This window comes from Campylobacter sp. US53 (assembly GCF_004378995.1).
GTDB classification, from domain to species: domain Bacteria; phylum Campylobacterota; class Campylobacteria; order Campylobacterales; family Campylobacteraceae; genus Campylobacter_D; species Campylobacter_D jejuni.
Window position 1 is genome coordinate 1 of sequence record NZ_RYYH01000005.1, and the last position, 115,343, is coordinate 115,343.

At 30.1% G+C, this 115,343-nt stretch carries 111 protein-coding genes, 3 tRNA genes and 4 pseudogenes (1 of these 118 running past the window's edge); 45 read left to right on the plus strand and 73 right to left on the minus strand.

Going from position 1 to position 115,343, the window contains the following annotated elements; translation table 11 throughout:
* The coding region (locus ELQ05_RS04700; RefSeq protein WP_134239968.1) for a Cj0814 family flagellar-dependent secreted protein at positions 1 to 1,060 on the plus strand (1,060 nt) is incomplete at its 5' end.
* Positions 1,061 to 1,154: 94 nt separating this feature from the next.
* Positions 1,155 to 1,925, plus strand: coding sequence for a transporter substrate-binding domain-containing protein (locus ELQ05_RS04705; RefSeq protein WP_038817250.1), 771 nt, complete (start codon positions 1,155 to 1,157; stop codon positions 1,923 to 1,925).
* A 15-nt stretch (positions 1,926 to 1,940) separates the two neighbouring features.
* On the opposite strand, the gene fliP is transcribed toward ELQ05_RS04705, so the two are convergent.
* Positions 1,941 to 2,675, minus strand: coding sequence for a flagellar type III secretion system pore protein FliP (gene fliP, locus ELQ05_RS04710; protein ID WP_002852529.1), 735 nt, complete (start codon positions 2,673 to 2,675; stop codon positions 1,941 to 1,943).
* 142 nt (positions 2,676 to 2,817) lie between these two features.
* Here fliP and glmU point away from each other — a divergent pair, with 142 nt between their 5' ends.
* Genes glmU through truA form a run of 7 tightly spaced genes read left to right on the plus strand, consistent with a single transcriptional unit; the run spans position 2,818 to position 9,061 of the window.
* Positions 2,818 to 4,104 (plus strand): bifunctional UDP-N-acetylglucosamine diphosphorylase/glucosamine-1-phosphate N-acetyltransferase GlmU, encoded by a 1,287-nt coding sequence (gene glmU / locus ELQ05_RS04715; protein ID WP_134239969.1) that lies wholly within the window; start codon positions 2,818 to 2,820, stop codon positions 4,102 to 4,104.
* Complete coding sequence (gene coaBC / locus ELQ05_RS04720) at positions 4,101 to 5,255, plus strand: bifunctional phosphopantothenoylcysteine decarboxylase/phosphopantothenate--cysteine ligase CoaBC (protein WP_070317196.1); 1,155 nt, start codon at positions 4,101 to 4,103, stop codon at positions 5,253 to 5,255. Before glmU ends, coaBC begins: the two co-directional genes overlap by 4 nt.
* The gene (locus ELQ05_RS04725) at positions 5,252 to 5,869 is read left to right on the plus strand and encodes a hypothetical protein (protein ID WP_070317195.1); all 618 of its coding nucleotides are present in this window, start codon (positions 5,252 to 5,254) and stop codon (positions 5,867 to 5,869) included. Before coaBC ends, ELQ05_RS04725 begins: the two co-directional genes overlap by 4 nt.
* Before the next feature lie 3 nt (positions 5,870 to 5,872).
* Positions 5,873 to 6,541, plus strand: coding sequence for a polyprenyl diphosphate synthase (gene uppS / locus ELQ05_RS04730; protein ID WP_002852565.1), 669 nt, complete (start codon positions 5,873 to 5,875; stop codon positions 6,539 to 6,541).
* Positions 6,538 to 7,314, plus strand: a complete 777-nt coding sequence (locus ELQ05_RS04735; protein ID WP_070317194.1) for an A24 family peptidase — start codon at positions 6,538 to 6,540, stop codon at positions 7,312 to 7,314. Before uppS ends, ELQ05_RS04735 begins: the two co-directional genes overlap by 4 nt.
* A complete protein-coding gene (locus tag ELQ05_RS04740) occupies positions 7,314 to 8,339 on the plus strand; it encodes an LptF/LptG family permease (RefSeq protein WP_002856798.1) in 1,026 nt (341 codons plus the stop codon). The genes ELQ05_RS04735 and ELQ05_RS04740 overlap by 1 nt, the downstream gene beginning before the upstream one ends.
* Positions 8,336 to 9,061: a tRNA pseudouridine(38-40) synthase TruA gene (truA, locus tag ELQ05_RS04745; protein WP_096703135.1), complete on the plus strand. Its 726-nt coding sequence runs from the start codon at positions 8,336 to 8,338 to the stop codon at positions 9,059 to 9,061. Before ELQ05_RS04740 ends, truA begins: the two co-directional genes overlap by 4 nt.
* On the opposite strand, the gene ilvA is transcribed toward truA, so the two are convergent.
* Together ilvA and ELQ05_RS04755 are read right to left on the minus strand one after the other, a co-directional pair.
* Positions 9,058 to 10,269 carry a threonine ammonia-lyase gene (gene ilvA, locus ELQ05_RS04750; RefSeq protein WP_070317192.1) on the minus strand — a complete coding sequence of 404 codons (1,212 nt, stop codon included), beginning with the start codon at positions 10,267 to 10,269 and terminating at the stop codon, positions 9,058 to 9,060. The genes truA and ilvA overlap by 4 nt on opposite strands.
* Complete coding sequence (locus ELQ05_RS04755; RefSeq protein ID WP_070317191.1) at positions 10,269 to 10,682, minus strand: CoA-binding protein; 414 nt, start codon at positions 10,680 to 10,682, stop codon at positions 10,269 to 10,271. Before ELQ05_RS04755 ends, ilvA begins: the two co-directional genes overlap by 1 nt.
* A gap of 119 nt (positions 10,683 to 10,801) precedes the next feature.
* Between ELQ05_RS04755 and ELQ05_RS04760 the strand changes: the two genes are divergently transcribed.
* Positions 10,802 to 11,218: a membrane protein gene (locus tag ELQ05_RS04760; protein ID WP_002856751.1), complete on the plus strand. Its 417-nt coding sequence runs from the start codon at positions 10,802 to 10,804 to the stop codon at positions 11,216 to 11,218.
* Here ELQ05_RS04760 and trmA read toward each other — a convergent pair.
* Genes trmA through ELQ05_RS04785 form a run of 5 tightly spaced genes read right to left on the minus strand, consistent with a single transcriptional unit; the run spans position 11,205 to position 18,595 of the window.
* Positions 11,205 to 12,278, minus strand: coding sequence for a tRNA (uridine(54)-C5)-methyltransferase TrmA (gene trmA / locus ELQ05_RS04765; RefSeq protein WP_088303878.1), 1,074 nt, complete (start codon positions 12,276 to 12,278; stop codon positions 11,205 to 11,207). The genes ELQ05_RS04760 and trmA overlap by 14 nt on opposite strands.
* On the minus strand, positions 12,275 to 14,008 hold the full coding sequence (locus tag ELQ05_RS04770) for a Na+/H+ antiporter NhaC family protein (RefSeq protein ID WP_044779268.1): 1,734 nt from the start codon (positions 14,006 to 14,008) through the stop codon (positions 12,275 to 12,277). The genes trmA and ELQ05_RS04770 overlap by 4 nt, the downstream gene beginning before the upstream one ends.
* Positions 14,005 to 14,754: an SDR family NAD(P)-dependent oxidoreductase gene (locus ELQ05_RS04775; protein WP_002872837.1), complete on the minus strand. Its 750-nt coding sequence runs from the start codon at positions 14,752 to 14,754 to the stop codon at positions 14,005 to 14,007. The genes ELQ05_RS04770 and ELQ05_RS04775 overlap by 4 nt, the downstream gene beginning before the upstream one ends.
* Positions 14,751 to 15,989, minus strand: a complete 1,239-nt coding sequence (locus tag ELQ05_RS04780) for an ankyrin repeat domain-containing protein (protein ID WP_134239970.1) — start codon at positions 15,987 to 15,989, stop codon at positions 14,751 to 14,753. Before ELQ05_RS04780 ends, ELQ05_RS04775 begins: the two co-directional genes overlap by 4 nt.
* Positions 15,990 to 16,048: 59 nt before the next feature.
* The gene (locus tag ELQ05_RS04785; RefSeq protein WP_096703137.1) at positions 16,049 to 18,595 is read right to left on the minus strand and encodes a bifunctional aconitate hydratase 2/2-methylisocitrate dehydratase; all 2,547 of its coding nucleotides are present in this window, start codon (positions 18,593 to 18,595) and stop codon (positions 16,049 to 16,051) included.
* 54 nt (positions 18,596 to 18,649) lie between these two features.
* On the opposite strand from ELQ05_RS04785, the gene ELQ05_RS04790 reads away from it, so the two are divergent.
* Positions 18,650 to 19,102 (plus strand): methylated-DNA--[protein]-cysteine S-methyltransferase, encoded by a 453-nt coding sequence (locus ELQ05_RS04790; RefSeq protein WP_070317187.1) that lies wholly within the window; start codon positions 18,650 to 18,652, stop codon positions 19,100 to 19,102.
* Here the strand turns inward: ELQ05_RS04790 and ELQ05_RS04795 are convergent.
* From ELQ05_RS04795 to mobB, 5 genes are read right to left on the minus strand one after another with little or no spacing between them, the layout of a single operon-like run.
* The gene (locus ELQ05_RS04795; RefSeq protein WP_070317186.1) at positions 19,094 to 20,035 is read right to left on the minus strand and encodes a hypothetical protein; all 942 of its coding nucleotides are present in this window, start codon (positions 20,033 to 20,035) and stop codon (positions 19,094 to 19,096) included. The two genes, ELQ05_RS04790 and ELQ05_RS04795, sit on opposite strands and share 9 nt — an antisense overlap.
* A 3-nt stretch (positions 20,036 to 20,038) precedes the next feature.
* Positions 20,039 to 21,925, minus strand: a complete 1,887-nt coding sequence (metG, locus tag ELQ05_RS04800; protein ID WP_070317185.1) for a methionine--tRNA ligase — start codon at positions 21,923 to 21,925, stop codon at positions 20,039 to 20,041.
* 9 nt (positions 21,926 to 21,934) lie between these two features.
* Positions 21,935 to 22,132 carry a hypothetical protein gene (locus ELQ05_RS04805; RefSeq protein WP_002892523.1) on the minus strand — a complete coding sequence of 66 codons (198 nt, stop codon included), beginning with the start codon at positions 22,130 to 22,132 and terminating at the stop codon, positions 21,935 to 21,937.
* Positions 22,125 to 22,967, minus strand: a complete 843-nt coding sequence (locus ELQ05_RS04810) for a class 1 fructose-bisphosphatase (protein ID WP_088303875.1) — start codon at positions 22,965 to 22,967, stop codon at positions 22,125 to 22,127. The genes ELQ05_RS04805 and ELQ05_RS04810 overlap by 8 nt, the downstream gene beginning before the upstream one ends.
* 1 nt (position 22,968) lies before the next feature.
* The gene (mobB, locus tag ELQ05_RS04815; RefSeq protein ID WP_053872921.1) at positions 22,969 to 23,460 is read right to left on the minus strand and encodes a molybdopterin-guanine dinucleotide biosynthesis protein B; all 492 of its coding nucleotides are present in this window, start codon (positions 23,458 to 23,460) and stop codon (positions 22,969 to 22,971) included.
* A gap of 96 nt (positions 23,461 to 23,556) precedes the next feature.
* Here mobB and ELQ05_RS04820 point away from each other — a divergent pair, with 96 nt between their 5' ends.
* The gene (locus ELQ05_RS04820) at positions 23,557 to 24,042 is read left to right on the plus strand and encodes a hypothetical protein (protein WP_134239983.1); all 486 of its coding nucleotides are present in this window, start codon (positions 23,557 to 23,559) and stop codon (positions 24,040 to 24,042) included.
* On the opposite strand, the gene ELQ05_RS04825 is transcribed toward ELQ05_RS04820, so the two are convergent.
* The 3 genes from ELQ05_RS04825 to gltX are packed head-to-tail and all read right to left on the minus strand — an operon-like array spanning position 23,939 to position 27,140.
* On the minus strand, positions 23,939 to 25,564 hold the full coding sequence (locus tag ELQ05_RS04825; protein ID WP_134239971.1) for a lytic transglycosylase domain-containing protein: 1,626 nt from the start codon (positions 25,562 to 25,564) through the stop codon (positions 23,939 to 23,941). The two genes, ELQ05_RS04820 and ELQ05_RS04825, sit on opposite strands and share 104 nt — an antisense overlap.
* Positions 25,561 to 25,842, minus strand: a complete 282-nt coding sequence (locus ELQ05_RS04830; protein ID WP_002852501.1) for a YggT family protein — start codon at positions 25,840 to 25,842, stop codon at positions 25,561 to 25,563. The genes ELQ05_RS04825 and ELQ05_RS04830 overlap by 4 nt, the downstream gene beginning before the upstream one ends.
* 2 nt (positions 25,843 to 25,844) lie before the next feature.
* A complete protein-coding gene (gene gltX / locus ELQ05_RS04835; RefSeq protein ID WP_070317183.1) occupies positions 25,845 to 27,140 on the minus strand; it encodes a glutamate--tRNA ligase in 1,296 nt (431 codons plus the stop codon).
* 85 nt (positions 27,141 to 27,225) lie between these two features.
* On the opposite strand from gltX, the gene ELQ05_RS04840 reads away from it, so the two are divergent.
* Positions 27,226 to 28,350: a metallophosphoesterase gene (locus ELQ05_RS04840; RefSeq protein ID WP_032583708.1), complete on the plus strand. Its 1,125-nt coding sequence runs from the start codon at positions 27,226 to 27,228 to the stop codon at positions 28,348 to 28,350.
* The gene (locus ELQ05_RS04845; protein ID WP_088303874.1) at positions 28,347 to 29,147 is read left to right on the plus strand and encodes a phosphatidylserine decarboxylase; all 801 of its coding nucleotides are present in this window, start codon (positions 28,347 to 28,349) and stop codon (positions 29,145 to 29,147) included. Before ELQ05_RS04840 ends, ELQ05_RS04845 begins: the two co-directional genes overlap by 4 nt.
* Here ELQ05_RS04845 and ELQ05_RS04850 read toward each other — a convergent pair.
* From ELQ05_RS04850 to ELQ05_RS04880, 7 genes are read right to left on the minus strand one after another with little or no spacing between them, the layout of a single operon-like run.
* Positions 29,144 to 29,425, minus strand: a complete 282-nt coding sequence (locus tag ELQ05_RS04850; RefSeq protein WP_002852641.1) for a FlhB-like flagellar biosynthesis protein — start codon at positions 29,423 to 29,425, stop codon at positions 29,144 to 29,146. The two genes, ELQ05_RS04845 and ELQ05_RS04850, sit on opposite strands and share 4 nt — an antisense overlap.
* Positions 29,422 to 31,671 carry a flagellar hook-length control protein FliK gene (locus ELQ05_RS04855; protein WP_134239972.1) on the minus strand — a complete coding sequence of 750 codons (2,250 nt, stop codon included), beginning with the start codon at positions 31,669 to 31,671 and terminating at the stop codon, positions 29,422 to 29,424. Before ELQ05_RS04855 ends, ELQ05_RS04850 begins: the two co-directional genes overlap by 4 nt.
* Positions 31,664 to 32,851, minus strand: a complete 1,188-nt coding sequence (locus tag ELQ05_RS04860) for an MFS transporter (RefSeq protein ID WP_134239973.1) — start codon at positions 32,849 to 32,851, stop codon at positions 31,664 to 31,666. The genes ELQ05_RS04855 and ELQ05_RS04860 overlap by 8 nt, the downstream gene beginning before the upstream one ends.
* A complete protein-coding gene (locus tag ELQ05_RS04865; protein ID WP_002860510.1) occupies positions 32,829 to 33,332 on the minus strand; it encodes a membrane protein in 504 nt (167 codons plus the stop codon). The genes ELQ05_RS04860 and ELQ05_RS04865 overlap by 23 nt, the downstream gene beginning before the upstream one ends.
* Entirely contained in the window at positions 33,332 to 33,661 is a 330-nt protein-coding gene (locus ELQ05_RS04870) for an AtpZ/AtpI family protein (protein ID WP_002916135.1), read from the minus strand. Before ELQ05_RS04870 ends, ELQ05_RS04865 begins: the two co-directional genes overlap by 1 nt.
* Positions 33,658 to 34,932: a glutamate-1-semialdehyde 2,1-aminomutase gene (gene hemL / locus ELQ05_RS04875; protein ID WP_070317179.1), complete on the minus strand. Its 1,275-nt coding sequence runs from the start codon at positions 34,930 to 34,932 to the stop codon at positions 33,658 to 33,660. The genes ELQ05_RS04870 and hemL overlap by 4 nt, the downstream gene beginning before the upstream one ends.
* Positions 34,929 to 35,276 (minus strand): c-type cytochrome, encoded by a 348-nt coding sequence (locus ELQ05_RS04880; protein WP_002916139.1) that lies wholly within the window; start codon positions 35,274 to 35,276, stop codon positions 34,929 to 34,931. The genes hemL and ELQ05_RS04880 overlap by 4 nt, the downstream gene beginning before the upstream one ends.
* A 79-nt stretch (positions 35,277 to 35,355) precedes the next feature.
* Between ELQ05_RS04880 and folD the strand changes: the two genes are divergently transcribed.
* On the plus strand, positions 35,356 to 36,204 hold the full coding sequence (folD, locus tag ELQ05_RS04885; protein ID WP_002852542.1) for a bifunctional methylenetetrahydrofolate dehydrogenase/methenyltetrahydrofolate cyclohydrolase FolD: 849 nt from the start codon (positions 35,356 to 35,358) through the stop codon (positions 36,202 to 36,204).
* Positions 36,205 to 36,213: 9 nt separating this feature from the next.
* Positions 36,214 to 37,062, plus strand: coding sequence for a signal peptidase I (gene lepB / locus ELQ05_RS04890; RefSeq protein ID WP_070317178.1), 849 nt, complete (start codon positions 36,214 to 36,216; stop codon positions 37,060 to 37,062).
* A gap of 21 nt (positions 37,063 to 37,083) precedes the next feature.
* On the opposite strand, the gene ELQ05_RS04895 is transcribed toward lepB, so the two are convergent.
* The 3 genes and pseudogenes from ELQ05_RS04895 to fspA1 all read right to left on the minus strand — a co-directional run bounded on the left by ELQ05_RS04895 (position 37,084) and on the right by fspA1 (position 39,990).
* Complete coding sequence (locus tag ELQ05_RS04895; protein WP_070317177.1) at positions 37,084 to 38,244, minus strand: molybdopterin molybdotransferase MoeA; 1,161 nt, start codon at positions 38,242 to 38,244, stop codon at positions 37,084 to 37,086.
* Positions 38,241 to 39,497, minus strand: coding sequence for a UDP-N-acetylglucosamine 1-carboxyvinyltransferase (gene murA / locus ELQ05_RS04900; RefSeq protein WP_070317176.1), 1,257 nt, complete (start codon positions 39,495 to 39,497; stop codon positions 38,241 to 38,243). Before murA ends, ELQ05_RS04895 begins: the two co-directional genes overlap by 4 nt.
* Before the next feature lie 65 nt (positions 39,498 to 39,562).
* Positions 39,563 to 39,990 (minus strand): annotated as a pseudogene (gene fspA1, locus ELQ05_RS04905) (flagellum-secreted nonflagellar protein FspA1).
* Between the two features lie 94 nt (positions 39,991 to 40,084).
* On the opposite strand from fspA1, the gene ELQ05_RS04910 reads away from it, so the two are divergent.
* Complete coding sequence (locus tag ELQ05_RS04910) at positions 40,085 to 40,978, plus strand: DMT family transporter (protein ID WP_134239974.1); 894 nt, start codon at positions 40,085 to 40,087, stop codon at positions 40,976 to 40,978.
* Here the strand turns inward: ELQ05_RS04910 and ELQ05_RS04915 are convergent.
* The 3 genes from ELQ05_RS04915 to ELQ05_RS04925 are packed head-to-tail and all read right to left on the minus strand — an operon-like array spanning position 40,965 to position 44,366.
* Entirely contained in the window at positions 40,965 to 41,531 is a 567-nt protein-coding gene (locus tag ELQ05_RS04915) for an aminodeoxychorismate/anthranilate synthase component II (protein ID WP_070317174.1), read from the minus strand. The genes ELQ05_RS04910 and ELQ05_RS04915 overlap by 14 nt on opposite strands.
* Positions 41,528 to 43,312: a bifunctional chorismate-binding protein/class IV aminotransferase gene (locus tag ELQ05_RS04920; protein ID WP_070317173.1), complete on the minus strand. Its 1,785-nt coding sequence runs from the start codon at positions 43,310 to 43,312 to the stop codon at positions 41,528 to 41,530. The genes ELQ05_RS04915 and ELQ05_RS04920 overlap by 4 nt, the downstream gene beginning before the upstream one ends.
* Complete coding sequence (locus ELQ05_RS04925; RefSeq protein WP_088303881.1) at positions 43,302 to 44,366, minus strand: tyrosine-type recombinase/integrase; 1,065 nt, start codon at positions 44,364 to 44,366, stop codon at positions 43,302 to 43,304. The genes ELQ05_RS04920 and ELQ05_RS04925 overlap by 11 nt, the downstream gene beginning before the upstream one ends.
* A gap of 628 nt (positions 44,367 to 44,994) precedes the next feature.
* On the opposite strand from ELQ05_RS04925, the gene ELQ05_RS04930 reads away from it, so the two are divergent.
* From ELQ05_RS04930 to ELQ05_RS04945, 4 genes and pseudogenes are all read left to right on the plus strand, one after another.
* Positions 44,995 to 45,657 carry a thiol:disulfide interchange protein DsbA/DsbL gene (locus ELQ05_RS04930; protein ID WP_070317171.1) on the plus strand — a complete coding sequence of 221 codons (663 nt, stop codon included), beginning with the start codon at positions 44,995 to 44,997 and terminating at the stop codon, positions 45,655 to 45,657.
* A complete protein-coding gene (dsbI, locus tag ELQ05_RS04935; protein ID WP_070317170.1) occupies positions 45,654 to 46,463 on the plus strand; it encodes a protein-disulfide oxidoreductase DsbI in 810 nt (269 codons plus the stop codon). Before ELQ05_RS04930 ends, dsbI begins: the two co-directional genes overlap by 4 nt.
* An 88-nt stretch (positions 46,464 to 46,551) precedes the next feature.
* A pseudogene (locus tag ELQ05_RS04940) lies at positions 46,552 to 48,369 on the plus strand (aryl-sulfate sulfotransferase).
* Positions 48,370 to 48,497: 128 nt separating this feature from the next.
* Positions 48,498 to 49,139 carry a thiol:disulfide interchange protein DsbA/DsbL gene (locus tag ELQ05_RS04945; protein WP_070317169.1) on the plus strand — a complete coding sequence of 214 codons (642 nt, stop codon included), beginning with the start codon at positions 48,498 to 48,500 and terminating at the stop codon, positions 49,137 to 49,139.
* 34 nt (positions 49,140 to 49,173) lie between these two features.
* Here ELQ05_RS04945 and ELQ05_RS04950 read toward each other — a convergent pair whose 3' ends face one another.
* Positions 49,174 to 50,160 (minus strand): c-type cytochrome, encoded by a 987-nt coding sequence (locus ELQ05_RS04950; protein ID WP_134239984.1) that lies wholly within the window; start codon positions 50,158 to 50,160, stop codon positions 49,174 to 49,176.
* Positions 50,161 to 50,361: 201 nt separating this feature from the next.
* Between ELQ05_RS04950 and ELQ05_RS08265 the strand changes: the two genes are divergently transcribed.
* A complete protein-coding gene (locus ELQ05_RS08265; protein ID WP_002861506.1) occupies positions 50,362 to 50,502 on the plus strand; it encodes a hypothetical protein in 141 nt (46 codons plus the stop codon).
* Here ELQ05_RS08265 and ELQ05_RS04955 read toward each other — a convergent pair.
* Genes ELQ05_RS04955 through ELQ05_RS04975 form a run of 5 tightly spaced genes read right to left on the minus strand, consistent with a single transcriptional unit; the run spans position 50,490 to position 54,971 of the window.
* On the minus strand, positions 50,490 to 51,122 hold the full coding sequence (locus tag ELQ05_RS04955) for a hypothetical protein (protein ID WP_070317168.1): 633 nt from the start codon (positions 51,120 to 51,122) through the stop codon (positions 50,490 to 50,492). The two genes, ELQ05_RS08265 and ELQ05_RS04955, sit on opposite strands and share 13 nt — an antisense overlap.
* Positions 51,119 to 51,361, minus strand: coding sequence for a hypothetical protein (locus ELQ05_RS04960; protein WP_002852415.1), 243 nt, complete (start codon positions 51,359 to 51,361; stop codon positions 51,119 to 51,121). The genes ELQ05_RS04955 and ELQ05_RS04960 overlap by 4 nt, the downstream gene beginning before the upstream one ends.
* A complete protein-coding gene (locus ELQ05_RS04965) occupies positions 51,345 to 52,391 on the minus strand; it encodes a DHH family phosphoesterase (RefSeq protein ID WP_070317167.1) in 1,047 nt (348 codons plus the stop codon). The genes ELQ05_RS04960 and ELQ05_RS04965 overlap by 17 nt, the downstream gene beginning before the upstream one ends.
* Before the next feature lie 8 nt (positions 52,392 to 52,399).
* Positions 52,400 to 54,574 carry a flagellar biosynthesis protein FlhA gene (gene flhA, locus ELQ05_RS04970; RefSeq protein WP_002852599.1) on the minus strand — a complete coding sequence of 725 codons (2,175 nt, stop codon included), beginning with the start codon at positions 54,572 to 54,574 and terminating at the stop codon, positions 52,400 to 52,402.
* Entirely contained in the window at positions 54,561 to 54,971 is a 411-nt protein-coding gene (locus tag ELQ05_RS04975; protein ID WP_070317166.1) for an RrF2 family transcriptional regulator, read from the minus strand. The genes flhA and ELQ05_RS04975 overlap by 14 nt, the downstream gene beginning before the upstream one ends.
* A gap of 174 nt (positions 54,972 to 55,145) precedes the next feature.
* Between ELQ05_RS04975 and rpsO the strand changes: the two genes are divergently transcribed.
* On the plus strand, positions 55,146 to 55,418 hold the full coding sequence (rpsO, locus tag ELQ05_RS04980) for a 30S ribosomal protein S15 (RefSeq protein WP_002852579.1): 273 nt from the start codon (positions 55,146 to 55,148) through the stop codon (positions 55,416 to 55,418).
* 83 nt (positions 55,419 to 55,501) lie between these two features.
* Here the strand turns inward: rpsO and ELQ05_RS04985 are convergent, their stop codons facing one another.
* Both ELQ05_RS04985 and flgL read right to left on the minus strand, forming a co-directional pair.
* The gene (locus tag ELQ05_RS04985) at positions 55,502 to 58,342 is read right to left on the minus strand and encodes a DNA translocase FtsK (protein ID WP_134239975.1); all 2,841 of its coding nucleotides are present in this window, start codon (positions 58,340 to 58,342) and stop codon (positions 55,502 to 55,504) included.
* A 107-nt stretch (positions 58,343 to 58,449) separates the two neighbouring features.
* Positions 58,450 to 60,705 (minus strand): flagellar hook-associated protein FlgL, encoded by a 2,256-nt coding sequence (flgL, locus tag ELQ05_RS04990; RefSeq protein ID WP_134239976.1) that lies wholly within the window; start codon positions 60,703 to 60,705, stop codon positions 58,450 to 58,452.
* A 179-nt stretch (positions 60,706 to 60,884) separates the two neighbouring features.
* Between flgL and ELQ05_RS04995 the strand changes: the two genes are divergently transcribed.
* Both ELQ05_RS04995 and ELQ05_RS05000 read left to right on the plus strand, forming a co-directional pair.
* Positions 60,885 to 60,971 (plus strand) — tRNA-Leu (locus ELQ05_RS04995).
* A 10-nt stretch (positions 60,972 to 60,981) separates the two neighbouring features.
* A tRNA-Gly gene (locus tag ELQ05_RS05000) sits at positions 60,982 to 61,056 on the plus strand.
* A 28-nt stretch (positions 61,057 to 61,084) separates the two neighbouring features.
* Here the strand turns inward: ELQ05_RS05000 and abc-f are convergent.
* The 10 genes from abc-f to pheS form a co-directional block, all read right to left on the minus strand.
* Positions 61,085 to 63,016 (minus strand): ribosomal protection-like ABC-F family protein, encoded by a 1,932-nt coding sequence (gene abc-f / locus ELQ05_RS05005; protein WP_134239977.1) that lies wholly within the window; start codon positions 63,014 to 63,016, stop codon positions 61,085 to 61,087.
* A gap of 3 nt (positions 63,017 to 63,019) precedes the next feature.
* On the minus strand, positions 63,020 to 64,309 hold the full coding sequence (locus tag ELQ05_RS05010) for a sensor histidine kinase KdpD (protein ID WP_070317162.1): 1,290 nt from the start codon (positions 64,307 to 64,309) through the stop codon (positions 63,020 to 63,022).
* On the minus strand, positions 64,303 to 64,965 hold the full coding sequence (locus tag ELQ05_RS05015) for a response regulator transcription factor (RefSeq protein WP_002865921.1): 663 nt from the start codon (positions 64,963 to 64,965) through the stop codon (positions 64,303 to 64,305). The genes ELQ05_RS05010 and ELQ05_RS05015 overlap by 7 nt, the downstream gene beginning before the upstream one ends.
* Positions 64,952 to 66,535: a phosphoglycerate dehydrogenase gene (gene serA / locus ELQ05_RS05020; protein WP_070317161.1), complete on the minus strand. Its 1,584-nt coding sequence runs from the start codon at positions 66,533 to 66,535 to the stop codon at positions 64,952 to 64,954. The genes ELQ05_RS05015 and serA overlap by 14 nt, the downstream gene beginning before the upstream one ends.
* A complete protein-coding gene (locus ELQ05_RS05025; RefSeq protein ID WP_070317160.1) occupies positions 66,532 to 67,020 on the minus strand; it encodes a hypothetical protein in 489 nt (162 codons plus the stop codon). Before ELQ05_RS05025 ends, serA begins: the two co-directional genes overlap by 4 nt.
* Positions 67,020 to 68,690: a 30S ribosomal protein S1 gene (locus ELQ05_RS05030; RefSeq protein ID WP_070317159.1), complete on the minus strand. Its 1,671-nt coding sequence runs from the start codon at positions 68,688 to 68,690 to the stop codon at positions 67,020 to 67,022. The genes ELQ05_RS05025 and ELQ05_RS05030 overlap by 1 nt, the downstream gene beginning before the upstream one ends.
* 132 nt (positions 68,691 to 68,822) lie before the next feature.
* A complete protein-coding gene (locus tag ELQ05_RS05035; RefSeq protein WP_052785431.1) occupies positions 68,823 to 69,656 on the minus strand; it encodes a 4-hydroxy-3-methylbut-2-enyl diphosphate reductase in 834 nt (277 codons plus the stop codon).
* On the minus strand, positions 69,646 to 70,932 hold the full coding sequence (gene aroA, locus ELQ05_RS05040) for a 3-phosphoshikimate 1-carboxyvinyltransferase (protein WP_052785430.1): 1,287 nt from the start codon (positions 70,930 to 70,932) through the stop codon (positions 69,646 to 69,648). The genes ELQ05_RS05035 and aroA overlap by 11 nt, the downstream gene beginning before the upstream one ends.
* Positions 70,929 to 73,250 carry a phenylalanine--tRNA ligase subunit beta gene (gene pheT, locus ELQ05_RS05045; RefSeq protein ID WP_052785429.1) on the minus strand — a complete coding sequence of 774 codons (2,322 nt, stop codon included), beginning with the start codon at positions 73,248 to 73,250 and terminating at the stop codon, positions 70,929 to 70,931. The genes aroA and pheT overlap by 4 nt, the downstream gene beginning before the upstream one ends.
* Positions 73,247 to 74,239, minus strand: coding sequence for a phenylalanine--tRNA ligase subunit alpha (pheS, locus tag ELQ05_RS05050; RefSeq protein WP_057042668.1), 993 nt, complete (start codon positions 74,237 to 74,239; stop codon positions 73,247 to 73,249). Before pheS ends, pheT begins: the two co-directional genes overlap by 4 nt.
* A 122-nt stretch (positions 74,240 to 74,361) precedes the next feature.
* Here pheS and ELQ05_RS05055 point away from each other — a divergent pair, with 122 nt between their 5' ends.
* The gene (locus ELQ05_RS05055; RefSeq protein WP_002861596.1) at positions 74,362 to 74,727 is read left to right on the plus strand and encodes a histidine triad nucleotide-binding protein; all 366 of its coding nucleotides are present in this window, start codon (positions 74,362 to 74,364) and stop codon (positions 74,725 to 74,727) included.
* A 29-nt stretch (positions 74,728 to 74,756) separates the two neighbouring features.
* Here the strand turns inward: ELQ05_RS05055 and ELQ05_RS05060 are convergent, their stop codons facing one another.
* Together ELQ05_RS05060 and ELQ05_RS05065 are read right to left on the minus strand one after the other, a co-directional pair.
* Positions 74,757 to 75,326, minus strand: a complete 570-nt coding sequence (locus ELQ05_RS05060; RefSeq protein ID WP_002869165.1) for a DJ-1 family glyoxalase III — start codon at positions 75,324 to 75,326, stop codon at positions 74,757 to 74,759.
* On the minus strand, positions 75,319 to 75,498 hold the full coding sequence (locus tag ELQ05_RS05065) for a hypothetical protein (RefSeq protein ID WP_011812746.1): 180 nt from the start codon (positions 75,496 to 75,498) through the stop codon (positions 75,319 to 75,321). The genes ELQ05_RS05060 and ELQ05_RS05065 overlap by 8 nt, the downstream gene beginning before the upstream one ends.
* 82 nt (positions 75,499 to 75,580) lie before the next feature.
* On the opposite strand from ELQ05_RS05065, the gene ELQ05_RS05070 reads away from it, so the two are divergent.
* Positions 75,581 to 76,324: an amino acid ABC transporter permease gene (locus ELQ05_RS05070; RefSeq protein WP_002865915.1), complete on the plus strand. Its 744-nt coding sequence runs from the start codon at positions 75,581 to 75,583 to the stop codon at positions 76,322 to 76,324.
* Entirely contained in the window at positions 76,317 to 77,045 is a 729-nt protein-coding gene (locus tag ELQ05_RS05075; RefSeq protein WP_002934313.1) for an amino acid ABC transporter ATP-binding protein, read from the plus strand. The genes ELQ05_RS05070 and ELQ05_RS05075 overlap by 8 nt, the downstream gene beginning before the upstream one ends.
* A 27-nt stretch (positions 77,046 to 77,072) precedes the next feature.
* On the opposite strand, the gene ELQ05_RS05080 is transcribed toward ELQ05_RS05075, so the two are convergent.
* The 4 genes from ELQ05_RS05080 to ELQ05_RS05095 all read right to left on the minus strand — a co-directional run bounded on the left by ELQ05_RS05080 (position 77,073) and on the right by ELQ05_RS05095 (position 81,077).
* The gene (locus tag ELQ05_RS05080; RefSeq protein WP_057100900.1) at positions 77,073 to 78,539 is read right to left on the minus strand and encodes a sodium:alanine symporter family protein; all 1,467 of its coding nucleotides are present in this window, start codon (positions 78,537 to 78,539) and stop codon (positions 77,073 to 77,075) included.
* Positions 78,540 to 78,642: 103 nt separating this feature from the next.
* Positions 78,643 to 79,110 carry a tRNA (cytidine(34)-2'-O)-methyltransferase gene (locus ELQ05_RS05085; protein WP_002921721.1) on the minus strand — a complete coding sequence of 156 codons (468 nt, stop codon included), beginning with the start codon at positions 79,108 to 79,110 and terminating at the stop codon, positions 78,643 to 78,645.
* Positions 79,111 to 79,112: 2 nt separating this feature from the next.
* On the minus strand, positions 79,113 to 80,099 hold the full coding sequence (locus ELQ05_RS05090; protein WP_070317156.1) for an alanine racemase: 987 nt from the start codon (positions 80,097 to 80,099) through the stop codon (positions 79,113 to 79,115).
* Positions 80,100 to 81,077: a murein L,D-transpeptidase family protein gene (locus ELQ05_RS05095; protein WP_070317155.1), complete on the minus strand. Its 978-nt coding sequence runs from the start codon at positions 81,075 to 81,077 to the stop codon at positions 80,100 to 80,102.
* Between the two features lie 174 nt (positions 81,078 to 81,251).
* Between ELQ05_RS05095 and ELQ05_RS05100 the strand changes: the two are divergent.
* The 4 genes and pseudogenes from ELQ05_RS05100 to ELQ05_RS05115 all read left to right on the plus strand — a co-directional run bounded on the left by ELQ05_RS05100 (position 81,252) and on the right by ELQ05_RS05115 (position 83,187).
* A pseudogene (locus ELQ05_RS05100) lies at positions 81,252 to 81,670 on the plus strand (hypothetical protein).
* A gap of 84 nt (positions 81,671 to 81,754) precedes the next feature.
* The gene (locus tag ELQ05_RS05105; protein ID WP_070317154.1) at positions 81,755 to 82,174 is read left to right on the plus strand and encodes a copper chaperone PCu(A)C; all 420 of its coding nucleotides are present in this window, start codon (positions 81,755 to 81,757) and stop codon (positions 82,172 to 82,174) included.
* Positions 82,175 to 82,177: 3 nt separating this feature from the next.
* Positions 82,178 to 82,630 carry a hypothetical protein gene (locus tag ELQ05_RS05110; protein ID WP_070317153.1) on the plus strand — a complete coding sequence of 151 codons (453 nt, stop codon included), beginning with the start codon at positions 82,178 to 82,180 and terminating at the stop codon, positions 82,628 to 82,630.
* The gene (locus ELQ05_RS05115) at positions 82,627 to 83,187 is read left to right on the plus strand and encodes an SCO family protein (RefSeq protein WP_002859560.1); all 561 of its coding nucleotides are present in this window, start codon (positions 82,627 to 82,629) and stop codon (positions 83,185 to 83,187) included. The genes ELQ05_RS05110 and ELQ05_RS05115 overlap by 4 nt, the downstream gene beginning before the upstream one ends.
* 6 nt (positions 83,188 to 83,193) lie before the next feature.
* On the opposite strand, the gene cysM is transcribed toward ELQ05_RS05115, so the two are convergent.
* The 3 genes from cysM to ciaB all read right to left on the minus strand — a co-directional run bounded on the left by cysM (position 83,194) and on the right by ciaB (position 86,451).
* Complete coding sequence (gene cysM / locus ELQ05_RS05120) at positions 83,194 to 84,093, minus strand: cysteine synthase B (protein WP_070317152.1); 900 nt, start codon at positions 84,091 to 84,093, stop codon at positions 83,194 to 83,196.
* Positions 84,094 to 84,220: 127 nt separating this feature from the next.
* Positions 84,221 to 84,517, minus strand: coding sequence for an HU family DNA-binding protein (locus ELQ05_RS05125; protein ID WP_002859562.1), 297 nt, complete (start codon positions 84,515 to 84,517; stop codon positions 84,221 to 84,223).
* Between the two features lie 101 nt (positions 84,518 to 84,618).
* Positions 84,619 to 86,451: an invasion protein CiaB gene (gene ciaB, locus ELQ05_RS05130; RefSeq protein WP_088303666.1), complete on the minus strand. Its 1,833-nt coding sequence runs from the start codon at positions 86,449 to 86,451 to the stop codon at positions 84,619 to 84,621.
* A gap of 61 nt (positions 86,452 to 86,512) precedes the next feature.
* On the opposite strand from ciaB, the gene ELQ05_RS05135 reads away from it, so the two are divergent.
* On the plus strand, positions 86,513 to 86,926 hold the full coding sequence (locus ELQ05_RS05135; protein WP_002853544.1) for an acyl-CoA thioesterase: 414 nt from the start codon (positions 86,513 to 86,515) through the stop codon (positions 86,924 to 86,926).
* 39 nt (positions 86,927 to 86,965) lie between these two features.
* On the opposite strand, the gene kcuS is transcribed toward ELQ05_RS05135, so the two are convergent.
* The 9 genes from kcuS to ELQ05_RS05180 form a co-directional block, all read right to left on the minus strand.
* Positions 86,966 to 87,163 (minus strand): KCU-star family selenoprotein, encoded by a 198-nt coding sequence (gene kcuS, locus ELQ05_RS05140; protein ID WP_002867452.1) that lies wholly within the window; start codon positions 87,161 to 87,163, stop codon positions 86,966 to 86,968.
* Positions 87,144 to 89,255, minus strand: coding sequence for a carbon starvation CstA family protein (locus tag ELQ05_RS05145; protein ID WP_096703155.1), 2,112 nt, complete (start codon positions 89,253 to 89,255; stop codon positions 87,144 to 87,146). The genes kcuS and ELQ05_RS05145 overlap by 20 nt, the downstream gene beginning before the upstream one ends.
* A gap of 166 nt (positions 89,256 to 89,421) precedes the next feature.
* Positions 89,422 to 90,351 (minus strand): ribose-phosphate pyrophosphokinase, encoded by a 930-nt coding sequence (locus ELQ05_RS05150; RefSeq protein WP_070317149.1) that lies wholly within the window; start codon positions 90,349 to 90,351, stop codon positions 89,422 to 89,424.
* A gap of 107 nt (positions 90,352 to 90,458) precedes the next feature.
* Positions 90,459 to 91,118 (minus strand): amino acid ABC transporter permease, encoded by a 660-nt coding sequence (locus tag ELQ05_RS05155; protein ID WP_002853290.1) that lies wholly within the window; start codon positions 91,116 to 91,118, stop codon positions 90,459 to 90,461.
* A 10-nt stretch (positions 91,119 to 91,128) separates the two neighbouring features.
* Positions 91,129 to 91,881: an amino acid ABC transporter permease gene (locus ELQ05_RS05160; protein ID WP_002853332.1), complete on the minus strand. Its 753-nt coding sequence runs from the start codon at positions 91,879 to 91,881 to the stop codon at positions 91,129 to 91,131.
* A 1-nt stretch (position 91,882) separates the two neighbouring features.
* On the minus strand, positions 91,883 to 92,662 hold the full coding sequence (peb1A, locus tag ELQ05_RS05165) for a bifunctional adhesin/ABC transporter aspartate/glutamate-binding protein PEB1a (protein WP_070317148.1): 780 nt from the start codon (positions 92,660 to 92,662) through the stop codon (positions 91,883 to 91,885).
* A gap of 21 nt (positions 92,663 to 92,683) precedes the next feature.
* Complete coding sequence (locus tag ELQ05_RS05170) at positions 92,684 to 93,412, minus strand: amino acid ABC transporter ATP-binding protein (RefSeq protein WP_002865902.1); 729 nt, start codon at positions 93,410 to 93,412, stop codon at positions 92,684 to 92,686.
* Between the two features lie 135 nt (positions 93,413 to 93,547).
* Complete coding sequence (locus ELQ05_RS05175) at positions 93,548 to 94,336, minus strand: CheR family methyltransferase (protein WP_002865901.1); 789 nt, start codon at positions 94,334 to 94,336, stop codon at positions 93,548 to 93,550.
* 15 nt (positions 94,337 to 94,351) lie between these two features.
* Positions 94,352 to 94,906 carry a CheB methylesterase domain-containing protein gene (locus ELQ05_RS05180; RefSeq protein WP_002865900.1) on the minus strand — a complete coding sequence of 185 codons (555 nt, stop codon included), beginning with the start codon at positions 94,904 to 94,906 and terminating at the stop codon, positions 94,352 to 94,354.
* Positions 94,907 to 95,071: 165 nt separating this feature from the next.
* Between ELQ05_RS05180 and rpiB the strand changes: the two genes are divergently transcribed.
* From rpiB to ychF, 6 genes are read left to right on the plus strand one after another with little or no spacing between them, the layout of a single operon-like run.
* Positions 95,072 to 95,509: a ribose 5-phosphate isomerase B gene (gene rpiB / locus ELQ05_RS05185; protein ID WP_070317147.1), complete on the plus strand. Its 438-nt coding sequence runs from the start codon at positions 95,072 to 95,074 to the stop codon at positions 95,507 to 95,509.
* Complete coding sequence (locus ELQ05_RS05190) at positions 95,509 to 95,841, plus strand: membrane protein (RefSeq protein WP_002853247.1); 333 nt, start codon at positions 95,509 to 95,511, stop codon at positions 95,839 to 95,841. The genes rpiB and ELQ05_RS05190 overlap by 1 nt, the downstream gene beginning before the upstream one ends.
* Positions 95,838 to 96,386: an adenine phosphoribosyltransferase gene (gene apt, locus ELQ05_RS05195; RefSeq protein WP_070317146.1), complete on the plus strand. Its 549-nt coding sequence runs from the start codon at positions 95,838 to 95,840 to the stop codon at positions 96,384 to 96,386. Before ELQ05_RS05190 ends, apt begins: the two co-directional genes overlap by 4 nt.
* 18 nt (positions 96,387 to 96,404) lie before the next feature.
* Positions 96,405 to 97,001, plus strand: coding sequence for a DedA family protein (locus tag ELQ05_RS05200; RefSeq protein ID WP_134239978.1), 597 nt, complete (start codon positions 96,405 to 96,407; stop codon positions 96,999 to 97,001).
* Positions 96,998 to 98,449: a leucyl aminopeptidase gene (locus ELQ05_RS05205; RefSeq protein WP_070317144.1), complete on the plus strand. Its 1,452-nt coding sequence runs from the start codon at positions 96,998 to 97,000 to the stop codon at positions 98,447 to 98,449. Before ELQ05_RS05200 ends, ELQ05_RS05205 begins: the two co-directional genes overlap by 4 nt.
* Positions 98,446 to 99,549, plus strand: a complete 1,104-nt coding sequence (ychF, locus tag ELQ05_RS05210; RefSeq protein ID WP_022552294.1) for a redox-regulated ATPase YchF — start codon at positions 98,446 to 98,448, stop codon at positions 99,547 to 99,549. Before ELQ05_RS05205 ends, ychF begins: the two co-directional genes overlap by 4 nt.
* A 21-nt stretch (positions 99,550 to 99,570) precedes the next feature.
* Here the strand turns inward: ychF and argH are convergent, their stop codons facing one another.
* From argH to ELQ05_RS05235, 5 genes are read right to left on the minus strand one after another with little or no spacing between them, the layout of a single operon-like run.
* Complete coding sequence (gene argH, locus ELQ05_RS05215) at positions 99,571 to 100,953, minus strand: argininosuccinate lyase (RefSeq protein WP_070317143.1); 1,383 nt, start codon at positions 100,951 to 100,953, stop codon at positions 99,571 to 99,573.
* Between the two features lie 9 nt (positions 100,954 to 100,962).
* Positions 100,963 to 102,537 (minus strand): phosphoenolpyruvate carboxykinase (ATP), encoded by a 1,575-nt coding sequence (pckA, locus tag ELQ05_RS05220; protein WP_052785425.1) that lies wholly within the window; start codon positions 102,535 to 102,537, stop codon positions 100,963 to 100,965.
* A gap of 12 nt (positions 102,538 to 102,549) precedes the next feature.
* Positions 102,550 to 104,349 carry a biotin/lipoyl-containing protein gene (locus tag ELQ05_RS05225; RefSeq protein WP_134239979.1) on the minus strand — a complete coding sequence of 600 codons (1,800 nt, stop codon included), beginning with the start codon at positions 104,347 to 104,349 and terminating at the stop codon, positions 102,550 to 102,552.
* A 31-nt stretch (positions 104,350 to 104,380) separates the two neighbouring features.
* Positions 104,381 to 105,721, minus strand: a complete 1,341-nt coding sequence (locus ELQ05_RS05230; RefSeq protein ID WP_002853706.1) for a sodium-dependent transporter — start codon at positions 105,719 to 105,721, stop codon at positions 104,381 to 104,383.
* Positions 105,722 to 105,733: 12 nt separating this feature from the next.
* Entirely contained in the window at positions 105,734 to 107,068 is a 1,335-nt protein-coding gene (locus ELQ05_RS05235; RefSeq protein ID WP_052785423.1) for a sodium-dependent transporter, read from the minus strand.
* A gap of 232 nt (positions 107,069 to 107,300) precedes the next feature.
* Between ELQ05_RS05235 and ELQ05_RS05240 the strand changes: the two genes are divergently transcribed.
* From ELQ05_RS05240 to ELQ05_RS05265, 5 genes are all read left to right on the plus strand, one after another.
* A complete protein-coding gene (locus tag ELQ05_RS05240; protein WP_002853683.1) occupies positions 107,301 to 107,639 on the plus strand; it encodes a F0F1 ATP synthase subunit C in 339 nt (112 codons plus the stop codon).
* Positions 107,640 to 107,674: 35 nt separating this feature from the next.
* Positions 107,675 to 107,760 (plus strand) — tRNA-Leu (locus tag ELQ05_RS05245).
* A gap of 967 nt (positions 107,761 to 108,727) precedes the next feature.
* Positions 108,728 to 108,955 carry a type II toxin-antitoxin system HicA family toxin gene (locus ELQ05_RS05255; RefSeq protein ID WP_002854037.1) on the plus strand — a complete coding sequence of 76 codons (228 nt, stop codon included), beginning with the start codon at positions 108,728 to 108,730 and terminating at the stop codon, positions 108,953 to 108,955.
* A gap of 3 nt (positions 108,956 to 108,958) precedes the next feature.
* Positions 108,959 to 109,318: a type II toxin-antitoxin system HicB family antitoxin gene (locus ELQ05_RS05260; protein WP_002779573.1), complete on the plus strand. Its 360-nt coding sequence runs from the start codon at positions 108,959 to 108,961 to the stop codon at positions 109,316 to 109,318.
* 145 nt (positions 109,319 to 109,463) lie between these two features.
* Complete coding sequence (locus tag ELQ05_RS05265; protein ID WP_052785421.1) at positions 109,464 to 109,784, plus strand: hypothetical protein; 321 nt, start codon at positions 109,464 to 109,466, stop codon at positions 109,782 to 109,784.
* Between the two features lie 26 nt (positions 109,785 to 109,810).
* Here the strand turns inward: ELQ05_RS05265 and ELQ05_RS05270 are convergent, their stop codons facing one another.
* Together ELQ05_RS05270 and traN are read right to left on the minus strand one after the other, a co-directional pair.
* On the minus strand, positions 109,811 to 112,519 hold the full coding sequence (locus ELQ05_RS05270; RefSeq protein ID WP_096703161.1) for a conjugal transfer protein TraG N-terminal domain-containing protein: 2,709 nt from the start codon (positions 112,517 to 112,519) through the stop codon (positions 109,811 to 109,813).
* A gap of 270 nt (positions 112,520 to 112,789) precedes the next feature.
* Positions 112,790 to 113,292, minus strand: a pseudogene (gene traN, locus ELQ05_RS08510) (conjugal transfer protein TraN); the annotation flags it as partial.
* 530 nt (positions 113,293 to 113,822) lie between these two features.
* On the opposite strand from traN, the gene ELQ05_RS05280 reads away from it, so the two are divergent.
* Positions 113,823 to 114,734, plus strand: a complete 912-nt coding sequence (locus ELQ05_RS05280; protein WP_052785418.1) for an AEC family transporter — start codon at positions 113,823 to 113,825, stop codon at positions 114,732 to 114,734.
* Positions 114,735 to 114,741: 7 nt separating this feature from the next.
* Here the strand turns inward: ELQ05_RS05280 and ELQ05_RS05285 are convergent, their stop codons facing one another.
* On the minus strand, positions 114,742 to 115,343 hold the final stretch of the coding sequence (locus tag ELQ05_RS05285) for an acyl-[ACP]--phospholipid O-acyltransferase (protein WP_134239980.1). The gene runs 2,911 nt beyond the window's last position; the window shows 602 of its 3,513 coding nt (coding positions 2,912-3,513); its start codon lies off the right edge, out of view; its stop codon occupies positions 114,742 to 114,744.

Below are 115,343 nucleotides of genomic sequence, written 5' to 3' on the forward strand. Positions count from 1 at the left end.
GACAAGTTCTCCTAATTATGATATATCAAGTGAATTTAAAAACTCTATTTATACTCTAAAATATAAACAAGCAGATACAAGCAATATTGTATCTTTAGCTTATGGTTATGGAGTAGATGCTAATGGTTATATGGGAGAAGATTTTAACAAAGCTGCAGGACTTCCTGAAGATTTTAAGATACATAAATCTACTTTAGATGAGATATATAACTTTAATGAAGCACAATATCAAGACATAAAAGAACACCTAGGAATTTCTCGCTATTTTACCAATATCGATATGGCTGATACCATAAAACAATACTATAATCAATTTAATCAAATTGTTAATCATACTTTTAATGATACCAATAAAACAAGTTTCACTGAAGCAGATATAAATTCTATGCCTAAGGGAATTAGTGAATTATCATCTAAAACTATAGGTATTATGCCGAAAAATTATAATAAGCTAACAATAACAAACTATTATAATACACAAGAGCAATATAATGAAGCAGAACAATTAGGAATGTTTGGACATATTAATATAGGCTTACAACCATTAAATTTCACTCCGCAAAGTATGCAAACTCAAAATTTAGATAAAGACACTGCAATAGATACTTTTAATCCTGATATGTCAGTTTATCCACAAAATGAAGATGGAAGCTACTCTAAAGAAGCTTTGTTTATGAGTTTTTTAAAATCAACGGGTGTATTGCCAAGAGAAGGTAGTGCAACATTAAATCCTATAGCTAAGTCTTATGCTGAAGCTATGGCTAAAGAAAGCTTTGATGGATCATTAACTTCCTTAGATGACATTATGACAGGTAAAGTTGATTTTGCAAGTTTATTAAAAGGTTATGCACAAGATGGCTGGCTTGATGCAGATATATATGCAATGGATAAAGGGGTTAAATGGCAAAATACAAGCATAGGTTATAGTGGAGCTTGGTTTGATAATCAGTTTAATCAAGCAAAAGCTAATGGTTGGAAAGTAAGCAGTGAAAGTATAAATTCTTTTGCTGATTCTATAGCGGATAGACTTAATAATCTTATAGGACAAACTAGGGTTTAGGAAGTATTAATTTTTTAAGTTTGAAGCAAATTGCTAATAACAAAATAAGATAAAATTAGTATAATTTTTTTACAAAAAAATTTGAAAGGAAATTATGAAAAAAATTATTTTGATTTTTATCTCTTTTTTTGCTTTAAATTTGAGTGCAAAAGATTTGGTTGTAGGAATGGAGCTTGGATATCCGCCTTTTGAAATGAGCGATAAAACAGGCAAAGCAAGTGGAATTAGTGTGGATTTTTTAGAAGCTTTTGCAAAGAAAAACGGCTATAAACTTGTAGTAAAAAATATCGCTTGGGATGGTTTAATACCTGCTTTAAAAACAGCCAAGATAGATCTTATCATGTCTTCTATGACAATTACCGATGAGAGAAAGAAAGTGGTGGATTTTAGCATTCCTTATGCTAAGGCAAATTTGGCTATTTTAGCTCCTTTGAGCTCTGATATTACAAATATCAAAGATTTAGATAAAAAGGGCAAAGTTTTGGCTTTAAAGCGTGGTTCTACAGGGCATTTATATGCGGTTAAAAATTTAAAAAATGCAACTATTAATTTATTTGATAAAGAAAATGCTGCTATTTTGGAAGTGATTCAAGGTAAGGCTGATGGATTTTTTTATGATCAACTTACGATTTATCGCACTTGGCAAAAACATCAAGATACAACTAGAGCCATTTTGGCACCTTTTCAAGAAAATCCTGAGTTTTGGGGTATAGCAGTGCAAAAAGGTAATGCAGAACTTAAAAAAGAGCTTGATGAATTTATTGCAGAAAGCAAAAAAGATGGGCTTTTTGATTCTTTAGGAGAAAAATATCTTAAAGATGTTAAAGATACTTTTAAAAAGAATAATTTAGAATTCTTTTTCTAAGAAGGATTTTCCTTCTTAGGTTACAAAGCTTTCCACAAGCCTTTGCACTAGCAAATTCCATCCATCCACTAATACAAAAATTAAGAGTTTAAAAGGTAAAGAGATCATAGTAGGAGGTAGCATCATCATACCCATAGCCATTAAAACTGAGCTTACAACCATATCTATGACTAAAAAAGGTAGGTAGATTAAAAACCCTATTTCAAAAGCAGTTTTAAGCTCTGAAATCATAAAAGCAGGAACTAAAACCGTAAGGGGAACATCATCTATGGTTTTGGGATTGGGTAGATTGCGTATGCGATAAAAAAGGGCTAAATCTTTTTCGCGAGTATTTTTAAGCATAAAATCTTTAAAAGGCTTTGCTCCTTTTATAAAAGCCTCTTCATAGCCTATTTTTTCTGCTAAATAAGGTTTTATACCTTCATTATAAGATTTTGTAGCTACAGGTTCCATGATAAAAAAAGTTAAAATTAAAGCCAAGGTTACTAAAATAGTGTTAGGTGGCATACTTTGCGTCCCCATAGCTTGTCGCAAAAATGAAAATACCACAATAAGACGCAAGAAAGAAGTCATAACAAAAACTATACTTGGAGCGAGTGCAAGTATGGTTAAAACAATCACTATATTTAAAGTAGTAACAAGCTGATTAGGTGTATTGGGTGCACTTAAGCTTAAATTTACTGTAGGGATAGTTGCTTCAGCAGCAAATAAGCTCATGCTTAAAAGTAAAAATAATAATATTTTTTTCAAAATTTAAAAACCTTTTTTTGTTTTTTATTAAAGAAATTTAAATTTTATCTTTTGATGACTAAAAACTAGTTTAAGGGTATTAGGATTTTAACTTTAAACTGCTAAAATAGTCTTTTAGACTTCTTAATAACAAAGGTAAAAAATGAAAACTTCTATTTTGATTTTAGCGGCAGGATTAGGCACTAGAATGAAATCACAAAAGCCAAAGGTTTTGCAAGAGCTTTGTCAAAAAAGTATGATTTTACACATTTTAAAAAAGGCTTTTGCTTTAAGTGATGATGTAAGTGTAGTTTTATCGCATCAAAAAGAACGCGTTGAAAAAGAAATTTTAGAACATTTTCCAAAAACACAAATTTTAGAGCAAGACTTGCAAAATTATCCAGGAACTGCGGGAGCTTTAAGGGGGTTTGAGCCTAAAAATGAAAGAGTGTTGATTCTTTGTGGCGATATGCCTTTGGTTGAGCAAACAAGTTTGGAAGCTTTGTTGGGTAATAATGCAAAATTAAATCTAGCAGTTTTTAAAGCAAGAGATCCTAAAAGTTATGGCAGAGTGGTGATAAAAAACGATAGCGTTGAAAAAATTGTTGAATTTAAAGATGCAAATACACAAGAAAAAGAGATAAATACTTGCAATTCTGGGGTTTATGTGATTGACTCGAGGCTTTTAAAAGAGCTTTTACCTTTGATTGATAACAATAATGCGGCAAAAGAGTATTATTTAACCGACATTGTAAAACTAGCAAAAGAAAAAGATGTGATGATTAAAGCGGTTTTTGTAGATGAAGATGAATTTATGGGGATTAATGATAAATTTGAACTCAGTATAGCTGAAAATTTCATGCAAGAAAAAATTAAAAAACACTGGATGCAACAGGGAGTGATTTTTCATTTACCGCAAAGCACTTTTATAGGTACAGATGTTGAATTTGTAGGTGAATGCGAAGTATATGAAAATGTAAGGATAGAGGGTAAAAGTAAGATTATAAACTCTATCATTAAAAGTTCAAGCGTGATAGAAAATTCCATTGTAGAAAATAGCGATGTAGGGCCTTTGGCACATTTGCGTCCAAATTGTGAGTTAAAAAACACTCATATAGGAAATTTTGTAGAATGCAAAAATGCGAAGTTAAATACCGTAAAAGCAGGGCATTTGAGCTATTTGGGAGATTGTGAGATAGATAGTGGAACTAATATAGGCTGTGGGACTATCACTTGTAATTATGATGGGGTAAAAAAGCATAAAACCATCATAGGAAAAAATGTTTTTGTAGGTTCTGATACGCAATTTATCGCACCTGTAAAAATCGAAGATGAAGTGATCATAGCAGCAGGAAGCACAGTAAGTGTTAATGTAGAAAAAGGTGCTTTATTTATCAATAGAGCAGAGCATAAAATGATAAAAGATTATTATAAGAAATTTCAAAAATGAAAACCATACTTTTAGCCATTAGTGGCAGTATAGCTTTTTATAAATCTTACGAGCTTATTTCTTTGTTTAAAAAAGAAGGCTTTAGGGTAAAAGTTTTGCTTTCTAATGGTTTGTTAAAATTTGCTAGCAAAATGAGTTTTGAAGCCTTGGCTGATGAGATTTTATGCGAGGAAAATGAAAGTTGGCAAAACTCAAACAATCACATAGCTTTTAGTAAGGATGCAGATCTTGTTTTGTTTGCCCCTGCAAGTGTTAATTCTATCAATAAACTTGCTTTTGGTATAGCGGATAATCTTTTTATCCAAACCTTAATCGCAGCAAATAAACCTCTTATCATAGCTCCTGCGGCAAATACAAATATGTTTCATCATTTTAGCACACAAAATTCTTTAAAGATACTTAAAAAAAATAAAGCTTTGATTATAGAGCCTATTTGTAAAGTTTTAGCTTGTAAAGATGAAGGCGTAGGAGCCTTAGCTGAAGTTAAGGATATTTTCAATATCACCAAAAGAGAACTTTTAAAAGAAAAGTTTTGGTGCGATAAAAGTGTAGTTATCACAGGTGGCGGCACAAGGGAAAGAATCGATGATGTGCGTTGTGTGAGTAATTTTTCAAGTGGAAAAATGGCAAAAGCCATAGCTGATGCTTTTTATTTTTTAGGAGCTAGGGTAAAACTTTTAAGCTCTGTGGAATTTGATACGCCTTATGAGTTTTGTAAATTTGAAAGTTCTAAGGATCTAAAGGAACTTTTGGATAAAAATTTAAGTCATGACTTTTTGATTATGACAGCTGCGGTGAGTGATTTTATCCCTCAAAGTACAAAAGGAAAAATTAAAAAAAATGAGCATTTACAGGGTTTAAATTTACACCTATCTTTAAATGAAGATTTGCTTAAAACTTGCAAATTTCAAGGTAAAAAGATAGGTTTTAAGATGGAATTTGATTCTCAAAATGCCTTAGAAAATGCGAAAAAATCTTTAAAAGATAAGCAACTTGATATGGTTTGCCTTAATATCATTGATCAAAAAAATTATTTTGGAAGTGATCAAAATGAGCTTTATTTTATCACTTTAAACAATGAAAATAAAAGCACTTTGCAAAGCAAAGAAAAATTGGCATTTGAATTAGTAAAATGGTGTGAAAAATTATGAGTATGATTAATTCTACCTTGCCTATACAAATGAAAGTTTTAGCTAAATCAGGCTATGGACATTATACGCTTTTGTTAAATCACAAAAAGATTCAAACCAAAAGCATGATAGAGCTTGAAATTGGCACTGAATATTTAGCCGAACTTTATATGCAAAATGGTGGAGTTATACAATTTAAACATCTTTCAAAGCGTCCTAATTTCAAACCTTTTGAAGAGGGATTGGCTTTGATAATCGCTATTTTAGAGGATAAAATTTCTTATAAAAAATTCATCATACAAAATCTTTTAGATTGTAAAGATATAGAGCGTTATCAGATATTAAAAGAAATGCTTTTTGCAAGTTTTGAAAATATTTATCATATTCCTTTTATCTTTGAAAATAAATCTTGCTTATTTCAAATGCGTAAAAGAGCAAAATATTTAGAAATTTACTTATATTTTAGTGTTTTTGGAGCTTTGAAAATTTTGATAGATTCACAAGGTGTTAGTGTTTTTACACCTTTTGCTAAGGTGCAAAAATTTTTAAACGAACATTTAGATTTTAATGTATCACAAGAAAACAAGATTGAACCTTTGTTTGTTTTTAAAAGGCTTTTTGATTTTAAAGGATGAAAAATGAATGAATTAAAACACCTTGCTGTTGTTATGGATGGTAATAGGCGCTGGGCTAGGGCTAAGGGTTTTTTGGCAAAACTTGGATATTCCCAAGGAGTTAAAACTATGCAAAAATTGATGGAAGTTTGCATGGAAGAAAATATTTCAAATTTAAGCCTTTTTGCTTTTAGTACGGAAAATTGGAAGCGCCCTAAAGATGAAATTGATTTTATTTTTGAACTTTTAGATCGTTGTTTAGATGAAGCTTTAGAAAAATTTGAAAAAAATAATGTGCGTTTAAGAGCTATAGGTGATTTATCGCGTTTGGAAGATAAAGTAAGAGAAAAAATTACCTTAGTTGAAGAAAAAACAAAGCATTGTGACGCACTTTGTGTTAATTTGGCTATAAGTTATGGTGCAAGAGATGAAATTATAAGAGCTGCTAAGCGTGTGATTGAAAAAAAACTTGAGCTAAATGAAGAAAATTTAACGCAAAATTTAGATTTACCTTTAGATGTGGATTTGATGCTTCGCGTTGGAAATGCCAAAAGGCTTTCAAATTTCTTACTTTGGCAGTGTTCATATGCTGAAATTTATTTTAGTGAAACTTTATTTCCATCTCTTACCAAGAGAGAATTTAAAAGGATTATTAAAGAATTTAGAAATAGAGAAAGAACTTTTGGAAAATGATATTTTTCATAATAATTCTAGGGGCTTGTTTGGGTTCTTTTTGCACAAGTTTGGCAAGTAGGATAATTGAAAAAAAGCCCTTTTTTATCTCGCGCTCTTTTTGTTTTTCTTGCGATACAAAATTAAAATACTATGAAATTATTCCTATTTTTTCTTATGTTTTTTTAAAGGCAAAATGTCAAACTTGCAAATGTCATTTGCCTATTTCTTTGTTAATTAATGAAATTTTAGGCATAATTTTGCTTATTTTGGCTTATTCTTTAAGTCAAAATTTTTATGATTTTTTATTTTTATCTCTATTTTTATTTAATCTTTTCTTGCTTTCTTTAATTGATATTAAACTCAAAGCCGTACCACAAATTTTACTTTGGAGCGCTTTTTTATTTGCTTTTTTTTGCGCCTTTAGGGAAAGTGAAATTTTACATTTTTTGATTTTTAAAGAGTTTAGCGGAGGTTTTTTGCTAAATGCTTTTAGTTTTGGAGGATTTGTTTTTTTATTAAAAAGTTTGGTTTTTTTTCTAATGAATTTCCGAAAAAAAGATGAAATTTTAGAAAATTTGGGTGATGCTGATATTATCATTATGTCTTGTATAGGTGGAATTTTAGGTTTTGAGTATGGATTTTTAGTATTACTTATAGCTTCTATTTTAACTTTGCCTTTTTTTATTTTTTTTAAAATTAAAGCAATAAAAGAGCAAGAACTTGCTATGATACCCTTTTTAAATATCGCTTTTGTGGCAGTTTTATTTTATAAAAACTTAGGATTATTCTAATGAAGCTTAGTTTAAGATATGTTTTAAATCAATTTTTAAGTACGAATTTGTCTATATTTTTCGTACTTTTTGCTATTGTATCTATGGTGTTTTTTATTCAACTTGCAAAACTTACTTCAAGCATAGAGATTAGTTTTTTGGATCTTTTAAAGCTTTATGGGTTTATGTTGCCTAGAATTTTAATTTTTACCTTGCCTATATCTTTTTTTATTTCTTTAACTTTGGCTTTGTTTAGGCTTTCTAAGGAAAATGAAAGCATAGTACTTTTTACTTTGGGATTTTCACCAATGATTTTGGCAAAATTTTTCCTTAAAATTGCAAGCTTGATTAGTGCTTTTATGCTTGTTGTGGCTTTGGTAATGATACCTATAGTATTTGAACTTCAGGATAACTTTGTAAACTATAAAAGCACTCAAGTGAAATTTAACTACAAAACAGGAGAATTTGGACAAAAATTTTTAGACTGGATGATTTTTATAGAAAAACAAGATAGCGATAAGTATGAAAACATAATTATGTATCGCCCTAAACATAAAGCAGATGATAAAGAACAACTTATCATAGCCAAAGAAGCGCATGTGCAAAGAAAAGATGATAGCTTTGCTTTTAGCTTGAATCAAGGCAAAATGTATAATTTTGAGCAAGGTCAAAGTATTTTTAGTGGAGAATTTGACACTTTAGTAGTAAATACTCAGTTTAATACAGACAATCTTCAAACAAAGAAATTTTATGAATACTGGAATGATTTAAACGAAAATCCACAAAGAGCAAGAGAATTTGTGATTTATACAACTATAGCCTTGTTTCCACTTGCTAGTACGCTTTTTGCGCTTTGTTTTGGTTTGGTTACTTATCGTTATGAAAAAGGCTATGTGTATTTAGGTATGTTTGGAGTGATTGCTATATATTTTGGACTTTTAAGTTCTTTTTCTCAACCTCCAATTTTGGCTTGCCTTGGAATTTTTTCTTTAAGTTTATTTGTTTCGGCTTATTGTTTTAAGAAAATGATTTTGAGTCGTTATTGATGAAAATAAAAATTATATTTTCTTATGATGGCTCTGCTTTTTTAGGTTCTGCTACTCAGCCTCATAAAAAAGGTGTTCAAGATGCTTTAAGTGGGGTCTTATCGCATTTGGGTATTGTTTCACCTCTTTTGATGGCTTCTCGTACAGATAAAGGAGTACATGCAAGCTATGCTGTAGCTAGTGTGGAGTGTGGAGATCATTTTGTAAATTTAGAATATCTTCAAAAACAGCTTAATAAATTTTCCCATCCTTTTATCCATATCAAAAAAATTGAAAAAGTAAAAGATGATTTTGAAGTAAGATTTGATGTAAAAAGTAGAGAATACCGCTATATATTTTCTCATTCTTCTTATAGTCCTTTTATGGCTTCTTATGTACATTTTTATCCTAAATTTGACTTAGATAAGGCTAACGAGCTTTTGGGTTTTTTTGTGGGAAAAAAGGATTTAAAGTTTTTTTGCAAAAGTGGAGGGGATAATAAAACGACTTTAAGGGAAATTTTTATTGCTAGAGCTTATGCTTATAAAGATTTTAGCATTTTTCATTTTAAAGCTAATGGTTTTTTAAGAGGGCAAATTAGATTAAGTGTAGCAAGTGTTTTAAAGGTTTTAGAAGGAAGAATGAGTGAAAAAGAGCTCAAAGAACAGATTGAGGCCAAAAAGCAATATAATCACTTTTTAGCACCGCCAAATGGGCTTTATTTAAGCCGTATATGTTATTAAAAACTTTCATAGAAATTAAAGGCCTTTTGGGTTAAAATTTTTCTTATTTCTTCTTGATGTTCTTTACCTTTGGTTTCTAGGGTAATTGAAATCATCGCATCGCCATAATCAAGCTTGGTGGAAAATCTATCATAGTCGATTTTTACTATATTTGCATTGGCTATTTTTAAGCTATCTGTAAGGTGTAATAATGCCCCGGGTTTATCTACTAAAGTAACATGAATTTGCATTTTTCTATAAGATTTAAATAAACCTTTTTCTATGATGATATTTAGCATTTGTGCATCGATATTGCCTCCGCTTAAAACTACGCCAATTTTTTTACGATTTTGTGTATTTATTTTTTGATGAAGCAGGGCGGCTACACTTGCAGCTCCTGCGCCTTCAACTATGATCTTATGTTTTTCAAGTAAAAACAATACCGCATTAGCGATTTCTTCATCATCAACTTGGATAAAATCATCTACACATTCTAAAATAATGTTAAAATTTATAGGATTTGCATCACGCACAGCAATACCATCGGCTATAGTGCGTACGCTTTTTGCATTTTTGATTTTTTTAGCATGAAAACTTTCATACATTGCAGGAGCTCCTTTGGCTCCAACTCCAATGATTTTAATGTTTGGATTGATTTGTTTAGCTGCACTTGCGATACCACTTATAAGTCCTCCACCACCAACAGGTGTGATAATCATATCAAGATCGCTTATTTCATCAAGCATTTCAAGCATCAAAGTTCCTTGTCCTGCCATTACAAATTCATCTTCAAAAGGATGGATAAAGCTAAGATTATTTTCTTTAGCATAAGAGGTTGCAAAGGTATAAGCTTCATCAAAATTGTCCCCTCTAAGTATCACCTCTGCTCCTAGGGCTTTTGTAGCAGAAACTTTTAAGAGCGGAGTGGATTCTGGCATTACAATAACTGCTTTAATGCCAAATTTTTTTGCACTAATGGCCACGCCTTGAGCATGGTTTCCCGCACTTGCCGCAATGACTCCATGTTGTTTTTGTTCAGCGTTAAGATTGGCTATTTTATTATAAGCTCCACGAATTTTATAAGCACCTGTGATTTGTAAATTTTCATTTTTAAGATAAATCTCACTTTGACAAATATCACTTAAAAAAGAAGAGTGTATGAAAGGAGTTTTATTTACAAACCCTGAAATTTGTTGTTTTGCTTTGTAAATTTTATTAAGCTCTAACACTATTTTTCCTTTGTTTTAAAATGTGGATATTCTAGCATAATGCAACGATTTTGTATAAAATTTATATCTAATTTTTTACATTCTTCTTTGGCTGTTTCATTACTAATGCCAAGTTGAAGCCATAGGTTTTTAATATTTTTTTCAATAAGCTTAGAAAGAATTTCTAGTGCTACTTCGCCTTTTCTAAAAAGTATAAGTGTATCGATTTTTTCTTCTATTTGATTTAAATTTCTATAAACTTTTTCATTTAAAATAAACTCTTCTTTAGGATAAATAGGAAAAATTTTATAATTTTTTCTTTGTAAAAATTCTGCTACCCTATAAGAAGCTTTTGTCTTATCTGGACTTAAAGCAAATATGGCAATATTTTTACTTGTATTTATAATATAAGAGATAGTTTCTTTTTCGTTCATTGTTAACCTTTGTTTTGGTATTTTATCTTAAATGATTAAAAAATTAACTAAAAGTGAATTCAAAAAATGAAAAAAGTGTTATAATATAGCAAATTCCGAAGTTTAATAAGGAGGGAAAAATGGAAGAATTTTATCCATATACTTTAACAATCCATCTTCTTTGTGCTATTTTGTTTATAGGTTATTTGTTTGTTGATGTATTTGTTTTGGGTGTAGTTAAAAAGAAAAACCCTAATTTTGACAAAAGTCTTTTTAGTGCTACTGGAGTTAAAATAATGCCTTTTGTGGTTCTTTTGCTTTTTTTAAGCGGAGGTGCTTTGGCAGGTTTTCATTTTAAACCTTTAAATTTACTTTTTGCTGTAAAAATTATTTTGGCTTTTGGAATTTTATCTTTAGTTGTTTTTTCTTTATTTTGTCATTTTATATTAAAGAAGAAAAACCCGCTTGGTGCTTTTATCCACCCTTTTGTATTTGTGCTTTGTATCGCGATAGTAATACTGGCTAAATTAATGAATTATTTTTTTATACCTTGCTAAGAAATACTCCACATTCAAGATGTGGAGTATTGGCAAATTGATCAAAAAGAGCAAACTCTTCCACTCTATGTGTTAGGCTTAATTCTTTTAAATTTTCTTTTAAAGTGATAGGATTGCAAGAAATATAAATAATATTTTCATATTTTTTTATTAAGTCAATTACGCTTTTATCAAGTCCTGCACGGGGTGGATCAACTAAAACATGAGAGAAATTAAAATCATCTAATCGAATATCTTTTAAACGAAAAAATTTTCTTTCTTTTTTGATAGCAAGACTTAATTCTTCGCTTGAAAGTCTTGCAAAGTAGATATTTGTTGTATTGTTAAGTTTGCAATTTTTTAAAGCAAAATTAATATTGTTTTTTGAAATTTCAGTGGCTAAAACTTTAAAAAAGAATGGTGCTAAAGCTAAAGTAAAATTTCCATATCCACAGTAAAGCTCAAGTAAATCCATTCTTTTTTGAGTATTTAAAATTTCACACACCCAAGTAATCATTTTTTCATTTATAGCAGTATTAGGCTGAATAAAACAATCGTTGTTAAATTCATAAAATATTTTTCTATCTTGAATATTTAAAGTTTGTCTTAGATTTTCTGTTTTAAAAATAAGTTTTTTGCCTTTACTTCTTGCTATAAGGTTGATATGAAGAATATTGCTTAAATTTTCTAAATTTGACTTTATATCCTCTATATTTTTATGATAGAGTAAGGTTACGCTAAGTTCTTGCTTTGTGGTTAAAAACTCCACGCCAAAAAGTTTTTCTTTTAATTTATTATCTTGACGCAAGTATTCTAGAAGTTTTGGCATAAAAGCACAAATTTTTTCATCAGCAAAATCTAAATATTCTATAATGTACTTTTTTTTGCTTTTTGGATCAAACATTGCATAAAAAAGTGTATCGTTTTCATGATAAAATGAAAGTTCAGCTCTTGTACGATAATGTTTATCTTTTGAGGCAAAAAGTTTAAAATCCTTTGTATAAAATTCTTTAAAATATTTTTTTATGAAAGAGTGTTTTTCATCTAAAGTGAGAAAATTTCCAAAATTTTCAAGACTCATGGAACTTTCTTTCCGATGAGTCTTAATAAAAGCGCAATAAGTATGAAATTTAAAGGCAAGACAAACCAAACGCTAAGTCCTAAAGATACAGGAATATATCCAGCGATTAAAGAAATGCCACAGATAAATAAAGCATAAGGAATTTGTGTTCTTACATGCTCCATATGATCGCATTTTGCACTCATAGATGAAAGGATTACATTATCTGAAATTGGTGAGCAATGGTTTCCAAAAATCGCACCTGTTAAAACGCAGCTTATATTAATAACCATATAATGATGCATAGCATTTGCATCCATACCATTGATTTTGGCGATTTCATGAGCTAAAGGCACAGCCAAAGGCATTAAAATCCCCATAGTTCCATAGCTTGTTCCTATGGCAAAAGAAATGGCTGAAGCAAAAGCAAAAATAGTAGCAGGTAAAATAAACTCAGGCAATTTATCTGCAAGCAAACTAGTGATAAATAAAGAAGTTCCTAGATCTTTTACTATACTTGAAAGCGACCAAGCAAATAAAAGCAATACTATGGTAAAAATCATGGTTTTCCAGCCATATATCCAAGTTTCTACCGCTTCTTTAAGATTGAAAATTTTACGACGCACCCCGATAAAAATCGCTACAATAGCAGCAAACAAAGCAGCTTGGAATAATACCACAGAAGAATCAGCATTTCCAAAAGCAGCCCTAAAAGTTTCAAAAGACAAAGGATTAGCACTTGCTTTTGCAAGTTCTTCGCCTTCTAAAGTGCTAAGTCCATTAAAATAAAATCCTAATATAGCTAAAATGATTAAAGTAAAAATAGGAACAATAGCATCAAAAGCACGAATTTTAATACCTTCTTTTGGTGCTAAAAATTGATCTTCTAATTCAGCAGTATCTAGTGTGCCTGATTTAGGTAGAGGAGCAATTTGTCCTGTGGTTCTTGCACGCACTTCAGCCTTGTACATAGAACCAAACTCACGTCCCATGATTGCAGTCATGACTACAAAAAAAAGCATGAAGATATTATAAAAACGATAAGGTATGGTTTCAACAAAAATTCCAAAAGCACTAATATCGCTAATGCCTATGTGTTCATAAGCGGTTTTAATTAAAGAAACTTCTAAGCCTATCCAAGTAGAAATTACAGCTATTCCTGCTACAGGAGCTGCGGTAGAGTCGATAATAAAGGCAAATTTTTCACGAGAAATTTTAAATTTATCCGCCAAAGGACGCATAATTGGACCTACGATCAGTAAATTAGCATAATCATCAAAAAATATTAAAAGCCCTAAAAACCAAGTATTAACTTGAGCTGATACAGCTGATTTGGCTCTTTTGGCAAATTTTAATGCTACAGCTTTTGCACCACCCATTTTTGTGATAAGCGCCACAAGACCACCTATACAAAGAATTTGTAAAATGATTCCCGCATTTACTGGATCAGAAGTTGAACCTAAGATATAAGAAATAATCTTTGAAAAAGATTCTACTGCAGTATTATAAAAATTTACAAAAGCTAAATGTTGTGCTTTGAAAATATTTGCAGAAAGGCTAAGTAGAAAAGTTCCACTTAAAACTCCAGCAAAGAGTGACAAAATAACATCTTTTGTGATAAAGGCTAAAGCAATAGCAACTAAAGGCGGTATAAGCGTAAAAACTCCAAATAAATTAGCATTTGCAGCTGCTTCTGAGGAGTTTGCAAATGCAACTAAAGGTAAAAACAATAAAACTAAAAATTTATTCATTCATCTCTTTCTATATAAAATCCATTCCAAGTTTGTGTTACCGGCATAAGCTCGATTTCATTAACATTAATATGGCTTGGTAGGTTAATGATAGACATTACCACTTTGGCAATATCATTAGCACTGATAAATTGCGTATTTTCATACACTGCATCAGCTTTTTGGATATCTCCTTTAAAACGCACTTCACTAAATTCAGTTTTGCAAAGTCCTGGAGCAATGTTTGTTACTTTGATATTGCTTCCTCTAAGATCATTTCTTAAGGCCAATGAAAATTGTCCTACAAAGGCTTTGGTTCCACAATACACATTGCCTCCAAAATAAGGATTTCTTCCTGCAACCGAACCTAAGTTAAAAATATAAGCATTTTTTTGTTTACGAAGTATAGGAATAACAGCTTTTGCAACATATAAAAATCCTTTGATGTTTGTATCAATCATAGTGTTAATATCTTCAAGGTTTAATTTATCAAATTCATCTACCCCTAAAGCTAAACCTGCATTATTAAAAAGCACATCAATTTCTTGAAATTCTTTGGGTAAATTTTCAATAGCCTCAAAGATTTCTTTTTGATTTCTTACATCTATGCAAAGCGTGTAAATCTTATCTTTGTGAGCATTTTTTAACTCTTCTAGACGCTCTTTGCGTCTAGCAAGGGCGATTACTTTGTAGCCTTCTTGTATAAAAGCTTCAACGCAAGCTCTACCAAAACCTGAACTAGCTCCTGTAATAAATGCGGTTTTCATTCTAAACTACCTCCGTAAAATAGATTTTCGTTTGCTTTTAAACCCAAGCTTTTTAGATAATCAGCATTTTCTTTTTTACCTGCTGATAGCGCAAAGTCGAGTGCATTAAAACCAAGATCATCAACAGCATTAAAATTTGCTCCTTTTGAAATAAGAAGTTTTAAAATTTCAACATTTCCATAGGCCGCAGCATGCATTAAAACATTTTTTGAAGTGTGCTCTAGAGCGCAAAATGTAATAAAATAAGGCGTATTTGAACCTATGTTCGCACTTAATGCTAATTTTTCATTGTTATTAATATATTTTTGATTAACATTTGCTCCATTATCAAGAAGTAGTTTTATGATATCAAGACGATTAAACTCTATGGCATAAAAAAGTGGGGTTTTACCAAAGGCATTGGCTTGATTAACATTTGCTCCATTTTGGATTAAAAAGTTTGTATTTTCATAATTTTCCAATGCATAAAAAATAGCACTTTCATAACCTTCGTCAATCCTAGCACCAAAACGAATCAAAAGTTCTAAAATTTCTTTTTCTCTTTGATTTAAAAGCGCTGCTTGCAAGGCTATAGTAAGATCATCTTGACTTGGATTATTTGAAAAAATAAAATCTTGTATATAAGATACTGAATAATTTTTATTTGACATGATTTTTGCTAAAGGACTAATGTCTTTGTAAATTTTTGTTTCACCAACAGCCCAATTTAAAAATTCGTTTAAGGCATTGCTAGTATAGTAAATATTACTACCTTTGTCAAAATTAAAATTACTTTCAAAATACTTTTCTAAAGGTTCTATAGCATTGTTATATTCTTTCCAAAAAGCTTTGTAAAGTCTAAAATTTCCTATACTTTGATATGCCCAATATCTAAAATAAGATTTTAAAATATCATATTTTTTTTCTAAATTTTCGGGTGTATCTAAAGTTTTTTGATAAGCGATGGGATCGATAGCTATTTTTAATAATAAAAAATCAAATTGTTGTAATTTGGGCAAATAAGCCACACCATTACAAGAGTTATTGCTTCCGCGAATTTCATTGGAAATCGCATAGAGTTTTTTTGTAAAATCTTGATTTTTTAAAGATTCTTTACAGCTTGAAGCTATATTTAAATAATCTAAATTTGAACTTTCATTTAGCAATGTTTTATTATTTTTAATGTTGTCGCAGTTAATGGCATCGCTAGCCATTAAACTTGCAAAACAACAAAAGGAAGTGAATAATAACTTCAATATTTTTCCTTTGAAAATTTTAATTTTGTTATTTAATCCAAATAAGTATTAAATTTGAATTAATTTTCAAGTTTGAAATTTTCAATCTCATTGAAATTTAAATATCTATAGATATTTGCCTTATGCTCATCACTTAGCTTTTCGCTGACAATTTGTAAATATTCTTCCTTGCTTGGAATTTTACCCAAAATCGCACAAACTGCTGCAAGTTCTGCACTGCCTAAATATACTTTAGCGCCCATTCCCATACGGTTGTCAAAATTTCTTGTAGAAGTTGAGAAAACTACAGCTCCATCATTTACTCTAGCTTGATTACCCATACATAAAGAACAACCAGGAACTTCTATTCTAGCACCTGCTGCGCCAAAGATGCTGTAATAACCTTCATTAGTAAGTTGCGCTTTATCCATTTTTGTTGGAGGTACTACCCAAAGTCTGGTTTTAAGTATGCCTTTATCTTTTAAAATTTCTCCCAAAGCTCTATAATGTCCTATATTTGTCATACAAGAGCCTACAAAAACTTCATCTATATTTTTTGGACGCTTATCATCGGCTAAAATTTCACTCAAAGTCGCCACATCATCAGGGTCATTTGGACAAGCTAGGATTGGCTCTTTAATGTCGTTAAGATTAATATCTATAATATAAGCGTATTTTGCATCTTTATCTGCTCTTAAAAGAGTAGGGTTTTTAAGCCATTCTCTCATTTTTTCAGCCCTTCTGGCAAGGGTAGCTTTATTTTCGTATCCTGCTTCTATCATAGCTTCAATTAAAGAGATATTGGATTTGATATATTCGCTTACACTTTCTATGCTTAAATCCACACTGCAAGCAGCTGCAGATCTTTCAGCACTTGCATCACTAAGTTCAAAAGCTTGTTCGACTTTTAAGTTTGGCAAGCCTTCTATTTCTAAAATTTTTCCTGCAAAAATATTTTTCTTATTTTTCTTTTCAACGGTAAGTTGTCCTTGTTTGATTGCATAATAAGGTATAGCATTAACCAAATCTCTTAAGGTAACTCCAGCTTGTAATTCCCCACTAAAACGCACTAAAACACTTTCAGGTACATTTAAAGGCATAGAACCAGTAACCGCAGCAAAAGCCACAAGTCCACTTCCTGCAGGGAAAGAAATTCCTATAGGAAAACGCGTGTGAGAATCCCCACCCGTTCCTACGGTATCTGGCAATACAAAACGATTAAGCCAAGAGTGGATAACCCCATCACCTGGTTTTAAACTCACCCCACCACGACTTGTCATGAAATTGGGCAAGGTTTTATGTAAATTTGAATCGCTTACTTTTGGATAAGCAGCTGTATGGCAAAAGCTTTGCATTACAAAGTCTGCATTAAAACCTAGGCTTGCAAGTTCTTTAATTTCATCTCTAGTCATAGGACCTGTGGTATCTTGAGAGCCTACAGTTAAAGTCATAGGTTCTATATACATACCTGGACGCACACCTTCAACTCCACAGGCACGACCTAGCATTTTTTGAGCTAAGGTATAACCACCGCTTGAAGATTTAGGTTGTTCAGGTTTGGTAAAGATATTTTCACTTTCCATTCCTAAAAATTCTCTAGCCTTAGCACAAAGCCCACGACCTATGATAAGTGGGATTCTTCCTCCTGCTCTAACTTCATCTAAGAGAGTGTTTGGACTGAGTGTAAATTCTGCAATTGTAGAGCCATTTTTTATGATTTTTCCCTCATAAGGATGAATTTCAAACTCATCGCCCATTTCTAAGTTTGTTACATCACAGATGATAGGTAAAGCCCCACTATCTTGAGCAGTGTTAAAGAAAATCGGTGCTATGGTTGAACCCATTACTATACCACCGCTGTGCTTGTTTGGTACCCCTTCTATTTCTTTTCCTAAGTGCCATTGTATAGAATTTATTGCTGATTTTCTACTCGAACCTGTTCCTACAACATCACCTACATAAACCACTTCGCGACCGCTTTTTTTAAGCTCTTTGATTTTTTCTAAGGATCCTGCTTGTCTTACCTTTAGCATGGCATTTGCATGCAAAGGAATATCGCTTCTTGTAAAAGCATCTCCTGCAGGGCTTAGATCATCGGTATTTGTTTCCCCTGCTACTTTAAAAACTATACATTTAATCATTTGAGGTAATTTTTCTTTTTTGTTAAACCAGTCCGCATTTGCCCAGCTTTGTAAAACTTCTTTAGCGTGTGGATTGTTTTTGCTAAGTTCAGCTATGGTATGAAAATTATCATGAACAAAAATAATATTTTTCAACACTTCTGCAGAATCTTTGGCTATGTTTTCATCTTTTAAGGCATCGATTAAAACTTTAACATTATATCCGCCTAGCATAGTTCCAAGCATTCTTAAGGCTCTTTTTTTGTCTATATTTGGAGCACTGATTTTGCCTTTAAGTATAGAATCTAAAAATTCACATTTTACTAAAGCTGCATCATCAACACCAGGATTTACTCTATTTTCTAAAAGATTTGCAAGCTCTTCATTATTTTCATTTTCAAGTAATTTACAAAGTTCTCTAGTTTGATTTGCATTTAAAGGAAGGGGTGGTATACCCAAAGCGGCTCTTTCTTCAACAAGTTTATTGTATTCTTGCATAAAAGACATTTTCTACTCCTTAAATATTTTTTATTATAATTGTAGCTCTTTGAAGGATAAAAAATGTTTAAAGTTTATTATAAAATGCCTTTATGTTACCTATCTTTACATAGTGATGGAAAATTTTTAACTAGAGTCGATTTTTGTGATAATAAAAGATCAGAAAAAAATTGTAGTTTGCTTGACTTAGCAAAATATGAACTTGATTTATATTTTACTCATAAGCTTAGAAAATTTAGCATTCCTGTTTTGATACAAGGTACAGATTTTGAATCAAAGGTTTATAAGGCTTTAATGAAAATTCCTTATGGCAAAATAGCTACTTATAAAGATATAGCAGAAAAAATTAATCATCCCAAAGCTTTTAGAGCTGTCGGAAATGTAAATTCTAAAAATCAAATTCCTATTTTTATACCTTGTCATAGAGTTATTGCAAGCAATGGCATAGGAGGATATAATGGAGGGCTTGAAATAAAAAGATTTTTGCTTGAAAATGAAGGAGTGAATTTAAAATAAGCTTGGGGTTTGATTTTCTTTGTTTTCAAATTCTTGTTCAAAAATATCATAATTTTCAAGAATTAAACAATATTTAAATTTTTTTAATTTTCTTAAATCTGAAAGCTGATTATAGGAAAAATCACAAAATAAAGAATTTTTAGAAGCAATTTTAAAGTCTTTTATGTTTTTAAATTTTTCTTTCCAGAATTCAAAGGTATTTTGGTTGTTGCTTACAATAAACGCTTGAGAGCTTGAACCAAAAGGAGTGATTTCAAATTTATCATCAATAAAATAAATTTTAAAATCATCAATCTTATTAAAGTCAAATATTATTTTTTGACTTTTTTCTTTTAAAAAAGAAATAATTTTTGCAAAACTATTTGCGTAAAAAAAAGGCAAATTAAGATTTTTAAAATATAAATTTTCACAAATCAAAGTTGTAAAAAAGAAACTAGATCGCGATAATAAGGTAAAATTAGCATCTTTTGGACTATGAGAATAGGCACAAAGTTTATTTAAGTAATTTTCTTCACAGTAGCAAAAAATTTCACCCTTTTTTGCTTTGATTAGTTTTTCAAAATCAGCAAAAATATTTCCTTTTAAAATGTTAAAATAAAAAGCCTTGCAAAGACTTAGTTCGTAAGATTTAAAAAGTAAAAATTCATATTCTTTATCTTCACAAAAAAAGCGTAAAAATCTTACAAGAGCTTGTTCTAGATTTTCTACTCTAAAGTAAAAAATTTCTTTATCTTCAATAGTAATGTCATTTTCTGTAATTATGGCATAAGCGCCTTTTTTTATAGCTTGGGCAATTTCTTTTTTATCGTTATTAAAGAAGGCAAAGCCTGCTTTAAGTTCGTTTAAATTTATGGCAAAACCTTCCACGCTTAAAACGCTACCTTCATGAATGAGTGTCGCGTTTAAAAGTTCACCTAAATTGCTAATTTGCATATTTTAGCCTACTAAAGAACCGTTTTGCACAAGTTGTTCAGGGGTGATTAAAACAAGTTTATCTCCGCTTTTTGCAGAAAGTATCATACCATCGCTTTCATGTCCAAAAATTTTAGCTTTTTTGAGATTGCTTATAATGCAAACTTGTTTACCGATTAAATCACTGGCTTTATAGTGTTTTGCTATGCCTGAGAGTACTTGACGGATTTCTTTATCGTCAAGTTCGAGTTGAAATTTCAAAAGTTTTTCACTCCCTTCTATATTTTGACAATCAAGCACCTTAGCGACTTTGATTTCAATTTTTGCAAAATCATCGATTTTTATTTTAGGACTTTCTTCTTTTTTAGGTTCTTCTTTAATTTCTTGTTTTAAAAGAGCTTTTTCTACTTTTGGAAATAAAGCTTCGCAAGGATTTGCTTTAAAATCTAAAAGTTCATTATCAAGTATCATTTTTGCGTAATTTGTAGATGAAATTTCAAAATTTAAAGCTAAGGCCACCTTTTGACAAGACTTTGGTAGAGTAGGGCTTAATAAAAGGCTTGTTTTGGCTAAAATATTTGCACAAAGTGCAACTAAAGCGTTAGCTTGTTCGTGTTTGTTTTCTTTGATTAAATTCCAAGGTTCGTATTTGCTAATGGCTAAATTTGCTACGCTTAAGGCTTTAAAAAGTTCTTCTAAATAACGATTACACTGTAAGTTTTCTAAAAATTCTACCGCTAAATTTAAGTGTTCTTTTGCTTGATTTAATTCAGCATTGTAAAATTTTAAAACACCTTCTTTTGAAATATTTCCTTGAGAATATTTTGTACTCATACCTATAATGCGATTAAGTAAATTCCCAAATTCATTGCTTAGTTCAGCATTGATACGATTTATCAGCATATTTTCGCTAAAATCCCCATCATTACCAAAAGGTACTTCTCTAAGCAAGAAATATCTAAAAGCTTCGCTTCCATAGGCATCAACCACTTCTTTAGGTTTTACAACATTGCCTTTAGATTTGCTCATTTTTTCGCCTTCTTTAGTCCACCAGCCATGTGCACCTATAAATTTTGGCAAAGGTAAATCTACGCTCATTAAAAAAGCTGGCCAATAAATGGCATGAAAACGCAAAATATCTTTTCCTACTAAATGCACATGCGCAGGCCAAAATTTAGCATTTTCTCCCTTGCTTTGAAAATCAAGAGAGCTTATATAGATAAAAAGTGCGTCAAGCCATACATAAATAATATGTTTATCATCATTAATTTCTTGAGGCAGTTTAATCCCCCAATCAAAACTTGTTCTTGTAATGGAAAGATCTTTAAGGCCGCTTTGGACAAAATTTATAAGTTCGTTTTTTTTGTTTTTTGGTAGGATGGGATCTTTTTCTTCATACCATTGTAAAATTTTATCTTGGTATTTTGAAAGTTTAAAAAAATAACTCTCTTCTTTTAAAATCGTAGTCTTTTTGCCACAATCTGGACAAGAACAATCATTGATAAGCTGACTTTGAGTAAAAAAGCTTTCGCAAGAAATACAATAGTGTCCTTCGTATTCATCTTTATAAATATCGCCTTTTTGCCACATTTTTAAAAACATAGCTTTAACAAATTCAATATGCCTTGTATCAGTTGTTCTTGTGTAAATATCATAGGTGATTTCAAATTCATCCCATAATTTTTTAAATTCAAAACTGATTTTATCAGCATATTCTTGAGGAGTGGAATTTCTTAGTTTGGCAGCTTCTTCGATTTTTTGTCCATGCTCATCTGTTCCTGTTAGAAATCTTGTTTCATGTCCTTGCAAACGATAAAATCTTGCTAAAGTATCGGCTATGATGGTAGTATAAGCATGACCTAAATGAGGCACATCATTTACATAATAAATTGGTGTTGTAATATAACGCATTTTTTTCCTTTAAAAGTCAAATCCGCCTTCGGTTTTACCCTTAGACATACTGTTATAGACTGCATCAACATAATTTTTTCTAGTTTGGCAGTTAAAAATTTCATCGCAATTATAACAAGAGTTTAGGTTTTTTGAGTTTTGACATGAAAGTAAAATTTCTTTTTTTTTATCCATATCTTGCTCAAATTCATCTCTAGCTTCATTCATTGTAAGCCTTTAAAAGTTTTGAAATTTCATATCCTGAGCCAAAAAAACAAGGAGTTGTCGCATGGATTTTATCAAATTCAAGTTCAAGCAAGGAGTGGTTTTTTCCATTTGTAGTTTTTCCGCCTGCTTTTTCTATGATAAAGGCTAGAGGAAAGACTTCAAAAAGGGCACGAAGTTTGCCATTAGGCGCATCTTGTGTTGCAGGATAGCTAAAAATGCCACCCCCTTTTAATAAAATTTGATTGATATCGCTTACCATGGCTCCAGAATATCTTAAGCGATAGTCTTCATCAAAAAGATTTTTGATAAATTTAGCGTGTTTTTCTTCCCAAAATTTTTGCGTTCCACCTGTAGCATTAATCTTGCCTTTTTCATTCATTTTAAGATCTTTTATAAAAATAAATTCATTATTTGCATTTAAGCGATAAAGTTTTGGTTGATCTTCGCAAATCACAAGTTCTAAGCGCGCTCCATACATACTATAAAGTGCAGCTCTTAAATTTTTAGCACTTGCTTTTTCTTCATAGATAGCAAAAATAGAACCTATGGCAAAATTAACATCCATTAAGCTAGAACCATCTAAAGGATCATAAGCTACGATAAAATTTGCCCTCTCGTTAAGCGTTAAAATTTCGTCTTTTTCTTCACTTATGATGGCTTTAATGCTTGAACATTGACTTAGGGTTTTTGTGATGATCTCATCGCTTAAAACATCAAATTTGAGTTGAGTATCGCCTGTAAAATTTTGATTTTGACTGTAGCTTGTATCGGGAAATTTTAAAGCGTTAGAAATTTCTAAAACCGCTTTTTGTATATAAGAAATCACTTCTTGCATTTTATAATTCTCCTTGTAAATTTTTAGCATTTTTAAGTATATATCGACAAATAGCTTGTATATCGTTTAAATCAAGCCAAGTAAGATAAGGGTGAGAAATTTTTTCATAGCTTGCAATGGCGTTTGAAAAAGTAAAATAACTTTCATCAATTTCTTTACAAAATACGCTAATGCGTGGTAAATCAAGAGTTTTCAATCCTTCAACCAAACAAATGTCAAAATCAGGGCTTAATTTTAAAGCTTTTAAAATATCTCTATTTTCATGAGAGAAAAAAGTTGTTCTTGTAGGGCTTAAAACCATGACTTCAGCTCCACTTTGAAAAAATTTAAAACTATCTTTACCGTTAAAATCAAATTGAGCTTTATCAGCAGGATCATGTTTGATGATTAAAACTTTTAAATTTTGTTGCAAAAAGTTATCAGCTATTTTGGTGATGAGTGTGGTTTTTCCTGAATTTGAAGGCCCGCTAAAAGCTATAATAAGTTGTTTCATAAAATATACTCTTAATTTTTTTGTAAAATTATATCTTTTTAAACCAAAAAATAGGGTTAAAAGGTTACAATAATGCTAAAAAAATATGGAAAAAGAATGAAAATTTATAGTGTAATTTTAGGTGCTTTTTTGCTTGGAGCTTGTTCTTTAAAAGATCAGGCGATTGTGGATACAAATTTAAAATCTCAAACTTTAATGTTTACTCAAAAATATAAAATCACACAAGATAAGATTAATGCCATTATAACCATGTCTTATTTAAACCCAATTCTAGAGAAGACAAATAAAGATGATATATTAGCTTTATCTTTTACTCCAAATACATTAAAAATTCAAAATTTAGAAGTTTTTATCAATAATAAAAAAGCCAATATTGAAAAACTGGATGATGAGTATTTAAAATATATAATACAAAACAACTATACTGATTATTTTAAAGTATCTCTTCCTAGTGTCAAGGAAGAGACTAGGCTTGTAGCTAAGATTTGTTTAGATCATTTGTCTTGTTTTGAATTAAATTTTCAAAAATATCCGAAATCTTTATACTATCGTTCAGAAGATGTCGATACACAATATAATTAGCTAGAACTTTTTTTCCGTAAATTCGGCTTTCTTGATAAGGAACTAGCTCCATAGACAAGAAAGGTTCAAATTTGCCCGTCTTAAACATATCATTTCTTGCAAGCATACGGTTAGTAAATCCTATACCGCCATTATAAGCATAAGCGACAAAAAGTGGAGATTTTAAACGTGATTCAAGGTAATTTAGATGATAGTTTCCAAAGTAATATGCTATTTCAGGTTTAAACATAAAATCTTGATCGAAATTTGGAATTTTTAATTCTTTTTCCCCTATGTGATTGGCCAAAAATGGCATAAATTGCATCATGCCTAAAGCATAAGAAACTGAAATAGCAGTTGGAATAAAACGACTTTCTTGTCTGGCAATAGCTAAAATTAAAGCTTGTCTTGTTTTGTTATAGTCTTTTATATTGTCATAATAAGGCATTATAAAATAATGTTTTTTAAAATTATTTTTGCGTTCTAATATGTAAGCATAAATAGGCAAGGTTTCTTGCGTGTCAAATTCTTTTGCCAAGACATCTAGTTGACTTGCGTTAGCATCGCGAATTTGTTTGTTTATTTTTTGCCAAGCAAAAGGATCTTGCATATTAAAATTATTTTTTTTCTTGCTTGGATTAAGGCTTTCTATCTTTGGAAAAGGTGTGTTAGTAAGTTCTTTTGCGTAAAGACTATAAATATTTAAAGAAGAACTTTGCGATAAAGTTTTTAAATCTTCTTCATCGTTTTTAATCAACCACATCCAAAATATAGCATTGTCTTTATTATTTTGCGATTTAAAACTTTGAACCGCCTTTTTAAAAAAGTCATAAGCAAGCTCTGTTTTATCATAAGTTAAGGCATTAACTCCTAAATAGAAAGCAGAATCTTCACTTACATTTTCAGGATTTATTTCTAGCATAGAATGTCTAAATTTTGGATTTTCTTTTTTAATAATAATATTTTGCGCAAAATCTTTAAAACCAATGTGGTTTGGTAGTTTATTGACTAAACTTGTATTTAAGTCTAAGTCGTATTTTTTAGAATAATTATAAAGTTTAAAAAAACCATTAATATCTTCTTTTTGTACTATATAACTCATAGGATCAGAAGTATTAAAAGCTAGCAATAAATTTGTCAAATCAGGTCTTTGATTTTTAAAGGTTTGAGCTAAAGTGGTTCGGTCTTTGGAATTTAAACTCGCTATAAAAACTAATGAATTTAAGCGCACACTTTGACAAGTTAAATTTGCATCTAAGATAGTATTTGCTGTATAGGTATAGCATTTAGCATATTTTGGGTTGATATAAGGCTTTAAAGGGATGATTTTTTCAAGTTCGGATTTAATTTTTCCTATATAGCGAAAAATATGAGAATTTAAATCTTGTGCATCTTTTTTACTGATTTTATTTTTTTCTAAAAGCCTATAAATATAATAATCCTTAGCAAGTGAATTTTCTTCCTTTTTGAGTTTTTCTATGCTATATTGTGTAGCATTTAAGCTTGAAAAAATAAATAAAAAAACGAGTATTTTTTTTATCACAATATACTCCTTAAGATATTCCCAAGAAAAATGCCAAGAAACTGCAATGCTAAGACTATAATCAAAGGCGCAAGATCAATATTACCAATGCGTGTTGGAATTTTTCTAACTAAGGCGTAAGCAGGATAACTTAATTTATATAAAATTTGCACTATGGGATTATAAGGATCAGGGTTTACCCAGCTTAAAAGTGCTGTGATGATAATAATCCAAGTATAAATGTTAATGACAATTTGTAGTACTTGAAAAATAGAAATAATAAAAGAGTCTATAACCATAATTAAATCCTTGCTAATTCGTGAATAAAATTTTTAATATAAGGATAAAGATCACTAAGCTCAGGTCCGTGGATATTTCCTGTTAAAATTATCCTTAAAGGCATGAAAAATTTTTTACCTTTTAAGTCGCTTTTGCTTAAAAGTTCATTTTTAAAATCTTCATAGTTTTCAAAAAGTTCAATACCTTTTAAGAGTTCTTTTAAAATTTTACATTCTGTTTCAAACTCTCCAAAGTCTTTTGTGCTAAAAATAGCTTGCATTTTTTCTTTAAGTTCTTTTATGGTGCTTGCTTCTTGAGTGTAAAATTTAGCAAGCTGTGCAAGACCTTTGTTTAAATCTAAAATTTTATTAAGCTCATCATCTTTGATCATTTTGATATGTTCACGATTGATTTGTAAGAGTTTTTTAAGATCAAATCTTGCGGGAGCTTTTGAAACTTTAGAAATATCAAACCATTTTATAGCTTCTTCTAAGGTAAAAATTTCACAAGGAGTTTTATTGCCTAGCATGATCAGATAATTTGCGATTGCGCTAGGTAAAATTCCACTTTCAAGTAGCCATTTTACAGAAGAATGTGCTTCTCTCTTACTCATTTTAACACCTTCTTCGTTTAAAATGATAGGCAAGTGTGCATAAGTCATAGCTTTATTATAACCTAAGCTTGCGCGGATATGTTCTTGTTTTGGAGTGTTTGAAACATGATCTTCTCCGCGTATAATACAAGTGACATTTTCAAGCATATCATCAACCGCACAAGCAAAATTATAAGTTGGAGTTTTATCTGTTCTCATGATGACAAAAGAGTCTATGTTTTCAGGCTCAAAACTAAGCTCGCCTTTGATAAAATCAGTAAATTTCATAGTATGAGTAGGTTTTTTAAGACGGATAACAAAGGGTTTTTCACATTCTAAAACATCAATATCGGCTAGTTTTTCACAAGTGCCATCGTAGCGATAAGCTTTACCTTGTTTTTTAGCTAACTCTTTTTTTGCTTCAAGTTCTTCTTCAGTACAAAAACAAGCAAAAGCTTTTTTTTCGCTTACAAGTTTTAAAGCCATTTGGCGATGGAATTTTAAATTTTCACTTTGTATATAGTAATGCTGCCATGAAATACCAAAAAGATTTAAAATTTCTTTGATTTCTTCTTCTTTTCCTGCTATATTTCTAGCCTTATCAGTATCTTCAATACGTAAGATAAAATCCATATTTTTTTGTCTTGCACAGATATAATTAAAAATTGCTGCGCGTAAATTTCCTATGTGCATATCACCTGTGGGAGAAGGTGCAAAACGGTACATTTTATAGCCTTTAAAATTATTTAAAAGCTTATTATAACAGAAAAATTTATACGGATATTTAATTTTACTTGGTTATAATACTTTTATGATATTTTTAATTTTTTCTTTCATTGTATTATTGATTTTTGGCTTAGCAAATGTTTATATTTATAAAAGATTAATCAAGAAAATTACTCTTTTTAAGTATTTTTATAAAATTTTTGCCTTTATTTTTATTGTGCTTTTTTTAGCCCAAGCTGTGTTTTTAATATTTCGTAGAGATGAATATTTAAGTGATACTTGGTATGAAATTTTAGCCATGCTTTATGCGCCAACTTATTGTTTGTTTTTTATGACTTTAGCTTGGGATTTTATTAAATTGATTTTAGCTCTTATGGGTAAAAGAGATAAAAAATATAATCTTATTTTGCGTTTGATTTTTGAGCTTTCTCTTATAGTTTTAAGTGTGTTTTTAATTTATATAAGTATAAATAATGCTCTAAAAATACCTGAAGTAAAGAGTGTTGATGTTGAAATACCAAATCTTAAACAAGATCTAAAAATTGCCATGCTTACCGATATACATTTGGGTAAAAATTTGCATGAAAATTTTTTAGATAAGCTCATCACTAAAGTGAATTTGCAAAGTCCTGATATGGTTGTAATAGTAGGAGATCTGATTGATGCTAATCCTAAAGATTTAAAAAATTACATCTCAAAACTTAATGATTTTAACTCCACTTACGGAACTTTTTATGCTTTGGGAAATCATGAGTATTATCATGGTATCAATGAAGTTTTGGATTTACTTAGAAAACATACTAATATGAAAATTTTAGTCAATCAAAATTTAGATTTAGGTTTTATAAATATTGCTGGACTTGGAGATTTAGCCGGACTTGATAAGGGTTTATATGCTCCTGATTTAGCAAGAATAAAAGTGGATTTAAATACAAGTAAAGCTAGTATTTTACTCACACATCAACCTAAAACAGCTTTGCTTTATGATTTAAGTGATTTTGACCTTGTTTTAAGTGGGCATACGCATGGAGGGCAAATTTTTCCTTTTATGTTTTTAGTTAAACTTCAGCAAGGTTTTGTTCATGGGCTTTATAATTTAGGAGAAAAAACTAAGCTTTATGTGAGTAGTGGCGCAGGATTTTGGGGGCCAAGTCTTAGAGTTTTTGCTCCGAGTGAAATAGTGATTTTAAATTTAAAAGGAAAAAAATGAGTTTTTCAAAAGAAAGTTCGAGGCTTTTTGGTTTTGTAGCAGGGATTAAATTTCCTAAAATGATACAAAAAGTTATTAATGAAAATTATGTTAAGTATTTTAATATCGATATGAGTGAATTTAAATCTCCTTGTGAATACGAGAGTTTAAATGCTCTTTTTACAAGAACTTTGCACATTCCAAGAAAACTTGAAGAAGGTTTTATCAGTCCAAGTGATGGTAAAATTTTGGAGTGTGGAAGTACTTTTTTGGCAAATGAAGAACATTTTGCTTTTTCTATAAAAGGGCATACTTATAGCGTTGAGGAGCTTTTAAAAGATAGCTTTGAAAAAGATGAGCTTAAAAATGGGCTTGATTATGTCAATATCTATCTTTCTCCAAAAGATTATCATCGTTATCACAGCCCTTGTGATATGCAAATTTTAAGTGCAACTTACACAAGCGGCGCCCTTTATAGTGTAAATGAAAAGTATTTAGAACGCATTAGTAATTTGTATGTAAAAAATGAAAGAGTGAGTTTAAAATGTCAAAATGAAAAAGGTATTTTTTGGCTTGTTTTTGTAGGAGCGCAAAATGTAGGAAAAATGCGTTTTAATTTTGATACAAGCATACAAACCAATGCTAAAATTTCTCATAATTTTACTAGAAAATATGAAAATTTAAATTTCAAAAAAGGCGAAGAACTAGGAAATTTTGAACTGGGTTCTACTATAGTTTTAATCTCTCAAAAAGGGATTTTAAATTTTAATTTAAAAGCAGGGCAGGGCATTAAATTTGGAGAAAAAATAGCGGATTAGTTTTTAGGAGTTTTATTTGCCATTTGATAGATAAAGGCAAAAACTTCAGCTACAGCTTTATACATATTAGGTGGAATTTCATCGCCTAAGTCAAGTTTGCTTAAAATTTCTATTAAATCTTCATCTTCTTTAATGGGAACTCCGTGTTCCTTGGCTAAAGAAATAATTTTAGCAGCGCTTTCACCTTTGCCACTTGCAAGCACTTTTGGGGCAGAGTTTTTTTCTTTTTGATAGCCTAGAGCTACAGCTTTTTTAATCGATCTTTTGATTTTGCTCATACTTTTTTATCCATACCCATTTCAAGATCTAAATTTTTCATATTTCTAGTATCAAATTTACTTCTTATGATATCACCTACAAAGAAATTTGCACTTAAAAGTCCTGCTTTATTGATATTTCTTTTAAGCTCATGGGCATTTTCATAGATGGTTTTTCTAAATTCAATATTTTCTGCCATAATATTAATATCTATATATTTTTCATTATTTAAAGAAATAAGAATTTCCAAATCCCCAAGTTTTGCAAATTCGAGTTTAATCTGAGCAAAAAATTTATCCTTTTTTCCGCGTCTAAACATAATTTTAGAATCATTTAAATCATCCCAAGAAAAAGGCAGATAAGTATTGATAGAATCATTAGCTAAAGACATAAGCTGATTGATTTCAATTTGTGCTAAAAGACGATTAGCTTGATTATATACAGCTTCATTGCCTTCATTTTTAGCCAAATTTGAAATTTGCAAAAGTGTTGATTTTACATCATGATGTAAAGATTCAGCTATATCTTGTTCTGTTTTTGGTTTAATTTGCGCTAGATCTTTGGTAGAAAGATTGAGTTTGTGTTCGAGATTTTTAAGTTCTGCTTGATTAAGCTTGGCATTTTGAGTATAGGGTTCAAGTTCTTTCAAGCTTTCATTAAGTCTACGAGAAAGATTGTTTAAATTTTTACTTAAATCTTGCACTTGTTCTAGATCTAAATTCTCTACATTAAATGCTAAATTTTTTACAATATTTTGTTTTATAAATTCCTGATTTTTAAAAATATTTTGCATGGTTTGGTTATTGTTAGATTGAATATTTTGAGAATTATTTAAATTTTGCGTATTGTTTGTGTTAGGATTTGAAGTGTTGGTATTTGTATTGATTGAAGTTTTGTTTTCTGTTTTTGTTTCATAAAATTTTGGATTTTCTTTGATATTTTCTTTTGATTTTTCTTGTTTTCCATCTTTAATTTTTTCTTGGTTTGGAGTAGAGTTTTTTATATCATTGTCTGGCTTATTTTCTGTTTCATTGTTTTGAATATCATTTTTTGTATCTTGAGTATCTTCTTCGTGAGTTTTTATATCAGAATCTAAATTTTCATCTTCTTTTATATCAGTTTCTTTTGCATGCGAATTTTCTTCGTTTTTTGAATCTTGCTTAATATCGGTTTTAGTATCATCTGTGAGAGTTTCTTCTTTTGATGCTTTTATATGTTTTTCTTCATCTTGGTTTTTTGTGTTATGATTAAGTTTTTCTTCTTTCATATTTTCTTTGTTATTTAAAAGATTTTCTAAAATATTTTCTTTATCTTGTATTTTAGAAGCTTGATTGCCTAGTATATTTTTTAAAGTATTTTCAAGTTTTTCAAAGGCGGTAGCAGTTTGCTTAAGGATGTTTGGATCTTTTATCATTAAATTTTCTGGCTTATTAAGAGCTTTGAAAAAATCATTTTTGATGGAATTTAATTCTTTTAAAATTTTATTAGCTATAGGGGTGATTTTTTCTTGAGCATGACTGGGATTTTTACTTATATAATTTTTAAAATTTTCCAATTTAGAACTTAAATTTAAAAGTGCTTTAAAAGAACTTTGATTTAAAATTTGCTTATTTTCATTTTTGCTAGAATTAATAATATTTTTTAATTCTTTTAAAGTGTCTTTTGGGCTTAAATTTGTATTTGCAAGCTGGGCTATCTGAACGCTTAGTTTTTCGCTACTAAGACCTTTGATTGTACTTAAAAGAGAGTGAAAACTTTTGGGTAGTAATTCTTCGTTTAGGGCATCTTTTAATTTAGCTTCTAAAAATACGCCTGAATTTTTAAACAAAGGAGCTAAGTTATTGTTTTTTATTTCACTGGCAGGTTTTAAAATTTGATTTAATCTATCTAAAACTTGTGTAAAAGTATCGCTTTTTGCAAGTTCTGTACTTAAAGTTTTTAATTCATTAGCAAAATTAGGAGCTAAATTTAAATTTTTTCCTTGTTTAAGTACAGGGGAGTCGGGATTTTTTTGAGCATTAATTTGATCTAAAAGTTTATTAACAAGTTCTTTTAATTTGGTACCTGTTTCATTTTGAACAAATTTTGCTAGTATTTCCTCACTACTAGCGTCCTTGCTTAAACCTAAATTTTGCTTTAAAGCTTGTGCAAGTGCTTCTTTTGGATTGTCTTTTAAATTTGTTTTATCTTTTGAAGCAGAGTTATCTACTTTTAAATCATTTTTTTGCGTATTGGCAATTTGACTTGCTAGTTGAGTATTAATCATCAAATATCACCATATTTCCAGGCTTTTTCTTAAATTTTTTATTTAAAATATTTGGTTTATTGATAGCAAAAAGAATTAAAAATGCTAAAGAAATTATATAAAACCATATAAAACCTTTGATTTCAAAATATTGCATTAAAAAACCTAAAATTAAAGGGCCAAACAAAGAGCCCAAAGAATAACAAAAAAGAACCCCACGACCTAACTCTACGCCTTTATTTTTGCTTACTAAAACATCATTTGCTCTAGCAAGTGCTAAAGCATATAAACAAAATATTCCTATACCAAGAGTAATTCCTAAAAAATATTGCATATACAAGTGAAGTTTAAAAAAGATAAATATAAGCATAGTGATAAATCCTATGCTTGCACAAGTGATAATAGCAAATTTGCGACCAAGTTTATCTGAAATAGTTCCTATGATGGTTTGTGCAATAAAACCACCTAAAACCCCACAAAATATAAAATAAGAAACCGCTTTTGTATCAAAACCTTGCAAAAGTATAAATAAAGATGCCATAGAAAAAAAGCCATTTATAAGCATTCCAGCTATAAAGCTTGTGACGATAGCTAAGGGAGCTATATCAAAAATTTTAGGTATAGAAATAGGACTTGATGCGGGCAAAACAGGTTCTTTGATTTTAATTAGATTTAAAGGTAAAGATGAAAGTAAAATTAAAGTTGCACTGAGAATAAATACACTATGTTTGCTCAAATTTAACGCTATGATTAAAACTCCAATACCAAACGCAAGATAAAAAACAATTTCATAAAAACCTAAAATTCTAGATCGAATGGCATTTTTGCTTTTTTCATTAAGCCATGATTCTATGACCATTAAAAGACCATAGTAGCAAATTCCTATGAAAAATCTTAAAACAGCCCAAAAAATAAGATTTTCGCTTACTGTATGAAGCATAGCTGAAATTCCAAAAATAGCACCAAATAGCCCAAAAGAGCGTATATGACCTATACGAGAAATAATTTTATGAGCACTGATAGTTCCAACAAGAGCGCCTACAAAAAAACAAAAACTTACTACTCCAACAGCTAAAGAACTTTCTCCGTTTTCTTTTAATATAACACCTATAGAGCTTACTATCAAGGCATTACCTGCAAATAAAAATGCCATACCAGCAAAAAGTGCTGTCATTGATTTAATAATTTTTTTTGGACTCATACTTTTTTATATATAAAATAAAAATAAATACACAAACTAGCAAGGATGAAATTCCACAAATATAAGCAAAGATATCTAATTTATCTTGGCGATGTAAAAATAAAAATCCAGCAACCAATATTACATAAGCCATCAATTTAAAGAGAGTAAAAAACATAGCAAAAAAATGGATTTTCTCTTTAACATTTGGCTTTAAATCGTCTTTTAGAACTTTAAAATGAATAATTTTTGATAAATTTTGTTTTTTTTTGATAAAAAGTGACGAAATGAAATTAAAATCTTTTTCATAATTTTTTGATTTTTTTATAATGACTTTTTTATAATTTAAATAAGAAGCAAAAATAATCAATAAAACACTAAAAAAAGCTATTTCATAGCTTAAAAATGTATCTAATTTAAAATGATTTAACGATGAAAATATGATCCAAAAAAATAAATGAATAATGGCAAAAATACAAAATAGAGCTTTTTTATGTTCCATTATTTATTCTTTTCTTTTTGAATTTTTTCTTTGATCAACTCATCTCTTTCTTTAAATTCTTCATAGCTTTTTACTTGAACTTTATAAGCTTTATAAACATTAAGTATAGCGGCACCGATCCCCCAAAAAACTCCAAGCCAAAAAAGCCAAGGATAAGGAGTAAATTTTTTAAGCAAGTATCCTATTCCCACACCTATAAATACAGCAACAACCATAGAGATACCAAGACTTAAACCATCCGCAGCTTCAAGAGTTTTGCGAATGATTTTTTGTCTTTTGCTGTTGGAATTTTCTAAGTGATTTTTTTCTTCTTTTAAAATATTACTCATATTCTTTTAAAGCTTTCCCTAATAGCCTCTAATGTTGTATCTATAATTTTATCATCCATTTTTGAACATATAAAGCCTGTTTCAAATTGAGAAGGTGCTAAATAAATTCCATTTTCAAGCATATTTTTGTGAAATTTTGAAAATAATGCTAGATTAGATTTTAATGCATCTTGGTAGTTTGATACAGGATCTTTGGTGAAAAAGTATCCAAACATAGAACCTACATGACAAGCTTGCAGTGGAAGTCCTTTTTCATCTGCTAATTTTTTCATTCCTTGGGTAAGTTTTTTTGCTAATTTTCCAAGTTTGTCATAAAGCTTGGTTTTCTTTTTGGCTTTTGTAAGACTTGCTATACCTGCAGCCATTGCCAAAGGATTTCCACTTAAAGTTCCTGCTTGATAAACTCCACCCAAAGGACTTAAAATATTCATAATTTCAGCTCTAGAAGCAAATGCTGCTGCAGGTAGACCGCCTCCTATTACCTTACCAAAAGTAATTATATCTGCTTGGATATGATTGATTCCATAGGAACCAAGGTAAGATGCTCTATATCCACTCATTACTTCATCAAAAATCAGCAGAGTTTGATTGTTTTTACAGATCTTAGCAAGTTCTTCTAAAAAATCTTGTTTAGCTGGAACTAACCCCATATTTCCAGCAATAGGCTCAATGATAACACATGCAATATCTTTATTTTTTTCAAAAAGCTCTTTAACGCTATTTATATCATTATATTTTGCTACTAAAGTGTATTTAGCTACATCTTCTAAAACACCTAAAGAACTAGGAGAGTTAAAAGTAGCAGCACCACTTCCTGCACTCACTAATAATGAATCAGAATGCCCGTGATAACATCCTTCAAATTTTAAAATTTTATCTTTTTTAGTAAAGCCACGGGCAAGACGAATAGCACTCATGGTTGCTTCTGTTCCACTGCTTACAAAGCGGATCTTTTCTAAATGAGGAAAATCAGATAAAACAAGCTTGGCAAGTTCAGTTTCTAATAAAGTCGGAGCTCCAAAACTTGAACCTTTATGAAGTGCTTTTTGACAAGCTTTTTGTATATCTTTATCGCAATGTCCAAAAAGTAAAGGCCCCCAGCTTTGAACATAGTCTATATAAGAATTTCCATCTATATCGAAAATATAAGCACCTTTTCCATGAGAAATAAATTTTGGCTCACTTTGAACATTTGCAAAAGCACGAACTGGAGAATTTACACCGCCTGCGATGAATTTACACGCTTCTTTAAAAGCTTTTTTGTTTGTCATTTTTCTTCCTTGCTAAATTGCTTGATGTAATTATATAAAGTTACAATTTCATCATTTGTTAAAGAGTAATTTGGCATGATTGATTTTGCGTCTTTACTCTGATTAAGAGAATTTTTAAAATTCTCAAAACTAAGATTTTGTATACTTGGAACTTTATAAGCTGTTTTAATACCATTTTTCATATAATATCCTAAAATTTGTTCGCTTCCATCTGCTCCATGACATTCTTTACAACTAATGCCCCTTGGATTTTCATAAAGCATTTTAGAGTATTCTTTAAGAGTGATAAAATCAGCACCAAAAAGATTGATACTAAATAAAAAAAACATTAAAACAATTTTCAAAGTTTCACCTTGTTAATGAAGTTTTAATATGATACAATTTTTACTTTAAAAAAGTGATTAAATTTATAGAAGGAAAATAATGACTTTGCTTGATGGTAAAGCTTTAAGTGCAAAAATCAAAGAAGAATTAAAAGAAAAAAATCAATTTTTGAAAAGCAAAGGGATTGAAAGCTGTTTAGCTGTTATCTTGGTTGGAGATAATCCTGCAAGTCAAACTTATGTAAAATCTAAGGCTAAAGCCTGTGAAGAATGTGGAATTAAATCTTTAGTTTATCATCTTAATGAAAATACTACACAAAATGAACTTTTGGCATTGATTAATACCTTAAATCACGATGATAGTGTTCATGGAATTTTGGTTCAGCTTCCCTTACCTGATCATATTTGTAAAGATTTAATACTTGAAAGTATTATAAGTAGTAAAGATGTTGATGGCTTTCATCCTATTAATGTAGGATATTTAAATTTAGGCTTAGAAAGTGGGTTTTTGCCTTGTACTCCACTTGGAGTTATGAAGCTTTTGAAGGCTTATGAAATTGATTTAGAAGGAAAAGACGCTGTTATTATAGGTGCTTCAAATATAGTAGGTCGTCCTATGGCTACTATGCTTTTAAACGCTGGAGCTACAGTAAGCGTTTGTCATATTAAAACCAAAGATTTGAGCCTTTATACTAGGCAAGCTGATTTGATTATAGTAGCAGCAGGTTGTGTGAATTTACTTCGATCGGATATGGTAAAAGAAGGAGTGATTGTTGTTGATGTTGGAATCAATCGTCTTGAAAGTGGAAAGATAGTTGGAGACGTGGATTTTGAAGAGGTATCTAAAAAATCTAGTTATATAACTCCTGTTCCAGGTGGAGTAGGTCCTATGACTATAGCCATGCTTTTAGAAAACACAGTTAAATCTGCTAAAAATAGACTTAATTAGGGAAAATCTATGGAAATTTTAAAGAAATTATATAAATTTTCACAGTCTTGGACTGGAACTGTAGTTATTGTTCTTTTGGTGATTTTTTTCTTTATACAAGCTTTTGTTATTCCTTCTGGTTCTATGAAAAACACCTTATTGGTAGGGGATTTTTTATTTGTTAAAAAATTTAGCTATGGTATCCCAACTCCTCATATTCCTTGGTTGGAAATTCCTGTTTTGCCGGATTTTAATAAAGATGGGCATTTGATAAAAGCACAAGGGCCACAAAGAGGAGATATAGTTGTTTTTAGAAATCCTAGAAATGAAAAAGAACACTTTGTAAAGCGTTGTGTAGGCACAGGAGGAGATAGAATAATTTATGCAAATAAAACACTTTATGTAAGAATGCATGAGGGTGATGAATTTATGAAAGAACATTATCCGAATGATCTTGTTACTCTTGGAAGGCAAATTTATGTAAAAGAACCTTATAAACAAAAAGGTATTCATTATGATCCAAAAAAAGATATAGAAAGCGATATTTTACGCTTTCTTAGTATAGGTGATTTTGCCATGTCTCCAACTTATATTAAAGAACTTGGAAATCATATAGGTTTTAGCGGCGGAAATGCTTATGTTTTTGATGTACCTGAAAATGAGTATTTCATGATGGGTGATAATCGTGATTATTCTTATGATAGTCGTTTTTGGGGTTCTGTTCCTTATAGGTTGATAGTAGGTAAACCTTGGTTTGTATATTTCTCTTGGGATAAAGATAAAAATGTTCGCTGGGAAAGGATAGGGCGTTTTGTTGATACCTTGGAAAATGATGAACAATATATCCATGATCATGATGATGAGGATAAATTAAGCTAATGTTTGTGAAAAACACAAACATTATATTTTTAAAAGCGTGATTTCATCACCTTTTTTTAATTCACTTGTATTTTCTTCGCTTATAAGTAAAAACTCACTTTTAATAAGTGGAAGTATCATACCAGATCCAAATTTATTTTCATTAAATGGTGTAAAAATATCTTTTTCTAAATTTCCTAAAATGAGATTGTTTCTTCCACTTTTAAGCTTTAAATCCATACCCATTGTAGCATGAAATTTTAAAGGATTGTCTAGGTTTCCACTTAATAAAGCAATAATTTTTTTAGCAAAAATAAAACAAGAAAGATAAGCTGCCATAGGATTTCCTGGTAAAATCAATACGAAATTTTCACCTTTTCTATAAAGCTTAGTAGGTCTTGCAGGGCGTGCTTTTAGTCCTTTAAAAAGCGGAGTAAAGCCTAATTCATCTAAAGCTTTTTCCATAAAATCAGCCTCGCCAACGCTTGCACCTCCTGAAGTGATTAAAAGATCAAAATTTGTATTTTCTAAAGCCTCTTTAGTGCTTTTAAAATCATCTTTAATAATACCCAAATAAGAAGCATTTTGAAGCATGGTTAGTAAAGGCAAAGCATTGGCATTATAAATACTTTCTTCATCGCATTCTTGCCAAGGTTCTTTTAGCTCATTTCCACTTGAAAAAATACCTATGCGAATTTTTCTTATGACTTCTATTTTATAAAGCCCTTGAGAAGCAAGCAGGGCGATATGTTTATCATTAAGTTTGGTGCCTTTTCGAAGTAAAATTTCACCCTTTTTTAATTCTTCGCCTTTATAGCGATAGGCATTGTATTGTTTAGGGGCTTTTTTAATGATGAGTTTATTTTCTTCTATATACTCATCTTCTAACATTAAGATAGTATCAGCATTTTTGGGCATTTTAGCCCCTGTCATGATTTTATAGCATTCATTCTTAGCAACTGTATAAAAATTTTTATCTCCTGCAAAAATAGTCCCTTTAATCTCCAAAGCCTCATTGATATCAGTATAATTAAAAGTATAGCCATCAAGAGCAGCATTGTCAAAACTGGGTAGATTTTTTCTAGCGTATAAATCTTTAGCTAAAATTCTATCTTTTGCTTTTTCAAGGCTAATAAGTTCACTTTCATCTAAGCATGAAATTTGATCTTCTAAGTCTTTTAAGGTTTTAAAGATATTTTTCATTCTTCAAGCCTTGTGATTTTAGCCCCTAAGCCTTTAAATTTTTCTTCTAAATTTTCATAACCTCTATCAAGATGATAAATTCTATGGACTTTGCTTGTGCCTTTAGCTGCAAGAGCTGCTAAGATAAGGGCTGAAGAAGCACGCAAATCTGTAGCCATGACATCAGCAGCGTTAAGTTCTTTTCCGCCTACTATAGTAGCAATATGGCCATTGAGTTTAATATCCGCACCCATTCTTAAAAGTTCACTTACATGCATGAAACGATTTTCAAATAGTCTTTCATCGATAATACTAGTTCCATTAGCTTTTAAAGCTAGTGCCATAAACTGTGCTTGCATATCGGTTGGAAAGCCTGGATATTCGCTTGTCATGATTTCTACAGGTTTAATTTCTTTAGCAGGAAGTAGGGTGATGCTATCATCTGCAATCAAAGTTTCAAAACCCATTTGATGAAGTTTTGCTAAAACTGCACTAAGATGAGTGGCGTTAACTTTATCTAAAGTAATTTTAGAATTTGTAATAGCCCCTGCACAAAGATAAGTTCCTGCCTCAATTCTATCAGGTATAACGCTAAATTCTTTAAATTCTAAAAGTTCTCCATCGCTACCATAAATTTCAAGTTCATCTGTGCCTACGCCTTTGATTTCAAGTCCTGCGTCTTTTAAAACTTCGCAAAGTTGAACTACTTCGGGTTCTTTTGCAACATTTAAGAGCTTGGTTTTACCTTTAGCTAGAGCTGCTGCCATGATGATGTTTTCACTACCTGTAACCGTGATTTTATCAAAAAGAATTTCATTGCCTTTTAAATTTCCACTAGCTACGACATAGCCTTGTTTGATTTGTATATTTGCCCCCATTTTTTCCAAGGCTAAAAGATGTAAATCAATAGGTCTTTGTCCTATGGCACATCCACCAGGCAAAGATACTTCACAATGCCCAAAACGAGCAAGCAAAGGCCCTAGAGTAAGTATAGAAGCACGCATTTTACGTACAATGTCATATTTGGCTATGGTTTGATTAAGAGTGTTTGTGTTTAATAAAGCACTATTGTTTTGAAAATTGACTTTAGCTCCTAAATTTTCTAGCAAAGATATAAGAGTTTTTATATCAGCAACATTAGGAACATTGTTGATTTTTACTTCATTTTTAGCAAGTATGCTTGAAACGATCAAGGGTAGGGCAGCATTTTTTGCTCCACTTATTGTAACATTTCCGCTTAGATGATTTGTGCCTTCGATTTCTAGATAAGTCATATTTTTCCTTGAAAAAGTTTAAAAATGCATCATTATAGCATTCTTAAACTTTTGAAAAAATATAATCAAGCTTGTTGGCTTTGGAGTTCTTGAATTTGAGCTTGAATAGTTGAAGCTTGGGCATTTAATGTTGCTATTTGACTTTCAATACTTTTGATTTGATCCTCATTAGCTTTAGACATTTTTGCAGTTAGTTCAACAATTTTTGCTTGAATTTCTGCAAGCTTCTGTGTTAATTCTGTAAGTTTATCTTCACTATTGCTGCTACTATCTTGTTGCGTGTTGTTTTGTGCGTTTAAAGCTTGAGCTGGAGCTTGAGAATTATTTTGATTAGAAGTATTTATTTTTCTTTGGCTTCTTTGCTGATATTTACCTCTACAGCTGGATTTTGCGCTAAAGTGTTTTGTTCTTGATTTTTAGAGTTTTGATTTTCTTCGTTTGAGTTGACTTTAACATATTGACTCAAGCTATTTAAGGAATTGTTAATTTGCATATTTTCTCCTTAATTTATAATATATATTACACTAAATCGACATTATTTTAAAAAAATATACTATAATTTAAAATAATTTTTATTAAGGTTTGCAATGGGCGTATTTTTAGTTCTTTTGGGAGGTATTTTTTGGGCTATTAGCGGTGTTTTAGCTGAATACCTTTTTAAAAATAATTATAGCGTAGATTGGGTTTGTTTTTATAGGCTTTTATCTACAGGGTTGATTTTGATTTTTTTAAGTTTTAAAGCTCAAAAGATTTTAGTTTTTACAAATTTAAAAGAAAGCTTAAGTATTTGTATGTTTGGATTTTTTGGGCTTTTGCTAACACAATTTGGTTATTTTAAGGCTATTTATTATACCGATGCTGGAACTGCAACTATGATACAATATTGTGCACCTTTGATTATAATGCTTTATTTGTGCTTTAAAAATAAAAAATTTCCTAAATTGATAGAAATTTTGGCTTTGATTTTGATTATTTTTGCTTTGTTTTTGATTATTTTTGCTTTGTTTTTGCTTGCAACTAAAGGAGATATTGAAGCGGTGGTTTTAAATTATTGGGGTATTTTTTGGGCTGTTATAGGAGCTTTTGGGGTTGCTTTTTATTCTTTAAGCGCTAGAGAAGTGATATTAAAATATGGTCTTTTTTGGATAATGGGTTGGGCGAGTCTTTTTGCTTCTTTTGTATTTTTATTAATCTTGCAATTTGATAAGGGTTTAATTCACTATGCTTTTAACTTAAAAGCATTTTTTTCTATGGGCGGGATTGTCTTTATCGGAACTATAGGGGCTTTTTGTTTATATTTAAAAGGAGTGGAATATATAGGTGCTCTAAGGGCTAGTATGATTGCCTCTATAGAGCCTGTAGCAGCTGCTTTGATGAGTTTTTTATTTTTAAAAACCCATTATAGCTTGCTTGATATTTTTGCTTTTGCTTTAATTATATTGAGTGTTATTTTAAATGCAAAAAAGACTAAAGTTTCATAAAGTTTTTAAGTATTTTTTTACCTTTTTGAGTTAAAACCGCTTCAGGGTGAAATTGCAATCCATAAATAGGATATTTTTTATGTTTAATTGCCATAATGATATTTTCTGAATTATGAGCTAAAATTTTGCATTTTTTAGGCATAGAACTAATATGTAAAGAATGATATAAACAAATTTCAATTTCTTTTTTAATACCTTTAAAAATAGGATCTTTTTTAAAATAAAGTTTAGAAATTTTACCATGCATGGGATTTTGCATTTTAGAAACCCTACCGCCAAAAACTTCAGCTATACACTGATGCCCTAAACATATACCTAAAATTTTTTTGTTTTTTTTAAAATATTTGATTGCTTTTAAGCTTAATTTAGATTTCTTAGGAGAATGAGGGCCAGGAGAGATGATAAGATGAGTAAAATCAAATTTTTCTAATTCTTTAGCTTTTTTAAAGGCATCGTTTTTTATCACTTTACATTCAAAACCAAGTTCTTTAAGATAATAGATGATGGTATAACTAAAAGAATCATAATTATCTATAAATAAAATTTTCTTCATTGTAATTTTACCTTTTTTAAACCACGCACGGAATTAATGCAATAAATATTTTCTGCTTCAAATAAATCTTGTTTAAATAATGCTTTTTCTTTTATTAAACCAAGATTGACTAAGAAATTTCTATATACACCATTTAATATACCACTTTGAATTTGTGGAGTATAAAATTGAGCGTTTTTTTCTAAGATGAGATTGGTTCTTGAGCCTTCGCAAAGTTCATCTTTTTCGTTAAAAAAAGCTATGTCATAACACAAGTTTTGCTGCCATTTGTATGAGTGTTGATTATAAAAAGTACGCAAAGAGCTTTTGTGATAGAGATTGTCACTTTTTGAGTTAATTTTATCATCACTTAAAAGCAAAATATCGTTTGAATTTTGTTTTGAGGCACTTTGTTGAATTTCGTATCTTCCGTCTTTGTATAAAATAAGCTTTAAAATTCCTTCTTTATGTGGATTTTTAAAGGGTAGGGGAAAATTATAAAATAAAGAATGTTTTTTGTGGAAAATTTTTTCATCGAGTTTAAAAAGTGTAAAATTTTGATATTCTTTATAAGAACTTTTTTGGTTTAAAATATTATAAAAATCTTTAAAGAGCTTGTGAGTATTAAAATTAAATTTAAGAGCTGAATTTATAAGCCTTAATAAATGTTCTTTTAAAAATAAAATTTGAGAATTTTTAAAATACATGGTTTCAAAAAGATGAAAATCACAAGGATTTAAGATCGCGCTTTTAAGTTTTAATTCTTCAAATTCATCTTTGAATTTTGAGTCCCAAACCAAGCCACTACCCGTGCTATAAGTATAAATTTCATCTTGTTTTTCTAAGGTGCGTATAGCTACGCTAAATTTATTTTTATTTTTGTGTATTAAACCTATAGTTCCGCAGTAAATACCACGATCTCTTTGTTCTAATTCTTCAATAAATTTAATACTTTCAAGCTTTGGGGCACCTGTAATAGAACCACAAGGAAAAAGGGCTTTAAAAATTTGATATAAAGAAATATTTTTTTTAAGTTTTCCTTGTACGCTTGAAGTCATTTGATGTAAAGTAGGGTGACTTTGAATTTCAAAAAGTTTGGTTTTTAAGCTTTTTTTTGTGATGATTTTTGAAAGATCGTTACGCAAAAGATCACAAATCATAACATTTTCACTTAGATTTTTTGTATCATTTTGCAAGAAAATTTTATTTTCTTCATCTTTTATATGATCTTTATCACGCTTAATCGTGCCTTTCATAGGTTTTGTAAATATTTTTCTTTTTTTGGTTTTGAAGAAAAGTTCAGGAGAAAAGGATAAAATTTCTCTTGTTTCATCTTTTATAAAAGCTTTAAATTCAGTATCTTGTCTAGAAAGCAAAAGTTTAAAAAGTTCAAAAGAATCCATTTTGCTATGAAATTTAAAATTTTGAGTAAGGTTGATTTGATAAACTCTTCCTTTGGAGATCGCCTCTTTAACTTTAAAGAAATTTTCTTTGTAATTATCTTGATCTAAAAAATTTATAAATTCAGGAATAAATTTTTCTTCATCGATATCCTCTTTTTGAAATTTTTTTCTTTTTTTAAAAGCAAAAACAGACAAACAAGCTTTTTTGCTTGTGAAATTTTCATCTTGAAAATATCTATATAGCCTATAATCAGCAAGCATTAAAATATAAAAATCATTTTTATATTTTTCTATAAATTTAAAGCATTTTTTACTTTCTTTGTGGTTAAAGGCTTTTAAAGTATGTTTTAAATCATAGTAAAAATATTTACCAAAAATAGCATAGTTTTCAAGAGTCACTTAATTCCTTTGCAACCTGTGCGGCAAGTTTTAATTTATCATTATCAAAATGAGTGTAAATTCTTGAAGTGTTTAAACTTGCATGTCCTAAAGCTTCTTGAACTAAAACTAAATCTTTTTGTTTTTTATAAAGCAGGGTGGCAAAAGTATGACGCAACATGTGAGCACCATTTTTTTGTTTGCGAATTCCTGCGCGAAATAAAAGCTGTTCTACTATACGACTGACATAAGATTGAGTCAGTGGAGTGCCTTTTTTATTGACAAAAAGTAGGGCGTCTTTACTCATATAATTAATACTTACATTTTTAAGTAAATCGTAAATAAGTTCTTTTTTTATCATTACAACACGATATTTATTGCCTTTAGCTCTTATTCTTATGATATAAAGATCGTTTTCTTCGCTAATATCACCCATTTTGATATTGATAGCTTCGCTTACCCGTATGCCTGTAAAAATGATGATTTTAAGAATAAGTTTATTGCGTATGGTATTGTTTTTAAAATCTGCATTTTCAATAGCATCAAGAAATTTTTTAAGCTCTTCTTCACTCATAAATTCGGGTAATTTCACCCCTTTAGAACCTGCTATACCTGCCCAGTTTTTAAGATTGATATCAAAAATATGTGCTTTTTCATCTTCTTCGTTTTGCTTGTCTAAAAAATCAAAAAAATTAATCACAGCAATACGGTAATTTTTTTTACTTGCATCTGATAAAGCACCTGTTACACTTGCTAAAACTTCTACAATGAGTTCCTCATCAATCTGTTTTAAAGAGTAAAGCTTGTAAAAATTTAAATATTCAAACACTTTTTTTAAGGGGTTAAAATAAGTATTAACTCCACTTAAACCAGCATTTCTTGCTTTTTTTGCTAGAGCGTCAAGTTCTTCAATGTTTTTTACACCTTTTGTAAGGGCAAAATTAACTTCTGCTAAAGCTTGTGGATTTTTTAACTCTTTGTTAGATAGCGAATTGAGTTTAAATTTTACATATTTTGCTAACCAAAATAAAAATGATTTTTCAAAATTTTCTTCACAATCTAAAGGGTATTTCATAAAAACTTTTCCTAAAATATAAATTTTTAGCTTTTTAATTAGAAAAGGTATTTTAGTATTAACTTAGTAAAAAAAAGCTTTTTTAGGAAAAAGTTTGTTTTGCATGCGAGGCAAAAAGATTAAAATATTTTTATTAAATAAATCTTATATCAATCATAAAAAGATGTGATAAAAGGTAAAAATATATAAAAATTATAATTTTGTATTGAAAACTGTAATTTTCAAACTTTTTTATATACACATAGATTATTCTATTTTGATATACTTTAATCTACTATTTTTCCATACTTTTATGATTTTACCTTTTGAGTGAAATAAACTTATCCACAAAATATAATGTAAAAAATTGATAATTTTATTTTGTAAATTAAAATTATATTGTACTTTTCTTGAAAACTATAAAGAATATTTAAAAATTAAATTATTTTATATTATTATCAAAATATACATAAAAATGATAACTTGTGCATTAAATTTTTAATCCCCCTATTCTTAATTTTTAGTTAAAGTAAATATTTTTTAGTTATAAAATTTTTTAAGAATATTTTTATTTTAATAGTTTTATAATATTTATTACATAAAAACTTAATAAAAAGTTTTGTCAAAACCAAATTTCAAGGAGAAGGTAATGAAATTTCCAGTAAAATTAGCAAGATCTATTGTTACATGTGCTTTTTTAGCAGGTATAAGTGCTAGCGCATTAAGTGAAGGTAAAGAATATGTAATTCTTAAAAATCCTATTGCTAACGCTGATAATTCATTGATTGAATTTTTTTCTTATCGCTGTACTCATTGTTATGATCATCACAAATTTAATACCATGGGTAAAGTTAAAGAAAAATTGCCTAATTTAACTTACAAATTTTATCCTGTAAGTTCTATGGGAGATTATGGAAGGCAAGCTAATGAAATTTTTGCTTTTGCGGCATTTAAGGATGGTGTAAATAAAATTGATCCTACGGATAAAAATAGCTTAACTCATAAAGTTGCTGAAGCTTATTTTAATGCATATTTTAAGAAAAAACAAAGATGGGAAAATGGTAAAAATCCTGAAGCTTTTTATAGTGTCGGTTTAAAAGCAATGAATGTGAGTAAGGCTGATTTGGAAAATTTCTTAAAAACTCCAGAGGCTGCAGAGTTTTTAAAAAGTTATGAAATTGCCAATCCTATTTCGCAAAATTATGGCACCCCTGCTTTTGTTGTTAATGGAAAATATCAAATTAACCCAAGTGCAATCAACTCTCCAGAGGCTTTGATTGAGATTACTAAAGAGCTTAGCAAGCAAAAATGAGTTGTATAAAAATGAAAGATAATTGCAGAAATTTTTCACTTTCTAAATGGCAAGATACGCGCAAACCTTGGTTAATTTTGATTATAGTTACTATAGGACTTACTTGTATAGCACATTTTTTATTTCAAGAATATCTTTTTATGGAACCTTGCGAACAATGTGTGTATATAAGATTTGATATGCTTGTTATGGCTATAGGCGGTATGATTGCATTAATCAACCCTGCAAATAATATTATAAAAATTTTTTCTTATGGTTTAGCTTTTTATGGAATTTGGCTTGGCTTGGAGCATTGTCTAACTTTAAATCATATTCATGAAGTGGTTCATTCTGAAAATCCTTTTGCAGGTGTAGATGGATGTCGTGAAATTCCTATTTACCCATTTAATTTACCTTTGCATGAATGGGCTCCTAGTTGGTTTTTGCCAACAGGAGAATGTGGGATGGATACCCCTGTAGTTCCAGAAAATGCTTATAATCATCTTAATGCTTTTCAAAAATTTTTTATAGGAACTCCACCTAATTTTGAAAATGGGCTTTATAGCAATGGTTGGTATTTGATTCCTAGTTTAAAGTTTATGAATATGGCAATTTGCTGTCTTATGGCATTTTTATGTTGTTTTATTGTGCTTTTTGCAATGTTTATAGCCTATGTTTTAGATAAAAATAAACCTAATGCTAAAATTTTTGCATTGGTGATTGTTATTTTGGTTTTGGTGTTTAAATTTATAGGAGAACCAAAAAATCCAAATCAAAATATAGCTAGTTTAAATCATTTAAATCAAGTCGTTTTAAGATGCTCTTAAAATACGCAACACATTATTTTTGTTGCGTATTATTAAAATTTTATTTAAGCTATTTTAGGATGGCTTAAATAATTTTAAAGGATTTATCATGAGACTTAGCAAAACTATTTGCATGGCATTTTTGACGGGTTCTACCCTACTTGCACCTAATGCTTTAATGGCCATGGGTGGTCTCAGTGGAGCGAAAATAGATTGGAAAATTCAAGGACAAATAGGTGCGATTAAAATGAATCCTTATGGATTGTCTCCTTTGACCGCTATTATTATGGATAATGGTTACGTCTTAAGCGATATAAAAGTAACTATTGTTCCTAAACCAAATGGTCAAACTATTTCTTATAATGTGAATTCTAAAATGGCTAAGACTTATGGTGGAATTCCTATTTTTGGACTTTATCCTTCTTATTTAAATACAGTAAAGGTAAGTTATACTAAGACTGCAAATGGTAAAAGTCAAAAAGTTGTTGATGAGATTTATAAAATTACAACTCCAGGGGTTAGCATAGAACCAAGTGGAAGCACTGATCAAAGAGGAACTCCTTTTGAAAATGTGAAAGTATTAAAAATGGATCCAAAATTTTCAGATAGGCTATATTTAGTAAATAATGCTCCTGGAAAACAATCTGGCAAAGGCTCACAATCTGTATGGAATAATCCTGTAGGTGGTGCTATGGAATGGGATGAAAATTCAAATGTCTTTATCATAGATACCAAGGGTGAAATCAGATGGTATTTTGATAACGACAAATTAATGAACTGGGACAATATTTACAATAGTGGAATTATGATGGGTTTTCATCAAAACAAAGATGGAGCTTTAACTTGGGGATTTGGTCAAAGATATGTAAAATACGATATCTTAGGAAGAGAAATTTTCAATCGTAAATTACCTGTTGCCTATATAGATTTTTCTCATGCTATGGACAATATGCAAAATGGGCATTATTTATATTAAGAGTAGCTTCAGCAAATACTTTGCGTCCAAATGGTAAGCATGTACGCACAGTGCGTGATACTATTATAGAAGTAGATGAGAATGGTAATGTTGTTGATGATTGGAGATTGTATGAGATTTTAGATCCTTATAAAAGTACTATTATCAAAGCTTTAGATCAAGGTGCAGTGTGTTTAAATATAGATGCAAGCAAAGCGGGTAAAACTTTAAGCGATGAAGAGCTTGCCAAAATGGATGAAAGCGACAAATTTGGAGTATAGCAGGTACAGGTATAGGTAGGAATTGGGCTCATGTAAATAGCGTTGATTATGATCCAAGTGATGACAGTATTATTATTTCTAGTCGCCATCAAAGTGCTGTTGTTAAAATTGGTCGTGATAAAAAAATAAAATGGATTTTAGGGGCACATAAAGGATGGAATAAAGAATTTAAAAATATTTATTACAACCTGTAGATAAAAATGGCAAAAAAATTGTTTGCGATGATGATTATAGCAAATGCTCAGGTTATGAAAATGAAAATGGTGGATTTGATTTCACTTGGACACAACATACAGGCTGGAGAATTGATAGTAAATCAAACAAGCGTTATATCTATATAAGTGTTTTTGATAATGGTGATGCAAGAGGAGCTGAGCAACCTGCATTTGCGAGTCAAAAATATTCTCGTGCTGTAATTTATAAAATCGATCAGCAAAATAAAACTGTGGAACAAATTTGGGAATATGGTAAAAATCGTGGAAATGAATGGTTTTCTCCTGTAACTTCTTTAACTCAATATGAACCAGATAAAGATTCTATTATGGTTTATAGCACAACAGCTGGAATGGCTTGTGATCTTAGCAAAGGTGTAAGTCTTGGAGAGCCAAAACCTGAAATTGATGAATTTAACTGGGGTGCTAAGGAGCCTTCGGTTCAAATTCAATTTAGCGGTTCAGGCACGGGTTATTAAGCAATGCCTTTTAGCGTTGATCAAGCATTCAATCCTAAAAAATAAATAAGCCCAAAAATAAATTTGGGCTTATTTATTTTTTTTAAATAAAATTATCTTTGAAAATTTTATTTAATCAAGGATATAGTATGCGTAATTTTTTTTGCAAATTTGTTTTAGCGCTTGTATTTTGCTCAAGTTTTGCGTTAGCAAATAATAGTTTTATTACTCTTAATCCAAATTTATCCAACTCCGAAAATAGTGTAATAGAAGCATTTTCTTATAAATGTATACATTGTTATAATCATCATAAATTTGGAACCCTTGAAAAACTAAGAGAAGCTTTTCCAAATTTGCATTTTAAACTCTATCCTGTAAGTTTAATGAATGGAGATTTTTCCAAAGAAATGAATGATCTTTTTGCCTTTGCTCAATACAAAGATGAGCAAAATGGTAAAGACGCGAGTTATTCTGATAGTTTATCTCATAAACTTGCTGATGTTTATTTTGTTTCTTATTTTTTAAACAAGCAAAGAAATTTTTCGAATTTAGATGAATTTTACGACATAGGTTTAAAGGCTATGAATGTAAATAAAAATGAAGTATTAAATTTTTTAAACACCCCAAAAGCTAAAGAAATTTTAAGAGAGTTTCAAAGAGCTAATGATATAGCTAAAACCTATGGCACCCCTGCTTTTGTTGTCAATGGAAAATATCAAATTAACCCAAGTGCAATCAATTCGATGCAAGATTTAGAAGATCTAGTTAAAAAATTAAGTAATATGAAATAATAAATTTTTTAAGGCAATAAAAATTGCCTTAAAATTATTTTTTGATCATATTTGTATAAGGTCCATAGCGATGTTGGGTTGTAGAAAAGCTATCATCATAAGGTCCTACATCCATATCTAAAGGCTTAACCTTTCTATCTGGAAAGTCTTTATCTCTATTTGCTTTAATAGGGCGAGCTTGTGAATTCATGTAAGCTGCTACATCATAAGCATCTTCAAGACTTAAGTCAGGCGCACCTTGAGGCATATTTTCTTTAATATAAGAAGCAGCTTTGATAAGACGATACATTCCAGCTCCTGTATTATAACTATCATTGCCCCAAAGTGGTGGATAAAGATAATACGCCCCTGCGCTATCCTCATTTTTAAGCCCTAATCCATTTTCTTGATGACAAACGGCACATTTATCCATATAAATTGCCTTACCTTTTTTAGGGTCAGCTGCTCTCGAGATGAAATCTATCTTCTTAAGCCCCTGCCCTTCTATCTTAGCTCCTACTGGAACTCCTTGAGATAACCATTGCATATAAGTTAGCATGGCTTTCATTTCAAGCGCATCACTAGGCATTCTTTTGCCATTCATAGAGCGTTCAAAACAGCCATTGATCCTATCTGCTAAGGTAATTACTTTATCTCCTCTGGCATTATATTGTGGAAATCTTGCCCAAATTCCTACAAAACCTGATTGATTTTGTACACTTCCACCATTAGCATGGCAACTTGAACAAGAAAGATTATTTCCCGCAAATCTTTTTTTAGGATCTTTGGCCTGTGGACCTACATATTTGCTTGTTTCATTAAGAATTTTATTTCCCAAAATAACCATTTTGCTATATTCTGAATTTTTTGGCATTTTAGTTTCATCTATGGTACCATCTTCATTTAAAGCCTTAGGTAAATTCCATTTGGCAGTAGGTAGATCAATACCTGTTGCACTCTTAGTTTTTTCCAAATTTGGATCTAAGGCTAAAGCACAACTTCCACATAACAACAAAGTTAAAACTATAGAAAATTTATTCATCATTTTTCCTCCTTAAATTTGTCTAATTCGAATTCAGTATATAACTTTGCTTCAAAAAAGTCAATAAAAGTTAATAATATTTTAATAAAAAACTTCAAATTCTTAAAAAAATATTTATTTGCCTTATAATTAAAACTTTAAAATAAAAATAAAGTTTTTTTGATAAAATTGAAGTTTGCAATATTTTTAGAGGTTGGTTTAATGAAAAATTTAAGCATTCAAGAAAAAAAAGACTTAGATAACTGCGTTTTTCAAAATCTTGGAAGGCAAGATACTTTTACTTTAAGTGCGATTTTTAAAAATTTTTATTTAAAAATTAAAGCATTTATTTATTCTAAATAATACCACTTAAAATCTTTTTTTGTGTAAGAAAGATCTTTAAAAGAAGGCGATTGGATAAATAGTTTGCACTCTTTATCCAAATTTTCTATTCCGTATATTTTCATAGCCATTCTTGAGTCATGTCTTGTAAGTTCTATTCCAACGCAAGCTTGATTGTTGATTTTATAAAGCAAAGTACCACCATCTTTTTCATCTATATTTAAAACATCCAAATTCTTATTTTTACTCATATCTTTTACATCTTTACTAAAAGAATATCGGAGTTTATAATATATCATAATATCTTGCATGGTATTTTTCAAATTTTGTAAATTTTCATTAATCAAGTATCCATTATTTTTATAAAGTTTTAAAAAATCTTCATTAAGAAATTTTTGAAAACTTTCATCTTTAGATAATTTTTGACAAGAGTTATAGCTATTTAAAATTCTAATTTGACCAGCTTCTATTAAAAGCTCAAGGCAATCTTTATTTTCTTGTGAAAATTGTACTAATTTAACTTCTTGAATCTTAAAATCTTTGTTCGGTTTTTTTTCATAAGCAAAATCATTTAATTTTTCGTAAATATTAGCAAAACTTAAAGAATATAAACTAAAAAAAATTAAAATACACTTTTTCATTGAAAAAAATCTTTGTATTTATTTTTTAGAAATTCCACCACTTCTAAAATTTCATCAACCCCTTCTTTGTTGGAATTTTCGAGCACATTATCTATATTATCAATATAAGCTTCTATTGCATTTTCTAATTTTTCTCTTTTAACTCCAGCGTATAAAAGCATAGCTTCTAAAACTATGCTAAGCTCATATTGTAAATCTTCTAGTTCATTTTTTAAGGTTTTATTATTGTTTTGATTCATTGTTTTCCTTTTTAAGTTCTTTGCTTTTAATTAAATCAATAATTTGAGCCTTAATATGATTATAATTTGCTCCATCTTTAAATGTCGCAAAAAGTCCACCACTAGCATTTTTATGTCCACCACCACCTACTAAATTTTTAGCCATTAAACTTACATCTATTTTTCCATTTGCACGAAAACTTAAGGTTTTTCTAGAACTAACATCAATAAAAAAGTCATAATCAGGATTTTTTACTAAAAAATCATTTCCAATAACAGAAGTATTGCCTATATTTGAAGTTAAGATGCCTTTATGGCCTTCATATTCTATACTGAAATTTTCTTTTAGCTCACTTAGTTTTTCAACTACAAAACAAGAAATTAAATTAGAAAGAGTATCATCATTTTTTCTGGCAAAATAATCCTTTTTTATAAAATGAGTAGCATTATCGAGTAAAATATTCGCATTTTCTTTTCCTATAAATTTCCAAGCCTTATCAAGCAAGAAAAACATATAATCGATTTGAGATTCTTTAAACATCACGCGATTTATTTCTTTTGCATTGGCAATCAAGCCTAAAAAAACCTTTCCAAGTTCAAAATTTTCATCCTCGCTTAGCCAAATATCAACAGCATTAACCACATCAACAAATTTTGAAAGTTCTAAAACAGGAGTGCAGATTTTAGAGAAAAAATCATAAACGATTTTAGTTGCACATCTTTTAGAATCAAGTAAATACCAAGAATATTTTTGAGCACATTCTTCGCCACTTTGATGATGATCAAGAAGAAAAATTTTAATATTTTTCTCTTTACAAATTTTTTCAAATTCTTCACATTGATTTAAATTTAAATTTAAATCTGTTATTAGAATAATAGCTTTTCCGAAATTTTCATCTTTTTCTATATCGCCTATAATAGAGTTAAAATTTTCATTAATTTCTTTACCATAATTAGAATTATAAAATTTCACATTTTTAAAATAAAAATTTACTACAAATTGACAAGCATAACCATCAAGATCTGTATGCGAAAGATGATAAATTTTCATTATATTCCTTAAAGTTCTATCCTAATAATACCCTCGGTATTAAAATTTGTATTTTCTGCAATTTCTGCAAAACTTAACACTACTATATTAATGCTAAAATTATAACAAATATCAGCAATGAATTTTCTAAGCTGCGGTTCAACGCAAAGTATAAAAGGCTTGATACGACCATTTGCTACCGCGGCAACTTCAGCCCTTAGAGTATCTACTAAAGTGCCTGTTTGAGCTACACTTAAAGGCAAGTGATAACTTCCATCTCTAAATTGTACATTTTCCATTAAAACTGCAGAGCTAGCAGAGTCTAAGATAAAAATATCCAAATTTCCTTTATCATCTAAATACATATTTGTAATCATCCTAGCTAAAGACGCCCTTACATGTTCAATAATCATATCAAAACTCTTGCTTACTTCTGCTATATCGCTTACAGATTCTAAAATAGTAAGCATATCTTTAATTGGTATGTGATGCTTAAGCAAGTCTTTGAGAATTTTTTGAATAAGACTTACAGGTGCAACACCTAAAGCACCTTCTACAATGATTGGATAATCATTTTTAACCTTATCAAGAAGATTTTGCACCTCTTGGCGTGTGAGAAGTTCGCTTGCGTGTGCTTTGATAAGTTCGCTCATATGTGTTGAAATAACACTTGCAGGATCTATTACTATATAGCCATTTAATGTTGCTTCATCTTTTAAATTCGCATCAATCCAAAGTGCATCAGAGTTAAAAGCGGGTTCTTTTGTAGCAATCCCTTCTATCTCTTCTGTGATAAAACCACTATCCATGGCTAAATATTTATCCGGATAAATTTCAGCACTTGCTATAGATACGCCCTTGAGTTTAAAACTATACTCATTTGGTTTAAGTCTTAAATTATCTCTTATTCTTATTTTTGGCATTAAAAATCCTAAACTTTCAGCAATACTTCTTCTCATTGAGCGAATTCTTTCTGTAAGTTCGTTTTCAGCAAGCTTAATAAGTCCGTATCCAAGTTCAAGTTCTAAAATTTCAACTTTGAGTATGTCGTTAATCTTGTGCTCTTCTTCTTTGAGAATTTCTTCTTCGCTTTTCTTAGCAGGCGCTGCCGTTGTCCCACCTGCTCCACTTTGAGATGCAGCTGCAGCACTTGGTTTGCTTTTTTTAACTGTGGTTATATCAATTTTACCTTCCTTAACCTGCTTGGTAAGATAGCCAAGACTTAAAAAAACTAAAGCCATAAAGCCCAAGGATAAAGTTGGCAAACCAGGCACTAACGCAAAGATAAAAAGTACAAAACCTACTATTAAAAGCGTGCGATATTCACTTAAAAGTTGAGTTAAAGTTCCTTCTGCAAAATTTTCCTCATCTTTGCTTGCACGAGTGATAATTATAGCGGTTGCAGTAGAAGTAATAAGCCCTGGAATTTGCGATACAAGTCCATCACCTATGGTTAAAATAGTATAGGTAGATGCAGCATCGCTTAAAGCCATATCGTGCTGAAAAGATCCTATTAAAAAACCACCTATGATATTTATAATAGTTATGATAATTCCTGCAACAGCATCTCCTTTGATAAATTTAGAAGAACCATCCATTGCACCATAGAAGTTTGCCTCAGCAATAACTTCTTGACGTCTTGCTCTAGCGGTTTGTTCATCAATAAGTCCTGCATTTAAATCCGCGTCAATAGCCATTTGTTTACCCGGCATTGCATCAAGTGTAAATCTTGCTTGTACTTCAGAAACCCTTGTACTACCTTTTGTTACAACCATGAAATTAATTAATACTAAGATACAAAATACAATCACACCAATGACCATATTTCCACCAACAACAAATTCTCCAAATGCTGCTATAATCTCACTCACAGCTTCAGGGCCGTTTTGCCCTTCGCTTAAAATCATCCTCGTAGTAGCTATATTTAAAGAAAGTCTAAATAAAGTAATAATCAAGATTAAAGTTGGAAAAGTTGTTAAATCTGTCGGTTTAGGTATATAAATAGAAATTAAAATAATTAATACTGATAAAGCTATACTTAAAGCTAAGAAAAAGTCCAAAATAGGACTTGGTAAAGGAACTATGATAATAGCTAAAATGCAAACTAAGAAACCAACAATAGTTAAGCTTTTAGCTTTTAAAACAGGAGCAATTAAAGGCCCCAAAAAAGGAAAAACTAAATCGACTATTTTATTTTTTGCCATTATTTTTCATAATATCTTCTAAAGTAATAGAATCTAAAAATTCATCTACTTTATTTTGTAAATTTACTAACATAGGCATTAAGGTGCAATTTTTTTCTTTATTATTTGGACAAGTGCCACCGCTGCATTCAAATACACTGATATCCTTTTTTTCAGCACTGTTAACAATTTCTTTTATAGTATATTGACTTGGTTCTTTGATTAATGCAAAACCACCTTTTGCCCCTTTAAAGGATTTTAACAAACCATCTTTAGCTAAAGTTTGTAAAATTTTAGCTAAAAAACTTTTGGGAATATCAAGCTCTAAAGCTAAAGAATCTACATCTTGAGGTGTTTCTTTTTGAGAAATATAAATTAAAGAAAGTAAAGCGTATTCGCTAGCTTTGGTAAATAGCACAGATTCTCCTTGTTATAACTACAGAAATAGCTGTAATTATAATAAATAATTCTTAGAAAAAGACTTAAATTTTTACAAAACCTTCTAAAAAGGATAAATTCAGTTTATTTTTTGCTTTTTAAGATAAAATTACAGTTCTTTAATTTTATTATTTTACCAATCAGGAGGTCTATCATGGCTTTGGATTCGGCCAAAAAAGCAGAAATAGTTGCGAAATTCGCTAAAAAACCAGGTGATACTGGTTCAACAGAAGTTCAAGTAGCTCTTTTAACTGCAAGAATTGCAGAACTTACAGAACATTTAAAAATTTACAAAAAAGACTTTTCGTCAAGATTAGGACTTTTAAAACTTGTAGGTCAAAGAAAAAGACTTTTATCTTATCTTAAAAGAAAAGATTACAATTCTTATAGTAAGTTAATTACCGAATTAAATCTTAGAGATAAATAATTTTAAGCCCTTTTTATGGGGCTTTTATCTTTATAAATTTCTTCTTTTGTAATTAGTTTTTATATCAAAATAAAAAGAAAATCTTATAAAATTTCCCTTTGTCCTTTGGCATCAGGTTCGCTTAAAACTCCATTTTGCGTAAGTTGTTCAATAATATTTGCAGAGCGGTTATAGCCGATTTTTAAACGGCGTTGCAAATAAGAAATGCTTGTTTTTCCATCTTCTAAGATTACTCTTTTAGCTTCTTCATAAAGCTCATCTACTTCCCCATCAAAGCTTTCATTTGTTGTAACACCCACGCTTTGCTGATCTTTTAAAAAGCTTTCATCATATTCTACGCTTTGTTGATCCTTTAGAAAATCCACGATTTTTTCTATTTCAAATTCACTCGCAAAAGGCGCATGTAAACGCACTATAGAGCTTGTTCCAGGAGGAGTAAATAAGCAATCTCCTCTTCCAAGTAAACTCTCAGCACCCATAGCATCTAAAATAACTTTAGAATCAATTTTTTGCCCTACTTTATAAGAAATTCTACTTGGCAAATTCGCTTTGATTAGTCCTGTTACAACATCAACAGAAGGTCGTTGTGTAGCTACAATCAAGTGAATTCCACTTGCTCTTGCCATTTGCGCAAGTCTTCCTATATAAAATTCCACATCCTTACCCGCAGTCATCATTAAATCAGCAAGTTCATCGATAATTACTACAATAAAAGGAAGTTCTTTACCACCTAATTCTTTCATTTTTTCATTGTAATTTTCTATATTTTTGGTTTTTGCATCAGCCATTAAACGATAACGTCTTTCCATTTCAGCTACCATATTTGAAAGTGCATTGACTGCTTTTTTTGGATCTGTGATAACAGGAGTTAATAGATGAGGAATATCATTATAAATGCTAAATTCAAGCATCTTGGGATCTATCATCATCAAACGTAAGGTTTTAGGAGAGTTGCGATATAAAAGACTTAAAAGCATAGAATTTATCCCCACACTTTTACCACTTCCCGTGGTTCCTGCAATAAGTAAATGCGGAAGTTTTTTAAGATCGGTTACAAAAGCATTACCTACTATATCCTTACCCAAAGCTATAGTTAAAGGACTTTTAGCGTTTTTAAAAACCTCACTTTGTAAAATTTCTCTTAGATAAATGGTTTGAATTTCATCATTTGGCACTTCTATACCTACAACATCTTTTCCTGGTATTGGAGCTTGAATACGGATTGATTTTGCCATTAAAGCCATAGTTAAATCATCTTGTAAATTTAAAATACGACTTACTTTTACATCTGCACTAGGACGAAATTCAAAAGTAGTTACAACAGGACCAACATAAGTGCTTATAACATCGCCTCCTATTTTAAAACGACGCAACTTTTCAAGAAGATTGTAAATTTTTTTATCTATTTCACTTTCATTGATTTCTTGTCTATGCTCTTTTGGATTAGCCAAAAAATCTAATGGTGGCAAGGTGAAATCTTTTGGTTTTTCTATCTCACCCTGCTCTATTTCGCGCAATAAAGCTTGATTAATAGCAATTTCTTTGGCTAAAACTGCTTTTTGAAGTTTAATTTCTTGATCATTTGTTTTTTCATCATCGATTTTAGTTTCTGCGTTTTGGATAAAATCGAATGTATTTTTTTCTTCTATAACTATTTCATTTATATTTTTTATAGGAGCAGGTTCTATATAAGGATGATTTAACTCTTCTACAATAGGAGTAAACTCGAAGATATTGTCTGCTTTATCTGGATTTTTATTTTCATTTATTTTGTTTGATTCTTCTGTTTCTGTTTTGATTGTTTTTAGGCTATTAAAACTATATTTATTCCCTTCTATAATATCGCTTGAATTTATTGCATCATATTCTTCTAATTTTTTAATTTCCTGTTTTACTTTATTTTCTAAAATTTCATTTTGATAGGCTTTGTATTCTTGTTCTAATTTTTCTTTTTTTATCAAATTCTCTCTAAGTTCAAGCTCTTTTGTAAAAATTTTTGGTTTAAATTCTTGTTTGGAAACTGGAATTTCAATATTTTTACGCTTATAACTTGGTTCATCTAAATTTTTATTTGTATCTATTTGCTTTATATCTTCAAGTTTTTTAGGTTTTAAAAAACGTTCAGGAATCATATCTACCTCTTCTTCTGAAATAAAATTAAAATCTTCATCAAGACTAATACTTATTTTACTAGCCTTTTGTGCGAAATTTCGCACTTGTTGAGAATGCTCATAAACAAAACTTTTTGATTCTTTTAAGCTTTGCGTATCAATCTCTATGGTTTCATCTAAAATTTGATTTTTTAGTTTTTCAAAGTTTTCCTTAGCTGTGGTAATTGAATTTTTACTTGCATTGATATTGCAATCTTTAATTATCTGTTCTAAGTTATTGGTTTTTTCTTTTTTATTTATTTGTAAATTTTCATAAATACTATTTTGCAAAATATTTAATTTTGGAGCCATAGGTTCTGATTTACCTACATCTTCTTTCTCGTTTTCTCCACCAAATACACGCATAAGCAAAGACTTAAAAGCCTGCTCTACTTTTAATAAAAAAGCAAAATCCAATTCTATTTTTAAAATTTCTTTTGCAAATTTCGGAAACAATAAGATCAAAGAAAATAGTAAAAGCAAAAGAGCAAAAATTCCACTCCCTGTATGTCCTAAGATTATAGAAAAAAATCCATATACAATTTCTAAAATATACCCAAACTCTCTATAAAAGACAGAAAATAAAAGCAAGGTAGAAAAAAAAGCCAAAGAAAAACCAAAAAGCTCTCTACGCTTAAAATTTTCTATTTTATAATTTTTTCTATAGTAAAGATAATTTAACACAAGTAAAAAAAACGGATAATAATACCCAAATTCTCCAAATAAAAATAAATTAACCTTGTAAACCCATTCTCCCATGCTAGGTGCTAGCACGCAAAGACAAAGATAAAAAATAACAAGTGTAGAGCTGGTAAAAATGGCTTCTTTTTTAATATTCTTTCCTTAAAAATAAAATCAAAGCCAAATTATACCATAAATTTCTACATATAATTTAATAAGCTAAGTTGAGAAATTGTTGTACTAGCCTTAAGAGAAGCTTGATATGCAAGTTGAACTTGCATTAAATTCATCATTGCTTCACCATAATCTACATCAATAACATTTGACTTAATGCTTTGCACATTTACGCTTAAGAAATTTACTCGAGTATTGACACCATCTATAGTATTATGATAAGCTCCCATGGTTGTATTAAGCTTGCTGATATGATCTGCTAAATGATCGAGTCTTTCTAAAGCTCCTTGCATTCCAGTATTTCTTGGATCAGCCGAATTTCCATCGGCTCTCATATTACCACTTAAAACCGCATCTATCATAGTATCTAAATCTTTTATAAGATCAACATTTGGTTCATCTATAACTAAAGCATTATTAGCACTAAAGCTAAAATTTGGACCATTTTGAGTTTGTGCTGTTGTACTATAAGGTGGTGAAGGAAAATGACCGCTTTGAGAATCACTTAAAGAAATTCCTATGTTAGTTCCTGAGGATAACTTATCGGTAACGCTAATGCGACCTTTATAATCCATACTTACATCAACAGTAGCTTGAGAATCTTTCATGAGTTGTTGTAAACTATTATAACCATTTGCATCAACTTTTCCATTTGTAGCTGTTATGCTTTGGGTTGGAATTTTATCTGCAGCAAACATTCCAATGATATCATTGATTTGCCCATAAGTTATTTCATTTGATGGAGTTACTACTCCACTATTCCCTGTTGCTGGATCAGTGTGCATGATAGGAAAACTTATGGTTTGTTCAGGATTTTTAGGATCTTTAAAGCTTACAGTTGAATTTCCTAAATTTATAGTGACATCATAAGAATTTCCACCCTTGGAATTGACTTTTAAATTTAAGGTGGTACCATTTAAACTATCTCCTGCCATGACTTCGCTAAGTTTGGTTGAATCTGTTGCATAAGCATTGCTTCCTTTAATCACTTGAGAAACATTGCCATAAACAGTATTTCCATCTTTTTCAAAATAAACATTATCATAATCTGCACCATTGGCTGGCTTACCGGCTGAATCAGTCATATTGCTTTTGATAAAATCAGTTTGAGCCAAGCTAAAACTAAATTCTTTTTCAACCCCGTCTTTTCCCGTTAACTTAATAGTAACTGGGCTGGTTGGATTGGTAATATCACCATCTTTTATAGCAGCTTTCATGACTTCATTGGTAACATCATCCATATTAAGGCCATTTTCTTTAACAAATTTTTCCATAGCTTTAAAATCTTCAGTTTTATCCATTTGTGGAGTATAGGCTACGGCATGAAAGTCTAATTTATTATTGCCTTGTTTTAAATCTGTGATTTGAATTTGACCGCTATTATTTATGCTTACTTCTACAACTTTATTATTAGCAGTGTTGCCATAAAGTGTGCCAATTTGCTCTAATACATCTTCTATTTTATCATCTGGTTTTACTAAAACTGCGCTTTTAAAGCTTGTACCATCTGGCTTGGTTCCTTGAACATAGAGTGTTGAAGGTGGAAAGTTAAGCTTTTTGTCTTTATCTTCAAAATCATCGTATGGATCTAATTTTCCATCTTTTACATAATTTTGCCCGATAAGCTGTTTCCAAGCAGAATCTCCATTTAAATACCCTTGTTTGTCTTTGTCTGCCTCAGTATAGCGATTATCCTTAAAGCTGATATTAGTAGTAATTTGTTTTTTATAGTCTCCATCCGCTTTGAAAAATAAATCCCATCCAGGTATATTATAAGGACTTTCAGTTCCAGCTCCAGTTACTACATTGATATTATTTTTATCTCCATAATAATTACCATTAGAATCAAAAGGTTTATTTGCAACTTGTGAACCTGCAAAAAGATACTGACCATTAACGCTAGTATTTGCAAGCTGAACTATACTTTCTTTTATGCGTTCTAGTTCTTTTGCTATAGCCTCCCTTGAAGTTTGAGAGTTCCCATCACTTGCAGCTTGAGTTACTTTAACTTTAAAATCTTCAAGAAGTTTTACCATGTCTTGCAAAGCTTTCATGCTGTTTTGAGTCATTTCTTTTGCACTGTTTGTTGCTTGTTTTACTTGTTCTAATGTTTTAATTTCATATTCAAGACGCGTATTATCTATATAAGTGCTTGCATCTTCATATGAATTTTGTATTTTCAAACCTGAAGCAAGTTGTTGAGATATCTGATATAAAGCACTTTGACCACCCATAGAATTATTCACACTATTTGTGAAGTTAAGTTTATTTGTAATTCTCATTTTTTTCCTCTAAAGTATTAAAGTTAAAATCTTTTCAAACATTGCTAATAAACAAAAGCAATAACTGTTCCAAAAATTTAAATTACATAATTTTATATCGTCTTTTTGAAAATACTTTTTATTTTTAAAGTATTTTTTAGCCTAAAAAAGTATAATTTTAGCTTTAAATCTTAAAATGAGCCCGAGTGGTGAAACTGGTAGACGCGCCAGACTCAAAATCTGGTAAGGGCAACCTTGTGTCGGTTCGAGTCCGACCTCGGGCACCACTTATTTTTTGCGGGAATAGCTCAGGGGTAGAGCACAACCTTGCCAAGGTTGGGGTCGCGAGTTCGAATCTCGTTTCCCGCTCCATAGAACAAAAAATATAAAATCTCTTTAATTATAAATTTTCGCTTTTTTCTAATACTAAAAAATACTCATTTTCTAGAATTTCAAGTTCTTTTTGCTTTACTTCAAGCTCTTGATAAAGCTTGTTAATACCTATTTCTTGATATACATTTGGATCGGATAAATCTTGATTTAATTTAGCTATCTTTTGCTCTAAAAAATCTATTTTTTCAGGATGGTTTTTTAATATCTCATTTTCTTTGTAGCTTAATTTTTTAGAGCTTTTTTCTTTTTGGTTATTATTTTGCTCTTGGGTTTGAAGCTCTAAAGCAAAATTATCCAATTCTTCAATTTCTTTTTCATTTTCAAGATATTCAGTATAAAGAGTGTGTAAAATATTTATATATCCATTTCCCTCAAAAGCATAAAGTTTGGTTGCAATTTTATCAATAAAATATCTATCGTGCGATACTAGCAAAATAGCCCCTTCAAAACTAAGTAAGTATTCTTCTAATATATTAATCGTAGCTATATCAAGATCATTAGTTGGCTCATCTAAAATCAAAACATCATATTCTTTAGTAAAAAGCAAGGCTAAAGCAACGCGATTTTTCTCTCCACCACTTAAAAGAGCCACGCTTTTATCTAAAAATTCCTTAGGAAATAAAAAATTTTTCAAATATCCATAAACATGCATATTTTTACCACGAACTTCAACCCTATCTCCACCATTGGGACAAAAAATTTCAAGTAAGCTTTTATCAGAATTTACCAAGCTTCTAACCTGATCAAAATATCCTATCTTAAGCTCTCCGCGTTTTATTTCACCGCTATCTTGTTTTATTTGCCCTAGAAGAATTTTTAACAATGTCGATTTCCCACAACCATTTCTTCCTACGATAGCTATGCGTTCACCTTGTAAAATACGCGTTGAAAAATCTTTAAAAAGATTTTTATTGTTTATGTTTTTGCTTATATTTTTAAGCTCAAAAAGCATTTTTTTACGATTACCTATTTTTTCTCCATTAAAATTTAAAGCCGCTCTTGAAATTTCAAGTTTTAAGCGTTTGATTGCTCCGGGATTTTTTTTCGCTTCTTCACGCATTTTAAAAATGCGTTCTTTTCGTCCTTCATTTCTTTTAAGTCTTGCCTTAACCCCTCTTCTAAGCCATTCTTCTTCGCTTTTTAATTGCTTTAAAAGAGTTTCATGGCTCTTAGCAAGGCTTTGCAAAATTTGTGTTTTTTTCTCTAAATAGTTTGCATATCCGCCTTTAAAAATACTAAGTTTACCCTGCTCCACTTCTATACACTTGTGTGCTATAGCGTCAATAAAATATCTATCATGGGAAATAAAAATCACACACATCTTTGAATTTTTTAGCAATTCTTCTAAAAAGCTTGTCATATATACATCTAAATGATTAGTTGGTTCATCAAGCAATAAAATATCAGGATTTTTTAGTAAAAGTATGCAAAGGCCAACGCGGCGTATTTCTCCACCACTTAAAGTAGATATAATACGATTTTCATACTCAAGCAAACTAAATTCTTTTAAAACGCGTATTATTTTAGATTCTATATTCCAAGCATCTTTACTATCAATTAAAGTCATAAGCGTATCTATTTTTTTAAGATAATCTTTATTGCTAGGATCTTCTTCTAATTTTTTATGCAGTGTTTCATATTCTTCTAAGGCATTGTAAATTTCTGCAAGCTCTTGCTTGATGGCTTCTTTTACACTTAAATTTGCGTTAAAATCAACGGTTTGTGAAAGCATGGCTATGCTTTTTCCATTTTGTCTTATTACTCTACCGCTATCTAAAGGAAGTGCGCCTAAAAGCGTTTTTAAAAAAGTAGATTTTCCTTCTCCATTTTTCCCTATAATGGCAATCTTTTCTCCCTCGTTTGCGCTAAAATTTACTTCATTTAAAACTATTTTGTCTCCAAATTTTTTTGAAGCTTCAATTAAATCTATAAGAGCCATTTTTTATCCTTGACTGAGTTTAAAGCTAAAACTAGAACCATAGCCTAAAGTGCTAGAAATTTCAAGATAACTTTTATGTATATTTAAAATTTTCTTTACTAAAAAAAGTCCCAAACCAAAAGAATTATCACTTTTTACATCAATTTTATAAAATTTTTTTGTAATCAATTTTATTTTATCTTCTTCTATGCCTTTTCCAAAATCTTGCACTATTATCTTTTGATCTCTTGCTGTTAAAATGACTTCTTTTTGACTATATTTTAAAGCATTAGAAAGCAAATTTATAATCACTTGCTCGATTAAAAATTCATCAGCCTTAACTTTCGTGCTTTTACCTTGCAATACAACCCTTTCAAAGCCTGGGTTTTTAGTGATTTTTTCACACAGAGAAAAAAGATCAAATTCTTGCATTTGCAAGGCTTCACTATTAAGATTAAAAACAAAATTAAGCTTATGGGTCAAAGCATTAAGCTTAATGCTTTGACGCGAAATTTTTTCTAGCAATTCCTTTTTTAATTTTTTATCTTCCAATTTCTCATCTTTTAGCATCTCTAAGCTAAGATCAATCACGCTTAATGGATTTTTAAGCTCATGAGAAATAGCAGAAATCACACTAGCAAGCTGAGTATTTTTTAAAGTGATTTTATCGCTTTGTTTTTTATTTTTCTGGGTATTCTTTAGAATTTTATCCTTAGTTTTTAAAAGCTTCTCATTTAGCAAATTAAATTCTTTAAATATTCCTTTTTCTAATATAACAACTTTATGATCCCCTATAGAATCTAAAAAATCCAAAATTTTATTAAAATTTTTCTCTATTCTTCTACCTAGCAACAACATTAAAATAAAAACAAACAGCAAGCATACTCCAAAACCGATTGCCATTTTTGTCCAAAAAAGTTCTAAATCTAAAAAACGAGGATAAACAATAATAATATATTTATATCCTTTGTAAATAAAGCTTTTAGTGAGAATTTTTTTTGAATCGAAATTTAAAATTTCTCCTTCTTTAAAATTAGAAAAAAAATCAGGATTTTTTACAGAACTTATTTTCATATCATTGTTTAGGATAATAAAATCAGCCCTAGTATCTTTAGCAAAATCCTTGATATTAGCATCATTTAAATGCTCTAAGAGAGAAAATTTTAAAACATCATCAAGGCTTTTGATTTTTTGCTCATATTGTTTTATAAGCAAGAAATTAAGATAAGAATTAGTAAAAGTATAAAAAATAAATCCAAAAATCAAAGCCAATACAACAAAAAAAACTATAAAAATATTTTTAGTTTTTAGCATAATTTATAGCCAACACCCCTAACACTTATAATATGATCTTTTAGTTTTGGAAATTTATTTCTAAGTCTTGTTAGAGCTATATTGATTGTTTTATCACTTGTAGTATCATCTTTCCAAACACTTTCGCTTAAAAATTGTCTAGTAAGCAAGGTATTTGGATTTTCAAAAAAACATTTTAAAAGCTCATAGTCAAGATTTGAGATTTCTAATTTTTGATTTTTGTAAAAGAATTCATAATTAGCCAAATCTAAAATAAAATCACCAAAAGATAGCTTTTCTTCTTCTTTCTTATGGCGTTTTAAAATTGCTTTAATGCGAAGCAAAAGCTCATTAAAATCAAAAGGTTTACAAACATAATCATCACAACCACTTTCAAAGCCTTCGAGCAAATCTTGATGCAAAGCCTTGGCTGTAAGAAAAATAACTGCTTCTTTATATCCTTGCTCTCTTAAATCTTGAATTTTTTCTAAAGAATCTCCACTGGGCAAATTTCTATCGACTATTAAAAGATCGATTTGCTCATTATCGAGCAAATCTTCAACTCCAAAAAAATCCACTAAAGATATAACTTCATAACCACTAGATTTTAACTTTAAAACAAGCAGTTCGTTTAAATCTATATCATCTTCTATAATTAAAATTTTAAATTTCAACATATTGGACAAATACACACGCCTCTAATTGTTTTAGTTCATCTAATACTTCTTTCTGAACTTTTTCATCAATCAAAACAACAGCCAAAGCATACCCAAAACCATCTCTACCAAGTCTAAAATCAGCTATATTGATATTTTTAGCTGCCAAAACGGAGCTGATTTTAGCTATAACTCCTGGTATGTCTTTGTTTTTAAAAATAATCATTTTCCCTTTTGGCTTAAAATCAGTTTTAAAGCCATTTAATCCAACTATGCGTTGTTCATTTTCATTAAACACTGTTCCTGAAACACTGATATTTGAATTTTCGGTGATAATTTTAACGCTAAGTTTATTATTATAACCACTATTTGGAAGAGTTTCGCAAGATAATTCAACTCCTTTTTCTTTGGCAACAAATTCTGCATTAACATAATTAATTTTCTCTCCTAAAATTCCACCCAAAGCACCAACAGCTGCAAAGGTTAGCATAGAATTTGCATACTCGCCAATAATTCCTTCAGCCTCTAATTTAATACTTTTTATAGGATTTTTATCAATTTGAACAGCTAAAAAAGCCATTTTAGAAACAAGTTCTATATAAGGAGCTACAAAAGGTGGTAAATCTTCGGTTTTAATTGGCAAATTTAAGGCATTAGGATAAGCCACGCCTCGTGCTGCACTTAGTGCTTGCTCACAAGCTTCTCTTGCGATATTGTCTTGACTTTCTAAAGTATTTGCTCCTAGGTGAGAAGTAACTGAAATATTTTCAAAGTCTAAAAGAGGGTGATTAGTCGCAGGTTCTTTATCGAATACATCTATACCAAGCCATGCTATTTTACCACTTTTTAAACCTTCATATAAAGCTTCTTCTGCGTACAATCCTCCGCGAGCACAATTTATTAATCTTATTCCATCTTTCATTTTTGCAATTTCTTGCTTTCCTATCATACCATTGGTTTCTTTGGTTTTTGGTGTGTGAATGGTAATAAAATCACTTTTTTCTAAAATTTCATCCAAATTTTTTGCTTGCTCCATATCTAAATCTGTAATCTTAGAAGCAGAAATATACGGATCGTAGGCTAAAATTTTCATACCAAATGCTTTAGCACGGATAGCTACTCTTGAACCTATATTTCCAAAACCTATAACCCCTAGCGTTTTGTTCATCAGTTCAATGCCATACCATTTTTCTCTTTTCCATTTTCTTTCAATTTTTAAAAAATTATGAGCATTAACAAAGCTTCTAGCTGATGTTAAAAGATGTGCCATTGTTAGTTCAACTGCGGCAATAGTATTTGCAGTTGGGACATTCATCACAATCACTCCTCTTTTAGAACACTCTGGAATATCAACATTATCTACGCCCACCCCAGCACGCACAAGCGCTTTTAATTTTTTGGCATGATTTAGGAAGTTTACATCTATATCCGTAGAACTTCTAGTAATAGCAACTTCAACATCACCTAGCATTTGCATAAGTTCATCTTTTGGAACTTTTGCAGCTTCTATAAGCTCAATATCTTCAGCCTTTCTTAGGATATCGACACCTTTATCCAAAATAGCATCACATACTATAATCTTTTTTTTCATAGCCAAATTTCCTTTACTTCTGTATTTATTTTATATTTTTTTAATTCTTTGATAATATCATCTATAAGTTTTTCATTACCTGTATCCAAAAAGATTTCTGGACTATCGCCTGATTTAAGAAGAAAATACTTCACATTAAAAGAATTTAAAGTCTGTCTTAAGCAAAACATAGAATAAATATCATATTTTCCAACTATAAGTTGATAATATTTATTTTTCTCCTTAAGCTCGCTAGTATCCGCATCGAAATATAAGGTAAATTTTTCTGCTGCTGGGGTAAAATCTCTTGTAGGCCATTTTGCTAATTCTTCTTGCCATGAAAGATCTTGATTTTGAGCTTGAATACTTGGCTGCGTATTTGTATCTTTAGCAAATTGTGGAATGAAATTTACATTAGCTTTAAATTGCCAAAGTAATGTAAAAACAACAGCAAGCAAAATGAGTAATAAAATACTCAAAATGCTTATTGTAATGTATTTTTTCATTAAGTTAGTTGATCTTTAATGATATCACCTAAGGTTACTTTATCATCATTATTGATTTCATTAAGAACTTCTCTTTCTTTCATTCTAATAAGATTTTTAACACTTAGGCGAATTCTATTTTTCTTTTCATCAATAAAAACTATAGCAGCTTCAATATCGTTGCCAATTTTTAAATTTTCAAGCATAGAAGTGCTTATATCTTCTTTATGAATTAAAGCATCAACATTTTTACTTAGCTCTACAAAAACGCCAAAATCTTTAATATCACGGATAGTGCCTTTTACAATATCGCCGACTTTATGAATTTTGGCATATTCTTGAACTGGAGAGCTGCTTAATTCTTTTGTGCTTAATGATATTTTTTGGTTTTCTTCATCTATTTTGATAATTTTTACCTTGATTTTATCCCCTTGAGAGAATTTGTCTTTGCATTTATCGTTTCTATCCCAAGAAGCGTCTTCATTATGCAACAAACCTTCAATACCGCCAAGTCTAACAAACGCACCAAAAGAAGTTACTGAGGTAATTTCTCCCTCAACCACATCTGCAATTTTATAAGATTTCATAAATTCATCAAAAGGTTTAGAAAGTAAATTTCTTAAAGAAACTCTTAAGCGTCTTTCATTTGGATTGATTTCAATTACTTCAACATCAATTTCTTGGCCTTTGTTGATATAATCTTTTGGATTTTTAATATTTTTATCCCAAGAAATTTCGCTGATATGTAAAAATCCTTCTATATCATTTCCTAAATCTACAAAAGCACCGTAAGGCTCTATATTTGATACCATTACTTTAATAGTATCACCTACATCAAGAGTATCTTTTATCTCGCTCCATGGATCAGGTAAAGCCGCTTTTATAGACAAGGATAAATGTTTGCGTTCTTTATCATACTTTATAACTTTAACTGGAACTTTATCACCCTCTTTATAAAGTGTTCCAGGATTTACAGGTCCTTTGTAAGAAATTTCGCTGTAATGAACAAGGCCATCAACACCTCCTACATCTACAAACATACCATAGGTGGTAATTTTTTTCACAATACCTTCAATTAAATCTTCTTGTTGTGCTACATTATTGATCAATTCTTTGCGTTTTCTTCTCTCCTCATCTAAAGTTTTTTTACGAGAAACAATGATACTTTGCTCATCTTTATCGATTTTAATAATTTTAACTTTAAACGTTTTGCCTATAATGTTATTTGTTTCTTTGAAGCCATATTGAGATTTTGGCAAGAAAAATTCAACATCATTTTCATCAACAACTATCAATCCGCCTTTATTTTTTCCAACTACTTTTACGGTAAAAATATCATCTTGATTTTCTTGATAGTTTTTAATAAATTCAATAACTTTTTCTTTTCTCAAAGCTTTTTCATGAGAAAGTAAAGATCTGCCACCACGAGAACCCATAACAGCAACTTTAATACTATCGCCTATATTAAATAATAGCTTAGAATTGTCATCTTGTATTTCGCTAAGAGCTAAAATACCTTCAGATTTTTTACCTATATCTACATAAACTTCATCATTTTTGATCTCTACAATCACACCCTCTGTTGTAGCCTCTTCTCTTGATTTATCAAAAGCCTCTAAAAGCTGTCCAAAATCTTCTTCCTCAAGATAATCATCTACACCACCTTGAACTTTTTTGTTCACCTCGCTCATTATGGTCCTTTAAAATAATTTTTAGAAATTAGTTGATTTTACCTTATTTTTCTTTAATTAGTGTTAAGTTTTTTTTATTTTTGTTAATTTTTTTTAAATTTTTGACTTTTTTATTCTATTTGAAAACATTTTTTAATTAATTTTAAAATTTTCTATTTTGGCGATAACTTTTTGTATGATCCAATCAGGAGTACTAGCGCCTGCACTAATGCCACAATGTTTTTTATCTAAAAACCATTCTTTTTTCAACTCTTCTTCAGTTTCAATTAGATAGCTATCTTCACAATTGGTTTTTGCAATCAAAAAAAGTTGTTTTGTATTGGCTGAGTTTTTACCTCCTACAACAACCATAACATCACTTTTAAGTGAGAGTTCTTTAATGGCATCTTGATTCTTAAAGGTTGCATCGCATATAGTGTTAAAAACTCTTACTTCTTTGGCTTTAAGTATTAAAAAATTTACTATCTCCATAAAATGTTCAGGCTTCTTAGTTGTTTGGCTTACTACAGCTATTTTATTAGGAAGTTTTATATGTTGAAGCTCTTTTTTATCCAAAACTACATAAGCTTTTGTACTTACATAACTTTTCACTCCTTTAACTTCGGGATGATTTTCATCTCCAAAAATAACAACTTCATAACCCTCCTTACTCATTTGCTCGCAAATTTGTTGTGGCTTTGTAACAAAAGGACAAGTGGCATCAAAAATTTCTATATCTTTTTTTCTCAATTCTTCTAAATCTTGCTTTGTAATACCATGAGTTCTTATAATAGCCTTTTTTTCATTGCTTAAAGCTTTTATATTTTCCAAAGTTTTGACATTAAATTTTTTTTGTAAACGAGAAATTTCTTCGTTATTATGAATAAGAGGACCTATAGTTGCGGCATCTTTTATTTGTTCTGCTTTTTTAATAGCTCTTTTAACACCAAAACAAAAACCATAGTTTTTTGCTAATTCAATAATCAATCCTAGCTCCTAAATTTGATAAAATCTCTATAAAATTTGGAAAAGAAGTTTTTATACAATCACTATCATCAATCTCAACTCCACAAAGCAAACCTAAAATAGCAAAACTCATAGCAATACGGTGATCTCCATAGCTTTTAATTTTTGAAGATTTTAGTTCGCATCCACCTTCTATTTCAAAACCATCATCAAGTTCTCTAGTTTCAACACCACAAAGCTTTAGATTTTCAACCATCACAGCAATCCTATCGCTTTCTTTAACGCGTAATTCTTTAGCATTTATTAAACTAGATTTACCCTTAGCTAAAGCAAAAGCTATGGCCAAAGCAGGCGCTTCATCTATCAACCAAGCAATATTATCTTTAACTTCTATGCCATTAAGCTTGCTAGACTCTACCCTGATCTCACCAATAGTTTCAAAATCATTTTGAGTTATTGTCATTTCAAGTTTGGCGCCCATTTTTTGCAAAATTTTATACGCCTCTATACGAGTAGGATTAAGTAAAATATTTTTTAAGATAATTTGAGATTTAGGCAAAATAATAGCTACTAAAGCAAAATAGAAAGCCGAAGAAGGATCATTAGGAATGATTATATTTTGAGCTTTTAAAGGTTTTTTTAAAGGACTTATTTCAAGACTTAAGCCATCATTGCTAACCCTTATTGGAGCTTTCATAGCCTTTAACATGTTTTCACTATGATTTCGACTAAGAGAAATTTCACTAAAAGTGCATACATTATCAGCTCTAAAAGCAGATAAAATCATAGCTGTTTTAACTTGAGCCGAAGAAATTTCGCTTTTATAGTTAAAAGCTTTTAAATTTTGACCTTCTATGCAAAGTGGAGCTAAATTTGCCTCATTTCTTCCATAAATTCTAGCGCCTATTTGAGTAAGTGGTTTGCTTATCCTTCTCATAGGACGATTGTTTAAATACTTATCTCCACTTAAAACAAAAAAACCAGAAATTCCTGCTAAAAATCCTATCATCAAACGCATAGCAGTTCCTGAATTTCCACAGTCTAAAATACAATTTGGAGATAAAAATTCTTTAGGGGGTATAATTTTGACGCAAGAATCTTTTTGTTCAATTTTAGCTCCAAGATTTTTTATAATTTCAAGAGTGTTTAAAGTATCTTGAGCTAAGAGATAATTTTGAGCCTTATTTTCTTCTTGTGTTAAAAGCGAAAATATAGCAAAACGATGAGATATGCTTTTATCTGCTGCTATATTTTCAAGTATGGCATTTACAGGGGTTTGCAATTTGTAAATTTTCATCTTAAATCAAGACCCAAATTTTTAAGAGTATTTAAAATTTTATCCATACATTCATTGACTTGATTATCCTCTAGAGTTTTATTTATATCCCTAAAAGAAAAACTTATAGTAACGCTATAAAATTCTTTAAGGTTTTCATCACTATAAATATCAACTAAACGAAAATTTTCAAGTATTTCTAAATTCAATTCTTCAATACATTTTTTAATCTGATTGTATTCAAAACCTTTAGGTATTAACACGCTAAGATCTCTAGTGATAGCTGGGAATTTGGAGTAAGGCTTAGCTATTTTAAAATCTTGCCTGATTAAATCTAAATCAAGTTCGCAAATATATGTTTTTGGTAAATCTCTCTCATTTTCTATTTTTAAATGCAAACGGCCTATAAAACCTACTTTAATATCCGATAGATAAATATCTGCTTGTTCATAAGGGCTTAAAATATTATATTTTGATGATTTTAGCTTAAAATCACCTATAATATTTTTAATGTCTAAAAGAAAATCATAAAATTGCACCGATTCAGGTTTTGCCTTGTTGGAAATTTTAGCTTCTTCTTTTAAGCCAGAATGGATAAATGCGATACGATTTAATTCTTGATTATTAACATTGAAAACAGCCCCTAGTTCAAAAAGTTTAATAATTTTTTTAGAATTTTTTGCATTTAAACTTGCTGCATTTAACAAATGATTTAAAAGGGTTGTTCTTAAAGTATTAAGTTCTGCTGTAATTGGATTAATTAGTTTTAATTTAACAGAGTCAAAACCCAATCTTTTAAGTTCTTCTTCATTATCCAAAACATAATGTAAGCTTTCAAAATAACCACTAGCTACTGCTCTTTTCCTTAAATTCAAAAACTCAATATAATTTTTATATGCAGAATTTAAACGATTTTTTTCTATAAATTCTAAACCCTTAGAAGCAATATTATCAATACCTATAATTCTTACAACTTCCTCGCAAATATCTGATAAATTTTTAATATCAGGACGATGCAAAGGTGCTTTAACATTTATAAGCCCTTCACCTGAAAGTATGAGCTCAAAACCTAATTTTTTCAATATTTTTAATACTTCATCTTTATCAACATTTTGCCCTATTATATCACCAATACTTTCAATACTTATTGGTATGATTGGTAATTCTTTGTCAGTTAAAATTTGTTGAGAAGAACTATAAATAACAAGATTTGGAATCTGCTCAAAAATACTAAGCAAAAAATCCATTCCTAAATTTAATTTAGGTTCACTTCCCCTAAAACTTCTATAAAGCATTTTTTCATCTTGATCTTTATGATATATTTTAGCATCTGCAATTACCAATGGATCGGTATAATTAGCCTCAATAATAATTATTTTAGAATCATCTTTACATCTACTTTCATTATTTTGGAAAATTCCGCTAAAGCTTAAAAGTTTATCTTTGCAAGATACTTTTGTTTCTCCATGCACTTGCTTGCTTAAATTAATGGTAAATTCTTCATCTTTTTCAGAAAAACTACTTAAATCATAAGCATTAAAAAGAACACCAGTTGAATGCGTTGCATAATTTAATAAATTTTCTATGGAATTTTTTCCCAAACCTTCAATTTGAGCAAGTCTTAAACTAAGTAATAAGTTTGTTTGAATTTCTTCTTTTAACTCTATGGCTCGATAATTATAAAGTCCATTAAGTTCTTTCTCAGCTGCTAAGCGCAAAATTCTACCGATACCTAAAACATTTTCACTTTCTTTAAATGGTTTTGGTTCTTTTAAATTTAAATTTAAAGCTGTAGCCAAATCACGAGCAATACCATAAATACTTAAACAATCACCCCTATTAGGAGTAAGTTCTACTTCTATTAGCTCATCATTAAAAATTTCATAAGTATTTAAAGCTCTCCCAAGTTCTAATTTCCCTATACTCTCATCTAAAAGCATAATTCCTTCATTGATTTTTTCAAAACCCAGTTCTAAACTAGAACAAAGCATACCACAAGAATCCACTCCTCGTAATTTTGCTTCTTTTATTTCCATACCGTTTGGCATGATAGCACCTTTAGTTGCAACAGCTACAAATTGTCCTGCATCAACATTCGCAGCACCGCAGACAATTTGCAAGGTTTCACTTCCGATATCAACTTGACAAATGCTTAATTTATCTGAATTTTCATGTTTAATTTTTTCCTTAACATAGCCTACAACAACTTTATCTGGAGCCTTTAAAGCGCCAACCCTATCAACTTCTATACCTATAGAGTTTAAAGTTTTAGCTATTTTATCCGAACTTATTTCTTCAAGTTCTAACCAATCATTCAACCAACTTTTAGTAATTATCATCTAAACTGCTCCAATAATCTCAAATCACCTTCAAATAAAGATCTTAAATCTGGAATTTGATGCAAAAGCATTGCAAAACGCTCTACTCCCAATCCAAAGGCATAACCACTTACATTTTCATAACCAACAAAATTATAAACATTAGGATCAACTATTCCACATCCTAAAACTTCAAGCCAACCTGTATGTTTGCAAACTCTACAACCCTTTCCTTTGCAAAACACACAAGAAATATCAACTTCAGCAGAAGGCTCTGTAAATGGGAAAAAACTTGGACGAAAACGAACTTTCACATCTCCGAACATATAACGCAAAAAATCTTCCAATACACTTTTTAAATTTGCAAAGCTAACCTTTTGCCCTTCTTCCACCACAAGGCCTTCAACTTGATGAAACATAGGAGTATGCGTAATATCAAAATCTCTTCTAAATACAGCACCAGGGGCTATCATCCTAATAGGAGGTTTTTGTGCAAGCATTGTCCGTATTTGCACTGGCGAAGTTTGTGTTCTTAAAAGCCTTTTATCATCAAAATAAAAGGTATCTTGCATATCTCTTGCAGGGTGAGATTTAGGCAAATTTAACGCTTCAAAATTATGAAAGTCATCTTCTATTAAAGGCCCTTTTTCTATGCTAAAATTCAAAGCTATAAAATACTCTATGATTTTATCCATGGTGCTCATAACAGGATGCAAGGCACCTGTTGTAATACTTTCATCAAAATAGTTAAAATTTAAAGCATCTTGTTTCATTCTTTCTTCTAAAGCAAGATTTTCCAAATCTTTAAATTTGGCTAAATAAGCCTCATTAAATATTTCTTTTTGTGCATTTAATTTAGCAGCAAATTCTTTTTTCTCCTCATCTTCTAACTCTTTAAGCTTTGTAAAGCCTTCTGTTAAAATACCTTTTTTTCCAAGAACGGAAATCCTAATGGCTTCCAAATCATTTAAATTCTCACATTTTTGAATCTGTTCTATAAAATTTTGCAATTTTCTTACCTTAAATAAAATATTTCAAGTTCTAATTCTATTAAAAACTATTTTAAATTCAGCATAAAAACCAAACTTTAAAGATATAATTGTATCAAACCAACAATAAAAAAGGATAAATAATGCAAGAAAAAACAATTTTTGAACTCATAGTTGAAGGTAAACTTCCATGCAATAAAGTGCTTGAAAGTGACGATTTTCTAGCATTTCATGATATTGCACCCAAAGCACCCATACATATACTTATAATCCCTAAAAAACATTTTAAAGACTTTCAAGAATTTAATCCTGAACTTATGGCCAAAATGACAAGTTTCATACAAGAATTAGCTGTTCTTTTAGGTGTAGATAAAAGTGGATATCGCTTGGTAACAAACTGTGGAAAAAATAGCGGACAAGAAGTTTTTCATTTGCATTTTCATATGCTTGGAGGTTTTGAACTGCCTAAGGAAAAAACAAAAAAAGAAAATCCTCAAGCTTTATTTTAGTTTAAATGGTAGAAAAACTACCATTTAAACTATTTTGTCAAAGGTAGCAACATTCCCTCATATAATTTTTGATAAATTTCATCACCGCATAACTTTTTAGCTAGCTCTAAACCAAAAAGAATTGCCGTAGCTGGACCTGCTGAAGTTATAACATTTTTATTTACAACTACAGCCTTGTTAACACGATTTCCATTAAGTCCAACTTCACAACTAGGATAGCAAGCAAACTCGCCCTCTAAAACACCTGCTTCATTTAAGACTATAGGAGAAGCACAGATTGCGGCAACAATTTTATTTTTGCTATGAAGTTGTTTAATGATATTTAAAATAACATTTGAATTCTTAAGATTCATCATACCTTCAAAGCCACCCGCCAAAGCAATGGCATCTAAATTTTCTATATCAACATCCTCTATAGAACAATCTGCTTTTATACTAATGCCATTAGCACCTTTTACTAATAACTCACTGTTTAACGAAGCTATAACAACTTCCAAATCTGGATTTAATTCTCTTGCTCGTTTTAAAACATCCGCAATTCCTATAAATTCAGCTTCCTCAAAACCTTGAGCCAATGGAATTAATACTTTTTTACTCATTTTGTTCTCCTTTTTTATATTTTTTAAATCTTTCTTCTCTTTCTTTGTTTTTTTGCATCATTTGACGATTAAAACCTATGACCAAAACAATCATTAAAAACACAAAAATAACTATTAGAATGAAATCTAAAATTTCCATAAATACAACCTTATTTTTGGGAAATTCTAACACATTTTTTTAAATCTTTAGAGAAAATTCAAAGATATTTCTATAAAATCTTTTTTTAAATAATTTCTCTGAAAAGGTTTACAAATTGAATCAGAAAAATATAAGAATTTTTGTTTTTTTTGTTATTATTATTTTATGGGGCTATTTTTCTTTCCCGATAGAAATATTAAAAATTCAAGATCCTAGTGGAGTTGTAAGCTATGGCTATACAGAAAATGCAAAAGCTTATTTAAAAAGTTATCTTATTACGCTTTTATTAACTGCTTGTGCTGTTATTATCGGAGTGATTATTGGTTTTAGCTTAGCTATTTTACGCTTCTCTAAATTTAAAACACTTAATTTTATTATAGATGAATATATAGACATTATACGAGGAACACCGGTAATTTTACAATTGATGATTTTTGCTTTTGTAATTTTTACTTTTATAGATAACCTTTATGCAGCCATTCTTGCACTAGGACTTAATAGCTCGGCTTATATAGCAGAAATTGTAAGAAGCGGCATTAATAGTGTAGATAAAGGACAAATGGAAGCTGCAAGAGCAATGGGACTTGATTACAAAACTTCAATGAAAGAAATTATTCTTCCTCAGGCTACTAAAAACATTCTACCTGCATTAGCTAATGAATTTATTTCTTTATTTAAGGAAACTTCTGTTGTAGGATTTATTAGTGTTATTGATATTACCATGCAAAGTCAAAGCTTGCAAGCCGTACTTTACAATCCAAAACCTATTATTTTCACTGGACTTGTTTATTACGTAAGTGTAAAAATTTTTAGTTATTTTGCAAAAAAACTTGAACTTAGGATGAATAAAAATGATTGAAGTTAAAAATTTACAAAAAAAATATGGAGAATTAGAAGTTTTAAAAAATATTAACACTACAATCTCAAAAGGCGATGTAATAGCTATCATAGGTCCAAGTGGAGGCGGAAAAAGTACATTTTTACGCTGTATCAATCGCTTAGAACTAGCTGATAGTGGGGAAATTTTAATCAATAAACAAAACATACTTGATAAAGAAATTGATATTAATAAGATCAGGCAAAAAGTTAGCATGGTATTTCAGCATTTTAATCTTTTTGCTAATAAAAATGTTATGGAAAATTTATGTTTAACACCCATTAAAACAGGAATTTTAAGTCAAGAAGAAGCCATAAAAAAAGCAAAAATACTTCTTGCTAAGGTGGGTTTAGCAGACAAAGAAAATATAATGCCCCATAAGCTCTCTGGTGGACAAAAACAACGCATAGCTATTGCTAGAAGCTTGATGATGAATCCTGATGTTATTTTATTTGATGAGCCTACTTCAGCTCTAGATCCTGAAATGATAGGCGAGGTTCTAAGCATTATGAAAGATGTTGCAAAAGAAGGTTTAACTATGCTTGTAGTAACTCATGAAATGGGCTTTGCTAGAAATGTTGCCAATCGTATATTTTTTATGGATAAAGGAAAAATTGCTGTTGATGCAAGCCCTAAAGAAGTATTTGAAAATCCTAGCAATGAAAGATTGAGAGAATTTTTAAATAAGGTTTTAAATCATTAATTCATAAGCCATTAAGGCTTATGAATTTTAATCCCAACATTCAGCGTTTTTAATTCCAAGCTTGCTAGCGTTAAATTTAGGATCTATACCAGATTTTTGTTGCGTATTAAAATCTTTTAAAACTTTATTTACTATACCACCTAAAAGCAATAAAGATATAATATTTGTCGTTGCCATGAAAGCCATAGTCAAATCAGCCAAATTCCAAGCAAGTTTTAAATTCATTTGCGAGCCTATAAAAATCATAGCTACAGCTGTAATTCTAAACAAATTCATTACAAATTTGGAATTTGTTAAATATTTAACATTAGCTTGAGCATAATAATAATTTCCTATTAAAGAAGTTATTGCAAAAAGAACAATAGCTATAGTAATAAAATGGATTCCAAAGCTACCATAATACTCACGCATAGCTTCTTGAACTAAAGGCATTCCACCATCAATTTTACTTTCTCCAAGTCCTAAATATGCCATAGAAAAAAGAACTAAAAATCCAGAACTTGTACAAACAACAACATCAATTAAAACTGAAAAGGCTTGTATAACACCTTGTTTAGCTGGATGACTTGTCAAAGCTGCTGCAGCTGCATTAGGTGCCGAGCCCATACCTGCTTCATTTGAAAAAAGCCCTCTTTTAATCCCTATAACTAAAGCAGAACCAGCAAAACCACCAAAAATCGCTTTAAAATCAAAAGCACTTTGTAAAATCATATGAACCACAGAAGGAATTTTATCAAAATTCATTAAAACAGCAATCACAGCAAGTAAAACATAAGCTAAAGCCATAAAAGGAACAATTAAAGAACTAATTTTACCTATTTTAGTATGGTGAGAAAAAAACATCCATGCGCCAAAAATAGTTAAAACAATACCAATAATCATTGGCCAAGAGCTTGATGCAAAATCTACAGCAGCATTTGGATTAAACATATCATAATAAACTTTAAAAGACGAAGTCATTGTTTGACTTTGAAGTCCGTTAAATCCATAAGCATAAGTAATAATAAGAATAAAAGCAAAAAAAGCTCCAAAAAAATGTGAGCCTAAGGCTTTTTTTATATAATAAGCTGGCCCGCCTTTAAATCCACCTGTATCATCTTTTGATTTGTAAACTTGAGCTAAGGTACTTTCAGCAAATGCTGAGGCACCACCAAAAAATGCCATAACCCACATCCAAAATAAAGCACCAGCTCCACCTGTAGCCAATGCCAAAGAAATTCCAGCGATATTTCCTATACCAACTCTAGAAGCAGTTGAGATCATCAATGCCTGAAAAGGTGAAATATGTTCTTTAGTGTGTCCTTCGTTTTTTTCTGTAAGAATTTTAAATACAGAACTCAACATACGAAACTGAACAAAGCGAGTTAAAAAACTATAATAAAACCCACAAACAATAAGTAAAACTACCATAATAATGTCTGTATTTGGGACAATCTTATTAGCTATAATATCAGACGCTTTATTGGCAAAATCTAGCATAATATCTAAATTCATCCAAACTCCTCAAAAAATAATCTAAATTTTACTTTAACATAATTTTTATAAAAAGGACTTTATGATTTTATTTGTTTTAAGTTATTGTGTAAATTTGAAACTTTTAAGAAACAAAATTGCTAAAATTTTGTCTTAAAGCTTCATAAGAGATTATACCAACGCTTGTAGCTAAATTTAAACTTCTTCCATAAGATTTCATAGGTATAGTTATAGCATTTTCCCAATTTAATTGCATTAATTCCATAGGTAAGCCATAACTCTCACTTCCAAAGAATAAGAAATCATTTTTCTGAAATTCTGCATCAAAATAAGCTTTTTGACTCTTGGTTGTTGCGAAAAAAAAGCGATTTTTATAAATCATATTTTCATTCAAAAATTCTTCAAGATTCTCCCAAATAATGGGCTCTAATTTATCCCAGTAATCAAGCCCTGCTCTTCTAACAGCCTTTTGAGAAATATCAAAAACAGTTGGTTTAACGATATGAAGTTTAAAACCAGCATTAAAACACATTCTACCTATACTACCTGTATTTTGCGGTATTCTAGGGTGAACTAAAACTATATTAAACATATTTATACTAGAACTCTTTGAATGTTAGGATTTAATTTTACTAAAATTTCATAGTTAATAGTATGAAAAAAATCAGCCCAAATATCAGCATCTTTAAACACGCAAATTTCCTCGCCAGAATTTTCACAAGAAAAACTATCCATTGACATCTTTCCAAGCATTGCTTTTCCATTTCCAAGCACTAACTCCCCTTTTCCATTGTATCGGAAAAGACCATCAGCATAACCCAAATCATAAGTCGCTACTTCCATATCCTTTGCAGCAGTAAAAATGCCTCCATATCCTATACTCTGTCCTTTTTGTAAAATCCTTTGACTTAATCTATGAGCATACAAGCTTAAAACTCTTTTTAAATTTGAATCCCCATATCCAAATTGAACAAGCCCAACTCTACAATATTCATCTTCGGGAATTTTCCCTCTAAATAATGCTGCAGAATTATGCGAATGAAATAATAAATTTGAAAAATATTTTTTTACTATCTTTTTAGCTTTTTGAAAATTTTCTTTTTGAACAAAAAAACTTCCATCCATTTCATCTGCACTAGCAAAATGTGTAAACATTCCAGTAAGTTTTAAATCACTACTTTGAATAAGATCTATAGCATGTTCTAAATTTTCTACACAAATTCCATTGCGATGCATGCCTGTATCTATTTTTAGATGTATTTTTATATCTTGCTTGTATTTTTTTACTTGAGAAATATCATTTAAAGCATAAATAAATCGAGAATTTTCATTACCATGAGGACGATGTGATAGTATTAATATATTCTCAAAAAATTCTTCGATTTCTTGAGCTTCTTCTTCACTCTTAACAGCAACAAAAGAAACTCCTAAATTTTTGGCTAATGGAGCTAAAAGTTTAGCTCCATGTCCATATGCATTATCTTTAAAAACGCAAATTAATCTTTGAAAATTCCCTATTTTTTTAGCAATATGTCTTAAATTATATTCATAAGCTTTTTGATCAATTTTTATTAAAGACATTTATTGCTCTGCTAAAATTTTCATTTTACCTTTACTATCTATCTTAACGTATAAAATTTTATCGCCTCTAAACTGATAGTTTTTAGTGTAGTAATCCTCATAAAATGAAATTCTATACATAGTTTCATTTTTTAAATTCGGATAAGGGCTTATATTAATATCTGAAAATTTAATCTTTTTATCTTCTTTACGAGAAAAAATAGATTTTTTCATGGAAGCAAACTGTTCAAATTTCATTTTATCAAAACGTTTAAATTCTTGCTCATCATAAAAACTTAAATAGGTATTAGTGTCACTATTTGTCCAAGCTAATTTCCATGTAAAAAGATCAGCCAATAAACTAGCTATTTGATCCTTTTTAGCTCTAATTTTTTCTTTTTCTTCTGTCATTGCAAAAACTTTTTTACCTTGTACAACTTGTGCAAAATTTTCTAAATTATTATTAAACAAAGCTATACATCCTCTTGTTTTAAACTCATCAATTCTAGATCCATCTAAAGGATAACCATGGATCCAAATACCACCACCTGTTTTTCCTTGTACTTTATCAAGCAAATTTGGATAGGTTGTAGCAAAAGCAAATGGACCATAATAAGGATCACCTGGATTAAACTTACGACCCAACTCATAAAAACCTACTGGCGTTTTCAAATCTCCTTCTATTTTTTTATCACCCATTAAACCTGTTATTATTTCTTTTTGTTCAAAAAGTTTTTTAATTTTTCCATCCTCATAAAAATAAACACGAAGAATTTTATCTGTTTTGTTTGTAAGCACGATAGCAACATTATCATCATAGTATCCAAGTGAAATATTTTTATCTCCTATTTCACTTAACCAAAAATCCTTTTGAGTTAATTCTTTTTCAATCGCTACACCAACAGCATCTAATCCTTGATTAAGATAAATTTTAACAAGATCAGAAGCATGTAACATCAATGAAGAAAGCGTAATTAATAAAGCAAGTCGTTTTAACAATGTTTTTCCTTTAGGTATTTTAAAATTTTTTAAATCGAAAATGTTTGTGATTATAATATTTTTTTTCTTAAAAAATATTAATTATATTAACAATGCGGCCTTATTTATGATATAATTTTTATAAATCATAAAGGCTTGTTTTAAAAGGTTGTCTATAATGATAAGAAATTTTTTATAGGAGTGTCTTTTTTAGGCATTTTGTTTTTAGCTTTTTATGTATTAGTATGATAGAAAGAAAGTGTATTTAGTTTAAATACATGCTAGCCTCTAACTTGTGACTTAAATTTACAGGATTGTGTTTTTTCTTTTAATAAAAAATATTAAAGTTTCAGCCTACCCAAAACCTATAAAAATTTTCCTCATTATTCTAATTTAAAGATTAAAATTTATAGTTTAAATTCTTATATAGGCGATATCATTCCTAAAAAATTTAATATAGTTAATGGTGATATTCTTATAAATTTTATAGGTAGAAGCATTACCGATGATTCTAGATTTAGGGTTGAATTTTTAAACAATAATGCTCCAACTGGTTTTTTCTTTGATTTTGATGTTACTATGCAAAAAATTTTCAAACAGGCAACATACATTAAAAAATTTTCAAAATTTTATATTCAAATAAAAATATTTTTTGATATAATGAACAAATATTTAATATTATAAAATAAGGATACAATATGAAAAAAATTCTTCTCTTAGGTACTCTTTTTGCTGTAAATCTTTGGGCTGTTAATGATATAGAGATAAAAAATGCCTTTGTAAAACAAACTCCACCTCATGCGCAAAATAGTGCTATTTTTCTTACCATTTTTAATAATACTAATAAGGATATTGCTCTAATAAGTGCCAAAAGCGATATCAGTGAAGTCAGTGAACTGCATACACATATACATAAAGATGGAAAAATGATGATGCAAAAAATTCCTGAAATTATTATAAAAGCTCATTCAAGCACAGAGCTTAAATCAGGAGGTTACCATATAATGCTTTTAAAACTAAAAAAACCTATTATTAAAGACACGAAGGTAAATTTAGATTTAAAATTTAATAATCACAAAATCATAGAGTTGAAAAATATTGATTCTAAAGAATTTTAATTAATGAGAAAAATTATTTTTATCCTAGCTTTTGCTTTTGTTATTGCTATTTTATATATTATTTTTGATTTTTATATAATAAAAGATTCTAAAAAAATAACAAAAGCTGATTTTTCTACCCCATTGACTTGCGATCTTAATGTTAAAGACTGCACATATAGTTTTAATAATAAAGAAGTCTTAATTTCCCTAAATCCCAAACCCTTACAATCTTTAGATGTTACAAATCTAAAGATTGTAAATCTAGGAAATTATAACAACTTAGGAATTAAAATTTATGGATTAAATATGTATATGGGTGAAATTAAACCTAAAATATATCGATTAAATTCAACAGACTATGAAAGCAAAATAGTTCTTGCTGCTTGCGTTTTAGATACTATGCGTTTTAGGGTAGAATTTATGGATAATAATAAACCCATAGGGTTTTATTTTGATTTTGAGCTAAAAAAATGAAAAAAAATATTATTTTATTTATAGTTATAGTTGCCATTATTTTAGGTGTAATATTTTTTATTAAAAATCATCAAAATTCTTATGATTTTATCTTAAAATCAGATTTAAAAGAGGAAACCACTCTAAAAGATTTTAAAGGAGATAAGCTTATTATCTATTTTGGATACACTTATTGCCCTGATGTTTGTCCGGCAACTCTTAGTTTGGTAGGCAAAGCCTTAAAGCAAATCAATAATCCTAAGGCTCATCTTCTTTTTATTTCTTTAGATCCAAATAGAGATAACAACTTAAGCAATACAAACGAATGGTTACGATACTTTTACCCAAAAGCAGATGCCTTAATTGCAAAAGATGAAAAAACTCTTCAAAAAATAACAAAACAATATAATGTTCAATATCAAAAAATAGATCTAAATGATTCTTTTATGGGTTATTCTATAGCACATAGCAATATGCTTTATCTTATTGATGAAAAAGGTCATTTTTATAAAGAAATTAGCGATTTAAATCCACAAGAAATTTTAAGAGAACTTAGAATTTTTCTAAATTCTCAATAATTATACTTAAGTAAAAAGATCAGTTGAGAGGTATCTTTCAGCCGTATCGTTTAGCATAGTTAAAATTCTTTTATCTGGAAATTTCTTTGCTAGCATACTTGCGGCAAATACATTTGCTCCACTTGATATACCTACCATTAAACCACTTTTGGCAAGTTCTTTGGCTGTATTTATAGCATCTTCATTACTTACCGTGATCACTTCATCTATAATTTCTTTATTTAAAATAGCAGGTATAAAATTCGCCCCTATTCCTTGTATTTTATGGCTTCCCGCTTCACCTTTGCTAAACAATGGAGAATTTAGAGGCTCGACTCCAACAATATCCACTTTTTCTAATTTTTCTTTTAGTATTTCCCCAACTCCACTAATAGTACCGCCAGTTCCAAAACCAGCTACAAAAATATCAAGTTCATTATCCAAATCTCTTAAAATTTCTAAAGCCGTATTCTTACGATGCGCATTTTTATTTGAAATATTTTCAAATTGAGAAACCATAAAAGAATTTGGAGTATTTAATAATATTTCATTTGCTTTATCAACCGCTCCTTTCATTCCTAAATTTACAGGAGTTAATTCTAACCTAGCACCAAAGAGTGTTATCATTTTTCTTCTTTCTAAACTCATAGATTCAGGCATTACAGCAACAAATTTAAGTCCCAAATCTGCACAAATCATAGCCAAAGAAATTCCAGTATTTCCACTAGTTGCTTCAACTATTGTAGTATCTTGATTAATTTTTTTACTATCTAAAGCATCTTTAATCATTTCAAAAGCTGCTCTATCTTTTATAGAATGACTAGGATTTAAAAATTCACATTTAGCAAAAACATTGATACCAATTTTTTTCAAATGTATAATAGGAGTATTTCCTATAAGCTCACTTACTTTTTCATGCACTTTCATAATTTTAATATCCTTTTTTTGTTTAATAATGATAGTTTTATAAAAGTTTAAAAAAATAAAGTAAATAAAAGATACAAAATATCTGAATTAATTAAGAAAGAAGGCTAGAATTTATCTAGCCAAAGTTTTATTTTTTCTTTTTGCCGCTTGCTTTTGCAACAGCTTCTTTAAGGTTTTTACCTACCTTAAATTTTGCAACTCTTGTAGCAGGAACTTTGATTGTTTTTCCTGTGCTTGGTACTCTAGCTTCTCTAGCAGCTCTTTCTTGAGTTGAAAAAGTACCAAAACCAATAAAACTGATGCTATCACCTTTAGCTAAAACATCAGTAATAGTAGAAATAACTGCATCAGTAGCAGTAGTAGCGTCTTTTTTTGTTAGCCCAGCTGTTTGAGCAACTAATGAAATGAAATCTGCTTTGGTCATAAAAGCTCCTTTGTTTTAATTGAAACGCCTAATTTTAGCATATTTAAAAAACAATATCAAGTAAAAAACAGCTTTTTTTAAGTTTTTTTCAAAAAACTTTATTATTTTTTCTTATATCTTTCAAATTCTCCGCTATTATCAATTTCATTGCCAATTTTCTCGTATAAATCATAATAAAATTTAACAAATTCTTTACACTTAGGCATAATAGGAAGAAAAATATTATCTTCAATTTCACAAAATCTACTTAAAAACTCTTTTGCATCAAGTCTTAAAGCATAGTGTTTTGCTAATTCATGATAATTTTTTAAAGTTAGTTCTTTAAATTTTTCATAATGCCCTAAATCAAAATTTATCTTCAAATTATTATTTTCAAAAATCAATACTTCACTTTCAAAAAGCAAACTAAGATGAATAAGTCCTTCCGTATAATAAGGTCTAACTTCATCAACCCTTTGCCAAGAAATAAGTCCAATAGCTCTTTTTATAAGTTCATGAAAAACAGGCATTATCAAGTCATCTTGTTCGTGATAAAAGAAATTTATAAGTCCACCTGTAGTAGCTTTATATTCTTCTATATTTTTAAAAAAACCACTCTGATTCATTGTTTTTTCGGTATCATTAGCAATAAAAAATATATGACCAAATTCATGGCCTATAGTTGATACTTCATAAACCCTTTTCCAAATTTTTTCCCGATAAAATAAAATATTTCTTCCAAAATCCAAAAATTCTTTATCAAAAATCTCGCTAGAAATTTTCATAAAAGGCTTTGTTTTAGCATTTTCATATACAAAATTTATAAAGGCAAATATTTTTTTGCCCGCCTTAGAACTTACAAACTCATCATTTGGAACGACTTGAGCTGAGAATAAACCTTTAAGTTCAGCACCATAAAATATCATCGGAGTGCAAATATAAAGTTGAGTTTTTTCTATATTAGATAAAACTTCTTTTTCTAATTCACAATCTTCAAGTCCTATATTTTTATAAACATGTTCAAAACTTTCCTTAATTTCACTACCAAATTTCAAAACATCAAAATCATTTTCATCTTCTATTCTTATATCCCATTCTAATGCCACCGCATGAGTATAATTATCTTCATAATATTCTAAAGGATGTCCCACTTGTAAAGGTGATTTTACTTTCATCCAAGCAAATTCAGCTTCTTGCCAAGCTTTTATAACTCTATCTTCATCTTTTTCACAAAACGCCAATTTTAATTTTTCAAAATATTCTATATAAGCTTTTTCCTCTTCGTTGCTAGCAAATATTTTAAGCTGATCAATCATATCTTCAAAAGCAAATTCTAATTTTAAAATTTCATTCTCGAAAAATCTCGCATAAGGAACAAATTTCCATAAATTTCCTATTCTAACTAAAACACCATAGCTTCGCTCACAAATTTCTCCTTCTGGAGTTTTTTGATATAAATGATTTTTACGTAAAAATTCCATTGCATCATCTAAATTTGGAAATTGAGTAGATAAAATTTTATTATTTTTTTCTATAATTTCTTTAGTCCAAGAAATTTCAAAAATATTCATAATTAAACCTATATTATGCACTCCTTGTATTAAAGACAGATAAAAATTATTTAAAAGTTTTTTCTCTTTTATTTCATTAATTAAATTTTGATGTTCTTTTTCGTAAAACTTTCTAACCTCTTCATAGAACTTATGTTTTAACTCTATAATCTTATCTTCCTTAAAGTTGTTTTTTTTCCACTCTTGAACTAAATTTTCTTCCTTTAAATCAACCAAACGCCTAAGTATGGCTAGCATAGTTGTTGTATCTTGTTTTAACCCACTTAAAGAAATCAAAGATCTAAAATACTCGCCCACATCTTCTTTGTCTAAAAACTCATATAACGCATTATTTCTTTCTTTGTATTTTCTAACCAATTTAGCTATTTCTTTAAAATTATTCATACTTTTATTCTCCTTTTTAACTTTTTTAATTATAATTTATTTTTTAAAATAAGGAGTAAAAATGAGAGATATGGGAGAACCAAAATTAAAAATTGTAGCTATGCCAAGTGACACAAATCCAGCAGGAAATATTTTTGGCGGATGGATACTTTCACAAATCGATTTAGCAGGAGCTATCGCAGCAAGAGAACTTTCTCCTGAACGCGTTGTAACCATCTCTATGGATAAAGTAGTTTTTAAAGAACCTGTTTTTATAGGCGATATAATTTCTTGTTACTCTAAAGTTGTAAATGTGGGCAACACTTCAATCAGCGTTGAAGTAGAAGTCACAGCTCAAAGAGTGGATTCTCAAGGTTGTACTTCTTGTATTAATGTAACTTCGGCTTTAGTAACTTATGTAAGTGTTACAAGAGATGGAAAGAAAAAGCCTATTAGTGAAGAACTTAAAAGAATTCATGGCTTTTTAAATGCTTAAAGCTTATTTTGTATGATAAAACTTTATCCTTTAAGCTTATCAGCATTTATTTAAACCGCCACTATTATATTTTTTATCTAGACATTCTTTGAAAAATTCCCCTCTGGTTTTTGGAATTTTTCCTGGATGTTTTTGTTTCATGTGTTCTAAATACTTATCATAACTAGAAAGTCCCACCAAGGGATGAAAAAACCTTTCGGCTTTTTCATAATAATACTTAAATTTTTTGAAATTCATCAATCTTAATATACTTAGTTTCTTTAAGAGGAATTTTAATTTTACCTAAGCAAATTCCTATACAAGAAATTATAACAAGCAAGGTAGCTATCATAAAGAACACACAAAGAATTGCATTAAGTAAATTTCCAACTTTACTTTGAGTGGCTATTGAAATTTCTTTTTTAATTGTAGAAATTTCTTTTTCATCTTTAGTATTATTTAATTTAAATTCTAAATCTTTAATTTTTTGACTTTGTATGCTAACGGCGGCTACATGACTTACCGCATTTGCTACTTTATTGCCTTCTTCATAAGGCATAATTTTTTGAATTCCTCCATACAGAGTTGCCACTAAGACAAATACCGCAGGTACTAAAGTAACCCAAGTATATCTTGCCTTGCCCATTTTTACAAGTATAGTTGTAGCAAGAAGCAAAGCCATACCCGCAAGCATTTGATTACTCACGCCAAAAAGAGGCCAAAGTGTATAAATCCCTCCCTTAGGATCAATGGCGCCTTGATAAAGAAAATATCCCCAACCTGCAACACTTAAAGCCGTAGCCAAAAGTCCAGCTGGATAATTATGAATATCTCCTAAAGGTTTATAAACATTACCCAATATATCTTGCACCATAAAACGACAAGCCCTTGTCCCAGCATCCACCGCTGTTAAAATAAATAAAGCTTCAAACAATATAGCAAAATGATACCAAAAAGCCATCAAATCCACGCCGCCAAAAAGTTCATGCAAGATCAAAGCTACACCTATAGCAAAAGTTGGAGCTCCACCTGTTCTTGAAAGTATAGTATGCTCTCCTATATTTGCGGTTAAAGTAGTAATTTCTTCAGGAGCAATACTAAATCCCCAACTTGAAATGGTTTGTGCTACATTTACAACATCTGTTCCTATCAAAGCAGAGCTTGAGTTTATAGCAAAATAAAGACCTGGATGTAAAATACAAGCACAAATTAAAGCCATAATCGCCACAGCGCTTTCAGCAAGCATAGAGCCATATCCAACAGCCAAAGCATGAGTTTCGTTTTCAAGCATTTTAGGAGTAGTTCCACTAGAAATCAAAGCATGAAAACCACTGATCGCACCACAAGCAATGGTAATAAATAAAAATGGAAACACTCCACCTGCAAATACTGGACCTGTTCCATCAAAATACTGAGTATTTGCTTTTGGCATTTGTAAATCAGGAGCAACCAAAACAATAGCTACAGCCATTACCACAATAACACCGATTTTCAAAAAAGTTGAAAGATAATCTCTTGGAGCAAGTAAAAACCACACAGGTAAAACAGAAGCAATAAAACCATAAGCCATCATAACAATTGCCAAAGTTGGAGCTTCTAAAGTAAATATTTTAGCCCAATAAGGATCAGCAGCTATAACGCTACCATAATGAATAGCCAAAATTAAAAGCACAAAACCTATTATAGAAACCTCCCCTACTCTACCTGGACGGATAAAACGCATATAAATTCCCATAAATATTGCTATAGGAATAGTCATTGCGATAGTAAATAAACCCCATGGAGATTCTGCTAAAGCTTTTACAACCACCATAGCTAAAATGGCAATAATAATAAGCATAATGCCAAAAATCGCCACCATAGCAACTCCACCTGTAAATTTACCCATCTCATCCTTAATCATCTCGCCAAGACTTCTACCTTTTCTACGAGTAGATATAAAAAGAACAACAAAATCATGCACAGCACCCGCTAAAACTCCTCCTACTAAAATCCAAAGCATAGAAGGCAAATATCCCATTTGAGCGGCCAAGATAGGTCCTACTAATGGACCTGCTCCTGCAATAGCAGCAAAATGATGTCCAAATAATACAGCTTTATTTGTAGGCACAAAATCACGCCCATCATTTTCTACAAGTGCTGGTGTTGCACGATTTTTATCAAGTTCTAAAACCTTATAAGCTACAAAACACCCATAAAATCTATATCCTATCATATAAATACATACAGCAGCAACCACCAAATAAATCGCTGATACACTTTCGCCATTTTGTAAAGCTAAATAACCAAAACAAATAGCGCCTAAAGTTGCAACAAACAACCATAAAATTTTAGTACTTAACTGAGTCATATTTCTCCTAAGAAAATAAAATATTTTCAAAGAATAGCAGATTTATAGATTAAATTGTATAGAAAGATGTTTAGTTTTTTCACATTTTTAAAAAAATATATGTTTTTTGTTTCTTTAAGTAGCATAAAAATGAAAAGCTTAAAAATAATCTTTAAGCTTTTTTAATCTAAATAAAAAGAGAATTTACACTTTCGTTATGATAAACACGACGTATTACTTCAGCAAAAACAGGCGTAACGCTTAATACTTTAATATTTGGTAATTGCTCTTTTAAAGGTATAGTATCTGTTACCACAAGCTCATCTAAAGTTCCACTTGCTATTCTCTCATAGGCTTTTCCACTTAAAACTGCATGAGTACAGCAAGCCATAACAGATTTTGCACCTTTTTCTTTTAAAGCTTCCGCGGCTTTAACTATAGTGCCAGCAGTATCAATAATATCATCCACTAAGATAACTTCTTTATCTTTTACATCTCCAATAATATTCATTACTTCACTTTCATTGGCTTTTTCACGACGCTTATCAACTATAACTATATCAAGCCCTAAATGCTTTGCAACACTCCTAGCTCTTGCAACACCCCCTATATCTGGACTTCCTATAATAGCATTTTTAAAATGTTTGGCTTTAATGTAATCATTAAAAACTATACTTCCATAAAGATTATCTACTGGAATATCAAAAAAACCCTGAATTTGTCCTGCATGCAAATCTATCGTAGCTACGCGATCAATCCCAGCTGCTTGAATCAAATTAGCCACAAGTTTAGCAGTAATTGGCACTCTAGGATTTGCTTTTCTATCTTGTCTCGCATAGCCAAAATATGGGATAATAGCCGTAATTGAATTTGCACTTGAGCGACGCAAAGCATCTGTAAGAATTAAAAGTTCCATTAAATTATCGTTTGTAGGAGCGCAAGTACTTTGAATAATAAAAACATCCTTTCCGCGTACACTCTCATCAATTTGAACGCTAATCTCTCCATCACTAAACCGCTTTACTCCAGCATCACTTAAAGGCAGGGAGAGATATTTAGAAACTTGTCTTGCAAATTCGACATTAGCTGAGCCTGAAAAAATTTTATAACCTCGCATAAAAAACCTTAATCAATAAAATTATGAATTAATACAAAAGATTTTAATAAAAAAAATGTTAAAAACTGCTGTAAATTTAAAAAGCTTATATAAAAATATAAGCTTTTTTAAGAAATGTAAGCTGTCTTTTTGGCATAATATCTTACCAACATAGAAAGCGAAAAACATATTATAAAATAAATTCCCGCAACAACACCTATCATCGCTAAAATTTCTTCAAAACTTGTTAGTTTTGCCAATATAGTTTTTGAATTATAAGTAAGTTCAGCTATACCTAAACCCGCTAAATAAGCTGTATCCTTTACAGTGGTTACAATTTGAGATAATAAAGCAGGTATTATTTTTCTAAAAGTTTGTGGTAAAATAATATAAAAAAGAGTAAAAAATTTACCAAAACCTTGAGAATAAGCTGCTTCAAACTGACCTTTTGGTATAGAATTTAATCCACCTCTAATAATTTCAGCCATAACCGAACTCGTATAAAGTGAAAATCCTATAGTACCCCAAAAAGCTTGAGGAAATTGTCCAAAAAATACAGGTAGAACAAAACAAGCTGCAAGCATCCATAATAATAAAGGAGTATTTCTAAAAATATCTATATAGCAAGCTGCTAAAAATTTACTTAATCTATCCCCATAATTTTTAGTTATAGCTAAAAAAGTTCCAAAAACAATCGAAATAATACAAGTTGCTAAGGCTATTTTTAATGTCAGAAATAAACCTTGCATTAAAAATTCAATATTTTGTGCATTAAAAACATTTTCCATTAACAACCCTTTATCTCGTTAAATGTGCTTTTTTTAATTTATTTTCATAAGCCTTTGCAAAATAAGCCAAAGGATAACAAATTATAAAATATAAAACCGCTGCAAATATATAAGCTGGCGCATAATTTCCATAATCAGCTGCATAGCTATCAGCAGAATGCATTAACTCAGCTCCACCTACAATAAGCAATACAGAGGTATTTTTGATTAAATTTACCATTTGATTTGTCATCGGTGGTAAAATAATTCTAATGGTTTGAGGTACTATAATATAACGCATTTGTTGAATATAAGTAAATCCTTGAGAAGCAGAAGCTTCAAACTGACCTCTTGGCACAGCCAAAATTCCACTTCTAACCACCTCGCTTACATAAGCTCCGTGATAAGCTCCAACACCCAATACACCAATAGTAAATATATCAAGTCTTATACCTAAAACAGGCAAGGCATAAAACAAAAAGAAAATTTGTATTACCAAAGGAACATTTTGAAAAAGCTCTACGTAAATTCTAGTGTAGGCTCTGATAATTTTAAATCTACTTGTAGCCATAACTCCGCCTATAGTTCCAAAAATTGTAGCTATAAGCAAAGCAAGAATACTTACTTCTAAAGTATAAATAAAACCATTAATAAAAGCATCTTTATTATCCAAAGCATCTAAAAATTTCCATACCGCAAAAGGGCTTATACTATTTTCATCATATAAACCCCAAGAAGTAAGAATTTGTCTTAAATGTTCAACAAAACCTACACTTTCATTCATATTATAAACCCCATTTTTTCGCTAAAGCATCAATTTCATTTTTATGTTCTTTTACAAAATCATCAACATATTTTGCAAAAGCTGGATCATCTTTTTTGGTTACAATACCATAACTTTGTGGTTCAAAACTATCTGCCAAAATTTCACTTTTATCATCCACATAGCCTAACAATATTGATTTGTCTACAGAAAACGCATCAACTCTTTTAGCATCTAAAGCAGCTTTTATACTTGGATAATCAGGAAATTCACTAAATTTAACATCAATACCAATTTTTTTAGCAGCTTCACCTATAGCTTTTTTTGTAGTTGCAGCTTGAGCCACTCCAATATTTGCACCTTTCATATCAGCTAAAGATTTATATTTTTTTTCTTTTAAGACTAAAAGCCCTATAGCATCTTGATAATAAGGCTCTGAGAAATTATAAATTCTTTTTCTCTCTGGAGTAATAGTAAAAGTTGCTATCACTGCATCTACACTACCATTATCAAGCAAAGGGCCTCTTGTTTTAGCATTAACTGCAACTAGTTTTATTTTTTTATCATCACCCAATATACTTTTAGCTAGCAATTTAGCAACATCTACTTCGAAACCTTTAATTTCACCTGTTGCTTGATCAAGTAAAGCATAATGCGGAACATCATTTTTAACACCAACTATTAATTGTCCTTTAGATTTAATAGACTCAAGTTTACCTTCTGCTGCATTAGCATTGCTAAATGCAACACAAGCACCTAGAGCAAAAACTGCCAACTTTAACAAAGATTTTCTAAAAACCATTTTTTCTCCTTTCAATTTTGGTTAATTTTTAAGAATTTTCCCTAAAAAGAGTCGCGCTCTTTCAGTTTTTGGATTTGAGAAAAATTCACTAGGAATATTTTCTTCCACAATAGCACCATCTTCCATAAAAATAATCCTATCTGCTACTTCTTTTGCAAAACCCATTTCGTGTGTAACAACCACCATGGTAGTATTGCTTTGATGTGAAATTTCTTTCATTACATCTAAAACCTCTTGTATGGTTTCTGGATCAAGGGCTGAAGTAGGTTCATCAAATAAAATATAGGGTTTTTTAGTACAAAGTGATCTTGCTATAGCAACGCGTTGTTGTTGTCCGCCTGAAAGGGTTGCTGGATAAACATTTGCTTTATCCACCAAACCTACGACTTTTAAATACTTAAAAGCTGTTTCTTCAGCTTCTTTTTTAGATTTTTTTTGAAGTTTCATTGGAGCTAAGGTCAAATTTTGCAAAACCGTCATATGTGGATATAAATTAAAATGCTGAAAAACCATTGCACAATATTTTCGACAAATTTCAATTTTATTTTTATGATTTAAAACAAGATTGTTAACTACGACCTCGCCTGAACTAACTTCTTCAAGCCCATTCATGCAACGGATAGTTGTACTTTTTCCACTTCCACTTGGACCTATAATAACAAGCTTCTCACCTTCTTTAACAGAAAGATTAATATTCTTTAGAACATGATGAGTTCCGTAGTATTTGTTTACATTTTTTAATTCAATCAAGTTTTTTCCTTTATTTTTAACTAAATATAAAATTAATTAAAATTATTTTATCATTAAATAAAGAAAACTACTTCAAAATGTAACTTATTTTTACTAATAAATTTCTAAAATGTAACTTTTAGTAATTTTTAGAATTTATACTTTTTCATAGTAAACACCTCTTGGAGAGAAAATCTTTTTAAAATAAATAGTCTCTGGAATTAAATCAGCATTGCCAACATAAAGCCTTCCTTTATCATTTAAAATTCTATGAAATCTCTCCATAAGTTTTAGTTTTGATTCATGATCAAAATAAATAATCATATTTCTAGAAGCTATAATATCAAATTTTCCCAATCTTGAAAATTTTTCTTCAAAAACATTGCAAAGTTCAAATTTACAAGTACAAAGCTCATTTTTATTAATAGTATAAAATTTATCTTCGCTTTCTAAAAAAAACCTTCTTTTTTCACTCTCGCTCAATCGCTGTAAAGTTCTTCCTTGATATTTTCCAAGTTTTGCTTTTTCAATCACGCTTGAATTAATATCAATGCCTAAAATATACATATCTTTAATAAAATTCTGTGCAGCCAATAATGCCAAAGAATATACCTCTTCTCCACTTGAACAAGGGGCGCTTAGGATATTTACTCTCTTTTCTAAGCTTTTAGCATAATAAATTATTTCTTTCAATTGAGCCAATTCTCTTAAAAAATAAGTTTCACCTATGGTTACAAAATCTAAAGTTTCTTGTTTAAGTTGTCTATTGCTTTTTAATTTTCCCAAAAATTCGGAAAAATTTTTAGTATTAGTTCCTTCAAGAAATTTATTCAACTTTAAAGCTAGTATATTTTTTTTATCGGTTAAATCAATACCGCTCATTTCGTTGATAATTTTTATAAATTCATTAAGTTCTAATTCGCTAGGAGTTATTTTTTTTTCCATGCAATTTTCCTTTTATTAATCCTGATCAATAAAATTTACAATTTCTTTTTTAATTTCTTTTAAGCTCATAGGTTTTAAATGCGGATTCATATCTTTTGCTCTTTTTGGCATACCATAAACGACGCTATCTGCTTCATTCTCGCATAAACATCTAACTCCTGTTTTATAAAGCTCAAATAAACCTTTTGCGCCATCATCTCCCATGCCCGTTAAAATAATAGCAAGTATTTTATTTGTTTTTACCAAAGAAACAGCGGAATGAAAAAGTAAATCCACACTCGGTTTAAAGCTTGAAGCCACATCTTGCCAAGCGGCTACAATATTTAAATTTCCAGATAAAATAGTATTTTTAGGGCAAATATAAATTTTATTGCTTAATATCTCTTTATCATTCAATAAGCACACTTCACTAAAAGCTTCTTTATTAAATTGCCCCACAAAAGATGGAATAAAACTGGCACTCATGTGTTGAGCTATAACTACACAAGTATTTTTTATATCAATATCCTTTAAAAGAAATTTAAGCTGATTAGGACCACCTGTTGAAGATCCTATGAGTATGAGCTTCATTTTCTTCTCCCCTTAATTTATTGAAATTTTATTTTTCTTGTCACGTAATTCTAATATATATAAAGAAAAATAAAGCTTATTTTTAAAAAAAGAAAAGCTGTTTTTATGATTTAATATGATAAGATTAGGTTTTTATCTTATTTTATATAGTAATGTAGGAAACCAATGCTTAGGGAAAAAATTTATATTGCTAGTGATCATGCTGGTTTTGAATTAAAAGAAAAAATTTGCGTATTTTTAAAAGAAAAAAATATAATTTTTAACGATTTAGGAACAAACACTTGCGCAAGCTGCGATTATCCTGATTATGCACATTTACTTGCCGAAAAAATAGACGAACGAAGCTTTGGCATTCTTATTTGTGGAAGTGGAATTGGAATTTCTATTGCAGCAAATCGTCATAAAAACATTCGTTGTGCATTATGTCATGAAACCTTAAGTGCAGAACTTGCAAGAAGGCATAATGATGCCAATGTTTTGGCATTAGGCGGAAGATTAATCGGGGTTGAATTAGCTATAGATATTATAGAAAAATTCATTCAAACTCCTTTTGAAGAAGGGAGACATATGCAAAGAATTCAAAAAATTGAGGTAAAAATATAATGTTTACAAACTGGCTTGTTTTAACTATATTGATTTGTGCAACTATCTATCTTATTGTAATGTTGTTTTACTATAAAACTCTACTTAATAAAGAAAAAACATCAAAAGATTTTATCAAAAACAATCTTGATGATACTGAGATTGTCATTAGAAAATTACAAATTCAACTTCAAAGAAGTCTTGGAAATATAGATATACTCACAGAAGAACTTAATAAAATCAAAGCAGACCTTACATCTTTAAGAACTAGAAATTCTCAATATCGCTTGGAAAATGACAAACTAAGACAAAGAATTAAAGAATTAGAAGCAAAAATCGAGGCATTATTATGATAAAACTAACACAAGAAGAACAAAAATACCTGCTTGATAGCATTAGGATTATTCCTGATTTTCCAAAAAAAGGAATTATTTTTAGAGATATTACCACTCTACTAAATAACAAAGAGGCTTTAAATTTTCTACTTAAACATTTAAAAGAACGCTACAAAGATTACAATCTAGACTTCATAGCAGGAACAGAAAGCAGAGGATTTATCTTTGCATCTATGATTTGTGCAAAACTTAATCTTCCTTTTGTGCCTATTAGAAAACCTGGGAAACTCCCTTTTGAAACCTTTAGCTGCGAATACGATCTTGAATATGGCAGTGATAAAGTAGAACTTCATAAAGATGCATTTAAAAATATTCAAAATGCAAGAGTTTTACTTGTAGATGATTTAATAGCAACTGGCGGAACAGCTATAGCTTCGTATAAACTCATTCAAAAAGCTGGAGCAAAATGCGTTGAAGCTTGTTTTTTAATGAATCTTAAAGATTTAAATGGAGCAAATAAGCTTGAAAAACTTACTTCAGTTTATAGTGTTTTAGAAATTTAAAACTATAGAAAGGTACAAATGGAAGAATTTTTAAAAAATTTACTTTACCAATACAAAGATCTAGCTTATATTATTATTTTTTTATGGTGTATTTTAGAAGGGGAGTTGGCTTTAATTTTAGCAGGTATTTTTGCCCATCAAGGACATGTAAATCTAGGTTTTATTATATTTATAGCAGGACTTGGTGGTTTTGTAGGTGATCAAATTTATTTCTATATAGGAAGATATAATAAACGCTACATACAAAAAAAATTAAAAACTCAAAGGCGTAAATTTGCAGTAGCACACTTACTTTTACAACGTTTTGGTTGGCCTATTATTTTTATACAACGCTATATGTATGGCTTTAGAACCATTATACCTATGAGTATAGGAGTCACACGTTATAGCGCAAAAAAATTTGCCATCATCAATCTTTTTAGCGCTTGGGTTTGGGCATCAATCACTATACTTCTAGCTTGGTATTTTGGAGAACAAATTTGGAAGATGGTGACTTGGGCTGAAGAACATTGGTATTATGCAGCCATTATTATTATAGCTTTTTTATCCTTTTTATTATTTGGTTTTAAACAAATGGAAAAAGCTATACTTAAAGATAAAAGGAAAAAACCATGAAATTTGAATTAAACGATAAAAAACTAGATGCTATAAAAGCAGACTTTGAACTTGTTTTTATACAGGATAAAAATTTAAAAAATTTTAACAAAGAAAAAGATTTTTTTAAACTTAATAATTACAAAGGCGAAGGTGTTTTATTGGACTTAAACAATAAAAAGCTTTATTTAGAGCTTAAAAGTCTTGCTTATGAGGATATAAGATTAAGTCTTTACACAGCATATAAAACTCTTGAGAAACTTAATATTAAAAGCGTAAAACTTCCTAGCATAATAGGAGATTGTGTAGTTAGAAGTTTTGCATCTTTAGTTGAAGGCGTACTTTTTGGAGCTTATAAATTTGACAAATATAAAAGTGAGAAAAAAACAAGTACTTTAGAAAGATTTATTATTTCAAGCGAAGAATTAAATGGTAAGAAATTTAATAAAGATGAAGCTAAGATAGGTTTAGAGCGTGGAGAAATTTTAGCTAATGCCACAAATTTTACTAAAAATATAGTCAATGAAATTCCTGAAATTTACACCCCTTTGAAAATGGCAGAAGATGCACAAAATTTAGCTAAAGAAAATAAAAACATCACTTGTAAAATTTATGATGAAAAATTTTTAGCCAAAGAAAAAATGAATGCCTTTTTAGCAGTAAATCGTGCCTCGGTACACCCACCACGCCTCATTCATCTAAGCTATAAAGCCAAAAATGCAAAAAAACGTGTTGTATTTGTTGGAAAAGGCTTAACTTACGATAGCGGTGGATTAAGCTTAAAACCAGCTGATTTTATGCTTACAATGAAAGCTGATAAAAGCGGTGCAGCAGCAGCAATGGGAATCATAAAAGCCGTAGCTGAACTTGCTTTAGATTTAGAAGTGCATTGTATTTTAGGTGCAACTGAAAATATGATAGGCGGCAATGCTTATAAGCCCGATGATGTGTTAATCAGTCGTGAAGGTGTAAGCATAGAGGTAAGAAATACAGATGCAGAAGGACGCTTGGTTTTAGCTGATTGTCTTTCTTTTGCACAGGATTTAAAACCTGATTTACTTATCGATATGGCAACTCTTACTGGAGCTTGTGTTGTAGGACTTGGTGAATTTACAAGCGCTATTATGGGAAATAATGAAGAATTGCAAAATGATTTTTATCTAAGCTCTAAAAAAAGTGGAGAATATACTACAATCTTACACTTCAACCCTCACTTAAAAGAACTTATAAAATCAAATATTGCCGATGTTAGCAACACTGCCTCTAGTCGCTACGGAGGTGCAATTACCGCAGGGTTATTTTTAGATAAATTTATTCGTAAAGAATATAAAGACAAATGGCTACATCTTGATATAGCAGGACCTGCTTATACAGAAAAATCTTGGGGATATTCTAGTTTTGGCGCAAGTGGAGCTGGAGTTAGAATGTGTGTTAATTATTTAATTCAAATTTTAAGGAAAGCTAAATGAGTTTAAGTGTAGGTATAGTAGGACTTCCAAATGTTGGCAAATCAACGACTTTTAATGCTTTAACTAAAGCACAAAATGCCCAAAGCGCAAACTATCCTTTCTGCACCATAGAGCCTAATAAAGCCATGGTTGAAGTTCCTGATTTAAGACTTAATGAACTTGCCAAAATCGTAAAACCTGAAAAAATTATGCATTCTTTAATAGAATTTGTAGATATCGCTGGACTTGTTAAAGGTGCAAGTAAAGGCGAAGGCTTGGGAAATAAATTTCTTTCAAATATACGCGAAACTGAGGTTATTTTACACATAGTGCGTTGTTTTGATGAAGAAAATATCACCCATGTTGAAGGTGGAGTTGATCCTTTACGTGATGTAGAAATTATCAATACAGAGCTTATTTTAGCAGATATTGAACAACTGAGTAAAAAAATAGAAAAACTCACCAAAGAAGCCAAAGCCAATCAAAAGGGTGCTAAAGAAAGTCTCGAACTTGCAAATTCCTTACTTGATCATTTAAACAAAGGCTTAGCTGCAAGTTCTTACCCTGAAAAAGAAAGTGAAATTTATCAAGCCTTAATCAAAGAATTAAGACTGCTTTCTGCTAAAGAAGTGATTTATGGTGCAAATGTTGATGAAAATGGTATTAGTGAAGATAATGATTATGTAAAAGCTTTAAAAGAATATGCTAAAAAAAATGATCATGAAGTTATCAAGCTTTGTGCAAAAATCGAAGAAGAATTAGTAGGATTAAGTGATGAAGAAAGTCATGAATTTTTAAGTTCTCTAGGAGTTAACGAAAGCGGTCTTGATCAAATCATACGCACTGCTTTTGCTAAGCTTGGACTGATCAGTTATTTTACCGCTGGTGTAGTTGAAGTGCGTTCTTGGACAATCAAAAAAGGTTGGAAAGCACCAAAAGCAGCAAGTGTAATTCACAATGACTTTGAAAAAGGTTTCATAAAAGCTGAAGTTATTTCCTATGAAGATTATATCCAATACAAAGGCGAAAATGGCGCCAAAGAAGCAGGAAAGCTACGCCTTGAAGGAAAAGACTATATCGTTTTAGATGGCGATGTAATGCATTTTAGATTCAATGTTTAGGCAAAATAGCCTAAACAATATTTATAAATTTTGAATAAAACCTTCCAAAATTTGAATTTGCTTTTCTACGCTTGCAATAGAACTTGAGCCTTCACTTTGCTTAGAATTTAAAGAAAATTCAAAATTTAAAAGTTCCATAGCTTTTTCATCAAATACAGGATCTATTTTTGAAAGATCTTTAATTTCACTTATATCAATGCCTTGTGCTTCAGCTTGTGCAACAACATTTCCCACTATAAAATGTGCTTTTCTAAAAGGAATATTTTTTTCACGCACCAAATAATCTGCCAAATCGGTAGCCAACAAATGACCTTTTTTACAAGCATTAAGCATATTTTCTTTATTAATTCGTATTTCTTTTAACATTGCATTTAAGATGATTAAGCTATCTTTAGCCGTTTTTACACTATCAAAAAGTCCTTCTTTATCTTCTTGCATATCTTTATTATAAGCTAAAGGTAAAGCTTTCATTATAGTTAAAAGAGAAATCAAATTTCCATAAACACGCCCTGTTTTTCCACGTATAAGCTCACAAACATCGGGGTTTTTTTTCTGAGGCATAATAGAACTTCCCGTTGAAAAACTATCACTTATAGTTATAAAAGAAAACTCCGAACTTGAGAATAAAATCATTTCTTCACAAAGTCTTGAAGTGTGTGTAAAAATAACTGCTATATCATAAAGTAAATCAAGAGCAAAATCCCTATCACTCACTCCATCCATAGCATTTGGCATAATATCTTTAAATCCTAAAATTTTAGCACTCAACTCACGATTGGTTTTATAGCTTGTTCCTGCACATGCACAAGATCCAAGTGGCAAAAAGTCTGCAAGTTCTAGGCTATTTTGCAAACGCTTAACATCTCGCATTAACATAAAAGCATAAGCTAAAATATAAAAAGAAAAACTCACAGGCTGAGCGTGTTGTAAATGTGTAAAACCTGGCATAATGGTTTTTTTGTGCGCTTTAGCATGTTCGAGCATAGTTTGAATCAATTCTTTTAAAAGTTTTAAAAGTTCTATGTGAGATTTTTTGACAAAAAGTTTAAAATCAGTAGCCACTTGGTCATTTCTACTTCTTGCAGTATGAAGTCTTCCACCAATTTCACTGCCTATAATCTCGCTTAAACGCTTTTCTATAGCCATATGTATATCTTCATCTTTAATATCAAAAACAAATTTACCTTGCTCTATTTCACTTTTAACTTGTTTTAAGCCTTTTATAATAGCATCTAATTCTTCTTTTTTTAAAATACCACAACTTTCAAGCATTGTAGCATGCGCTATAGATCCTTGTATATCTTCATTAAACAAAGTTTTATCTACATTTAAACTCGCATTAAATTCTTTTAAAAGCTCATCGCTTGCACCGCTAAAGCGTCCTGACCACATTTCATTTTTCATTTAAATACCTTAAATTTTTGGTCCAAATTTGCTAAATTCAATACCTTCTTTGACATCTTCATAACGTTTGAAATTTTGCACAAACATATGTGCTAGCTTATCTCTTGTTTCAGCATAGGCATTTTTATCCAACCAAGTATTTATAGGATTTAAAAGCGTGCTTTCTACACCTTCTAAAGCTTTTGGAATAGCTAAATTAAATACTTCAAAATTTTCAAATTCGCATTTTACAATACTTCCATCTAAAATAGCATTAATGCAAGCTCTAGTAGCCTTAATGCTCATTCTTTTACCTACACCGTAACTTCCACCGCTCCAACCCGTATTAACAAGATAAACATTAACTTCATGTTTTTCAATCTTTTCACCAAGCAATCTCGCATAAACCGTTGGATGCAAAGGCATAAAAGGTTCTCCAAAGCAAGCTGAAAAAGTTGCTTGAGGCTCTGTTATACCACGCTCAGTTCCAGCTACTTTTGCTGTATAACCGCTTAAAAAATAATACATAGCCTGCTCTTTACTTAATTTACTCACCGGAGGTAAAATTCCAAAAGCATCTGCACTTAAAAATATAATATTTTTTGGATGCCCTGCTTTTAAGCTAGGCTCATGATTTTCAATATGCTCTATAGGATAAGAAACTCTCGTATTTTCTGTTTTTGAAGCATCAGCATAATCAACACTCTTATCAGCTCTTAAAACTACATTTTCTAAAAGTGCATTTCTTTTAATAGCTCCATAAATTTCAGGCTCATGCTCAGGATCAAGATTGATTGTTTTTGCATAACAACCGCCCTCAAAATTAAATACACCTTCATCATCCCAGCCATGCTCATCATCACCTATGAGTCTTCTTTTTGGATCGGTTGAAAGCGTAGTTTTTCCTGTACCGCTAAGTCCAAAGAAAAGTGCGACATCGTCTTTTTCTCCGACATTTGCGCTACAATGCATAGAAAGTTTATTTTCTAGTGGCAGCCAATAATTCATCATAGAAAAAATACCTTTTTTCATTTCTCCACCATACCAAGTTCCACCAATAACCGCTATATTTTCTTCAACATTAAAGATCACAAAAACCTCTGAATTTAAACCATCTTGTTTGTAATCTTCATTGATACATTTGCAAGCATTATAAACAATAAAATCTGCTTTAAAATTCTCAAGTTCCTCTTGACTTGGGCGAATAAACATATTTTTAACAAAATGCGCTTGCCATGCAATTTCAGTAACAAATCTTACTGCTTTGCGACTTTGCAAAGAAGCACCGCAAAAAGCATCTTGAACATAAATTTTCTTTCCGCTTAATTCTTGCTTTGCTTTAGTTAAAAGTTTATCAAATAATTCTTTTGTAATAGGCTGATTTACCTTTCCCCAAGCTATATATTTACTAGATGGATCTTGTTTTACAAAATATTTATCTTTAGGACTTCTACCTGTAAAAATCCCTGTATCCACACAAAAAGTATCATTATCCGTGCTTAAACCTTCATTATTTGCTTTTTCATGAGCATTTAATTCATCATAACTTAAATTATGAAAAATTTCCTTTATGTTATCTAAACCTAAATTATCAAATTTTTTCATTTTTCCCTCACTTTAATTCTTGTAAATAGCTAATACTTCACCTTCATTAACAGTATCGCCTATTTTAATACAAAGCTCTGAAATAATTCCATCTTTTGGGGCATTAACCTCAATCTCCATTTTCATTGCTTCTAAAACCATGATAGCTTGACCTGATTTTACTTCTTCACCTTCGTTAACATAAATTTTAAAAACATTACCCGAGATACCTGCTAAAACTTCATTTTCAGCATCTACAGAACTTGTTGAATTTGAAGAAATAATATTTTTATTTTCTTCTACTTTTTTTACACTTTTAACATTAACATCTTTATCAAAACCATAACTTACTTCTACATGATATTTGTTACCATTTACAGCTACGGTAAATTTATTTTCATCTACACTCATAGGTTTTGGCATACTAGCTAATTTGCGTACATTTATCTTTGCCTCTCCTTTTAAAAATGCTATACCTTTTTCTTTACAAGCTGCTGCAATAAATATATTTTCTTCACTCATTTCTATACCCTCTTTTTCAAGTAAGGTTTTGGTATAAGCTATACTTTTACTCTCATCTTTATCAGCTATATTTATAGCAAGCTCTGTAGTAGGTTCTAAATTAAGTTGTTTTGAAGCAAGTTCAACAATATTTGCATCGGGTGTAACAGGAGTTTTTCCAAAATAACCAAGCACCATTTTTCCATAACCTTCTGCGATTTTTTTCCAAGGCCCAAACATAACATTATTAAATGCTTGTTGAAAATAAAATTGAGAAACTGGAGTAACCGAAGTACCAAATCCACCTTTTTCTACAACTTCTCTCATAGCATGAATGACCTGTGGAAATTTATCTAAAATATTATTATCCCTCATCATTTGTGTATTTGCCGTTAAAGCTCCTCCTGGCATAGGAGAAAAAGGAATAAGTGGATTTACCATAGTAGCTTCAGGGGGTAAAAAATACTCTTTTAAACAATCTTTTAAAACTTCTTCGTATTTTAGAATTTTTTCTTCTTCAAGTCCACCTAAATCATAATCTTTACCTTTTAAGGCATGCATCATGGTTAAAATATCAGGCTGAGAAGTTCCACCACTTACAGGAGCTACAGCCAAATCGATACCATCAACACCTGCTTCAAGTGCTGCAAGATAGCAGGCTATACTCACCCCTGCGGTTTCATGCGTATGAAGTCTAATATGTGCATCTTGAGGTAAAATTTTTCTAGCCATTTTAATGGTTTCATAAATTTTATTTGGATTAGAAGTTCCACTTGCATCTTTAAAACAAATGCTGTGAAAAGGAATTTCTGCTGCTAAAATTTCTTTCAAAATTTTTTCATAAAAAGGCACATCATGAGCACCTTTGCAATTTGGCGGTAGATCCATTAAGGTAATAGTGATTTCATGTTTTAATCCATGTTTTGCTATACATTCACCACTAAATTTTAAATTATTTATATCATTAAGAGCATCAAAATTTCTTATCGTTGTGGTACCGTGTTTTGCAAAAAGTTTTGCATGCAAATCAATAAGCTCACTACTTCCAGTATCTAAAGTAACAGTATTAACCCCTCTTGCTAAAGTTTGAAGATTGGCATCTTTTCCTACAATAGCTCTAAATCTATCCATCATGGTAAAAGCATCTTCTTTAAGATAAAAATACAAGCTTTGAAATCTAGCACCACCACCAAATTCAAAATGAGTAATACCCGCTTCTTTTGCTGCTTCTACTGCAGGAAAAAAATCATCCATTAAAACCCTAGCTCCATAAACAGACTGAAAACCATCCCTAAAGCTTGTATCCATTACATCGATGAATTTTTTAGCCATTATTTTTCCTTAAAAAAATATTTTTTCATTATTATACAAAAATTTGATAACACATTACCAAAATTATTGCTATAGGCGATATAAAACGAATAAAAAACAACCAAATTAAGAAAATTTTTCGACTTATAAATTTAGAAAAAATTTTATAAATTTGTTTTTTATTCATAAAAAAACCTACAAATATAGAGCATACTATAGCACCAAGTGGAAGTAAAAAATTTGAAGTTAATTTATCTAATAAAGTAAAAAAATCTTTGCCAAAAAAACTAAACATAGAAAAAAAATTTAAATTTAATGACAAGATACAACAAATTCCAAAAACAAAAACAAATAAACCTATTAAAAATAGAGCTTTAACACGAGAAATTTGATAGTTATTAATCATATAAAAAGTTAAAGGCTCTATCATTGAAACAGCTGAAGTAATACCAGCAAAAAAAAGTGCTAAGAAAAAACAAAATGCAAAAATATAGCCTAAAGCTCCAAGTTGATTAAATAAACTCATCAAGGATACAAAAACAATTCCTGCTCCTTGAGTATGCGGATCGGCTCCAAATTCAAAGATAAAAGTAAAAACAATAAGCCCCATGATAAAAGAAATCAATAAGTTAATCAAAACAATATACACTGAACTTTTTATAAAATTTGTTTTTTTATCCAAGGCTGATGAATATGTAACTATACAACCTATTCCCAAGCATAAGGTAAAAAATGCAAGCCCTAAAGCTTCGGCAATAGAGCTAAATTTAAAATGTGAAAAATCAGGATAAAATAAATAAGAAAAAGCATTTGCAAAACCTTGCTTAAATCCCATGCAATAAAACAACATAAAAACAAGCATTAAAAATAAGCTAGGCATTATAACAACGTTTAATTTTTCAATCCCTTTGATTAAACCTTTAGATACTATTAATAAAGTAAGAAAAAAAGATAAAGTGAAGAAAAAAACAGAACTTGTCAAATTTGTAGTAATTAAATTCTGAAAATTACTTGCTGCTTCATCTAAGGTTTTAGGAAGATAATAAAGACTAACTACAGTATATTTTAAAACCCATCCCATAATAACTAGATAAAAAGAGAGAACAAAAATACCACCTAACATAAAAACGCCGCCATATCGCCATCTATTGCCATATTTTATGGCAAGATTTGAATAAGCATTTGCAAGATCACTTTTACTTAAACGTCCCATAGCCACTTCAGCCAAAAAAATACTAAATCCTATGGTTAAAGTAAAAAACAAATATAAAAGCACAAAAACAAAACCACCATTTTCTGCACTTAAAGTTGGAAATTTCCAAGCGTTACCTAAACCAACGGCTCCACCAGCAACAGCCAATACAAAACCGATTTTTGAAAAATATGTTCTCATTATTTTTCAAACTCACTTTAAAAAAGCGGCTATCATAACTATAACAACAGCCAAAGGGGAAATAAATCTCAAAAACACATACCAAAGTTCAAAAAATATACCCCTCATATAAGGTTTAAATAAAATTTTTAAAGCTTCTTTTTTCATCACAAATCCCACAAAAATAGCTGCCAAAATTCCACCTAAAGGCATAATAACCTTGCTTGAAACACTATCAAGCAAATCAAAAAAACTCATTCCAAAAAATCCAAACTGAGTACTTTTTAAAGAAGATAAAATACACAACATTCCTAAAATATAAACAACAATTCCTATTAAAATCAAAGCTTTTTTACGGCTCATACCAAAAGTATTAATAAGGTAAAAAGCAAAAGGCTCTATCATTGAAACAGCTGAAGTAATACCAGCAAAGATTAAAGAAATAAAAAATGCTGCTCCAAAAATACAACCAATCACTCCAATTTTTTCAAATAAAGTAGCCAAGGAAATAAAAACAAGTCCTGGTCCTTGCTGATTAGGATTGTAACCAAATTCAAAGATAAAAGTGAAAACAACCAAACCCATTAATAGACCAACTAAAAGATTGATAAAAATAATATTTAAAGTACTGGTAATAAAATTAGTTTTATCAGGCAGACTAGCAGAATAAGTAATAATCGTTCCAACACCCAAAGAAAGGCTAAAAAAGGCGAGTCCTAAAGCTTCAAGAACATTTGAAGTGTTGATTTTGGAAAAATCAGGTACAAAAAGAAATTTAACCGCCATCATAAAACCATCTTTACTAATAGCATAAACAAGCATTAAAATAAGTAAAATAAACAATGAAGGCATCATCCAAACATTTAACTTTTCAATCCCATTCTTAACACCTTTAGAAACAATATAAAAAACACATAAAAAAACCAAAGTAAAACAAATAAACTGACTTAAAAAATCCTCGCTTGTAAAAAATCCAAACTGCGCTTTACTTGCTTCTAGATCCATAGGCAAATTTCCAGTGATACTTAAAAACACATATTTAACTATCCAACCAATCACCAAGGTATAAAAAGAAACTATTAAAATCGCCCCTACCATAGTAAAACCAACATAAGACCAAGCTTTTTTATTTGAAGGTGCTAACTTTTCATAGGCATTAACCGGATCTTTTTCACTAATTTTTCCTATGCTAAGCTCAGCTAAAAATATCACAAAACCTACACCCAAAGTAAGAATTATATAAAGCAAGATAAAAGCAGATCCACCACTTTGACCTACTAGTGTTGGAAATTTCCAAGCATTACCCAAGCCCACCGCTGAACCTGCTACCGCTAAAATGAAACCTATTTTTGAAAATTTAGAACTCAATATTACAACCTTAACTTAAAAATTATTTTAAAATATTATTAAAGCAAAAAAACTTTTAAGCTTTATTGAAAACAATCAAATTTAAATCAAAAATGTGAATTTTTGTAAATTTCAATAAAAATAAAGATACTTTTGGTTATAATTCGGCTTTATTTTTAAGTCTTAAGTAGGGATACGCAAGCCGAACTGATTTAAAAATTGAAAAATATTTTTTTATAGAAAGGTTAAGATAATGAAAAAAGTTCTTTTTTTGTTATTAGCATGTGCAGCAGTAGCTTTTGCAGCTGAAACTAATGCTCCAGTAGAGCAAGAAGCTATTAATGTATGGATTAAAGCATTTTCAGTTCTTGCAGCAGGCTTAGGTCTTGGTGTTGCAGCACTTGGTGGTGCTATCGGTATGGGTAATACTGCAGCGGCAACAATTGCAGGAACAGCTAGAAACCCTGGTCTTGGGCCAAAATTAATGACAACTATGTTTATCGCTTTAGCGATGATTGAAGCACAAGTTATCTATGCTCTTGTTATCGCGCTAATAGCACTTTATGCAAATCCTTTTATAGTTTTACAATAAAACTTATCAAAGCCCTTTTTTGGGCTTTTTTCTATGCGGTTATGGTGGAATTGGTAGACACGCCATCTTGAGGGGGTGGTGCGCTTCGCGTGTGCGAGTTCAAATCTCGCTAACCGCACCATTTATACTGCTAACTACATAAATTAACATAAATATAAAACTTAAAAAATATCTATAAAATAGGACTTTAAAACTATCTAAAATCTAAATTAAATTTTTCCGTTAAAATCCATTTTAAAAATTTTTCCCTAACTTTTCTCCTAACTTTTTATTTTTTGTTTTAAAAAGTTAGGAGAAATTAGCTTAAGGAGTTTATTTTAAATGCTTACACAAAAAGACATAATAAAAAAGATAAAAACTATTTTTATAAGAAGTTTTTTGTATTTGATTATAAAGATATCCAAAAATAAGAAAATTAACAAGAGACTAAAAGTATTAAGGTGTATTAATTTGCGGAAAGGAAAATCTATCACACAAATAATCAATAAGATGATAAAATATTTATTCAAAAATACTATAATTAAAGCATATTAGGCATGGCTACTCTTTCGGTTGCAAGAAAGAGACATGATGAGTAAGATCATTGAATTTTTAGTTCTTGTCTTAGAATTAATTAAGGAGATAATCAAGCTCATTTGATATAACCATGTGAAAAATTTTATAAAAACCACGCTTAGTCTAAGCTTAATACATTTATACTAAAAAACATTTAACCGAAAGAGACGTGGCTTTCGGTTATGAGAAATTCATAGCAAAAATACTTTTACAAAAAAATAGAAAAGATTGGCAAAAAATTAGAAAAGCAAAAAACAAGATTCACTATAATAAAAAATCCGCCTTGAGTTTTCACTCTTGGCGGAAATTTATCAATCAAGACTAACTATGAAACGACATAGTAAGCGTTTTGTGAGATTATACCTAAATTTTAGGTTTTTTAAGCTTAAAGTTGAAGTATTTTTCTAACAAAACCGCAGGACAGAAAAGCCCCTTTAAACATACAAAGACAGCAAGATTAAAAGAATTGCGTTCGGTTTATAAGTGATACTTAATAAAAAGTGTGTATAATACATACTCATAAGGATATTATAGTGAGTAAAAAAGATAAAATTATTAAAGATTTAAAAAATAATCCTAACAATGTGCGCTTTGAAACGCTTAAGATTTTATTAGAAAGCGAAGGTTATGAATGTTTTAATAAAGGCGGATCACATTATCAATTCAGAAAAGAAGAATGTGATCTTATTACTATTCCATTTAAACGCCCTATAAAGGCTATATATGTCAAAATGGTTTTAAAAGCTATAACAGGAGAATGAATGATGAAAGACTTAGATTACTATCTTAATCTACCTTATGAAATTATTATAAAAAAACTTGATGAAAAAGATGGCGGAGGATATTTTGCAAGATATAAAGATTTCCCTTATATTATGGGAGATGGTGAAAATGAAATAGAAGCCTTAAAAGATCTCAAAGAAGCTTTTAAAGGAGCATTAGAAGTTATGCTTGAAAAAGGTGATTATATTAAAGAACCTATTGATAATGAAGCAAAAATTAGAATTAATATTACCTTGCCTAAAAGCTTAGTAGAGGCAATAGATACAATAAGCGATAATAGAAGCAAATTCTTAGCCGATCTTGCAAATAGCGCTATAAAATCTTATAAAATAAGCACTTAAAAATTGACATAGTTAAGTAAAAAAAGAAATCCGTTTCAAACCCCTAAAAATAGGCATTTTATAGCAAAAATACTTGCAAAAATTTATTAAAATATGGTATAATTTTATTAAAAATATGAATAAGTTATAATTGAAAGGAATAAAGATGGATAAAGCGCACTTAATTACTTATTTAGTAAGTCTTGCGTTTATTGTAACCGGTTTAATAGTTTGTTGTATTTTATACTTATTCAAAGATAAAATAAATAAGATAACACCTGAAAATATAGAGAATATAAATTCAAATATTAAAGATTTTATTGAAAAAAATATTTGTGGTAGTTCATCAACAATAGATCGCTCATTTACGACAAATTTTGGCGACTACTCATCTATATCAGGCAATGCTAGCTCATCAACAAATTATTTTATAGATCCAACATATAGCTATATGCCAGAAAATATATACCATAATAATCAAGACTAAGCCTAGCTTTTTAACTAGGCTTATTTTCACATATTTCTATTTTGGTTACCAAAATCTATCACTTTGTTAATGTCAGCTTTTCCATCTTTAATATCTTTTTGTATGCCAGCATAATCAATCTTATTATTTCTTTCTTCTATAGCAGTTCCTGCTTTATACTCAGCTGCATTTGCTGCTTTTTGAATTTCACCTGCTAATCCTTCTGATTTAACATCATTAGACGCATTTCTTGTTGCCATAAAGCCTTTTTGTCTTGAATTTAAATCATCTATGGCTTTATTGTGATCAGTCATAGTGCCTTTTGGATCATAATAATTATGTTTTGTTTGCTCATGTAATCCATTTGAATTGACATTAGAATCCACTCCTGCATAGTGTGATAATCCTTGCATATCTCCCCTTGCAGCCATATTTTCAACAGCATTCACAGCAGAAGCCACATTTTCTTTACTAACTACGCCACCATAATTTTCATTGATATAGCCTTGAACGATAGATGAGCCACCATCATAACCCACTGAATTATTAAGCGTTTTAGCTTCATTATAGCCATCCATAGAACTTTTAATGCTAGCAGAATTTGTAACATTTCCTGTTTTAAGAAGGTTATTAAATGAAGCACTTGCATCTCTATTTTTGCCAATTTCATTAGAAATACTTTCGCTGAATGTTTTATTAAATGTTTCTCTTTGATCTTTGCTTAGATTTTGATACCAAGCTTCAGTTTCCATTGATGAAGTAGATACTCCACCTACGCCAAAACCAATATTTCCTCTCATTACATCATCATAAGCTTGTTTTACATCCACACCTGTTGCTTTAGAATAAGTATCAGCTAAAGCATGTTGTGATGCTTTGGTGATAGTATTTCTATCGTTTTCTGATAAGGCTAAGCTATCTCCTTTTCCGCTAGCAACTTCTAAAGCTCTTTGAGATAGGTTAGAATTTTGAATCGCATCACTTAGAGCGTGCGCTCTTGTTTCTAAATTGCTTGCAGTCATACCAGCATTTAATCCTTTAATAGAAGCATTACCTATAGAACCATTAGCATTGATTACAGCTGAACTTCCTGTCATATTATCTTTAACTAATTCACCACCATGTTGCATATCTCTTGTTCCCATAAAACTTCTACCACCTACACCAAACGAAGATTGAAGAGTATTATAACCTGCACCCACAGCCCAAACTTCATCTCCTCTAGGAGCAGCTATACTTGTTTGTGTAGATAGAGCTTGCTGATTTGCAAAACTTCCAGCAGCTCTTGAAGCACCTGTTAGAGCTTGAGATAAACTTGAAGCAAAAGTTACAAATCCTTGCTCACTTGCTTTAGCTATAGCATAAGCTAAAACAGGAGTACTCATTACAAGATAATTCATGAAATTTGATCTACTTGCTACTTCTTTAAAGATAAGCATATTATCTCCTAAGCTTAAAGCTGCTTTTCTACCTGTTATTACTTGTGCAACTTTCATTAGATTATAATCATTTAGATAGTTAATAATACAAAGAATAGGAGTCCAAAGCACTATCCAAATACATAGAGTAAAAAACATCTTAATATGAGCGTAAGAGCCAAATACAATAGAAAGCAAAGCAACAAGCCAAGACAAACCTATGATAATGGCTGTTAAATAAGCTTTAGCTAAAGGCAAATAAGTTTGTGCCAAGTGTCCTTGTGCTTGCATACTTGCATAAAATTGCTGATCCGCATAAGCAGTATTTGCAGCCACAGAAGCAGGATTTAATCCTACTGATTTAGCGGTATTAATGATTGCATCTTGAGAAGCAAGCATTATCATGGATTGTTGCAAATAAGATCTAGCACTTACAGCTTGTTCGTTATAGATTTGTGCAGCGCCTAAGAACTTTTGCTGATAATTTGTCATATCATCTACCATACCAAGCAAAGCAGCATGGATCTTCATAGCTTCATCTGTATCTTTTTGAATCATTTCAACGATTTGAGGACCTGCATCAGAACAAGGCACAACACTTTGTTCTTCAATATTATTGTTATTTGTGAACAAAGGAGTAAGCTGAGAGCCATTGCCTATGTTTGTGAAAAGATCTTGCATTAAATTATCAGAGTTTTGAAAAAGATTTCTACCTTGTTGATTAAGCAAGATACCTACTGAAACGCAGTTTCTAAAATAAAAATCAATATTTTTTTGCAAAGTTGCATCAATAGCCGAAAGCTTTACACTTGGTAAAGTACTCATCACTTGAAGTGAAAAACCTAAACCTGCATTAGAAAAATTTGTAGATTGTGGAGTTGAAAAATGTTTTTCCATAGCTTCTAGAATAAGTCTTTCAAATTGTGTCATTAATGCAAAGCTTTTTCCTATGCCTATAGGAATTTGAGAAATGAGATAATCTTTACTAGTGACTTCATCATAAATCATAAAGCGGTGATTATTGTCATTTGGCGCTCTTAAAAACATGTGCCACACTACAGCAAAAAGTATAAACATTTTTCCAAATTCAAACACAGGATTTGTTTGTCCATCCATTGCTTTTTTAATACTAAAAAGCAATAATGAAATAGCTAAGGCTGCATTAACGATATAACTTGTTTCAGTGGTTATTCCTTTAACAGCTTGCATGATTTCATTCATTACATCGCCATAACCCCAAGTATAAATTAGATTTCCATTAGCTATTTCAGTTGCACCAAATAAAAATGAAGGTGCAAAAAACAAAGTGCTAAGGAATAACAAGTAAAATCTTTTCATGGACTATATTAAAGAAGTTAAAGAGTTTGTTTGGTATAATTATAAAAGGGTGCAACGCCAAAGGGCTGCAACCCTTTAGCGTTAATTTACCGCCCAGAAGGGAGGTGATTAAATTGCTAAACATTGTTCTAATAATTATACTCTTAATGCTTTGCTATGTCAAGGCTTATTGAGCATCCCCTGCTTTTGCAGGGTTTAGAACAATCCCTTTGGCTTACCAAACAAACTTTTAACTAAGCTTCTCTCCTTTCTAATAATTTATTTTATTTTTTAATTTGTAGGTTTTTTTGTTGCATTCTCAGTATTGTTTTGAATCTTTTCTTGTATTTTCACAGAATCAGCTTGTATTTTTCCTGTGTCAAAACTTCCTACAATATCAGCAATGAATTCACTTAAATCAATTTCGCTAAAATCTAATTTTTGAAATTCTTCAGGAGTGAAGCCTTTGCATTGCGGACCTTCCGCACTACCCCACCCTTTTCCAAGCTGAGGGCGTCCTTGTTCATTGAAAATTCTTCCTAATTTAGAATTGAAGCAACAAAAACTTTTCTTTTTTCAACGCAAATTTTAGTAAAACCTAAACTAACCTTTTTAGAACAATAAATTCCTACTTCATGACATTTTCCTGCATCGTTTAATTTAGCAAGCTTTTTCTCATCTTCTTTACAAGGTACAAATCCTAAAAATACATTATCCTTATCACAACATCCACCACCAAGTAAACCGCCAAACATATCCCAATTTTTACAACGATTATCTTGTCCATTGAATATTTATAGATACTGAACTATTTGAAACCTTATTATTAAAAAATACAAAATCAGTGCAAATGTGAAAAAACCGCTATACAACCTTAAAGAAATTGAAAAAAATAATTTCAAATTCAAATGATGCACAGTGAAAATAAGAAAAGCAATAAGATAAACTTTCAAAATAAATCTGTCTTATTGCGTGAATATTAAAAATAAAAATAACTAAAGTAGATGATCTCCGCCTAAATAAGTTTAAAAATATTCAAAAATTAAAAACAAAAGCTATATTAATTTATTGTTTTTATATCATTCTAAATACAATATATAGTATTTTAATTAAGATTAAACCGCACCATTATTTAAAATTATAATCATTCAACTTAAAATACCAACTATTCAAAATCAAATTTCAACTTACAATTTCTTAAAGTTACAAAAAATAAAAAATATTGGTTTTTTTAAAAAACTTAAAAAATATTAAGATTTTTTTTAAGTATAAAGAATATAATTCTATCCGTTTTCAAAAACCATCCCTTAAAAAAGATTATTCAATGTTTGTTTTTATACCATTATTTACAATTTTTATTTTACTTGCAGGCGGATATTTTGCCAAAAGAATTGGCGTTTTAAAGCAAAAACAAGCTAGGACTTTTTTAGATTTTGCTATTATTTTTGCTTTACCTTGTTTGATTTTCGATAAAGCATATCATTTAAATTTTGATTTTTCATTGATTATTTTTATTTTTATTGGATTGTTTAGCTGTATACTAGCAGCTTTTTTTGCTATTCTTATTGGAAAAGTTTTTCATTTTTCTAAAGTAACTTTAGTCAGTATGTTTTTGCTTTCTTGTTTTGGAAATACTATATTTGTGGGTATGCCTATTGTTGCTGGTGTATTTAATGACCCACAATTTAGCGCTGAAGTTATATTTTATGATGCTTTAGCTACAACTTTACCTATATCGCTTTTTGGACCTTTTATACTTTCTTTGGGAAATGGAGAAAAAGTCAGTTTGCTTGCTAATGTTAAAAAAATTCTTAGCTTTCCACCTTTTTTAGCTTTACTTTTTGGTTTTTTGTGTAAATTGATTACTTTACCTGAATTTATTTTCTCTCCTATTCGTTTATTTGGTGCTTCTGCGACCCCTGTTGCACTTTTTGCTATAGGTTTAGGACTTGGTTTTATGGCAATTAAAACCTCTTACAAACCTACAATAGTTATTATCTTTGCTAAAATGATTTTAGCTCCTTTATTTTTTGTATTTTGTTTGAAAATATTTAATTTAGAATTAAAAGATTCTACCATCGTTGCTATTATAGAAAGCGCAGCTCCTACTATGACTTTAGCAGGAGCTATGGTAATGAAAGCAAAACTAGATAGCAATTTAGCCGTAAGTGCTGTAGCTTTCGGAGTTCTTTTTGCTTTTGTTTCTATGCCAATTTTAATTTGGGCTTTATTATAAGCTCAAATTATATGGCTAAATTTTTAGCTAATTCTTTAACTTTCTTAAGATCAATTTTTCCTGAACCTAGGAGGGGAATTTTTTCTATTTGAAAATAATATCTAGGTTTAAAAAGTGTAGGTATATTAGAATTTTTTATAGCCTCACATACTCTTTCAAAAATTTCATTATTACATTCTATGAGTAAAACAATTTGTTCTCCTTTTTTCTCATCTTCTAAAGATGTGGCACAAAATTTAACCACTTCAGTGTCTATGAATTTGGCAATTTCTTCTTCTATTGCACCTAAAGAAATCATCTCTCCACCAATTTTTGCAAAGCGAGAATAACGATCGATAATATATAAAAAACCATCTTCATCTAAATGTCCCTTATCTCCCGTGTTGTACCATCTTATGCCATCAATTTCTTTAATAACTTCATCGGTTTTTTCTTTGTCATTAAGATAGCCTACCATAACTTGATGACCGCCTATAAGTATGAGTCCATCTTCATTTGTTTTTAAATTTTCATAATTATTTGGATCAACAATACGTACCGCAGTTCCAGGTAGAGGCATTCCCACACTTCCTTCTTTATTGGCACGATGTATAAGCCAATAATCCGCAT

What these genes read in the sequence shown, in the direction of transcription:
- ELQ05_RS04855 (WP_134239972.1), bottom strand. Translation starts at nt 31,671, where the DNA reads ATGATTAATACTCAACTAGCAAGTCAAATTGCCAATACGCAAAAAAAT.
- ELQ05_RS05080 (WP_057100900.1), bottom strand. Translation starts at nt 78,539, where the DNA reads ATGAATTTAGATATTATGCTAGATTTTGCCAATAAAGCGTCTGATATT.
- flgL (WP_134239976.1), bottom strand. Translation starts at nt 60,705, where the DNA reads ATGAGAATTACAAATAAACTTAACTTCACAAATAGTGTGAATAATTCT.
- dsbI (WP_070317170.1), top strand. Translation starts at nt 45,654, where the DNA reads ATGAGTTGTATAAAAATGAAAGATAATTGCAGAAATTTTTCACTTTCT.
- ELQ05_RS05240 (WP_002853683.1), top strand. Translation starts at nt 107,301, where the DNA reads ATGAAAAAAGTTCTTTTTTTGTTATTAGCATGTGCAGCAGTAGCTTTT.
- ELQ05_RS08265 (WP_002861506.1), top strand. Translation starts at nt 50,362, where the DNA reads ATGAAAAATTTAAGCATTCAAGAAAAAAAAGACTTAGATAACTGCGTT.
- ELQ05_RS05015 (WP_002865921.1), bottom strand. Translation starts at nt 64,965, where the DNA reads ATGTTGAAATTTAAAATTTTAATTATAGAAGATGATATAGATTTAAAC.
- ELQ05_RS05055 (WP_002861596.1), top strand. Translation starts at nt 74,362, where the DNA reads ATGCAAGAAAAAACAATTTTTGAACTCATAGTTGAAGGTAAACTTCCA.
- ELQ05_RS05265 (WP_052785421.1), top strand. Translation starts at nt 109,464, where the DNA reads ATGGATAAAGCGCACTTAATTACTTATTTAGTAAGTCTTGCGTTTATT.
- ELQ05_RS04775 (WP_002872837.1), bottom strand. Translation starts at nt 14,754, where the DNA reads ATGAAAACCGCATTTATTACAGGAGCTAGTTCAGGTTTTGGTAGAGCT.
- ELQ05_RS05190 (WP_002853247.1), top strand. Translation starts at nt 95,509, where the DNA reads ATGTTTACAAACTGGCTTGTTTTAACTATATTGATTTGTGCAACTATC.
- abc-f (WP_134239977.1), bottom strand. Translation starts at nt 63,016, where the DNA reads ATGGCTCTTATAGATTTAATTGAAGCTTCAAAAAAATTTGGAGACAAA.
- cysM (WP_070317152.1), bottom strand. Translation starts at nt 84,093, where the DNA reads ATGAAAGTGCATGAAAAAGTAAGTGAGCTTATAGGAAATACTCCTATT.
- ELQ05_RS04790 (WP_070317187.1), top strand. Translation starts at nt 18,650, where the DNA reads ATGTTTAAAGTTTATTATAAAATGCCTTTATGTTACCTATCTTTACAT.
- pckA (WP_052785425.1), bottom strand. Translation starts at nt 102,537, where the DNA reads ATGAAAAAATTTGATAATTTAGGTTTAGATAACATAAAGGAAATTTTT.
- ELQ05_RS05270 (WP_096703161.1), bottom strand. Translation starts at nt 112,519, where the DNA reads ATGAAAAGATTTTACTTGTTATTCCTTAGCACTTTGTTTTTTGCACCT.
- ELQ05_RS05085 (WP_002921721.1), bottom strand. Translation starts at nt 79,110, where the DNA reads ATGTTTAATATAGTTTTAGTTCACCCTAGAATACCGCAAAATACAGGT.
- ELQ05_RS05200 (WP_134239978.1), top strand. Translation starts at nt 96,405, where the DNA reads ATGGAAGAATTTTTAAAAAATTTACTTTACCAATACAAAGATCTAGCT.
- trmA (WP_088303878.1), bottom strand. Translation starts at nt 12,278, where the DNA reads ATGAGTCTTGAAAATTTTGGAAATTTTCTCACTTTAGATGAAAAACAC.
- ELQ05_RS05075 (WP_002934313.1), top strand. Translation starts at nt 76,317, where the DNA reads ATGATTGAAGTTAAAAATTTACAAAAAAAATATGGAGAATTAGAAGTT.
- mobB (WP_053872921.1), bottom strand. Translation starts at nt 23,460, where the DNA reads ATGAAACAACTTATTATAGCTTTTAGCGGGCCTTCAAATTCAGGAAAA.
- ELQ05_RS05280 (WP_052785418.1), top strand. Translation starts at nt 113,823, where the DNA reads ATGTTTGTTTTTATACCATTATTTACAATTTTTATTTTACTTGCAGGC.
- ELQ05_RS05155 (WP_002853290.1), bottom strand. Translation starts at nt 91,118, where the DNA reads ATGGAAAATGTTTTTAATGCACAAAATATTGAATTTTTAATGCAAGGT.
- pheT (WP_052785429.1), bottom strand. Translation starts at nt 73,250, where the DNA reads ATGATAATTACTAAAAGTTGGTTGAATGATTGGTTAGAACTTGAAGAA.
- uppS (WP_002852565.1), top strand. Translation starts at nt 5,873, where the DNA reads ATGAATGAATTAAAACACCTTGCTGTTGTTATGGATGGTAATAGGCGC.
- ELQ05_RS04725 (WP_070317195.1), top strand. Translation starts at nt 5,252, where the DNA reads ATGAGTATGATTAATTCTACCTTGCCTATACAAATGAAAGTTTTAGCT.
- ELQ05_RS04845 (WP_088303874.1), top strand. Translation starts at nt 28,347, where the DNA reads ATGAGTTTTTCAAAAGAAAGTTCGAGGCTTTTTGGTTTTGTAGCAGGG.
- ELQ05_RS04805 (WP_002892523.1), bottom strand. Translation starts at nt 22,132, where the DNA reads ATGAATGAAGCTAGAGATGAATTTGAGCAAGATATGGATAAAAAAAAA.
- rpsO (WP_002852579.1), top strand. Translation starts at nt 55,146, where the DNA reads ATGGCTTTGGATTCGGCCAAAAAAGCAGAAATAGTTGCGAAATTCGCT.
- ELQ05_RS04865 (WP_002860510.1), bottom strand. Translation starts at nt 33,332, where the DNA reads ATGGAACATAAAAAAGCTCTATTTTGTATTTTTGCCATTATTCATTTA.
- ELQ05_RS05025 (WP_070317160.1), bottom strand. Translation starts at nt 67,020, where the DNA reads ATGAAAAAATACATTACAATAAGCATTTTGAGTATTTTATTACTCATT.
- ELQ05_RS05110 (WP_070317153.1), top strand. Translation starts at nt 82,178, where the DNA reads ATGAGAAAAATTATTTTTATCCTAGCTTTTGCTTTTGTTATTGCTATT.
- ELQ05_RS05150 (WP_070317149.1), bottom strand. Translation starts at nt 90,351, where the DNA reads ATGCGAGGTTATAAAATTTTTTCAGGCTCAGCTAATGTCGAATTTGCA.
- ELQ05_RS04760 (WP_002856751.1), top strand. Translation starts at nt 10,802, where the DNA reads ATGGAAGAATTTTATCCATATACTTTAACAATCCATCTTCTTTGTGCT.
- peb1A (WP_070317148.1), bottom strand. Translation starts at nt 92,662, where the DNA reads ATGGTTTTTAGAAAATCTTTGTTAAAGTTGGCAGTTTTTGCTCTAGGT.
- ELQ05_RS04930 (WP_070317171.1), top strand. Translation starts at nt 44,995, where the DNA reads ATGAAATTTCCAGTAAAATTAGCAAGATCTATTGTTACATGTGCTTTT.
- ELQ05_RS05105 (WP_070317154.1), top strand. Translation starts at nt 81,755, where the DNA reads ATGAAAAAAATTCTTCTCTTAGGTACTCTTTTTGCTGTAAATCTTTGG.
- ELQ05_RS05030 (WP_070317159.1), bottom strand. Translation starts at nt 68,690, where the DNA reads ATGAGCGAGGTGAACAAAAAAGTTCAAGGTGGTGTAGATGATTATCTT.
- metG (WP_070317185.1), bottom strand. Translation starts at nt 21,925, where the DNA reads ATGCGTTATATTACAACACCAATTTATTATGTAAATGATGTGCCTCAT.
- ELQ05_RS04915 (WP_070317174.1), bottom strand. Translation starts at nt 41,531, where the DNA reads ATGAAGAAAATTTTATTTATAGATAATTATGATTCTTTTAGTTATACC.
- ELQ05_RS05160 (WP_002853332.1), bottom strand. Translation starts at nt 91,881, where the DNA reads ATGAATGAAAGTGTAGGTTTTGTTGAACATTTAAGACAAATTCTTACT.
- glmU (WP_134239969.1), top strand. Translation starts at nt 2,818, where the DNA reads ATGAAAACTTCTATTTTGATTTTAGCGGCAGGATTAGGCACTAGAATG.
- ELQ05_RS05225 (WP_134239979.1), bottom strand. Translation starts at nt 104,349, where the DNA reads ATGGCTAAAAAATTCATCGATGTAATGGATACAAGCTTTAGGGATGGT.
- ELQ05_RS04840 (WP_032583708.1), top strand. Translation starts at nt 27,226, where the DNA reads ATGATATTTTTAATTTTTTCTTTCATTGTATTATTGATTTTTGGCTTA.
- ELQ05_RS04735 (WP_070317194.1), top strand. Translation starts at nt 6,538, where the DNA reads ATGATATTTTTCATAATAATTCTAGGGGCTTGTTTGGGTTCTTTTTGC.
- ELQ05_RS05090 (WP_070317156.1), bottom strand. Translation starts at nt 80,099, where the DNA reads ATGTCTTTAATAAAAATTGATCAAAAAGCTTATGAATATAATTTAAGA.
- ELQ05_RS05060 (WP_002869165.1), bottom strand. Translation starts at nt 75,326, where the DNA reads ATGAGTAAAAAAGTATTAATTCCATTGGCTCAAGGTTTTGAGGAAGCT.
- ELQ05_RS05010 (WP_070317162.1), bottom strand. Translation starts at nt 64,309, where the DNA reads ATGCTAAAAACTAAAAATATTTTTATAGTTTTTTTTGTTGTATTGGCT.
- ciaB (WP_088303666.1), bottom strand. Translation starts at nt 86,451, where the DNA reads ATGAATAATTTTAAAGAAATAGCTAAATTGGTTAGAAAATACAAAGAA.
- folD (WP_002852542.1), top strand. Translation starts at nt 35,356, where the DNA reads ATGACTTTGCTTGATGGTAAAGCTTTAAGTGCAAAAATCAAAGAAGAA.
- ELQ05_RS04850 (WP_002852641.1), bottom strand. Translation starts at nt 29,425, where the DNA reads ATGAGCAAAATCAAAAGATCGATTAAAAAAGCTGTAGCTCTAGGCTAT.
- ELQ05_RS04870 (WP_002916135.1), bottom strand. Translation starts at nt 33,661, where the DNA reads ATGAGTAATATTTTAAAAGAAGAAAAAAATCACTTAGAAAATTCCAAC.
- ELQ05_RS04895 (WP_070317177.1), bottom strand. Translation starts at nt 38,244, where the DNA reads ATGAAAAATATCTTTAAAACCTTAAAAGACTTAGAAGATCAAATTTCA.
- gltX (WP_070317183.1), bottom strand. Translation starts at nt 27,140, where the DNA reads ATGTACCGTTTTGCACCTTCTCCCACAGGTGATATGCACATAGGAAAT.
- ELQ05_RS05230 (WP_002853706.1), bottom strand. Translation starts at nt 105,721, where the DNA reads ATGAGAACATATTTTTCAAAAATCGGTTTTGTATTGGCTGTTGCTGGT.
- lepB (WP_070317178.1), top strand. Translation starts at nt 36,214, where the DNA reads ATGGAAATTTTAAAGAAATTATATAAATTTTCACAGTCTTGGACTGGA.
- ELQ05_RS04945 (WP_070317169.1), top strand. Translation starts at nt 48,498, where the DNA reads ATGCGTAATTTTTTTTGCAAATTTGTTTTAGCGCTTGTATTTTGCTCA.
- ELQ05_RS04705 (WP_038817250.1), top strand. Translation starts at nt 1,155, where the DNA reads ATGAAAAAAATTATTTTGATTTTTATCTCTTTTTTTGCTTTAAATTTG.
- murA (WP_070317176.1), bottom strand. Translation starts at nt 39,497, where the DNA reads ATGACTTATCTAGAAATCGAAGGCACAAATCATCTAAGCGGAAATGTT.
- ELQ05_RS04795 (WP_070317186.1), bottom strand. Translation starts at nt 20,035, where the DNA reads ATGCAAATTAGCAATTTAGGTGAACTTTTAAACGCGACACTCATTCAT.
- ELQ05_RS04860 (WP_134239973.1), bottom strand. Translation starts at nt 32,851, where the DNA reads ATGAGTCCAAAAAAAATTATTAAATCAATGACAGCACTTTTTGCTGGT.
- ELQ05_RS04755 (WP_070317191.1), bottom strand. Translation starts at nt 10,682, where the DNA reads ATGAACGAAAAAGAAACTATCTCTTATATTATAAATACAAGTAAAAAT.
- ELQ05_RS04770 (WP_044779268.1), bottom strand. Translation starts at nt 14,008, where the DNA reads ATGAATAAATTTTTAGTTTTATTGTTTTTACCTTTAGTTGCATTTGCA.
- argH (WP_070317143.1), bottom strand. Translation starts at nt 100,953, where the DNA reads ATGAAAAATGAAATGTGGTCAGGACGCTTTAGCGGTGCAAGCGATGAG.
- ELQ05_RS04910 (WP_134239974.1), top strand. Translation starts at nt 40,085, where the DNA reads ATGGGCGTATTTTTAGTTCTTTTGGGAGGTATTTTTTGGGCTATTAGC.
- ELQ05_RS04830 (WP_002852501.1), bottom strand. Translation starts at nt 25,842, where the DNA reads ATGGTTATAGACTCTTTTATTATTTCTATTTTTCAAGTACTACAAATT.
- ELQ05_RS05135 (WP_002853544.1), top strand. Translation starts at nt 86,513, where the DNA reads ATGAGAGATATGGGAGAACCAAAATTAAAAATTGTAGCTATGCCAAGT.
- coaBC (WP_070317196.1), top strand. Translation starts at nt 4,101, where the DNA reads ATGAAAACCATACTTTTAGCCATTAGTGGCAGTATAGCTTTTTATAAA.
- rpiB (WP_070317147.1), top strand. Translation starts at nt 95,072, where the DNA reads ATGCTTAGGGAAAAAATTTATATTGCTAGTGATCATGCTGGTTTTGAA.
- ELQ05_RS05180 (WP_002865900.1), bottom strand. Translation starts at nt 94,906, where the DNA reads ATGAAGCTCATACTCATAGGATCTTCAACAGGTGGTCCTAATCAGCTT.
- apt (WP_070317146.1), top strand. Translation starts at nt 95,838, where the DNA reads ATGATAAAACTAACACAAGAAGAACAAAAATACCTGCTTGATAGCATT.
- ychF (WP_022552294.1), top strand. Translation starts at nt 98,446, where the DNA reads ATGAGTTTAAGTGTAGGTATAGTAGGACTTCCAAATGTTGGCAAATCA.
- ELQ05_RS05115 (WP_002859560.1), top strand. Translation starts at nt 82,627, where the DNA reads ATGAAAAAAAATATTATTTTATTTATAGTTATAGTTGCCATTATTTTA.
- aroA (WP_052785430.1), bottom strand. Translation starts at nt 70,932, where the DNA reads ATGAAAATTTACAAATTGCAAACCCCTGTAAATGCCATACTTGAAAAT.
- ELQ05_RS04785 (WP_096703137.1), bottom strand. Translation starts at nt 18,595, where the DNA reads ATGTCTTTTATGCAAGAATACAATAAACTTGTTGAAGAAAGAGCCGCT.
- ELQ05_RS05125 (WP_002859562.1), bottom strand. Translation starts at nt 84,517, where the DNA reads ATGACCAAAGCAGATTTCATTTCATTAGTTGCTCAAACAGCTGGGCTA.
- ELQ05_RS04925 (WP_088303881.1), bottom strand. Translation starts at nt 44,366, where the DNA reads ATGAAATACCCTTTAGATTGTGAAGAAAATTTTGAAAAATCATTTTTA.
- ELQ05_RS04965 (WP_070317167.1), bottom strand. Translation starts at nt 52,391, where the DNA reads ATGAAAATTTATCATCTTTCGCATACAGATCTTGATGGTTATGCTTGT.
- ELQ05_RS04820 (WP_134239983.1), top strand. Translation starts at nt 23,557, where the DNA reads ATGAAAATTTATAGTGTAATTTTAGGTGCTTTTTTGCTTGGAGCTTGT.
- ELQ05_RS05205 (WP_070317144.1), top strand. Translation starts at nt 96,998, where the DNA reads ATGAAATTTGAATTAAACGATAAAAAACTAGATGCTATAAAAGCAGAC.
- ELQ05_RS04810 (WP_088303875.1), bottom strand. Translation starts at nt 22,967, where the DNA reads ATGCAAGAAGTGATTTCTTATATACAAAAAGCGGTTTTAGAAATTTCT.
- ELQ05_RS05260 (WP_002779573.1), top strand. Translation starts at nt 108,959, where the DNA reads ATGAAAGACTTAGATTACTATCTTAATCTACCTTATGAAATTATTATA.
- kcuS (WP_002867452.1), bottom strand. Translation starts at nt 87,163, where the DNA reads ATGAATTTCAAAAAATTTAAGTATTATTATGAAAAAGCCGAAAGGTTT.
- ELQ05_RS05145 (WP_096703155.1), bottom strand. Translation starts at nt 89,255, where the DNA reads ATGACTCAGTTAAGTACTAAAATTTTATGGTTGTTTGTTGCAACTTTA.
- ELQ05_RS04955 (WP_070317168.1), bottom strand. Translation starts at nt 51,122, where the DNA reads ATGAAAAAGTGTATTTTAATTTTTTTTAGTTTATATTCTTTAAGTTTT.
- ELQ05_RS04950 (WP_134239984.1), bottom strand. Translation starts at nt 50,160, where the DNA reads ATGAATAAATTTTCTATAGTTTTAACTTTGTTGTTATGTGGAAGTTGT.
- ELQ05_RS04740 (WP_002856798.1), top strand. Translation starts at nt 7,314, where the DNA reads ATGAAGCTTAGTTTAAGATATGTTTTAAATCAATTTTTAAGTACGAAT.
- flhA (WP_002852599.1), bottom strand. Translation starts at nt 54,574, where the DNA reads ATGGCAAAAAATAAAATAGTCGATTTAGTTTTTCCTTTTTTGGGGCCT.
- serA (WP_070317161.1), bottom strand. Translation starts at nt 66,535, where the DNA reads ATGAAAAAAAAGATTATAGTATGTGATGCTATTTTGGATAAAGGTGTC.
- hemL (WP_070317179.1), bottom strand. Translation starts at nt 34,932, where the DNA reads ATGACAAACAAAAAAGCTTTTAAAGAAGCGTGTAAATTCATCGCAGGC.
- ELQ05_RS04960 (WP_002852415.1), bottom strand. Translation starts at nt 51,361, where the DNA reads ATGAATCAAAACAATAATAAAACCTTAAAAAATGAACTAGAAGATTTA.
- ELQ05_RS05175 (WP_002865901.1), bottom strand. Translation starts at nt 94,336, where the DNA reads ATGGAAAAAAAAATAACTCCTAGCGAATTAGAACTTAATGAATTTATA.